This is a genomic window from Ruegeria sp. CDSA089, assembly GCF_059612205.1.
Genome location: NZ_JBXWQD010000002.1, coordinates 499201 through 612208 on the forward strand (window position 1 = coordinate 499201; position 113008 = coordinate 612208).

The window sequence follows — 113008 nt, forward strand, 5'->3', positions numbered from 1 at the left end:
TTGGTGGCGACAGTTATGTCCAATCTGGGGTTGGAACGGCATTTGAACGCGCTTGGGTTGCGGTTGGAACGGACGGCGGTTGGAGACCGCTATGTCGTCGAACGGATGCGCGAAGGCGGGTTTAATCTGGGCGGCGAACAATCTGGCCATATCGTCATGAGCGACTATGCCACCACTGGTGACGGGTTGATGGCGGGGCTGCATTTCCTGGCCGAGATGGTGCATTCGGGCCGCAAAGCTTCGGAACTTGCGGTGCAATTCGAAACGGTCCCGCAATTACTTAAGAATGTGCGCTACGGCGAAGGGCAAACGCCGCTCGATACTGCGAACGTCAAAGCGGCCATCGCTGATGCCGAGGCGCGTCTGAACGGGCAGGGGCGCTTGCTGATCCGCAAATCGGGGACCGAGCCACTGATCCGCGTCATGGCCGAATGCGAGGACGATGCGCTGCTGACCCAAGTCGTTGATGGCATCGTCGCCGAGGTCGAGGCTGTCGCCGGTTAACGCCCAATCAGCATTCGGCGTAGGCTGAACCATTGGCTGATCGCCAGCCCGGTCAGGATCATTGCCAGCGCGATGAAGAATCTTAGCGGCAACGCCTCAGACAGAATCCATGCGCCAAAGACCATCGACCAGATAGGCACCTGATAGTTAACCAGCGTCAGGAATACCGACCCCGCGCTGCGGATAATGGACACGCGCAATAGGGTGGCGAAGGCAGTGGGGAGGAGACCAAGCGCAATGATTGCCAGACCGGGGCGCGTGCCCTGCCACTGCGGGATGCCCTCGGTCAGCAGCATGACGGGCAGCAACAGAACCGCCCCCACCATCAGCGACAATGCCGCCAACGCGACCGGATCAATCGGTGGGCAACGTCGGGTGAAGATCGATGCGCAGGAATAACAGAGAGCCGCTCCGATACAGGCCAGTTGCGCCAGTGGTTCCGTGCCTTGTCCGATCTGCGTTAGACCTGGGCCGATCAGCACCAATGCCCCGGAAAAACCCAGCGATACGCCCAGAAATCTGCGTAGATTCAACGGCTCGTCCGAGAAGAAATGTGCCAGCGGTAGTACCATTAGTGGAATCGCTGCCATCGACAGCCCCGCAAAGGCCGAAGGCACATATTGCTGCCCCCAGCTCAGCAACAGAAAGGGCAACGCGGTCGATAGCAGGCCGATGATGGCAATGAAGGACCACAGCTTGGCATCGCCCGCAGGCAATTTGCGACCGGTTACGGCCATCATTCCCAGCAAGGTCAGCGCCCCCAAGGTGGTCCGCGCGGTTGCAACCGTGACCGGGCCATACCCTTCCAACGCCATAGCTACGACCATGAATGTGCCGCCCCAGATAAGGCCCAGGGCGATGACGCCGCTCCAGTCGCGAGATGTGGGTTGATCGACCATGGCCGGTCTCCGATGGGGACAAAAAAGGCGACCCGAAGGCCGCCCTTTCGCGTGATCCAGACGGGATCAGTTCTTTTCTTTGTCGACCATTTTTCCGGCCGATATCCAAGGCATCATGGCGCGCAGTTTTGCACCGGTTTCCTCGATCATGTGCTCGTCATTGGCGCGGCGCGACGCTTTGATGGTCGGCTGGCCAACGGCGTTCTCCAGCATGAAGTCACGGACGAACTTGCCCTGCTGAATGTCACTCAGAACCTCTTTCATACGCGCTTTGGTCTCGTCGTATTTCAGAATGCGCGGGCCGGTGACGTACTGGCCGTACTCAGCCGTGTTCGAGATCGAGTAGTCCATGTTCGCGATGCCGCCTTCGTAGATCAGGTCCACGATCAGCTTCACTTCGTGCAGACACTCGAAATAGGCCATTTCGGGCGCATAACCGGCTTCGACCAGTGTTTCAAAGCCGCAGCGGATCAGCTCGACCAGACCACCGCACAGAACGGCCTGCTCACCGAACAGGTCAGTTTCGCATTCTTCGCGGAAGTTGGTCTCGATGATGCCCGAGCGACCGCCGCCGATGGCGGAGCAATAGGACAGACCGATTTCCAGCGCCTTGCCGGTTTCGTCCTTGTCGACGGCCACCAGACAGGGCACGCCGCCGCCTTTGACGTATTCGCCGCGCACGGTGTGGCCGGGGCCTTTGGGGGCCATCATAATGACGTCGACGCCTTCTTTCGGCTCAATCAGGCCAAAGTGGACGTTCAAGCCGTGGGCAAACGCGATGGCCGCGCCGGGCTTGATGTTGTCATGCACGTATTTCTTGTAGGTCTCGGCCTGCAATTCATCGGGCATGGTGAACATGATCAGGTCACACCAGGCGGCGGCTTCGGCGATGCCCATTACGGTCAGACCTTCGGCTTCGGCTTTCTTGGCCGAGGCCGAGCCTTCGCGCAGCGCCACAACAAGGTTCTTCGCGCCCGAGTCGCGCAGGTTCAGCGCGTGGGCGTGACCTTGCGAGCCATAGCCCAGGATCGCCACTTTCTTGTCTTTGATCAGGTTGATGTCGCAATCGCGATCGTAGTAGACGCGCATGTCGCCGGTCCTTTCTGTTTTCGATTGCGGATGGTTCTACTGGGTCATGCCAGGGAAGGCGATGGTGTTTTCCTTGAATTATTCCGGAAAGCGTGAGAATTTATTCTTGATTTAGCTTCTTGGTGAAAAAATCATGCTAGATGATGTCGATCGCAGATTACTGCGGCATTTTCAGGCCGATCCCAGCCTCTCGACCGCGGAATTGGCGGAACGCGCGCGCATCAGCACAAGCCTGTGCTGGCGCAGGATCGAAAAAATGCAGGAGGCTGGCATTATTGAGGGGCAGGAGGCCGTCATAGACTGGTCGGCTTTAGGCTATGCTGTCGAGGTCTCGTTGCGGGTGACTTTGGACAAGACCCAGCCCCGTGCGTTTGACGAATTCACCGCAGCCGCGCGTAGCGTGGCCGAAGTGATCGAGATTCAGACCTTTTTGGGTCGTGTCGATGTACGCCTGTCCGTGTTGGCGCGGGACATGTCGCACTATCAGCAGCTCTACCGCGATCAGATCCTCACCTTGCCGCATATCGCCGATATCGAAGCGTTGATGCATATCGCGCGGGTCAAAAGCGACGTGGTGCTGCCGGTATGAACGAGTTGGATGAAATCGACCGCAAAATTCTGCGTGCGCTCGTGCGGGACGCATCCCAAAGCGCCGGGGCGCTGGGACGCAAACTGGGCCTGTCCCAACCCGCCACATGGAGGCGCATCCGTCGTCTGGAAGACGCAGGGGTTATCAAAGGCCGGCGCCTGCGCCTGAACGCCGAGGCGCTTGGGTTTGGAGTTACGGTGTTTCTGGGCGTCAAACTGGCCCGCAAGGGTCAGATCAGCCTGGAGGATTTCGAACGTGCCGTCAGCGCCATCCCCGAGGTTCAGACGGTCGAGCATGTTCTGGGACTATATGACTACCGTCTGCGCGTCGTGGCGCGCGATCTGGCCGATTTCGAACGGGTGCTGCGCCGTCGGATCATGACCCTCCCCGGTGCAGGCGATGTCGAGGCCAATGTTTTGCTCAGTGAAGAACGCTTGCCGGGGCCGATCGGCTAGTCAGTATTTGGTTCTGATGCAATAGCCGGGATGGTGCGTCATTCGGGCAAATGTCATGGGTTGACCATCTTTCCATGTCGTCCGCTCAAGCTGAATCATCGAGGTCCCCGCCGTCGTGCCCATGAATTCTGCCAGCCGTCCATCAGCAGAAATCGCGCAGAACGCCACCTCGGCCTCGGTAAAGGGGGCGGCGTTCAGCAGCCATTCATGCGGGCCGTGATCGTTCAGATTGGCGTGCTCGACCTCGGGGACGGCGTCGATATTGATCCAGCGTTCTTCAAGCTGAAAAGGCCGGTTGTCAGCGTAGTGCATACAGATGACGTGCAGAACCTTTACATCAGGCGATACGCTAAGCTGCGATGCCAACCAACCCGGGCTGGGGACCACATTCCGTTCGACAAGAGCGTATCGATAGGTTGAGTTCTGGCTTTCAACCGACTGACGCGCCAGCGAGAACTCCAGCTTAGCATGTTTGCTCGGCTCTTTTTTAACGCGCGTGCCGCTTTTACGTTTGCGTTCGACAAAACCCTGATCTGCCAATTCACGCAGCGCCCGGTTCACCGTCGCCCGCGCGCAATTGAACTCCTCGGCCAATTGCGTTTCCGTTGGTAGCAGCGACCCCTGTGGCCAGATACGGGTTTCGATACGCCGCTTTACTTCGTCACGTACAACCTGAAAACTGATCCGCTTTTGCGCCGTCACGATTAGAAATACCTTTCTGCTTCAAAGTGTGCGTATCTGGTCAGAAACACGTCAGGGTGTAAAGGGCGGCTGACACTGTTTGGCGTCATTTAGTGCCCGATTGAAAGAGAAAAAAGTAATTTTTTTGTTGAAGTTACCATCTTCCGTAGGGTCAATAGCCGGGACTGACCCTCAGGTGGTCGCGTGAAAATCGAAAGGACAAAATATGCCAGCGCTCTTGGATACTGTTGATCCCAATGGGCTTGAGGAGTTTTCGGTGGTGTTCACTGACCGATCTCTGAACCACATGTCCGCACAGTTTCAGCAGGTCATGCGCGACATCTCCAATATGTTGCGGGACGTCTACAAAGCGGATGGCGTGGCGGTCATCCCCGGCGGCGGCACCTACGGCATGGAGGCCGTGGCGCGGCAATTTGCCAGCAACGCAAACGTGGTGGTCGTGCGCAACGGTTGGTTCTCGTATCGCTGGAGCCAGATCATCGAGACTGGCGGCTTGACGGCTTCGGCCACTGTGCTCAAGGCGCGGCAGACCGGGAACTCAAGCCCGTCTCCTTTCGCACCTGCACCAATTGACGAGGTCGTGGCGACCATTCGTGACCAGCGTCCGGATGTGGTTTTTGCCCCACATGTGGAAACATCGGCGGGGGTCATTTTGCCGGACGACTACATAACAGCGATGGCGGAGGCCGCTCATGAAGTCGGCGCGCTGATGGTGCTGGATTGTATTGCGTCGGGCTGTGCTTGGGTCGACATGAAGGCGACAGGCGTGGACGTCCTGATCTCGGCCCCGCAGAAAGGGTGGAGCGCAACGCCTTGCGCGGGTCTGGTGATGCTATCCGAACGGGCCGAGGCGCGGCTTGAGGAAACCACGTCGGACAGTTTCGCCGTGGATCTGAAAAAGTGGCGGCAGATCATGCAGGCCTATGAGGGCGGCGGTCACGCCTATCACGCGACGATGCCGACGGATTCGCTGAAGGATTTCCGGGACACGATGGCGGAAACCCGAGACTATGGATTTGAAAAACTGCGCGACGCGCAGTGGGCGTTGGGCAATGGCGTCCGCGCGATGCTGAAGGACAAGGGCGTTGTCTCGGTCGCGGCTGATGGGTTCGGCGCGCCGGGCGTTGTTGTCAGCTACACGGGCGACCCCGAAGTGCAGAACGGCAAGAAATTTGCAGCTTTGGGCATGCAGATCGCCGCAGGTGTGCCGTTGCAATGCGATGAGCCCGAAGGGTTCAGCACTTTCCGTCTGGGCCTGTTCGGGTTGGACAAGCTTTATGATGTGGATGGCACGATTGCGCGTCTGAAGCGCGTGCTGGATCAGGTGATCTAGGCGCGGGTCAGCGCACGCCCAGACCCATTTGCATCAGCGTTCTACGTACCGGCGGTAAGGAATAGAGCGCATTCAGCCCCATCGCCCGTGCGTCGCGAAGCGGCCGTGCTTCGATCATCGAGGCGCGGTTCAGCAGGTCGATTCCCTTCACGCGCATCTCGATCTCGGTGTGGCGGGACTTGTGATAGGTGTCCAACATCTGCGCGTCGCCCAGCCCCTCGGGGCGGGCTTGCGCAAGGTCTAGAAGGCTGCGCAGATCGCCCAAGGACATGTTCAGCCCCTGTGCGCCGATGGGCGGAACCACATGGGCGGCCTCGGCCATCAGGGCGATACGCTCGCCTGACAGGCGCTCGGCCGATTGGCTGATGATCGGCCAGATCGTCCGGCGCGAGGCCAGTTTCAGCGGCCCGAACAACCCGCAGGACCGTTCGGACATCAGCGCCTCGAACGCGTCGGGTTCAGTGTTCAGCAATTCAACTGCACGCGGCCCACGCTCCATCCACACAATCGCCGACGAAGGCTGACCCTGCCAGTCGGGCAGGGGAACCAGTGTGAACGGCCCGCCTGAACGGTGGATTTCGGTCGAGACGTTTTCGTGCGGGATCGGATGCGTGACGGCAAAGGCCAGAGCCTTTTGGCCGTAGCGCGTGGTGTGGGTCTGGATGCCCGCCGCCTCGCGCATGGGCGAATTGCGCCCGTCCGCGGCCACGACCAGCTTGCAGCGGACGCGGCTGCTGTCGCTCAGGCTCACGCGCGCTTCATTGGTGCGAGTGAACAGGCTGACCGTGCCGGTGCCGGGGCGGAAATCCACGTTGGGCAGTTCGGCCAAACGCGCCACCATCTCGCGCCGCAACAGCCAGTTGGGCAGGTTCCACCCGAAGGGCTGGTCCGAGATATCGGCGGCGTTGAAATCACGCACGACGCGGGGTTCGGGCACATCTCCGCCCGCGTCCACGATGCGCATGATCTGCAGCGGGGCGGCATGGGCATCCAGTCGCGCCCACAGCCCGCATTGATCCAAAAGCCCGTGCGCCGGTTGCAGGAAGGCCGTGGTCCGCATGTCGGACCCGTCCACGTCGCGTTCCGTCACCGGAGGGGTGGGGTCAACGCAGATCACGTCGAACCCGGCTGTTCCGAAAGCCGCCGCAGCGGTCAACCCGGCGATTCCACCGCCGGAAATCAGGATGTCACAGCTATCTGTCATGGGCTTGGCCTCCGTTTGGGCAGAACCTAGTGCGGTTCTGTGCGGGGTGCCAAGTGACATCCTGTCCCGTGCCTTACCCGCGTGAAATCAGGATGAGGATCAGGAACATCACCGGCACCATCATCACGGCGGGAATGTAGAGACCCGGCAGGCCGAACAACAAGATTGAACACCCCCACATGCTGAAGATCGCCAGGGCCGTATAACCCCAATCCTCACCGTCGCTCTGGGCCACGTCCTTGGCCATCCAGCCAAACAGGGGGATTGCAAACAACAGGCGCTGCCAGATGGGCAGGCGCCGAGGGACCTCGATCGCGCTCATGGGTTTCTCCGATTCTGTTCGTCGCTGAGGCGCATATAGGGGCGATGCTGCACCCGCGAAATACACAGATGGTCGCAGTGTGACAGCCTATCGCAGGCGGGCCAGAAACGCGGTCAGGTCGTCGGTGTGATGATGGATGTGATCGGCCTCTTGCGGCTCGGGCGCGACGTGGACGGTGCGCATTCCCATCGCATGCGGAGCGGCCAGATTGCGCGGGTCATCTTCGAACATGGCGGCTTGTTTGGCGTCGATCCCGTCCTTGGCAAAGATTGCCTCGAACGCAGCTTTCTGGGGCTTTGGTCGATAGCCCGCATGTTCGATCCCATAGATCGCATCAAACAGCCCGCTCAGACCGCGTGCCGCCAGAACCCGCTCGGCATAGGGCGCGCTACCATTGGTATAGACGATACGGCGGCCGGGCAGAGAACGGATGTGGTCGGCCAGTTCCGCGTCGGGGTCCATATGGCTCATGTCGACCTGGTGAACCGCGTGCAGATAGGGATCGGGGTCCAGATCATGCTCGGCCATCAGACCGGCCAGCGTGGTGCCGTATTCGCGCCAGTAATGGCCGCGCAGCCGATCCGCCTCGGCCCGGTCGACGCCGATGGCCTGCACCACGTAGTCGGTCATCAGCACCTCGATCTGATCGAACAGGCGCATATGGGGCGGGTAGAGGGTGTTATCCAGATCGAACACCCATTGGGTGACGTGAGAAAAGGCGGGTTTGACCATGGGCTTGGTTTAGGCTGCGCGCCAGCGGTTTTCAATGCCACACTTGATCCGAAGGGGCGGTGACGGATAGACAGGTTCGAACGAGGAGACGAACCACCCCATGCCCCAGTCCAAACAGTCCAACAGGGACGCCTACAGCCTGATACTCGAAGCGATAGACGTGGGTGTGTATAAACCCGGCGACCGTTTGGTCGAAAGCGAGCTGGCAGAGCGTTTCGGCGTATCTCGCACGCCCATCCGCGAGGCGTTGCAACGACTTGAGACGCAATCGCTGCTTGAGCGGGACGGGCGGTCTCTGATTGTGGCCTCGCTGGACCACAACCAGATGGCCGAGCTGTACGTGGTACGGCGCGAGTTGGAGGGGCTGGCAGCCAGTCTGGCGGCAAAACACGCCACCGAGGAAGAGATCAAGGTGCTGCAGGATATGGTTGCCGCTGACGATGCGCTGGTCGATGACCCGACCGCTCTGTCGCGTGCCAATCGACGTTTTCACGAACAGATCCATCTGGCCTCGCACAATCGCTATCTGGTACAGCAACTGGACCTTGTGCACCGCACCATGGCGCTGATGGCGACCACCTCGCTGGCTGTGCAGGGACGGGGAGAGATCGCTCAGAACGAACACAAGAGCATCGTCGACGCCATCGCTACGCGCGATGAAGAGGCCGCGGCTCGCGCGTTGAAGGAGCATATCTCGGTCGCCTTCATGACACGGCTGAAACAGGATGCTGTTCGGCGCGAATCCTGATCAGGGCGCGGTTTCTTCATAGGCCTGACCATGCTGGGTCTTGTCCCAGAAGAATGGATTGATCACCAGTTCCCACAGCGCCTTATATGCCGCCAGAACGCCCAAAGGGAAATATAGTGGCATGGTCGGGACCCAGGGCATTAGAAACCGCCTCTCACGCGCGGCGACGGCGAGCATTCCGGTAATCAGGTTGATGATCTCGGCTGCGATGAACAGGTAAATCAGACCTATCTGAATGTCGCCGGGCATGACCTGATCCAGCGGGCTGGTCAGGCCCAGGGTTGTAAGCCAGAACAGCCACAAGGCAGGGGCCAGCAAGAACTGCCCGACCGTGCCGAGGAAAAACGCTTGCACGCCCAGAAATCGCAGCGGGCCCAGTTCGGCCAGCAGGCGCTGGGGCGACCGCATATGGACAAGATATGTGACCATGAACCCCTTGAGCCAACGTGAGCGTTGCTTAACCCAGGGCCAGGCGCGGAAATTGGCCTCTTCATAGGTAGTGGTATCGACCATCTCGGTCCGGTATCCGGCGCGGCTAAGTCGGACACCAAGGTCGGCATCCTCGGTGACGTTGTGGGCATCCCAGCCGCCCAGTTCCAAAAGCTTATCGCGGCGGAAGAAGAAGGTTGTGCCGCCCAATGGCACTACAAGGCCCATGCGCGCGATGCCTTGCAGGATGACCCGGAACCAACTGTTATATTCGATGGTAAAGCAGCGCGAGCGCCAGTTGGTGCGCGGGTTGTAGTAGTCCAAGACACCTTGCAGACAGACCACATCGTCGTCAGCCTGCGCAAACTGGCGCACGACCCGTTCGATCTGGTCGGGATGTGGTGCGTCCTCGGCGTCCCAGACGCCCAGGATGTCGCCCCGGCAGAAGTCCAGTGCATAGTTCATCGCTCGGGGTTTAGTGGTCAGGCCGTTCAGGGCGGGCACCTCGATCGTTCTGATCCAGCTTGGCAGATCGACTCGAGACAGCGTTTCGCGTGTGAGGTCGTCAGACTGCTCAAGCACCAGAACGATGTCCAGCAAGGCTTTGGGATAGGTCAGGCGGTGCAGACGGCGGATCAGAGCATCCGCGATTTCGCGTTCCTTGTAGAGGGGCACCATGATCGACACGCAGGGCAGGCGATCCAGCTTGCCCTTCGGTAAGCGCGGTGGCTGCGGGACGGGCTTGAAATAGGCCAACAACCCGGCCAGCCGAAGGCATAGAAACAAAACCAGTGACCCGACAGCCGCGCCGACAAGGACTGATAGCCCCAGTGTCGGGTAGACCAGAAAGCCAGTCATCAGGGTCAACAGCATCACCGTTGGGCCGATGCGGGCCCGCAAGCTCCAGGACCGGCAGCTTTGATCCTCGGACACGCGGGTTTCCGCCTTTTCAGCCAGGTCCTGCGCGTAAATGCGGGCGATTTCCCGGTCAATCGCGCCGGAGGAACACAGCACCGGCACAATGGCGCAATCCTGATCCTGCATCGCATCGCGGATCGCGTCGAAACGGTCAGGGCGTGCAGTGGCAATCAGCAGGATTGGACCACTCTGTTTCCAGGGGATGACATTGTGTTGCAACCAGAATTCGATGGGTTTGATCTGGCAGAGCCCATCCTGCGTCGGTGTCTCGGACAGGTTCGCCACCTGCAATCCGGTTTGATCCGCTAAGGCGCGCAAAACGTCGTCGCGGCTGACCCAGCCCTCGGTCACCAGAATCTCACCCAGCGGTGCCTGTTGTCGCGCTTGAAGGTGCAGTGCTTTTTCTAACTGATCCGGCGTGATCAGGCCCCGGTCGCGCAGACACGTGCCCAGAGGCCGCCTGACCCGCGTCGGAATGGGCGCGGCGCGTGCGAAATGTTGTAAGTTCAGTTCAACCACGAAAAAACCCTGACACGTTTGGCCGGTGTCAGGGTTCATCCATTAAGGTTAACAAGCGGTTAACCTTGATTCGCTTGTGTTATGCTTGTGCTTTTTGCGCGGCCATCGCCTGAGCAAAACGTTCAAACAAGTAGAAACTGTCCTGCGGGCCGGGTGACGCTTCGGGGTGGTATTGCACCGAATAGACAGGCCGGTCGGACATGCGAATACCGCAGTTCGATCCGTCAAACAGCGAGCGGTGGGTTTCGACCACGCCTTCGGGCAAGGACTGCGCATCCACAGCAAACCCGTGGTTCATCGAGGTGATCTCGACCTTGCCGGTCTCCAGATCCTTGACGGGGTGGTTCGCGCCGTGGTGGCCGTGGTTCATCTTGACCGTCTGACCGCCCAGGGCCAGCGCCAGCATCTGGTGGCCCAGACAAATGCCGAAAACGGGCAAGTCGGTAGTGTCCAGAACTTCTTTGATCATCGGAACGGCATATTCGCCGGTTGCCGCCGGGTCGCCGGGGCCGTTGGACAGAAACACGCCGTCAGGGTTATGGGCCAGCACTTCGGCAGCTGTTGCAGTGGCAGGGAGGACGGTTACGTCACAGCCCGACGAAGCCAGGCACCGCAGAATGTTGCGCTTTGCGCCGTAGTCGATGGCGACAACCTTGTGCACCGGTGCTTCCTGGCGTGTGTACCCGTCCGGCCAGGCCCAACGCACTTCATCCCAGCGATAGCTTTGCGCGCAAGTGACGTCCTTGGCCAGATCCATTCCCTCCAACCCGGCAAAGCCGCGCGCGGCAGCGACCAACGCTTCGATGTCGAAATTCCCTTCGGGGTCATGGGCCAGCGCTACATGGGGTGCGCCTTGTTGGCGGATGGCGCGGGTTAGGCGGCGGGTGTCGACGCCACCGATGGCAATACGGCCACGGCGTGCAAGCCATGTCTTCAGTTCTTCGGCCGAGCGCCAGTTGGAGGGCTCGGTCGGGTCCCACTTGACCACCATGCCCGCCGCGACGGGGTCGCCGGTTTCGTCGTCCTCGGGGTTTACGCCGACATTGCCAATATGCGGGAAGGTGAAGGTTACGATCTGACCGGCATAAGAGGGGTCGGTCATGATCTCTTGATAGCCGGTCATGGCGGTGTTGAAACACAGCTCGGCAACAGTTTGGCCGGTGGCGCCAAAGCCGATCCCGTAGAACAGGGTTCCGTCGGCCAATGCCAGACATGCGGTGGGCTTGGACGGGGTGTTCTGGGCCATGGCGCGACTCTCCTGCAAGGTAAACCGGCGCATACCTAAGGGGGTTACGCGTTTGGGTCAAGCCTGTTCAATTTTTGGGCTATGTAAAGAAATCAATAACTTAACTGTTGTTGCCCCCTGTTGTGTCACGCTTTTTGTTTCGATATGGTCGGGGTTCCTTTTCCATGGGGATGGACAGATCATATGGATATGCGATCACGGGTGAACTCTGCCCTGAAGCAAGCAATGAAAGACAAGGAGGCCGAGCGTCTGTCGACGCTGCGGTTGATCAACGCTGCGATCAAGGATCGCGACATCGCCTCGCGCGCTTCGGACAATGAAGAGGCCAAGGGATGCGGCGATTCCGAGGTGCTTGAAATCCTTGGCAAAATGACCAAGCAGCGCAAGGAAAGCGCCCGCGCCTATGAAGAGGGCGGACGGCTGGACCTGGCCGAGCGTGAACTGCGCGAAGTCGAGGTAATCGAGGAATTCCTGCCCAAGCAGTTGGACGAGGACGAGGTCTCGCAAGCGATCCAGACCGCGATTACTGCTACAGGGGCAGGCTCGATCCGCGATATGGGCAAAGTCATGGGCGAGTTGAAGACGCGCTATACCGGTCAGATGGATTTCGGCAAGGTCGGTCCAATGGTCAAGGATCAGCTCTGCGCTGCGGCCAGCGGCGGGTGCTGACCACAATAGCATCCTAACTCCGCATCTACTGCGCGACCGGGTCGCGCAGTTTTTGATTCAGATCGTCGTATAGGGCGATCCGTTCTTCTTCGGTAAGAAACGCGCCAATCTCAACTTCGCGCCCGTCACCGATGAGGGTGACATAGTTGGGTACGGGTCCGCCATGCTTGTGCATTTCGGGGCGGGCCCAATAGCGGTTGCAGCTCCACTCCTGTTTGCCGTGCCTAGGGTTGTGGTGCACCAACCGAGCTTGCAGTTTGGTAAGGGTCAGAACCTCGAACACGCTGCGGGCGCGGTAGTTGGCCTGTATCGCAAGCCATAGTCCAAGGACCGAGATCAACAGGAACGGTAGCAGCCCCCACAATAAGGGGGACCCGAGCACCGCCATAAGCGGGATCAGGCCAAACAGAAACACCGCCAGCACCACTCGCACAGCCCAGCGGGGCGGCAGCGAGTTATGGGGCCACAACCTCAGTTCCTGTTCCGTGTCCGATCTTTGGGTCCAGCTATAGGGCATAAGGAAATTCTAGCGTTTTTCTGGCCGGTGTCGATTGGATCGAAGGCAAATTTGTGTGCCTAAGAGGCAAAGAAAAACCCCGCCAGTTGGGCGGGGTTTTTTTGTGTTCAGGTCGGGATTAGTGGGCGTGGCCCTTGTCCCAGTCTTCCTGCTTGGGCAGCTGCTCGAACGTGTGCTCGGGCGGCGGCGAGGGCAGGGTCCATTCCAGCGTATCCGCGTATTCGTTCCACGGGTTCGGACGCGTCTCTTTCGCGCCGCGGAACAGGGCGTAGAACACGATGCCGAAGAACAACAGGAACGAGGCGAACGAGATGAAGGCACCAATCGACGACACAAAGTTCCACTGGGCGAATGCCTCGGGGTAGTCGATATAGCGGCGCGGCATGCCCTGACGGCCCAGGAAGTGCTGCGGGAAGAAGGTCAGGTTTGCGCCGATGAAGAACATCCAGAAGTGGATCTTACCCCAGAATTCGGAATACTGACGGCCCGTCATCTTCGAGAAGTAGAAGTAGACGCCGGCAAAGATCGCAAAGACCGCACCCAAGCTCATCACATAGTGGAAGTGTGCCACGACGTAGTAGGTGTCGTGATAGGCCCGGTCCACGCCCGCCTGCGACAGAACCACACCGGTTACACCGCCAACGGTGAACAGGAACAGGAAGCCGAAGGCGAACAGCATTGGAGTTTTGAACTCGATGGAACCGCCCCACATGGTCGCAATCCACGAGAAGACCTTAACTCCGGTTGGAACCGCGATGACCATCGTTGCCAGCATGAAGTAGGCTTGTTGACGCAGCGACATGCCGACAGTGTACATGTGGTGCGCCCACACAACAAAGCCCAGCACACCGATTGCGATGATCGCCCAAACCATCGGCAGGTAGCCGAAGATCGGTTTGCGCGAGAAGGTGGCGATGACATGGCTGATGATGCCGAAACCGGGCAGGATCACGATATACACTTCCGGGTGACCGAAGAACCACAGGATGTGTTGATACAGGATCGGATCGCCGCCACCGGCCGGGTCAAAGAAGGTGAAGCCAAAGTTGCGGTCCATCAGCAGCATGGTGATCGCGCCCGCCAGAACCGGCAGCGACAGAAGAATCAGCCACGAGGTAACGAAGATCGACCAGCTGAACAGCGGCACCTTGAACAGGGTCATGCCGGGGGCACGCATGTTCAGGAAGGTGGTGATCATGTTGATCGCGCCGAGGATCGAGGAGGCGCCCGATACGTGCACGGCAAAGATCGCAAGGTCCATGGACATGCCGCCCTCGGTCGTGGACAGCGGCGGATACAGAACCCAGCCAACACCTGAACCAAGCTGGTCATTGCCACCGGGGCTGAGCAGCGAAGCCACACCCAGCGACGTGCCAGCGACGTACAGCCAGAAGGACAGGTTGTTCATCCGCGGGAACGCCATATCAGGCGCACCAATCTGCAATGGCATGAAATAGTTGCCAAATCCGCCGAACAGGGCCGGGATGACCACGAAGAACATCATCAGAACACCATGATAGGTGATCATCACGTTCCAAAGGTGTCCGTTAGGGGTACACGGGTCGGCCATGAACCCTTCGAGGCACATGTACTGCACACCGGGGTGCATCAGTTCGAGCCGCATGTAGACGGTCATCGCCACCGAGATGAACCCGGCCAGCGCCGAGAAGATCAGGTAGAGAATCCCGATGTCCTTGTGGTTGGTCGACATGAACCAGCGCTGAAAAAAGCTGCGCTCGTCTTCATGATCGTGACCATGAATGGCTGCGTCTGCCATTAGGTGCCTCCTGTTGCAATTCGACCGCGCAGCCGGACCTCTCCGACGCGCGGGATTCCTGCTGGTTTTAGAATGCGAAAGAGGCACCTTCAATGGCCGAGTTTGATCTGGATCAAGAATAATTGTCGCGGGTCCCCGGGGCGCCTGCGATTTTTCGACCATGAACAGCCGCTATTTGGGCATCGGTGGCGAATATTCAAGTGTCGCGCAATCGGGAGCAAATCGCGGCTTGACCCGCGCCGGGGCGCGCCTCAGAACTAAACGCAACCCCGCATTCGGAGACCAGACATGACCGCCTATGACACCGACAACATCTTCGCCAAGATCCTGCGCGGCGAAATCCCCTCGACCCGCGTCTACGAGGACGATGACACTTTGGCGTTCATGGATATCATGCCCCGCTCGGACGGGCATCTTCTGGTGATCCCGAAAACTCCGTGCCGCAACTTGCTGGACGCCACGCCCGAGCAACTGGCCGCGGTGATCGCGACGGTTCAGAAGATGTCGCATGCCGTGATGGTGGCGTTTGATGCAGACGGAGTAACCGTTCAGCAGTTCAACGAGGCCGCTGGCGGGCAGGAGGTATTCCATTTGCATTTCCACGTCCTGCCGCGCCATGAAGGCGTTTCGGTGCGGGCACCGGGGACGATGGGTGATTTCGACCTGATCGCCCAACATGCCGAAAAGATCAAAGCGTCTTTGGCCTGATCGGGCCAGAGCGAGAAAAAGAATTGCCGTTCCGATTTGGGGTCGGAACGGCAGACTCGTTACCAAGAACTTGTCCGTATCCGAGGGCGGACCCTCGATGATCGGATGAACACACCACTCACTCTAGAACGGTGAAACCATCTTACCCGGTTGCGGCTGCGGTGTATCGAATTGAGCGGATTTACCGTTAATTTTCCTTAACTGGCATGGAATTTGCCCTCGAAAAACGCTTTGCCCGGAAACAGAACGGGTTGAGGTGCTTGGATTGTTGAGGCCTGCGGCGAATTCTGTCGATTCGATACTGACGCCTCAAACCCGTTCGGTCGCGAAGATTTCCGTAAAGGTCTTTTGCAGCGCAGTGTCCACATCGGCCATTGTCACAGGCAGGCCAAGATCGACCAGGGATGTCACGCCATGGTCTAAGATACCGCAGGGCACGATGCCTGAAAAATGCTCCAGATCAGGTTCAACATTGATTGAGATACCGTGAAAGCTGACCCACTTGCGCAGGCGTAACCCGATCGCGGCAACCTTGTCTTCGGCTGGATGACCTGTGGCTGTCAGGGGTTTGTCGTCGCGCTGCACCCAGACACCGACGCGCCCGTCGCGGATTTCACCGCGCACGTTGAACTCTGCCAGTGCCGCAATCACCCAGTTTTCCAGTTGCTTAACAAAGCGACGAACATCCTTGCCGCGCTTGTTCAGATCCAGCATCACATAAGCCACGCGCTGACCGGGGCCGTGATAGGTGTATTCGCCGCCGCGTTTGGTCTGGTGGACAGGAAATCGATCCGGGTCGACCAGATCCTCGATGCGGGCAGAAGTGCCTGCGGTGTAAAGCGGCGGATGCTCCAGCAGCCACACGCATTCCTCGGCCTCGCCCGCAGCAATAGCGGCGACGCGATCTTCCATAAAGACCACGGCGTCTTGATAGTCAGTCAGCCCGTCAGTGATTTTCCATTCCATGGGGCCTCTTACAATGGTGTTTGGCTGGGGAAAAGGGGCTAGGCGGCTTCGGTCAGGCAGCGCTGCAGGACCTGTGCATAGGTTTCGGCCCCTTGTGCGCCGGTCAGCAGGTACTTGCCACCAAACACCATGGACGGCACGCCCGAGATTCCGCGACTGGTCCAGAACTGCTGCTTCTCACGCACAGGCGCGATGTGATCCCCGGAGGCCAGCGCTGCGCGTGCGACTTGAGCGTCCAAACCAGCGGCCTCGACCGCGTTCAGCAAAACGTTCACGTCCGAGACATCCTGTTGCTCGGTGAAATAAGCGTGGAACAGGGCCATTTTCAGCGGATGCTGGCGCCCCTGCGTTTCAGCCCAATCCAGCAACTGATGCGCAGCGAATGTGTTCACGATTCGGCTGTCATCCTCGAAATTGAACTGAAACCCAAGTTCCGCCCCGATCTGTACCAGACGATCCCGCGATTGCTGGCTTTGCTCGGGGGTCGAGCCGTATTTCTCGATGATATGCTCGCGCAGGTTCTGTCCTTCGGGCGGCATGTTGGGGTTCAACTCGAACGGATGCCAGCGCAGGCGGGCCAGAACGTTCTGAGACTGCAGCGCCTGATCCAGTTGCCGAAAGCCCACGATGCACCATGGACACACAACGTCCGACACGATGTCGATCTGGACGACGGGGCGGGTATCGGTTTCGGTCATTTGCGGCTCCTGCATGGGCGATAGGCTGGATTTGACGCTTTAGATATGAAGCCCCGAACGGAATTCAAACCACCCTTGTTTTTGCCTCTTCACATCCCCGCGCACAGCGTCTATACGCGCCTCTACCAAGTCACTGGCAGTGCGGTCGTGGCGGAATTGGTAGACGCGCAGCGTTGAGGTCGCTGTGGGGTAACACCCGTGGAAGTTCGAGTCTTCTCGACCGCACCAAATCTTCATATTTTTGATACTAGATGCGCACTGAGTGCGTGTCGTTTTGCCTCGTTTGGCTTTGGATTTCCGATACGCGCAATTCACGTCTCGCCCGTCCGGGTTCGGACGTGTATGACGGTGAGTAAGAGCAGTCGGAAGGTGCAAATGTCTCAGACCATTACCGTATTCACAACGATGAAGAACGAAGGCCCCTATATGCTGGAATGGGTCGCGTTCCATAAGTCGTTGGGCGTGGATCACTTTGTGATCTTCACCAATGATTGCGAAGATGGCACCGACGAGATTGCGCAGCGTTTGCAAGCCCTGGGCCTTGCCACCCATGTTAACAACGAAGTGAAAGAAGGCGGCAATCCTCAACACCAGATGCTGCGACGCGCGCGCCGTCAACCCAAGGTGAAAGAGGCCGATTGGCTGATGTGTCTCGATGTGGACGAATTCTGGAACATACGCTGCGGCGACAACAGCTTTCCCTCGTTGATTGCCGAGGTAGAAGAACGGGCAGGGCAGCCGGTGGATGCGATCTCGTTTGCCTGGAAGCTGTTTGGAAGTTCGGGCAATCTCAGCTTTGAAGACAAACCCGTGACCGAGGCGTTTTCGATGGGGGATCAGGAATACCCCTATCACTCGGGCCGGGCTTACGGGTTGAAGACACTGTTCAGGAATAACGGTAAGTTTCGCCGGTTCGGACCGCATCGCCCCAAAGGGTTCGAACCCGACGAGGCCGCCGATATCGCCTGGTCGGATGCCAGTGGTAATCTGTTTCCGGCTGAAAAGGTGGGCTGGCGCGCGTGGCGTCGGTTCGATCATTCATTCGGGCGGCTACACCATTACTCAGTGCGGTCGCTGGACGGATTCCTGATCAAACGCGACCGGGGTCGGACCAACCATATCCGCATGGATCAGGGTCAGTCCTACTGGCAGGACATGAATGTCAACAAAGAGCAGGACCAATCCATTCTGCCTGCCGCACGGCGGGCCACGCCTCTGCTGGACGAATTGAAAGCAGATACGGAACTTGGTGCGCTTCACGCGACGGCTTGCGACTGGCACCGCGCCAAGATCGCCGAGATCAAGATGCGGCCGGATTGGGTGGAATTCCGGTCTTGGCTGGCTGACAATCTGACGTGACGCCCATGGCAGACGATCTTTCGAAAGAGCAGCTTCAACCTGAACATCCTGATCGCAAGACCGGGTACGAGCGCATCTTGACCGATCCCGCTCCGCCGTGGTTCGTGGAGCTTTACCCCGGCGGTGATGGCACCGGATTTCTGGAAAAACTCGACCGCCACTCGATCCTGTTTCATCGGCGGTCTGCATCGCAACTGGTTGTTAGCTTTGACAATATTGCCAACGCAAACGACCTGTCCTTTGCGCGCGAACCCTGGGGGTGGAAGTTCTTTCGCGATGAGGGGTGGTCGCATATGGGGGTCTTTGCCCGCACCAAAGCCTGGTATCGCGACCCCGAGATTCTGACTTATTTCGAAGGTAAGGCTGCCGCAGGCTTCTTTAACGGTTTTGACCGGGTCGTGTTTGCCGGGGCCTCGATGGGCGGGTTCGGCGCGCTGACTTTCTCACAGCTTGTTCCGGGCGCGCATGTGATCGCGTTTAATCCGCAAACCACGCTGGATGAGCGTCTGGTGCCATGGGAAACCCGCTATCGGTTCGGCCGGGTACAGGATTGGGATCTGCCCTTGAGCGATGCGGCGCAGACGGTGGGTGCGGCTGGGCGTGCCTATGTATTTTATGACCCTTTCTTCGATCTGGACCGCAAACAGGTCGAGCGTTTGCAAGGCGACAATGTGTTGTTGCTCAAGACCTGGTTTTCCAACCATTTTGCTGCCCCGATGCTGCGTAAACTGGATATCCTGAAACCGGTCATGCTGGGCGCGATGGACGGCACGTTGGAACCGGAAGGGTTTTACAAGATGATGCGCGCGCGCCGCCGTTTGCCCTTGTATATGCGCGGCATCGAGAGCATGGCAGGCGACCGCCATGACGCATTGGTCCGGCAGGCGCGCCAACGGTTTCGTAGGCTGCGCCGTTCCGCGATGGCCGCCGCAAGCGACGCGTCATGACCGCCGCGCGGGGCGTCTTTATCGGTCAGCGCAAGGATCGCATGGGCGCGCGTCTGCTGATGATGCTGACCTGCATTCGTTTGGCCGAGGATTTTGGCGCCGACTATAAGGTCAACTGGTTTCCCAAAGGCGCCGACGCCCCCGAGTTGGACACGCCTTCGGAGTTGTTCACCCAAAGCTGGATGGACACGCATTTTCTGGATGCGGACGCGTTCGAGACTTTGACACAGGACGCTTTGCCAGTCTGGTCGTTTCTGGGGGACAAATCCCCTGATCGGTTGCAGGCGCATCTGGCAGCAGGCCGCTCGGTCTTGGTCGAAGAAGGGTTCGAGGTCCTCGCTTTTCCATGGGAGGATATCGAAGCAATTCGCCCTCGGTATCGGGATTTCATCCACCGGATCGGATTTTCCGAGGATATCCGGGCCGTCATGGAGCAGGCTGATGCACGGCTTTCGGGGCAGGGGGTGTCAGCCTATCACATACGCCGTGGCGACATTCTGAATGGCGAGCCGTGGAAGCACACCACATGGCCCGCCAAGATTGAGCCCGAAGAGTTGTACCAGGCGCATCTGGAAAAGACCAAGGGCCAAACGGCAATCATTTTCTCGGACCAACCGGAACTGATCGCCCGGTTCCAGAGCAAGTTCCCGCAGCTTTTACAGATGTCCGATATCGCCGACCTGTCCAGCCTGTCCCGCGCCAAGCGCGATTTCCTAGAGCTTTATGCGATGTCGCGGGCCGATCAGGTGATTGCGCCAGCAGTTTCAGCATTCTCGATGGCAGCATCGCGGATCGCTGGGTCACAAAGCAAAATGTTCCGTGAGGTTCTGTCCGAGAGCGAAATGACTGAGGCTCATGAAAAAGTGGTCGAGCGTCTTCGAAATGGACCAAGCGGATTTATCAACGGCTCGGAAGCGGCGCATATTTATGCCAAGGCCACGTTTCATTTGTATTCATTGCATTCGGCTGACCGTGCGCAGGAAGCGGCAGACATAACCCACGCCTTATTGGACACAGAAGCGGACAATGCGTTCCTGCCCTTGTTGCAGGCCATTAATTTATTCTATCTGCAACAGTGGGACGATGCACTGCGAATGGCGGACCTCGTTCTTGAAAATCCAAACACCTGGCCAGAAGACTACGCAGTGGCAAGAGCTTTGCGCGCAGCGACCTTGGGCGGTCAGAAGAAAAGATGGAACGCTGCCCGAGAATTCTCTCAGGCTTTCTGGGCCAAACCCCTGCGGCCCGACATAACGATTTTTGGCTCACGCCTGTTGTTTCGGGACCAAATGGCGTATCGCGTACTACCCCCTGCGGATTGGGCTATGCAGAGAGCGATCAGGCGGTCCTGGTTCAACTACAATGCGCATATCGCGCAAAGGAAGGTCATTTCGCGCAGGCCCTGCAACTTTGATTTGCTGTTGCTTGATTGGGCTTTTTTGTCCGTGGACGAAAAAGCGCGACGGCTGCCACATGACCGAGACCGTTTGTGGATATTGCAAGATGGTCTGTCGAACATGGCAAATCTGTCCCCTTTGATACAAGTACCTGAAAATAGTCCAAGCCATCTGAGTTTGTCTGGGGTGCTGCAATTGCGGTTGGGCGAACTCAGCTTAACCGCGGCAGTCGATCAAGCTCGAAAGGTGTGTAAAGACTGCCCGGATAATCCTCTGTTTTATAAGAGGTTGTGCGACTTGTACGAAGCTGACGGTGAAGTTTCTCAGGCTAGGTTGACTATGGGGGACGCGATCGCTTGCGACCCTGACAACCCGTTCCTGATCTTCGCTATGGGACAGTTTCTGACACGCAACAACGCAGTGGAACAGGGGCAAAGCCAGATCATTCAAGCGGCGGACCTGGACGACAATACCGCTGCAATCCAAGGAGAAGCAGGACAGATCCTATTGCGGCGCGGAGATCGGCAGCAGGCCCGCAGATACCTGAAACGCGCGCGTGACCTGTGTCCGACCTTCAAAAAATTCTCGAACCAGCTAAAGCGGGCAGGCGGCGATGGGTGAGTTTTCCGCTTGGTGCCCCTGCCAAAAATTCGTAGTTTGTTCGCAAAATCTAAACGATCCCGCGACGAAGCTCCGGGCAACAAGAAAGCAGCAGGGCAGTCTTTCATGACCGATCAGGATCCACGCTATATCAGCATTACCCCTATGAAAAACGAAGGCCCCTTCGTGCTGGAATGGGTGGCGCATAACCGGGCGATAGGCGTGGACCAGATCGTGGTGATGACCAACGATTGTACTGACGGCACAGATGCTCTGCTAGGACGGTTGGATGAGCGTGGGATCGTCACCCATGTAGACAACAACTCGCGCCGCCGGACCAGCCCGCAGAAACGCGCCTATAATGCTTTCATGCGGATGGACATCGCGCGCCCGCAAGACTGGGTCATTGTGATTGACGCGGATGAGCATATCAACGTCAAGACCGGCGACAACACGCTGCGCGCGCTGACGCAGGCGATCCCCGAGGCCAGGACCATCTCGATGACATGGCGGCTTTTCGGCAATGCGGGGGTCGAGCGGTATGAGGATCGGTTTCTGTCGGACCAGTTCCGGCAGGCCGCGCCCGAGCGGATTTTTCGACCTCCGCAAGCGTGGGGCTTTAAGACGATGTTCCAGCGAGAGCTTTGGGACGCGCTGGGCGTGCACCGGCCCAAGCGCCCGACGGTCGAGACGATGGAGGAATGTCATTGGTACAACGGCTCAGGTAAACGGATGCCTGACCGGTACTATGACAAAAGCTGGCGTTCGGCGCGGGATTCGGTGGGGTATGACCTCGTGCAACTGAACCACTACGCCCTGAAATCCTGCGAGAGCTATCTGGTAAAAAAGATGCGCGGGCGGGCGCATCATTTGGGTGAAAGCCTTGGCATGGAATACTGGAACATGATGAACCAGAACGCCGAGACGAACACATCCATCGATGTCATTCTGGATCGCAAACGGACGATTTACTACGAGATGCTATCCGACCCCGAAACGGCGCGTTTGCATCATAAATCCTGTGACCTGCATCGCCAGCACATTGCCCAGCTGCGCGAACAGCCTGAAATGCGGGAATTGATGCAGCAGATGACATCGGGGTTCGAGGTCAGCCAGCCGTGAGGCAGGGTTTGGGCAATAAGGCGAGGGCGCTCTGATGCTGTGGCTACATCTGGGCATGCCCAAAACCGGCACGACCGCTTTGCAGGGGTTTTTGCGCGACAATTCTTCAGCTCTGGCGGATGCGGGTCTGCACTATATGGAGGCCGGGCGCAGGCGGTTGGAGGGTAAAACCCGACTGGTGATGAGCCACAACATCATCGCCTTTCACATCAACCAGACCAATGAGCCCATGGACCCGTTCCGCGCAGCCATGACCAGCGAATTCGACGATCATGCGGATCGGACCTGCCTCGTGTCCTCCGAAATGTTCTATTCGGTCGATTTGGCGCGTTTGGCACAAGTATTCGCGGAAATCCCAGCACGGCAGCTACGGATCACCTTCTATTGCCGCCGCTATTCCGATTTCTTCGAGGCCGACTACAAGCAGCGCGCCAAGAACGGTCGTTTGGTGAATGCGGGTTCGGGCTATATCAAGGCGCAGCTTGCGCAGATCGAGGCCAATCCGGCGCAGTATAGTTTCGCCGCCAAAGTTGCCGACATTCGCACCGCTTTTCCCGGTGTCACCGTGGTGCCGATGCTATATGATCGGGCTGAGATGACGAATGGCCATGTGGTGGCCGATTTTTTGACGCGGGTCGGGACTCCGGTCGCGGATGACCTGATGGGCCAGCAACCTGCCAATCCGTCCCAGTCACGTGCCGCGAGCGAAGCCTTTGGTATCGTGACCCGCGCAATGGGGCGCAGGAAAAGCCGTCAGTTGCGGCGGACCACACTGGATTATCCAGTCATGGTGCGCCGCAACGATGTGCTGGAACCGGACGAGCGCGCGTGGTTGGATGACTACATGGCTGGCCAAGACTTGTCCTTTCAGCGGGAATTCTTCCCTGATCGGCACAGCCTGTTTTCGCAGGTCGAGTTGAGCGCGCAGGAACAGGCATTTCGCCGAGACACGCCGCAGGAATATGAGGCGCTAAGGAAGGCATCCGAAATCGTGTTCCGGTTGGCGCTAGAGGCGCAGCCTTAGGGTAAAGTTACCAGCCAGTCAGCCAGCTTGTCACCGATTAGGTGCGGGTTGTCTTCCTGTATGAAATGAATGCCCGGCCCGATATCGACGGTCTGCAAGTTCTGGATGGTCTCGCGGCACCACGCGACGCCGTCTTCCCGGATCGTACCACCAGGGCTGGCATAAAACAGCAACATCGGTATTTCGGTCTCACCCATCCATTGACTATAGGCACTGACGATCTGGTGCATGTCCGAGGGAGAGCCATCAATCGGTATCTCGCGGGGCCATACCCGCACTGGTTGGCGGCTGCGCGCGGTTGGGTAGGGCGCGCGGTAGGCGTCCATCTCTTGCTGGGTCAGGTCGCGGACAATGGCGCTGGGCAGGATTTTTTCGACAAACATGTTCAGACCCGAGATCAGCGCCCATCCCAGTCCCGGTGTGCGCATCATCTTGAATCCGGCGCGGAAATCAGAGGGGAATGCGGCCCATGTCATCGGGCGAATGATCCCTTCCATAAACGCGATGCCGCGGATGTTTTCGGGATGTCGGCTTGCATAGTGAAACCCAAGGGCCGAACCCCAGTCGTGGATGACCAGTATTACATTCGTCAGACCCAAGGCCTTGATGAACCCGTCGACAAAGGGGACGTGATCGACAAAACGATAGGGGATGTCGGGTTTGTCCGATTTGCCCATACCGATCAAATCCATCGCGATGGCGCGATGACCCTTGGCTGCATAGGGGATGATATTGCGCCACAGATAGGAGGAGGTCGGGTTGCCGTGCAGAAACAGAATTGGTGCACCTTTGCCTTCATCCACATAGTGAATTTTCTGACCGTTGACCTCGATATATTTGGAGTCGAACGGAAATTCGGCTGAGATCGGCTTTTCGGAATGCATTGAGAGGGCCTTTCTGAGGTGCGCGCATACGGGATCGCTGCGGATGCGCAACCATAGCAGCCCTTTTGGGCAGCAGCGCAAACAATTGCGTTAGTAGTCAAAGGCGCTGGGCGGCATGGTCTTCCGATTGTAGCATTCATTTGCCCCTCTGGTCGGGGCCGCAAACAGTAAGGAGCAGCCCGTGGTCGATATCCCGAAACCCTCAGCCTGGATTGAACTGCTTTCGCGTGCGGCACATCCCGGTTTGATGGATGCTGCGACCGATCCCGATTTGCTGATCGTACTGATCCTGGCCAATCTGATGAGCGACCGGCTGTGGCATATCCGCGATCAGATCCTGTCCCGAGTGGACCCGACGGGGCGGGACCTCGCGCCAAACAGCCAGGTCACCCATGAGATGCTGGAGTACATCGACCGCCATTTCACCCATGACTTCCCCATGGGCACGGCAGATCGTGTGGGGCTGCTGAACCTTCAGGATGAAAGGGACCGGCTGGGGGCAGAACCTGTTGATCGCATCAAGGCACAGCTTTGGCGGCACGTGACCCGCCGCCGCTCGGACGGGTTGTTGACCCCCGCGCTGGACATCTTTCCGGTGCTCGAACGAGATCAATTGCCGCTTTACATCTACAATACAATCGACGGTTTGCATGCTATGTCGCGTCTGATGGGCCATAAAAAGCACCGGCCTATGGGTGTCACCGTTTGCGCGGATGAGGCTACGCTGACAACGTCGCTGGCCACAATCCTGCATGGTATTTCGCTGGTGGATGCCTTTATGGTCGGCTCTCCGGGCCACTACACGACGTTGTTGCAAAAGGACGGCCAGCGGTTCTGGTGCAACGGAAAGCCGGAGTATTTTGATCAGGCCGGGTGGCAGAGGCTAATGGACGGCCCGGAAGCCGCCGACCCTCTGGCCGAGTTCGACAGACGCGTGCCCTATGCCGACAGGTTCATCACTATGTACGGAACATTGGTGCTGGACGGCAGGCCAAGTACGATCCCGTCAGAGCAGTTAGACCGCTTCAATGCTGATTGCAGGGCGTTTTTCGGGATTGAGCTGCCGCCGTTTCGAGCACTTCGTCGCCAAGACGTGACCTTCGTCCCTAGCCGGGCGACAACCGAGCAATTGAGGCGTTTTGACACTCTGACCAGCGCGAAAGAGGTGCGTAGCCTGTTGACCGAGCTTGCGGCTTCGGATGAACTCTCGGTCTTTGGCAAGGCGCTGTATTGCTATCGGGATGTGTCGGTTCTGGCGCCAGGGGCGTATTTGGCGAACTCTTTGCGCGGACCGAAACTGCGGCAGGCGGCGCAGGAAATTGATGGGGTGGAGGCCGCGCTGGACCGGATCAGGCGGATCGCGGGAGATTTCAGTATCTATGGCCGCCGCGAGAGGATTGCGATGGCCGATGAAGTGCTGTTGTTTGATACGGGCGATGATGTGGACCGGGGGCTGTTGCTGCTATCGTTGGTTCTGGCCTCGCCAGGCATCGACGCAGAAGCGAAGCGCGCCATGCAACTTATCGCTACGAAAGAGGCGACGTTTCTGACCTTGGGCCATACCGTTCTGGATGTCGCAACGTTGAAGCAAACCGATGCAGCGGTTGGCTCGACCCTACTGCGGTTGAGCGTTGAGTCGCTGACCGCGATCTAGGGCTACTCCACTACGATCTCTTGCCGTTGCCGTCCGGTTGTCTTGTCGAATATCAGGATGCGGTTGTCGTCCGTGACCACGGCGTACCAGTTGTTCCCGATGGTGACCGCCTGCGCCTTGGCGCCGTTTGGCAGCTCGATCTGATCGGGCAGGGTGGGGGTTCTGTCCGATAGCCGGATGACAATCAGCGCGAATGTCACTAGAACGCCGCCAATCATCACCGCGGTCAGCAGCATGACCATCCGCCGCAGCAATCGAAGCTGAGGCGTTTCCTGCGGTTCTTGCGGTTCGGAAGGGACAGTCATGGGCACTCGCCAGATTGAATTTCAGATCGCGGCAGATCCGCCGCCACGCCTTGATAAGGCGCTTTCGCGCGATGTGCCACCCGAGGAAAATCTGTCTCGCACGCGTCTTGCCCGATTGATCGAAGAAGGTGCCGTGTGGATCAACGGAACCGTGGCCAGCGATCCCAAGGCAAAAGTGGCCGAGGGCACATCTGTCACGATTGCGGTGGCCGAGGCCGAAGACAGCCATATCGGCCCCGAGGATATCCCGCTGGAGGTGGTGTTCGAGGACGCCGATTTGATCGTCATCAACAAACCCGCGGGCATGGTAGTGCATCCCGCACCAGGCTCGCCCAATGGAACGCTGGTGAATGCTCTGCTGCATCATTGCGGAGATGACCTGTCGGGCGTGGGTGGCGTAAAGCGCCCGGGTATCGTGCATCGAATTGACAAGGAAACCAGCGGCTTGCTGGTCGTCGCTAAATCAGATGCCGCGCATCACAGCCTGGCCGCCCAATTCGAGGCCCACACGGTCGAGCGCTATTATCGCGCGGTGTGCTACGGTGTTCCCGACGCCAACGCTCCCCGTTTGCGCGGTGTGAAGGGTGTCAGTTTTGAGCCCGGCAACATCATGCGCCTGACCACGCAATTGGCCCGTCACAAGACCGACCGACAGAGACAGGCGGTTCTTTTCCATGGCGGGCGTCATGCCGTGACGCGGGCGCGGGTGGTTGAGACATTTGGCGACCCGGCGGGATTGGCCTTGATCGAATGCTGGCTGGAAACGGGCAGAACGCACCAGATTCGCGTGCATATGGCCCATGCGGGACACGGTTTGGTGGGCGATCCCGTCTATGGCGGCAAACGCAAGCTCGCGGCCAAAGCGTTCAGTACTGATACCGCCGAAGCGGTGCGCGCCTTCCCGCGACAGGCTTTGCACGCCGCGGTTCTGGGGTTCGAGCACCCCGTCACTGGCGATATTTTGCGGTTTGAGGCTAATTTGCCGGAAGACATGGAGAAACTGATTGATAAGCTGCGCGCGCCGTTGTCATAATATGCGCACACTCGTGAGTAACGCGTTCTTATCTTTTCTTTATCGTTGGTTAATACCACTCTGTTAGCGCTGCCTCTTGAATGAATCGGGACGACCTCCCATATCCTATGTTAACAACTTAAACATTTGTCGGAGGGACACGAATTATGGCAAATTACGCAAATCTCCCCGCGCCGACGCCCGAGGGTGGCCTGAACCGCTATATGCAGGAAATCCGCAAGTTTCCGCTGCTGGAGCCGGAAGAGGAATACATGCTGGCCAAGCGCTGGGTCGAAGAGCAAGACACTGAATCGGCTCATAAAATGGTTACGTCGCATCTGCGCCTGGCGGCTAAGATCGCGATGGGTTATCGCGGCTACGGTCTGCCGCAGGCCGAGGTGATTTCCGAGGCCAATGTAGGCCTGATGCAGGCGGTCAAACGGTTCGACCCGGAAAAAGGGTTCCGTCTGGCGACCTATGCGATGTGGTGGATTCGTGCCTCGATCCAGGAATATATCCTGCGGTCCTGGTCGCTGGTGAAGCTGGGAACGACCTCGGCGCAGAAAAAGCTGTTTTTCAACCTGCGCAAGGCCAAGGCGCGTATCGGCGCGTTGGAAGAGGGTGATTTGCGCCCTGAAAACGTGGCGCAGATCGCCAACGATCTTGGCGTGACCGAAGAGGAAGTCATCAGCATGAACCGCCGGATGTCTGGTGGTGATGCCTCGTTGAACGCGACCGTCGGGTCCGAAGGCGAAGGTACCATGCAGTGGCAGGACTGGCTTGAGGATGAAGATGCCGATCAGGCAGGCGACTATGAGGCGCGCGACGAGTTGGACGCACGCCGTGAATTGCTGGCCGCCGCGTTGGAGGTGCTGAACGACCGCGAAAAGGACATTCTGACTCAGCGCCGCCTGATGGATCAGCCTGTGACGCTGGAAGAGTTGAGCACACAGTATAACGTCAGCCGCGAGCGCATCCGTCAGATCGAGGTGCGGGCCTTCGAAAAGCTGCAAAAGAAAATGCGCGACCTTGCGCGCGAGAAAGGGATGCTGGGCCAGATGTAATCCGGCCGCTGCGAACCAAAGCCCGCCTGAGACGGCGGGCTTTTTTGCGTCCAATACCGTTTAAGGTCTCGCTCTCTGATAAGTGATGTGTTGACGTCAGAAATGGCCAAAAATGCCTGACTTCGTGCCTAGACGTTGCTAAAAGAACCGAGATTGGGCCGTTAGCGATAACGGTCATGCTGAAATTTGGGAGGGACTTATGCAAAACCCGGTTCAATGGGGCGTTCTGGGCGCCGCGAATTTTGCGCGTCGGTTTATGGCTCCGGCTATTCACGCGGCGGAAGGCGCGCGGCTGGCCGGATTGGCAACGTCAAGCCCGGCCAAGGCCGAACCGTTTCAGGCTTTTTGCCCCGATCTGACCGTTTATGACAGCTATGATGCGCTGCTGGCCGATCCGCAGATCGATGCGGTTTATGTCCCGCTGCCCAATCACCTCCATGTAGAGTGGTCGCTAAAGGCCTTGGATGCCGGTAAGCACGTGTTGTGCGAGAAACCCATGACGATGCAGGCGTCCGAGTTCGATGCGCTGATTGCCAAGCGGGATAAGACAGGACTGTTGGCTGCCGAGGCCTATATGATCGCGCATCACCCGCAGTGGCAGTTCGCCAAAAAGCTGATCGCGGATGGGGCCATTGGCAAACTTATCCATGTGACCGGTGTGTTCACCTATGACAATCGCGCCGACACAGGCAACATCCGAAACCGCCCCGAAACTGGCGGCGGCGGGTTGCGCGATATCGGCGTTTACACGATCGGCAGCGCTCGGTTTGTCACTGGGGAAGAGCCGGTCGAGGTCCGCTCGACGATCCGATGGGAAAACGACGTGGACGTGTTCACCGAGACTAATGCGCGCTTCCCCGGATTTACCTATTCGACCTATGTGTCGACCCGGATGCACCCGCATCAGGCGATGGAGTTTCACGGCGAAGGCGGTGTAATCCGTTTGACCGCGCCGTTCAATGCGCGGGTTTTTGACGTGGCGCAGGTCGAGTTGCATCGTCCGGGGCTGGAAGTGCAGATCACACGCTTTCCCGGTGACGATCAGTACATATTGCAGGTCGAAGCCTTCGGTCGATCCGTGCGGGAAGGGGCGACCTATCCGTGCCCGTTGGAGTTCTCGCGCGGGACGCAGGCGATGATTGACCAGGCGTTTGAGGTGGCGGTCTCACTCTGACTTGCCACGCGCGGGTCCGGCAGCCTAGTCTGGTCGTCACCTGAACAGGAGGCGACAATGGCAGGCGGCTGGGCGCGCGACGGCGCGGTGAGTGAACAGATCGAGGCGTCGATATCCGACGAACTAGCCCGGATGCAGGCGCAAAAGCGCCCCCAGGGCGAAAGCCTGACCCATTGCGCAGAATGCGAGGAGCCGATCCCCGAGAAACGCAGACTTGCCTTGCCGGGGGTGAAACTCTGCCTGGAGTGCCAGCAGGATAGGGACGGTGCGTTCAAAGCGCGGTCCGGGATCAATCGGCGCGGGTCCAAGGACAGTCAGTTGAAATAACCGATGTCCCAGCCTGCGCAAAAGAATCCCCTGTTGCAGAATGGATTGGTTCTGGGGTTCCTGGCTGCGTTCTTGTGGGGTACGCATAGCGTCATCGTGCGCTATCTGACCAGCGATCTGGGCGGGTTGCAAATCGCGGTCTCGCGCCTGTTCATCGCGGCGTTGGCGATTTATTGCATGTTGCGTCTGATGCGGGTGTCCGTCTCGGTCCGGTTGGGTGACTGGAATTTCCGTCTGGCCGTATTGTCGACCGTCGTGAACTATATCCTGTTCCACATCGGGCTTGAACATACCGGCGCGGCCAATGCGATGGTTTTGGAGAACACGGCACCCTTTTTCGTGCTGGTTTTCCTTTATTTCTTTGCGGATACACCGGTTACGCGAACCGATGTTCTGGCCACAGCTTTGGCCATTCTGGGCGTTTTTCTGACCGTTTTCCGGGATTTTCAGGGAGGCGGAGAGCCCTTGTTTGGGGATATTCTTGAAATCGGAGCCGGGCTAAGCTGGGCGGTCTTCCTGATCTCAAGCAGTCGGGCTATGCGCAATTCGAAATCGACCGGAGAGCGGCTGAACTTCCTGTTCGGCATCTTCTTGTGTTCCGGGGCACTTCTGCTGCCGCTGGCCGCGTTTTCGATGCAGGTTCCGTCCGCCAATGACGTGGTGTTCCTGATCTTGCTGGGCGTGCTGCCGACCGCCTGCGCCTATTACTTGTGGTACGAGGCTGCTGCGCGGGTTTCGACCTTGACCGCAACCTTGATGTTTGCGGCCTCGGTCGTGTTCACCTTTGTCAATTCGGCGCTGTTTCTGGGGGCCGCAATCACGCCGATTGCAGCCCTTGGGGGTGTACTGATCGTGGCGGCCGTGTTTCTGACCACCAAAAACCAGAAATGATCAGCCTTCCATCGCTTCCAATTCGTCTATGAAGCCCGAGATCATCGACAGGCCCTTATCCCAGAACTTGGGATCGCTGGCGTCCAACCCGAACGGGGCCAGCAATTCCTTGTGGTGCATCGAACCACCGGCGCGCAGCATCTCGAAATACTTGTCCTCGAACCCTTCGGCTCCGCTTTCGTAGACCGAGTACAGCGCGTTCACCAAGCCGTCGCCAAACGCGTAGGCGTAGACGTAGAAGGGCGAGTGGACGAAGTGCGGGATATAGGCCCAGAAGGTCTCATACCCCTCCATGAATTCGAACGCGGGGCCAAGGCTTTCGGCCTGAACGCTCATCCACAGGGCGTTGATGTCGTCAGGCGTCAACTCACCTTCGCGGCGGGCGGCGTGGAGTTTGCATTCGAAATCATAGAACGCAATCTGGCGGACGACCGTGTTGATCATGTCCTCGACCTTGCCCGCCAATAGCACTTTGCGCTGTTCGGGGGTTTCGGCCTGATCCAGCATCTTGCGGAAGGTCAACATCTCACCAAAGACCGAGGCCGTTTCGGCCAGTGTCAGTGGGGTAGAGGACAGCATCTCGCCCTGACCGGCGGCCAGTACTTGGTGGACACCATGACCCAGCTCGTGCGCCAGGGTCATCACGTCGCGCGGTTTGCCCAGATAGTTGAGCATCACGTAGGGGTGCACGTCGGTCACGGTCGGGTGGGCAAATGCACCCGGCGCCTTGCCCGGCTTCACGGCCGCATCAATCCAGCCCTTGCTGAAGAACGGGGCGGCGATTTCGCCCATGCGCGGGTCAAAAGCGTTATAGGCATCCATCACGGTCTTTTCTGCCTCGTCCCAGCCGACGATGCGTGTGTCTTCCATCGGCAAGGGCGCGTTGCGGTCCCAAACCTGCATCACGTCCAGACCCAGCCATTTGCGCTTGAGCTCATAGTAGCGGTGGCTCAGCTTGGGATAGGCGGCGACAACGGCTTCGCGCAAGGCCTCAACCACTTCCGGTTCCACGTCGTTCGACAGGTGGCGACCGGTCTGAGCGGTTGGCATATTGCGCCAGCGGTCTACGATTTCTTTCTCTTTGGCTTGTGTGTTGTGAACGCGGGCAAAGGTTTTGACGTTCTCTTGAAACACCCGCGCCAATTCGCGGGCGGCGGTCTCGCGTTTGGTCCGGTCCTGCTCGGTCAGCAGGTTCAGGGTGCCTTCGATGTTCAGCTCTTCACCTTCGATATCAAAGGTCAGACCGGCGATGGTTTCGTCAAACAGACGTTCCCATGCATCGCCGACAACACCCAGATCGTGCAGGAATTTCTCCAGCTCATCCGACAGTTGATAGGGCTTCATCGCGCGGATGCGGCGGAAGACGGGTTCGTACCGGCCCAGATCCGCGTTGGCGTCGAATCGGGCTTTCAGCGCGTCATCGTCGATACGGTTGAGCTCGAGCGTGAAGAACACCAGCGGCGTGGTGAAGATGGTAATCTTTTCCTGCATATCAGACAGGAATTTGGCGCGGTCCGCATCGGTGGTCAGCTGGTAATAGCGTAGACCGGCGAAGGACATGATCCGCCCGGCAATGGCGTTGATCTTTTCATTACGCTGGACGCATTGCAGCAGTCCATCGGCATCCAGATCCGCCAGTTTGCCCTCGTAGTCTGCGGCAAAGGACGCACATTCGCCTTCCAGCCAGTCCAGATCGCGCGACAGTTCCGGCGCCTCTTCCGAGCTGTACAGATCCGTCAGGTCCCATTCCGGCAGGTTGCCAAGATTGTCGGACCCGCCGACTGCGTTTGCGTCACGGACGGGGAAGGGAAGGTCGCGCATGGATTACCTCGAAATAACAGCTTTCGCCAACATCTAGGCGCGCCGGACAAGGATCACAAGCAGGGTGTTAGTCAGACAGGGCAGGTTCGCGTTCAGCGGCCATGAAATGCGCCGCCAACTGGTCGAAAACGGGGCCGCGGACCTCGGGCGCTTCCATCAAAACCTCGTGTTCGCCGTCGGGGATTTCCACCAGCGTGCCGCTGGGCCAGTTGGCCATGCGGACGCGGATGGCCTTGCGGTCCACGATTTGTTCATGGGTTCCCAGGAAAGTCAGGCAGGGGGTCTTTGGCGCGGGTTGGTCCATCAGCCACGCGCATTCGTCCAGTGCTTCGCGCAGCCAGATGGTGGAGGGCGCGCCCAGCGTTAGCTCGGGGTGCGCGTTCAGTTGATCTTGCATCATCTTGTACATCGCCGGATCGCGGGTCAGTACATTGCCTTCGAACGGTTGCGACAGCACATAGCTTTCCAGAGATGTGGTCGGCGGAGTCTTTTCCCCCAGCCCCAACCGAGGCCCCCAATAGGCGGTCAACCGGCTGAGCGGTTTCATCAGCGGAGTAAAGAAAATACCCCACATCGGCCCGGTAAAGGCACATGTAGCGAAGTGATCGCTTTCGATCACGGCCCGCAGCCCTATGGCGCCGCCCATCGAATGCCCGATGAGGTGCCATGGCTTTGGCAGGTCCAGCTCAATAGCAAGGTTCAGCGCGGCCTGAACGTCTTTCTGATAATCCGGTATTGTATTGACATGACCGACTCGTGGGTCATCTAGCAACCGATCCGCAAGCCCCTGACCTCGCCAGTCGATTGCAAGGAATGCAAGGCCACGACCGACAAATTCGCTCGCGGTATCGCCGTATTTTTCTATATATTCCGTGCGGCCAGGGAACATGAACACCGTGCCGCCGCTGTTGGTTTCAGGTTGCCAATGGGCCACCCGAATGCGGACATTATCCGTGGTGTTCAACCAGTGGGCCTGTCCGCCGGCTGGGGCACCGGCCACGTCTTCGAACAAGGGGGCCGGTGACGCGTTCATCAGGCTAGCGCCGATGCCAGTTGCATGGCGACACCCATGTCACCATCGACGGTCAGCTTGCCGGACATGAAAGCACCAGTCGGGTTCAACTCACCACTGAGGATTTGTTCGAACGTGTCGACATCCGCGCTCATGGTGACGTCGGCCTCTTCGTCGCTGACGCGCGCGCCGCTGCCGTCCAATACGATTGCACCCAGGCCTTCGATGGCGAACTTGGCGGATGCGCCAAAGCCGCTGTCGGCCAGTTTTTCGTTCAGCGCCGCTGCGGCTTTTTCCAGAGTGTCGCTCATGGTTCTCCTCACTTTGATTTGAGCGCAGGGAATGGACATCCCACTGCGCTACGCTACACTGAACGTTGTTATGAGCATTGCAAGCATCAATCTCAAAGGTATCGTCGCGGCAACCGCGCTCCTAGTCACGTTTTCCATCCCTTGTCTTGCACAGCAGGCCGACTCGCGAGATGAAGCCGAGCTATTGCAGCAATTGGCGCAATCAACACCTGATCAAGCGATTGGCATCGATCGTCAACTCAAGTCGCTTTGGTCCCTGTCAGGGTCGGCTTCGGCAGACCTGTTGTTGGAACGAGGACGCGAGGCGCTGGAGGATGGCGATACCAAGGCCGCCATCGAACATCTAACAGCGTTGACTGATCACGCCCCGGACTTCGCCGAAGGATGGCATGTGCGGGCGTCGGCCTTTTTCGGGATCGAACGCTTTGGCATGGCGGCGGCGGATCTGGAATATGCCCTGTCGCTGAACCCCAACAATTACGAGGCGATCTACGGATTGGGATTGATCTTTGAAATCGTGGGTCAGCCCGATAAGGCGCTGCAAGCCTATGAGCGCGCATTGGCTATACATCCCCATCATGAAGAAGTAACCAATGCGGTGAATCGACTGAAGCCTCAGGTCGAGGGCTCGGCCCTCTAAGAGGCAGGGGGCAAGAGTGAGCGGGTCATCCCGAATCGTGGCCGTACTGGGTCCGACGAACACAGGCAAAACGCATTACGCGATCGAGCGGATGCTGGGCCACCGGACAGGTGTTATCGGCCTGCCGCTTCGTCTGCTCGCGCGCGAGGTTTATGACAAGATCGTCGCCATTCGCGGGCCGTCGGTCGTGGCGCTTGTCACGGGCGAAGAGCGCATCGTGCCGCCACGCACCCAGTATTGGGTCTGTACGGTCGAGGCGATGCCCGAAGGCATGGGCGCCGATTTCGTGGCCATCGACGAAATCCAGCTCTGTACCGACCCCGAGCGCGGCCATGTTTTCACCGACCGTCTGTTGCGGTCTCGCGGTACAAGCGAGACGCTGTTCCTAGGCTCGGACACCATGCGTGGTCCCATATCAGCGCTGGTGCCCGAGGCACAGTTTGTGCGGCGCGAACGGATGTCTCAACTGGTCTATGCCGGATCGAAAAAGATCAGCCGGATGCCTCCACGCAGCGCCATCGTCGGGTTCTCGGTTGATAACGTCTATGCCATCGCGGAACTGCTGCGTCGTCAAAAGGGCGGGGCGGCCGTGGTCATGGGTGCGCTAAGCCCGCGCACCCGGAATGCGCAGGTCGATCTCTATCAGAATGGTGAGGTGGATTATCTGGTCGCCACCGACGCAATCGGGATGGGCCTGAACCTGGATGTGAATCACGTCGCGTTTTCTTCGCTGACCAAGTTCGACGGTCGGAGGATGAGGCCCCTGGCCCCCAACGAATTGGCACAGATCGCTGGCCGGGCCGGGCGCGGCATGTCGGACGGCACGTTCGGTGTCACAGGCGAAGCCCCGCCATTGGACGAGGGCGTGGCGCAGGCCATCATGGACAGCCGCTTTACGCCGATGAAAAAGCTGAACTGGCGGAATGCCGCTTTGCGGTTCGGATCCATCGAGGCGCTGATCGACTCGCTAGAAGTCAGTCCCGACAACGAAAACCTGCTCAAAGCACGGCCCGCCGACGATCTGAACGTGCTGAAATCGCTGTCACAAGTGACCGAAGTCATGGCCCGCGCCAGCGATCCTCAATCCGTGCGCCTGCTGTGGGATGTGTGCCGAATCCCCGATTTTCGCGGCATCAGCCATTCGGAACATGCCAGCCTGCTCGAGGTGATCTACGGGCATCTGCACGAACGCCAGTCGATCCCTGATGACTTCATGGCGCGGCAAATCCGCCGGATTGATCGGACGGACGGAGATATTGATGCGCTCTCCAAACGGCTGGCATATATTCGCACCTGGACATATGTTGCGCAACGAAACGGATGGGTGCGTGACGAATCCCATTGGCGTGAGGAAACGCGCACTGTAGAAGACAGGCTGTCAGATGCATTACATGACCGTCTGACCCAACGATTTGTGGACCGGCGCACATCCGTTTTGCTGCGGCGGCTCAAACAGAAGGAGGCCCTTTTGGCCGAAGTAAATGACAAGGGTGAAGTGACCGTCGAAGGCGAATTCGTCGGTCGTTTGGAAGGGTTCCGGTTTAGCCCGGACAAGGCTGCGCAGGGGACCGAGGCGAAAGCTTTGAAATCGGCGTCCTTGCAGGCCCTCGCGCCGCAATTCCATCTGCGCGCCGATCGCTTTTACAACGCACCCGATACCGAAATTGATTTCACCGAACAAGGTGGCCTTATGTGGGGAGAATATGCCGTCGGCAAGCTGGTTGCCGGGGCAGAGCCGCTCAAGCCGATGGTCGAGGTTTTTGTGGACGAGGCCGCCGGCCCGGATGTCGAACAGAAAGTGCAGCGCCGCCTGCAGCACTTCATCGACCGCAAGGTGGCCGCGCTGTTTGAGCCGCTGCTGAACTTGTCAAGGGACGAGGAGCTGAGCGGTCTGGCCAAGGGCTTCGCCTTCCGCATGGTCGAGGCATTGGGCATTCTGCCTCGCGCGCAGGTCGCGCAAGAGGTCAAGGATCTGGATCAGGACGCCCGCGGCGCGCTGCGCAAGCACGGCATCCGGTTTGGGCAGTTCACCATCTTCATGCCGCTGCTGCTGAAACCTGCGCCGACGCGCCTACGTCTGGTTCTGTGGGCGCTTGCGGGTGGTTTGCAGGAATTTCCCGAAGCGCCACCTCCGGGCCTGGTCACGGTGCCCGTCGCCAAGGACGCGCCGCAGGGGTATGACACCATGTGCGGTTACCGCGATGCCGGTGAGCGTTCGATCCGTATCGATATGCTGGAACGTCTGGCCGACATGCTGCGGTCTGAGGATAGTCGTGGTGGGTTCGAAGCAAAGCCCGACATGCTCTCGATCACCGGTATGACGCTCGAACAATTCGCCGACCTGATGCAAGGCTTGGGTTACAAGGCCGAGCGGGGCGAGCGTGAAAAGATCAAAGCTGCTCCGGCTGAACAGCCTGCGGCAGACGCGGCAGAGCAACCTGTCGCTGAGGAAACCCCGGCCCCCGAAGCGCCCACCGATGCGGTCGCCGCACCCGCCGAGGCGCCAGCCGAGGCCACGACAAGCACCGAGGCGGCAGCCGAGGCTCCGGTCGCAGAACCCGCAACTGATGAGCCCGAGGTTGAGGTGTTCTACACCTTCACATGGGGCCGCCAGCGCCAGCAAAGCCGCGGTCCGCGCCGCGAACTGGGGCAGGGTAAGGGCAAGCCGCGTGGCAAGCCGCAGGACAACCGCCGCCCGCAAGGCAAAAAAGGTGGCAAGCCGCAGGGCGCGAAGTCTTTCTCGTCCCGCCCGCCCAAGAAAGAGAAAGCCATTGATCCCGACAACCCCTTCGCCGCTGCGTTGATGGGGCTGAAGGACGGCAACTAAGCACGGATGTCCGAGGCCAAGCTGCGGATCGACAAATGGCTGTGGCAGGCGCGGTTCTTCAAGACCCGCAGCCTGTCCGCCAAGCAGGTCAGCGGCGGCCATGTGCGTGTCAACGGTAACCGGGTTCTGAAACCGGCGACAGCTATCAACCCCGGCGATGTTCTGACCTTTCCTCAGGGCCGCATTGTGCGTGTTGTGCGGGTGGAAAAACTGGGTGAACGGCGCGGTCCGGCCCCCGAGGCACAAACGCTATATACGGATTTGACCGAAAAGCAGGACAAGCCGCTGCAAAATCCAAGCTTTGAAGGAAAAGGTCGTCCAACCAAGAAAGATCGGCGCGCGCTTGATCTTTCTCGCAATCACGATAGCTGATCCTATCTTGAAGCCGAGGCCATACTGATTTAGCTAGACGCCCAAAGCGCAAACGGGAATCCGACCATGACCTACGTTGTCACTGAAAACTGCATTGGCTGCAAATATACCGACTGTGTCGAAGTATGCCCGGTGGATTGTTTCTACGAAGGTGAGAACACGTTGGTCATCCACCCCGATGAATGCATCGACTGCGGCGTGTGCGAACCCGAATGCCCCGCCGACGCAATCCGCCCCGATACCGAGCCGGGTATGGATGAATGGGTCGAGTTCAACCGAAAATACTCGGAAATGTGGCCGGTCATCGTGACCAAGAAAGACCCCTTGCCAGAAGCCGAGGAACGCGACGGCGAAGAAGGCAAGATGGAGAAGTACTTCTCTGAAGCGCCCGGCGAAGGTGGCTAAGCGATTCGCTCTCTGAACTCAGTGGTTTAGATGCCGAAAAAACGCCACAACCTTATGTTTAATAATGACTTTATCGGCTCATTGGTCGGTAGCGCTTTTGTGTGTCGCATTTTTGTGATATACTTCGTAGCTGAATGATGACTGAGCTGGGGATGACTCCGTAAGTATGGACGCTTTGGAGTTCTAATTTTTTGACAAACAAACTGCCTGACCGGGCCTTCAAGGCACGGTTTTGGGGTGTTTTGTCGTTTTTTTGTCTGGCTCTGCTAACCAAGGATGAACCTGAATGTCTAAGTCGAAAAAGCTTGAGTTCCGCCCGAACGATTATGTGGTCTACCCCGCGCATGGTGTGGGTCAGATTATCTCGATCGAGGAACAGGAAGTTGCCGGGTATTCGCTTGAGCTGTTTGTGATCTCGTTCGAGAAAGACAAGATGACCCTGCGGGTGCCGACCAACAAGGTGACCGAATCCGGTCTGCGGTCGCTGAGTTCGCCCGACGTGATCTCTCAGGCGATGAAGACGTTGAAGGGCAAGGCCAAGGTGAAGCGCGCAATGTGGTCGCGCCGGGCGCAGGAATATGAACAGAAAATCAACTCGGGCGACCTGATCTCGATCGCAGAGGTGGTCCGCGACCTGCACCGCACTGACGATCAGCGCGAACAAAGCTATTCCGAGCGTCAGCTCTATGAAGCTGCCTTGGAACGTCTGACTCGTGAAGTTGCAGCCGTATCCGGCGCCGGTGAAGTGTCGGCCGCCAAGCAGGTGGATGAGGTGCTGACCTCGCGCGCTGCCTGATCGCATTGCTTTGAATAGTTGGGGCCGCTCCTGTTGGGGGCGGCCTTTTTTATTTTCTACCTCTTCGTTTGGGGGTATTTTCCCAATAGGTAGAGGCGTCTAGATGGCCCAGATAAAGAAAACGCTCAAATATCTGTATATCGGACATGACCCGGTTTCGGTCTGGTTTCGCTATGGGCTGATCCTGTTCGACGCGGTGACAATCGTGTTTTTTGTCGCCACTGCGCATATTTCACACGGTCCTGGGATCACGATCGCCAGCATGTTCGTCGGGTTCCTGATCCTGCTGGACTTTTCGGCGCGCCTATGGATCGCGCGGGACCGGCGCAAACTATTCTTCAAGATTTACACCCTGGCCGATCTGGTTGTGATCGTGTCGCTAATGCTCGACCCATTCCTTTCGGGCAATCTGGCCTTTCTGCGGATTCTGCGCGCTCTGCGCCTAATCCATTCCTTTCACTTACTGCGCGATCTGCGCCGCGACGTCCAATATTTCCGCACCCATGAAGACGCGGTTATTGCCGCCATCAATCTGCTGGTCTTTGTATTCGTGACCTCGACTGCCGTTCTGGTCTTTTTCATCCCCGAGGATAGCCAGACCCCTTATATTGACGCTTTGTATTTCACCATGGCGACGCTGACGACAACGGGGTTCGGCGACATCACGCTGGACACACCGGGCGGTAAGCTGATTTCGGTCTTTATCATGGTGGTTGGGGTGGCGCTGTTCGTGCGGCTGGCGCAGGCGATTTTCATGCCTCAAAAAGTACGGCACAAATGCCGAAGCTGCGGCTTGTATCGACACGACCCAGACGCTGTGCACTGCAAACATTGCGGCGAAGTGTTGCGGATCGAAACTGGAGGCGCGTCCTAAAGCGCCGCCGCCAGCGCTATCAGAATGGCAAGCTCGGTCATCACCTGCGTTGCGCCCAACACGTCGCCGGTCTGTCCCCGAATTTTGGATCTGGCGACCAAACCGATGGCGAACGTAACAATAGCGGCGACAATCAAAGCCTTAAATGCGGTGGCACCAATCAAGATCAGGGCCATTGCGAAGGCAAAGGCAGCCCCGATCCCAGTAGTGGACGACAGGGGAGCGCCGACCGAATGGCTCAGACCAGCGTTTCTGGCGTTGGGCAGGGCAGTCATCAATATCGGCATCATTGCGCGCGACAGGATGCAGGCTGTCAGTATGCCTCCGAAAGCGCCAGTTGCCAGCAAGGGGGCGATCAGCGCGACGCGCAGGGCTTGCGACAAGATCAGGACAAGAACGCCATAAGTGCCGATGTGGCTGTCTTTCATGATCTCAAGACGTCGGGCCGGGTCAAACCCGCCCCAGAACCCGTCTGTGGTGTCAGCCAGCCCGTCCTCGTGCATGGCCCCGGTACACAGGATCAGCACTGCAACCAGTATGATGGCGCAGGCCAACGGGGGCAGGCCCCAAGCCGATCCGACCCATCCCGCCGCACAGGCAAGAGCGCCGACAACGAAACCGGCGGACGGAAACGCCCAGGCGGCTAAGACCTGACGATCAAAAGCATCCTCGGGCAGGCGCGGGATCGGTAAACGCGTCAACAGGACCAGTGCCAGCAGTATATCCCAGTGGGAAATGAGTTTGGTGTCGTTTTTTAGCACTCCCGCGCCTTTCAGGGTCTTGTTGCTTTGGTCGCTTCGGTTAAACACACAGGACCACTCTGATGCAATGAGGCTTTGGATGCTGCCAGACCTGACCGACCTGAATTCTTTTCGTGACGCCCTTTCTAATGCGCCCGGACCCGATGGCGACGCCCGTCAGGGTGCTGCGGACCGGAACGGACAATTGACCAAACCTCCAGGTGCGCTGGGGCGGCTAGAAGATCTGGCGATCTGGTATGCGGCCTGGCGTGGGGACGCGCGGCCGCAGATCAATGCGCCGCAGGTCATTGTCTTTGCCGGAAACCATGGTGTTACGGCGCAGGGCGTTTCGGCCTTTCCGCCCGAAGTGACCGTGCAGATGGTGATGAATTTCGAACGTGGCGGCGCGGCGATCAACCAGTTGGCCAAAGCGGCGGGTGCAACGATGGACGTGCACGCGCTGGAGCTTGACCGTCCGACCGTGGATTTCACCACCGGTCCGGCCATGTCCGAGGACGAACTGTTGCGTGCGCTGCAAACCGGCTGGAACGCAGTGAACTCGGAAGCTGACCTGCTGGTCGTGGGCGAGATGGGGATTGGCAACACCACCCCCGCCGCCGCGATTGCCTGCGCCCTGTTCGGAGGCGAAGCCGCCGATTGGACCGGGCGTGGAACCGGCGTAGACGATGCCGGTCTGGCCAACAAAACCCGCGTAGTGGCTGAGGGTGTAGCCCTGAATGGCGGTTCGGGCGACGGGTTGGAGGTGCTGCGCTGTCTGGGCGGGCGCGAGATTGCGGCCATGGCTGGGGCGATTGCTGCCGCCCGCATTCTGCGCATTCCGGTTGTTTTGGACGGGTTCATCTGTTCAGCTGCTGCGGCCTGTCTGGCCCGCACGGTCGACGGGGCGCTGGATCACACCGTGGCAGGCCATCAAAGCGCTGAAGGCGCGCATGGCGCGGTGCTCACCCAGCTTGGCAAAGAACCGCTGCTCAGCCTCGGGCTACGACTGGGTGAGGGGTCGGGCGGGGCGCTTGCCATCAATATCGTCAAAAGCGCCGTCGCCTGTCATTCCGGTATGGCGACCTTCGCCGAGGCTGGCGTGTCGGACGGCTAAGCCAAAGGGCCTGACCGGCGCACGGTCAGGCCGATTTTTGCGCGTGTTTTTCGGCCAGCTCCAACAGCTCGGTCTCTAAGTCTTTCTCAAGCTGACGGGCCCGATCGATATATTTCTTGTTCTCGCCGGTGGGCATCCCTGGGATCCACAGTTCGGCCAATTCCCGAACAGCGGTCCGGTCGTGGTGGTAAAAGGTCTGCTCGGCCTGCGCGGCCTCGTAGTCGCTGAGGCCGATATTCTCGAGCACATAGCGCCCAGCCCGGAGCGATCCGTCAAACATCTCGCGCACGATGTCATTGGCCCCGGCCTGATACAGCTCATACACATGGGTTCGGTCATGAGCGCGGGCGACGATATGAAGGTCGGGACGCTGGCGGCGGGCGAAGCTGACCAGCCGCGTGACTGTCTTGGGGTCATCCATCGCAGCAACCAGAACCGAGGCTTTCTCTAACCCGGCGGCACGCAGCAGTTCTGGGCGGGTGGGATCGCCCAGGAACCCTTTGACGCCAAACCGACGCATCAGCTGGATGGTTTCGATATCGTGGTCCAGAACGATTGTCTTGAACCCGCTGGCACGCACCAGCCGGTTCACAATCTGACCAAACCGACCGATACCTGCGATGATCACCGGGCCTTTCTCGTCGATCTCATCGGGTTCGGGGACGGGTCCGCCATCGCTGATCCGGCGCGAGAGCAGGTCGTAGATGATGAACAAAAGTGGCGTAATCAACATTGTAAGGGCGATGATCATCAGCAGCTTTTGTGACAGATCGGGCGGGATGACGTTTTGCTGTGTTGAGAAGGCCAGCAGAACAAAGCCAAATTCACCCGCTTGCGCTAAACCCAAGGTGAATAGCCAATGATCGCGCCCGCGCAGTTTGAAGGCACGGCCAACCAGAAACAGGATGATGCCTTTGGCCAGAATGACCAAAAGGGCGAGGCCTATCAGATCAAACGGGTCGTTGAAGAAATAGGCGACATCAATCCCGGCCCCCACGGTGATAAAGAACAACCCCAAAAACAGACCTTTGAACGGTTCCAGGTCGCTTTCCATTTCATGGCGGAACTCCGAACTTGCCAGAACCACGCCTGCCAGGAATGCGCCAAGGGCAGGCGAAAGGCCGACCAACGTCATCAGGAAGGAAATCCCCACGACGATCATCAGCGCCAGCGCCGTGTACATCTCGCGCAGGCGGGTGGCATGGATGAAGCGAAACAAGGGGCGGGTCAGGTAGATGCCGGCAAGAATGACGAAAGCGATGGCGGCCAGTGTCACTAGCGTCACAGCCCACCCGGGCAGGCCTTCGACCAGGGATAGGCTGTGATGGGCCTTGTCATGCAGATCAGCCGCGCCCCGCTCGATAGATCCGTCATTCTGGATGTGAGGCACCGCAGGCAGCGCTAGCAGAGGCAGCAAGGCCAGCATCGGGATCACCGCAATATCCTGCGTTAACAGAACTGAGAACGTAGCCCGGCCGCCATTTGTCTGCATCAACCCCTTTTCCGACAGGGTTTGCAGCACAATCGCGGTTGAGGACAATGACAGGGTCAACCCGACAGCTAGCGCCACCGACCACGGGTGGTTGGCATACATGGCCACGCAGGCAATCACCGCAGTGGACAACAGAACCTGCAGCCCACCAAGACCCAGTAGCCGTTCGCGCATATCCCACAAGGCGCGAGGCTCCAGTTCCAGCCCGATCAGGAACAGCATCATGACAACACCGAATTCGGCAACATGTTGCAGGCTTTCAGTCTCGGCCCCCACCAGTCCGAACATCGGACCGATGACAATACCGGCGGCCAGGTATCCCAATACCGACCCAAGACCCAGGCGCGCCGATAAGGGCACAGCGATCACGGCAGCCGCCAGATAGATCGAAGCCTGGTATAGGAAATCGTCCATATTATCCTCTCGGGTCAGGTGGGCAGGGGCGCATCGCGCTTGAGTTGGTCCATCACGATCTGGCTTTGCACCCGTGCTACCGCAGGATGCGGCAGTATCACTTGATGAAGCAAGCGATTGAGCGCGGAAAGATCGTCGCAATATACATGCAGCAGATAGTCAGCCTCGCCGGTCATCGTCCAGGCGCTGGTGATCTCGGGTCGCGTGTCCACCAAACGGGCGAAACTGTCGGATTGCTCGGGGCCATGGGTGCCCAGATGTACCTGGATAAAACCTTGCACCTGCAAGCCAAGCTTCAGTGGGTCCAGCCGCGCGGCATAGCCGGTGATATACCCCTCGGCCTCGAGCCGTTGACGGCGGCGTCCGGCCTGACTGGGCGACAGGTTCAGCATCTCACCCAATTGATGGGCCGTCAGGTGCGCATTTGTCTGAAGCGCCGACAAAAGCCGTGTGTCTATTGAATCCAACACCTGCGCAAATTCCTCATTAAATCATCAAAACGTGCGGATATCTCGCACTTGAACTTAGTTTACTCGAAAACAATGCGCAGAAACAGCGCCGAATAAGACATATTTTGGAATCAGCAAAGAAATTCCTGTTTTCACGGAGACGCGCCATGGGACCCTTCCCGCATAACGCCCCGAAATCTGTCATCAGCCCCGAAAATCCGGCCGGAACCGACGGGTTCGAGTTTGTCGAATTCGCCCATCCCGAGCCGCAGGAACTGCGCGACCTGTTCGCCAAGATGGGGTTTGAGTTGGTCGGCCACCACAAGGACAAGCCCTCGGTCGAGCTGTGGCAGCAGGGCGACGTGACCTATATCCTCAACGCGGATCCCGAGAGCTTTGCCGCCAAGTTTGTCGCAGAACATGGCCCTTGCGCCCCGTCGATGGGCTGGCGAGTTGTGGATGCGAAAAAAGCCTTCGAGCATGCCGTCAGCAAGGGCGCCGAGCCCTATGATGCTGCGGACAAAACGATGGACGTTCCCGCGATCAAAGGGATTGGCGGATCGCTGATCTATTTCATCGATCAATATTATGACACCTCACCCTATAATCAGGAATTCACATGGATCGAACAGTCCAAGCCGCGCGGCGACGGGTTCTATTACCTCGATCACCTGACCCACAACGTCTACAAGGGAAATATGGACAAGTGGTTCAAATTTTACGGCGATTTGTTCAACTTCCGTGAGATTCGTTTTTTTGACATTCAGGGTAAGTTCACCGGGCTTTATAGCCGCGCGCTGACATCCCCCTGCGGCCGTATCCGCATTCCTATCAACGAAGACCGGGGCGAGACGGGCCAGATCGTGTCCTACCTCAAGAAATACAAAGGCGAGGGTATTCAGCATATCGCGGTGGGCAGCGAGGACATCTATGCCTCGACCGATGCGATTGCCGAAAAGGGTCTGAAGTTTATGCCGGGCCCGAACGAAGCCTATTACCACATGTCCAAGGACCGCGTGGCCGACCATGAAGAGCCGCTGGACCGGATGATGAAACACGGCATTCTGATCGACGGCGAGGGCGTGCTGGACGGGGGCGAAACCCGGATCTTGCTGCAAATCTTCTCGAAAACCGTGATCGGCCCGATTTTCTTCGAGTTTATCCAACGCAAAGGAGATGACGGGTTTGGTGAAGGAAATTTCCAGGCTCTGTTCGAATCCATCGAGCGCGAACAAATCGAATCCGGTGAAATTTCAGCCGCTTGATCCTGTGTCTTAACTTGATCTCGGGGGCGGCCTGCGCCCCCGGTGATCAACTTCTGGGCAGCCGCAATGTTACGTTCTGGCCGCGTTTTTGATAGCGCAGTTCGGAATCGCCAATCGCCACCACATTGCCGCCGTCCAGCCTGTCTCCGACTTTCAACTTCTTGTAGCGCCCACTGGGCAGACGCACCAAGGCGCGTCGGTTGGCAGGCGTCCCATAGACGCCGATCAGGTTCAGCTTGCGCAGGTTGATCGCGTTATCGATTGTCGCCTGCCGCGCGACCGAAGCAGAGGACGGGATTTTTGGCGCGACCGCTTTGGGCTGGAAGGACTCCGCCTCGTCAACGGATTGCGCAACGGCGGCGGTCGATCCCAAATTCACAGTGTTAACACGCGCGCTACGAGCTGCCCCGGCAGGGCGCGGTTTAGGGCGCGGGACGCGAACTACGGCCAGTGCGGTGGGTGTGTAGTCAATCTCTGGCGGCTTCAGGGATGCAGGTCGCAGTTTGGGGCGCAAGACTGCCAATTCCTGCAATGTGCGCCCGCCAAGCTGCTGGCGCTCGAACTGGTCGATCAGGTTCTCGGGGCGCGGCTTTGGCCGCAGCTCGGCCAGACGCGATGTCGCCTCATCAGGGACAGGCTCTTCCTCGAACCGCACGGGGACATCCGGGGGTACTTTCGACGGGCGGCCGAGATAGACGACAATGCCGTCCGGGTTCAACGTGCCCTCGGCAGTGGGTGTCACCAAGCCGCGCTCGTCCAACTCAAAACGGGTGCCTGCAGCCGATGGTTGCGCGACCGGGTCGAATTCCAGATCGGTGTCAAACCTTGCGACTTGCGGCAGGGCAACCGCGTCGCGAGACAGGTCCGACGGGTCGATGGAGGCCAGATAGATATCTTCAGCCTCAACAGCGACGGGGCTGTTCAGGGGCTGAGGTGTTTCAAACCGCACAGCAGGCAGCAACGGTTGCGGCTCAGGTTCGGGCGCGATCGGTTCAACAACGGTGGGCGCCACTTTCAGCGCCTCGAGGATGGCGACATCTGTGGCGGAAAGCGCAGGTTCTTCTGGTTCGGCAGGGGCCGGAATTGGTTCGGACGCGGCGGTTTCTATTTCAACGGGGTCACTTACGACCGTTTCTGTCGCGCGCGGTTCATCTGGTTCGGGTTCCGCGAAGTCCGTCACATCCGGATCGGCCTCCACAGATTCCAATGGTTCAGGCGGGGCGACCGCAATCTCGGGATCAACCTCGATTTGGGCGGTTTCCGTCTCTTGGACTTCGTCGTCGGGATTGCCGCCAAGCGCCCAGACTAAAATGGCCACCGCTGCAACACCTGCGACTGCTGCGGGAACCGTATATTGCGTCAGGTTCGCTGCATACGGAATGGACCGAGTCTCGGCTTCAGGGACCGACCGGAAATCCGCAGCAGCGGGAGAGGGCGCTACGACATGTACAGCTGGTTGCGGAGTGTCGGGAACGGGTGCCGCGATAGGCTCGGGTGACAGGAACTGAGGCGCTTCGGGATAGTCTTCACCATCGGTTGGTGCCGTGATCTGAACCGGTACGAATCCATGTTCAGTGGCAAACTCGCGGGCTTCGGTTAGCGTTTGTTTCGCCACAGCGGCGACGTGAATGATCTGGTCCCTTGTTGCGGTATCATAAACCAGCTCGTCCAACGTGTAAGGCGTCGCGCTGGTCAGAGCCGTCTCAACAGATCCGTCCGCGCCATCGGCGTCGACAGCCAGATAGCGTACCTGATCTTTCGGCAGCACCAGCGTACAGCTCAGCTGCGTCTCAAGCGCAAAGGCCTTGTCGCGTAGCGTGGCAAGCTGCGTGCCCAGATCCGGCTCATCCACGAACACATCACCAAGCCAAAATGAGTCATTGTTGGCCAAATGGTGCAAAGAGATTCCGGTAGACGAAAAAATCAGCTCAAAGGCAGGTTTCATAAGCCGGACGAACCATAGTTATCAGGGTCAAAACAGACAGGCATCCCGTCCGCAGACCGACATTAAAGCAGGATCTTGCCGAGGGAAAGAAAAAGCCGGGTTTCCCCCTTGTTCGGCAGACCCTTGCCACCCCATCTTGACAGTAACGAAATCGGAGGGAAGACCTTGAAGAAATTCGCTTTTCTGGCGGCCTTGATGGCCGCAACCGCGGTTGGCGCAGCCCATGCGGAAGAACGTCGCATCACCGTTAGCGCAGCAGGCACTGTGCTGGCTGAACCGGACATGGCCACCATTACTCTGGGCGTTACCAATGAGAATGCGCAGGCCGCTGCCGCGATGAAGGCCACGTCAGATGCTGTGTCGCAAATCCTGGCACGGCTGGACCAGATGGGGATCGACGCGCGCGATGTGCAGACCCGCGATCTGTCACTGTCACCGGTCTGGGCGGGCCGTGGCAACCAAGCTGGAGAACGGCCTGAAATCTCGGGCTTTTCAGCCTCAAACCGCGTGTTTGTGCGGGTGCGTGATCTGACGCAGTTGGGCGCAGTGATGGATGCGGTCATCCAAGACGGGGCCAATGATTTCGGCGGTCTCAGCTTTGGTATTCAAGACCCCAAACCGCTGGAGGCTGAGGCGCGTGCCAAAGCCGTGGCCGAGGCGACAGCCAAGGCCGAGCAACTGGCGCAGGCAGCCACGGTCACACTGGGCCCTGTTCAGCAGATCAGCGAGCAGGTCGGCGGCATCCGGCCTGCGGCCCAGATGCGCGAATTCGCGGCGGCGGATGCAGGTGGAATTCCGCTGGCAGGAGGCGAGGTCTCGGTCTCGGTCAATGTCACGATGGAGTTTGGGATTTCCCAGTAAGCTCAGCGTGATGCGCGGGCTTGCAGTGACTGGCGCTGCTGGCCCGTCTGGTCGAAGTTTTCAGGGGTCAACCATGCCTCGAAAGCCGATCGAATACGGGGCCATTCGCTGTCCAGAATCGAATACCACGCGGTGTCCCGGTTGCGTCCTTTATAATGGGTTGCTTGCCGGAAGATTCCTTCGAAGGTGAAGCCCAGCCGCTCGGCCGCGCTGCGCGACGGCGCGTTCAACGCATCGCACTTCCACTCATACCGGCGATAGCCCAGTTCGTCGAAGACCCGCCGCATCATCAGATACATCGCTTCAGTCGCCACGGGCGTGCGCTGCATCAAGGGTGAGAAATGGATATAGCCGACCTCGACGACGCCGGCGTCGGGGGTGATACGCAAATAGGTTGCGTGGCCAACCGGAGTGCCGGTTGCGTCCAGAACAGTGTGAAACATCGGATCCGCGCTGCGTTCGGCCTGTTTCATCCAGTCCGAGAACGCGGGCTCGGATGTGATCGGCTCTTCTGGCAAGTAGGTCCAGTTCCGACCGTCTTCGTCCTGCGCAAACGCCCGGTAGAGGCCGGATGTATGCTGTTTCGCATCCAAAGGAACCACTGAACAAAACCGCCCCGGCATATCGGTGCGGGGGGGCATCGGGCGTGGAAACTCACCCGACACCGGCGCGCCGATGGGTTGGCCAAAGGCGTTGGTTCGGTGGTCCGTCATCATTCAGGCGGTGGCTTTGGACAGAGCCTGATCCAGATCAGCGATCAGGTCATCTGCATCCTCAATCCCGATCGAGACACGTACAACGCCGGGACCTGCCCCTGCAGCTTCTTGCTGTTCAGGGGTCAACTGCCGGTGCGTGGTCGAGGCCGAATGGATAATCAGCGAGCGCGCATCGCCGAGGTTCGCAACATGGCTGAAGATTTCCAGCGCGTTCACCAGCTTGACGCAGGCATCATAGCCGCCTTTGACTGCAAAGGTGAACAGCGCACCGGCGCCTTTCTTGTACTGCGCCTTGACCCGGTCGTGGTAGGGGGACGAGGGTAGGCCCGCATAGGTCACGTAATCCACCCGGTCATCGGCCTCCAACCAGGCTGCAATCTTCTGCGCGTTCTCAACGTGACGCTCCATCCGCAGCGACAGGGTTTCGATCCCCATCAGCGTATAGTGCGCCGCCTGCGGGTTCATGGTCATGCCCAGATCGCGCAGACCGATGGCGATACCGTGGAAGGTGAAGGCCAGCGGCCCGAAGGTCTCGTGGAATTTTAGGCCGTGATAGGCGGGTTCGGGTTCGCTGAGCGAGGGGAACTTGTCATTCGCCGACCAGTCGAACTTACCCGAATCCACGATGCAACCGCCCGTGACGGTTCCGTTGCCGGTCAGGTATTTGGTGGTCGAATGTACCACCAACGTCGCGCCCTGTTCGATGGGGCGGCAGAGGTAAGGCGTGGCCGAGGTGTTGTCGACGATCAGCGGAATGCCCGCCGCGTCCGCGACATCCGCCATCGCCCGGATATCGGTGACGTAGCCGCCGGGGTTCGAAATGGATTCGCAGAACACAGCGCGGGTGTTTTCGTCAATCGCGGCCTTTACCGCCTCGGGGTCGTCCATATCGACGAATTTGGCCGACCAGCCAAATCGTTTGATGGTCTGGCTGAACTGCGTGACCGTGCCACCATACAGGCGGGTCGAGGCCACAACGTTGCAGCCCGGTCCCATCAGCGGGAACAGCGCCATGATCTGCGCCGCGTGACCTGACGAGCAGCAGACAGCGCCCACGCCACCCTCAAGCGTTGCCACGCGCTCTTGCAGCACGGCGACGGTGGGGTTGGTCAGACGGGAATAGATGAAGCCCACCTCTTGCAGGTTGAACAGCGCGGCCGCGTGGTCGGCATCACGAAAGACATAGGCCGTGGTCTGATAGATCGGCGTCTGGCGTGCGCCTGTGGCCGGATCGGGCCGGGCGCCTGCATGAATCTGAAGCGTGTCAAAGCCATAAGTGGGGCCGTCAGACATGGTCGAAATCTCCCTTTTGTATGTGTGTTGCAGAATCTCTAGGCGATCAAGGGCGTGCGCACAACAACGCAGTCAGCGCATCCACAATCCCTTGGCCTTGATCTTGTTGCGGATAGCCTGTTCACGTTGCGGCAGGTTCTCGCGATCAAACGTCGCGCGGATTTTGTGACCTTTGCGTTGAATCACCAGTTTGCGGATCGGGTCATAGCCCTTGAGCACTTTCTTGATCCGGTTCGGGGCCGCCACAGTTTCCAGTACCTCGACCACATGATCGCTTTCGCGGGCGTAGAGCAGCGGAAACAGCCGGTAGTGGCAAGTGACAGAGCCGTCCAACAGGCCAGCGGGCAGGGCGTCGCGCCCTCCGCCCAGTGAATGAACGACCAGCGGCAGCGCCACCTGATCCAGCCAGGGGTCCAGCACCTGACCGGCCAGTTCGGGGATATCTTCGTCACGTATGATCTGCGCGTAGTCACGGAATCGCTCCCCAAACGTGCGCGGGCAGGAATAGAAGAAGTAGCCTGCGTTGAAATACAGGTAGCGACGCCAGTAATCATGCGGTTGGCCGGTATCCAGCGAACTGTCGAAATCCAGGCTGAACCGCTGATAGAGCGCCCGCCAAATTCCGTCGAAACCGGGGCCGTAGAGGGTCGGGCGGGGCCATGTCCCCTCGACCTTCAGCGAAGCGCTTGGGCGGGAAAAATCAAAGGGGACAGTGTTCAGATCACCGGTGATGAGCGTGTCACTGTCGAAGAACACAAAGGGCTCACCCTCGGGCAGGGCCAGCAAAGCCTCGATTTTGTTGCCGTAGGGATAGCTTTCGCCAAATACCTGCGAGTCGAAGGGCAATATCTCGACATCCAACTGGCGCAGCGCGTTCAGGATATCTTCGTTCTGAATGCTGGGGTCTTGTGACCAAAGCGGGCCGGGTTGGGGCACGGCGACGAACACACGACCGGCAAAGTCGGGGCTGCTGTGACGGAGTGAGGCGGCAAACAGTAGCGACTCGTATTGCAGGCGGTTGTTTTGTCCGATCAGGACGATGTTGAATGTCTTGGGGGTGGCCTGCATCGGTGTCCGGTCAATCACTGGGGTATTTCGGTTGGCGGCACACTACGCAGGGGCGGCGGGCAAAACCAGATGTGAACACCGCCTTGAGGCGCAAAATTTGAAAACCGGGTCAGCGCCCCCATGTTATGCCAAGATGCCGCAACAGGAGATATCTCAAATGAGGGTCAACGCAGATTTCACCAAACGCGTCGCCGTTCACTTTGACCAGAACGAATGGGTCCAATCCCCCGCCGCCGGGGTCGAGCGGAAGATGCTGGAGCGTATCGGTGAGGAGGTCGCCCGCGCCACCACGATTGTGCGTTTTGCTCCGGGCAGCGCCTTTGCCGCGCACACCCATGATGGGGGTGAGGAATATCTGGTTCTTGAAGGTGTCTTTCAGGATGAAACCGGGGATTTCCCGGTGGGCAGCTACGTGCGCAACCCGCCGACCTCGTCGCATACGCCTTCGGCCAAGGAAGGCGCGACGATTCTGGTCAAGCTGCATCAGTTCGATCCAGCGGATCGGACTGAGGTGCGGCGATCGATCAACGGGGCAGAGAAACTGCAACTGTTCAAGGATGCCCAAGAGGATGTCAGAGTCCTGAGCCTCGCCGCCGGTGAATCGCTGAACCTGGATGCAGAGCAAGGGCTGGAGCTGTTCGTCATCGAAGGGTCTGTTTCAGAAGAAGATGAGGAATTCTCGGCCTGGGATTGGCTTCGACTGCCGCCGGAAACCCAGTCTGTTGCGACCGCCGGGACCGATGGTGCCCGCGTGTGGATCAAGTCTGGGCACCTCTCTGGCATGGTCTGACCGACAGCGACGCTTTAATTTTAGGCAATATTTTCTGAAAACCGGGCCGTCGAGCCCGGTTTTTTAATTTTTTGACCATTTGGCAAATTTTACCAATTGATAAAATTTCAGACTGTGGCAAGCTGAGAGTACAACAACCATATCTACAGGGAGTAGAGCGATGGCACAGGGCCAGATGGTCCCCGGCATTGTCTCCGGGCGGCTTTCCAGCGATGAGCTGACCTCGAATTTCACGGATCTGCATCCGCCATTGGCCGCGCATGAGGCCGCCGTGGCAGCAGATCGGTGCTACTTTTGCTATGACGCGCCATGTGTGACAGCCTGTCCGACGGATATCGATATTCCGTTGTTCATGCGGCAGATTCAGGCCGGTCAGCCCAAAGCGGCGGGTGAGACCATATTGGCGCAAAATATTCTGGGCGGCATGTGCGCCCGTGTGTGTCCTACCGAGACATTGTGCGAAGAAGCCTGTGTGCGGGAAACGGCAGAGGGCGCGCCGGTCGAGATCGGGCGTTTGCAGCGTTACGCAACCGACAGTGTGATGGCGGACGGGGCGCATCCGTTTGAACGTGCTGCGCCGACCGGCAAAACCGTTGCGGTGATTGGGGCAGGGCCTGCAGGTCTGGCCTGCGCACACCGGCTGGCGATGCTGGGGCATGAGGTTGTTATTCACGAAAGCAAGCCCAAGCCGGGCGGCCTGAACGAATATGGGATCGCGGCCTATAAATCGACCAACAACTTCGCGCAGGCCGAGGTGGATTGGCTGATGCGGATCGGTGGGATCACGATCGAGACAGGTTCGGTTCTGGGCGACACGATCTCTCTGGAGGGCTTGTCAGCAAATTACGACGCAGTTTTCCTATCCATTGGCTTGGCCGGAGTGAACGCTCTGCGCGCGGGTGGCGTTGATATAGATGGCGTGCGGGCTGCGGTCGAGTTCATCTCGGATGTACGGCAGGCTAGTGATTTGACTGACTTGCCGGTAGGGCGCAATGTGGTCGTCATTGGCGGTGGCATGACCGCCGTGGACGCGGCGGTGAAGTCCAAGCTGCTAGGGGCGGAACATGTCACTATCGCTTATCGCCGGGGACGTGATGCCATGGGGGCCAGCCGGTACGAGCAGGACCTTGCGGCCTCGCATGGGGTCAAGATCATGGCCAATGTGCAGCCTGTGGCCGTGCACGGAAACGGCGCCGCGGCTGAGATTGAGTTGGAATATACCTCGAGCGAGGGCGGTCAATTGACCGGGACGGGCGAAGTGATCCGCCTGCCTGCGGATCAGGTTTTGAAAGCGATTGGTCAGACGCTGGAAGGCGCGCCCGAAGGGCTGACGCTGGACGGCAACAAGATCGCTGTCACTGGCGCGGGTCGGACCTCGATGGCGGGTGTCTGGGCCGGGGGTGACTGCGCGGCTGGTGGTGAAGACCTGACCGTGACCGCTGTGGCCGAGGGTCGCGATGCAGCAATGGACATCCACGCCAAACTGACGGCGTGAAACTGTTATTTTGGATGCTGAACCGCATCAGGAGGGCCTGATAAATGGCTGATTTACAGACAAACTTTCTGGGTATCAAAAGCCCGAACCCGTACTGGCTGGCCTCGGCGCCGCCGACCGACAAAGAATACAATGTCCGCCGCGCCTTCGAGGCCGGTTGGGGCGGCGTGGTCTGGAAAACGCTGGGGGCCGAGGGCCCTCCGGTCGTGAACGTAAACGGGCCTCGGTACGGTGCGATTTATGGCGCGGATCGGCGGCTGCTAGGGCTGAATAACATCGAACTGATCACTGATCGCCCGCTTGAGGTGAACCTGGAAGAGATGGCCCGGGTCAAGGCCGACTACCCGGACCGCGCGTTGATCGCTTCAATCATGGTGCCGTGCGAGGAAGAGGCTTGGAGAGCCATCTTGCCTCGCGTGGCCGAAACTGGTGCTGACGGGATCGAGTTGAACTTCGGCTGTCCCCACGGCATGAGCGAGCGCGGGATGGGATCAGCCGTCGGGCAGGTGCCGGAATATATCGAGATGGTCACGCGGTGGTGCAAGAAACACTATGATCGTCCGGTGATCGTGAAGTTGACACCCAACATCACGGATATCCGCAAACCCGCCGAGGCTGCAAAGAATGGCGGCGCGGATGCGGTGTCCCTGATCAACACGATCAACTCGATCACCAGCGTCAATCTGGACACGTTCAGCCCTGAACCTTCGATTGATGGCAAGGGCAGCCATGGTGGCTATTGCGGTCCGGCGGTGAAGCCGATCGCTCTGTCGATGGTGTCAGAGATTGCGCGGGCACAAGCAACTCATGGTCTGCCGATCTCCGGTATCGGTGGCGTGACCACATGGCGTGATGCGGCCGAGTTCATGGCATTGGGCTGTGGCACCGTTCAGGTCTGTACGGCTGCGATGACCTATGGGTTCAAGATTATTGATGAACTGACGGCGGGCCTGTCCAAATGGATGGACGAGAAGGGGTATAATGACGTCTCGGAGATTGTTGGTCTGGCCGTGCCGAACGTGACGGATTGGCAATATCTGAACCTGAACTACGTTGCGAAGGCCAAGATTGATCAGGATCAGTGCATCAAATGCGGCCGCTGCTATGCCGCTTGCGAGGATACCAGCCATCAGGCGATTTCCATGTCAGATGATCGTGTGTTCGAAGTGATGGATGATGAATGTGTCGCCTGCAATCTGTGCGTGGATGTGTGCCCGGTGGATGGGTGCATTTCTATGGTCCCGATGAAAGCGGGCGAAGTTGATCCGCGTACCGGACGGGAAGTGCAGCCTGACTACGCCAATTGGACGTCACATCCGAACAACCCGATGGCGAAAGCTGCGGAATAGGAGATTTTTCGTCGAAAAATCTTGGACGAGAAAATTCGACGAATTTTCTCAGAGCAAAATGTCGATGGGGCCGTTTTGGCAGATCACGATATATTGGTTGGCGGTGCGGATCAGGTGGTATCCGCGCCGCCTTATTTCTTGTTGAAACGTCTCATGCCCCACTTCTCTTTCCACCCAGGCCGTGGACCGGCGCACGACCGCACCGCGCTGCGCGGATTTGGTGGAAAACAACTGGTCGAGCCAGGGATCGGGATTGGGGCGAACGGTAATCATGGGCATATGTTGCCGTAACTTGGTTAACTGGACCTTAAGGCGTGAGGAGTTTCCGGTAGAGCGTTTCTACAAAAGGTTCTGCGCCTTCAAAGGGATCTTCGTCCCCCAAAATCGCACGAACCTGTACGTCGAAGTCGGCGTAGTGCTGGGTCAGTGCCCAGATCGAAAAAACAAGGTGATATGGATGAAGTCGCGCTATTTTCCCCTGATCCATCCAGCCGACAAGAATCGCCGTTTTTTCATCCACCAAGGTCTTGAGGTCACTGGAAAGCGAGTCGTGAATGCGCGGCGCGCCCTGCACGAGCTCGTTGGCGAATAGACGGCTTTCGCGCGGCAGATCGCGGCTCATTTCCAGTTTGCGTCTGATATAGGCGAGGATTTCCTCCATCGGGTCGCCATCGGCATCCAGTTCATGCAGAGGGGCCAGCCATGTTTCCAGCAGACCGGACAGGAGCGCGGTGTGAATGGCCTCTTTTGTCGGGAAATAGTACAGGAGGTTTGGCTTGCTCAGGCCTGCCTCGGTGGCAATCTGGTCTACGGTTGCGCCGCGGAAGCCATGGGATGAAAACACGTTCAAGGCAGCCTCGAGAATCGCTGCGCGATTCTTTTTCTGAATTCTGGTGGGGGCGCGGTCTTTGGGCATTGTTCCAGACTGTCTCATTTTCCGGCAAGTGGGCGCTGGATAGGCCAAAAAACCTAATGGCGTCCTGCAATTTCTTGACTGATCTCGAACCCGTGATAGCGTGAGTTTGACCAGATGGTCAAATCAAGACACCAAAAGCGAGCCAAATCGCAAGCAACAGGGAAGAACAAGATGGCAGCTCCGGCGCAGAACCTCAGGATCAATGGCGACAGATTGTGGGACAGTCTGATGGAGATGGCCAAGATCGGTCCCGGTGTTGCGGGCGGCAATAACCGCCAGACCCTAACCGATGAGGACGCTGAAGGCCGCGCCTTGTTTCAGAAATGGTGTGAGGATGCGGGTTGCTCCATGGGCTTGGATCAGATGGGCAATATGTTTGCTCACCGAGCGGGAACAGATCCCGACGCTTTGCCGGTTTATGTTGGTTCGCACTTGGACACGCAGCCGACAGGCGGGAAATACGACGGCGTCTTGGGGGTTCTTGGCGGTTTGGAGATCATCCGAACGTTGAACGATTTGGGGATCAAGACAAAGCATCCCATTGTGGCTACGAACTGGACCAATGAGGAAGGGACACGCTACGCGCCCGCTATGTTGTCCTCGGGGGTGTTTGCCGGGATGCACACGCAGGATTGGGCCTACGCGCGTGAAGATGCTGAGGGTAAGGCCTTTGGCGATGAATTGCAGCGGATCGGTTGGCGTGGTGAAGAGGAGGTGGGCGCGCGCAAGATGCATGCCTTCTTTGAACTACATATTGAACAGGGACCCATTCTTGAGGCGGAAGGTAAGGACATTGGTGTTGTCACCCACGGTCAGGGGTTGAGTTGGACCCAGATCACGCTGACCGGCAAGGATGCCCATACCGGCTCGACCCCGATGCCGATGCGCAAGAATGCGGGTCTGGCGATGGCGCGGATTCTTGAGAAAGTGGACGAGATTGCCTGGTCCCATGCGCCCCATGCCGTTGGGGCGGCGGGGCATATCGATGTGTTCCCGAATTCGCGGAATGTGATCCCTGGCAAGGCGGTGTTTACGGTCGATTTTCGCTCGCCCGATCTGGACGTGATTCATGATATGGAGGCGCGCCTACGCGTTGCAGCGGAGGACATTGTCCAAGAAATGGGCTTGCAGATCGAGTTCGAGAAGGTCGGTGGGTTTGATCCGGTGATGTTCGATGAGGGTTGTGTGGCGGCTGTGCGCGACGCGGCCGAGCGGCTGGGGTATTCGCATACTGATATCATCTCAGGTGCCGGGCATGATGCGTGCTGGATCAACCGGGTCGCGCCGACGGCGATGGTGATGTGCCCTTGTGTAGATGGGTTGAGCCATAACGAAGCTGAGGAAATCAGCAAAGATTGGGCTGCGGCAGGGGCTGATGTTCTGTTGCATGCGGTCGTCGAGACGGCTGAGATCGTGGAGTAGGGGGCGCTGCCCCCATCGCCCGGTGGGCGACTCCCCCGGGATATTTTTGGCCAGATGAAGCAGGCGGCGCAGACCGCCACAGGGAGATTGAAATGAGCACTGTGATCAAGAACGGAACCGTTGTGACCGCCGATTTGACTTACAAGGCGGATGTGATGGTTGAAGGTGGCGTGATCACCGAAATCGGTCAGGATCTGAAAGGTGATAAGGAACTGGACGCGACCGGTTGCTATGTGATGCCGGGCGGGATTGATCCGCATACGCATCTTGAGATGCCGTTCATGGGCACCTATTCCAGCGATGATTTCGAAAGCGGAACCCGGGCGGCTTTGGCTGGCGGCACCACGATGGTGGTGGATTTTGCGCTGCCTAATCCGGGGGAAAGCCTGCTGGATGCACTGAAGCGTTGGGACAATAAATCGACGCGGGCGAATTGTGACTATTCGTTCCACATGGCGGTGACCTGGTGGGGTGAGCAGGTGTTTGATGACATCAAGACTGTCATCGAGACGCGCGGGATCAACACTTTCAAGCATTTCATGGCCTATAAGGGTGCGTTGATGGTGAATGATGATGAGTTGTTCGCCTCGTTCAAGCGTCTGGCCGAGTTGGGCGGTACCGCGATGGTGCATGCCGAGAACGGTGATGTGGTGGCCGAGCTGAGTGCTAAGCTGCTGGCCGAGGGCAATACAGGGCCTGAGGCGCATGCCTATTCCCGCCCGCCGCAGGTCGAAGGTGAAGCGACAAACCGCGCCATCATGATCGCCGATATGGCGGGCGTGCCTTTGTATGTAGTTCATACCTCGTGCGAAGAAGCGCATGAGGCCATTCGCCGGGCCAAGATGCAGGGCAAACGGGTGTGGGGCGAGCCTTTGATCCAGCACCTGACCTTGGATGAAAGCGAATATTTCCACCATGATTGGGAGCATGCAGCGCGGCGGGTCATGAGCCCTCCGTTCCGGAACATGCAGCATCAGGACAGTCTGTGGAATGGTTTGCAATCGGGCACGCTGAGCGTAGTGGCCACCGACCATTGCGCCTTTACTACCGAGCAGAAGCGATATGGCGTGGGCGATTTTACCAAGATCCCCAACGGGACAGGCGGGCTGGAAGATCGGATGCCAATGCTGTGGACTCATGGAGTAAACACCGGGCGGCTGACGCCGAACGAATTTGTGGCAGTAACTTCGACAAACATCGCCAAGATATTGAATTGCTATCCGAAAAAGGGTGCCATTTTGGTTGGCGCGGATGCGGATATCGTTGTGTGGGACCCGGACAAAGCCAAGGTGATTTCAGCCCAAACGCAGCAGTCTTCGATCGACTACAACGTGTTTGAAGGCAAGGAAGTACGCGGGTTGCCCCGGTTCACGCTAACCCGTGGTTCGATTGCTGTTCATGATGGTGAGATCCAGACACAGGAAGGACATGGGAAATTTGTGGCGCGCGAGGCCAATACCCATGTGAACAAAGCGCTGAGTACCTGGAAAGAGCTGACCGCGCCGCGTCCGGTCGAGCGGACGGGTATTCCAGCGACGGGTGTGTGATTTGCGGGGGTGTCCTCTGGGGGCCCCAAAGCGAAACCTTTTCAAGGTAATGGAATGACTACAGAAAGCACGACCCAGAGTGTGATCGAGGCAAGGCAACTCGATCTCACCTTCCAAACCAATGACGGTCCGATCCACGCGTTGAAAGACGTGAACCTGACCATCGATAAGGGGGATTTCGTCAGTTTTATCGGCCCCTCGGGCTGTGGCAAAACCACTTTCTTGCGCTGTATCGCAGCTCTCGAGACGCCGACCGGGGGAACGCTGACCGTCAATGGCATGACCCCTGACGAGGCGCGGCGCAAGCGCGCCTATGGATATGTGTTTCAGGCCGCGGGGCTGTATCCGTGGCGGACCATCTCCAAGAACATCAAATTGCCGCTCGAGATCATGGGTTATACCGCCACAGAGCAAGAAGAGCGCGTGAAGAAAGTTCTGGAACTTGTTGATCTGGAAGGGTTTGGTGGAAAATTTCCGTGGCAGCTTTCGGGCGGGATGCAGCAGCGGGCCAGTATCGCGCGGGCCTTGGCGTTTGATGCCGATATCCTGTTGATGGACGAACCCTTTGGCGCTCTGGATGAGATTGTACGCGATCACCTGAACGAGCAGCTTCTGGCGCTATGGGCGCGGACTGAAAAGACCATCGGTTTCGTGACGCACTCGATCCCCGAAGCAGTCTATCTCAGCACTAAGATCGTGGTTATGAGCCCTCGGCCCGGTCGGATCACCGATGTGATCGACAGCCCTCTGCCCAAAGAGCGGCCTTTGGATATTCGTGACACGCCGGAATTTATCGAGGTTGCACATCGCGTGCGCGAAGGGCTGCGGGCGGGGCATTCCTATGATGACTAAGGCAACCAGACTGCGGGACGCGCGATGAAGAACTTGGTGCCTATCTTGGTGGTGCTCGCGGCAATTGTCGCGCTGTGGTACGCAGCAGTGGCCCCGATGAACATTCGTATTTCGCTGGATCAGGCCGAGCGCGCGGGGCAGGTAGTGACACCTGAAACGTCGCGCGAACGGCGAGAGACTTCGGTCTGGGTTCTGATGGCGTCAAACCCCGGAGCGATTTCCGGCGGCTATGCGCTGGAACGCCCACGGCTGCCGACCCCCGGACAGGTTGGGCAGGAGCTGTGGAAAACGACCGGTGAGATGGTGGCCAAGGGTCGTGCATTCTCGAAACGGTCGCTGATCTACCATGCTGGAATCACGCTGAAATCCACGCTGTGGGGTTTTCTGCTTGGGACAACGCTGGGCATTTTGGCGGCCGTGGCCATCGTCTATTCACGTGTCGCGGATATGAGCCTAATGCCATGGGCGATTATAAGCCAGACCATCCCGATTGTGGCGCTGGCGCCGATGATTATCGTCGTCAGCTCTCAGCTAGGGATCGAGGGGCGCGGGGTGCCCAAGGCGGTAATCTCGGCCTATCTGTGTTACTTCCCGGTGCTGGTGGGGATGGTGAAGGGGCTAAGGTCGCCATCGCTGCCGCAACTGGATTTGTTGAAGACATATAACGCCTCGGGCGCGCAGGGGTTCTTTAAACTTCGGCTGCCATCCTCGGTGCCGTATCTGTTCACGTCGCTCAAGGTCGGGATCGCGGCTGCATTGGTTGGCACGATTGTGGGCGAGTTGCCGACGGGGGCTGTGTCAGGTCTTGGTGCCAGAATCCTGATCGGAGACCAGTTCGGAACTCCTCTGGCCATCTGGGCGGCCCTGCTGGCTGCCGCCATTCTGGCGGGCTTGCTGGTGACACTGTTGGATCTGCTGCAGCGACTGGCCCTGCGCCGGATGGGGTTGAACGCATGACCTGGCTATCCTTTGCTTTGCTTTTCTGGGGCTTGGCCTGGATCGTGAACTACCGGCTGGCCATCTCGTCCTATCGCAAAACCCGTGCGGCCCGCATTTTTGTACCGGTTCTGTTCGGCATCACGCTGTTGGTGCTTTGGGAGGGGCTGGTGCGCGGGCTGGGTGTTTCGCCGGTTATCCTGCCACCACCTTCAGATGTGGGGACAGCCTTTGTACAATCGTCCGGCATTTTGTGGGAAGACTTCAAGCAAACCGTCTTCAAGGGCGCGCTGACGGGATTTGTGATCGGGTGTGCTGCGGCTTTTGCTTGTTCGGTTGCCATTGACCGCTCGGCTTTTCTGACGCGTGGTCTGCTACCCATCGGGAATTTCGCGGCGGCGCTGCCCATTGTCGGGATCGCGCCAATTCTGGTCAGTTGGTTCGGGTTCGATTGGCACTCGAAAGCGGCGGTTGTCGTGGTCATGGTGTTCTTTCCAATTCTGGTGAACACCGTGCAGGGTCTGCGCGAAGCGGATGCGATGCAGCGTGACCTGATGCGGACCTATGCGGCCGGGTATTGGCAGACCTTGTGGAAACTGCGCTTGCCAGCGGCGATGCCCTTTGTGTTCAATGGGTTGAAGATTGCAACCACGCTTGCTTTGATCGGGGCGATTGTGGCCGAGTATTTCGGTTCACCCACACGCGGCATGGGGTTTCGGATTTCGACCGGTGTTGGCAGCCTGTCGATCGACCTTGTCTGGGCCGAGATCGCCGTAGCCGCGCTGGCCGGGACCGTGTTTTATGGCCTTGTCGCGGCGGCGGAAAAGGCGGTGACCTTCTGGCATCCGTCGCAACGAGGATAGGAATTCAACAGACCCCGACAACGGGGCATAAACAGCAACTAGGAGACATGAAGATGAAAAAGCTACTCAGCGGGGCGGTTGCCGCCTTTGGCCTGACCGCCGGTGCCGCATGGTCCGCCGATGAGGTGACATTGCAGCTGAAATGGGTCACGCAGGCGCAATTTGCGGGCTACTATGTGGCCGCCGATAAGGGGTTCTACGAGGAAGAAGGGCTGGACGTTACCATTTTGCCCGGCGGCCCCGACATCGCTCCAACTCAGGTGATCGCGGGGGGCGGCGCGGATGTGACCGTCGAATGGATGCCTGCTGCGCTGGCCGCACGTGAAAAGGGTCTGCCGCTGGTAAACATCGCGCAGCCATTTAAAAGCTCGGGCATGATGCTGACCTGCTGGAAGGATGCCGGTATTGCATCGCCGGATGACCTTAAGAACCGCACGCTGGGTGTCTGGTTCTTTGGTAACGAATTCCCTTTCATGAGCTGGATGAGCCAGCTAGGCATCGACACTGGCGGCAAGGGTGAGAGTGGGGTTGAGGTCCTCAAGCAAGGTTTCAACGTTGATCCTCTGCTGCAGCGCCAGGCCGATTGCATCAGCACCATGACGTATAACGAGTACTGGCAGGTGATCGACGCGGGCGTAAATCCCGATGAGCTTGTGACCTTCAAGTACGAAGATCAGGGTGTCGCCACGCTTGAAGACGGCCTCTACGTACTGGAAGAAAACCTGAGCGACGAAGCCTTTGTCGACAAGATGGAACGGTTCGTCCGTGCCTCGATGAAAGGCTGGAAATACGCCGAGGAGAACCCGGATGAGGCCGCCGAGATCGTGTTGGACAATGACGCGACCGGAGCGCAGACCGAAAAACACCAAAAGCGCATGATGGGTGAGATCGCCAAGCTGACCGCAGGGTCGAATGGCGCTTTGGACCCGGCGGACTTTGAGCGGACCGTGGGTACTCTGCTGGCCGGTGGTTCTGATCCGGTCATCACCCAACAGCCTGAGGGGGCGTGGACCCACAAGATCACCGACGCAGCGCTGAACTAAGCCCGGTTTAAACCGAATTGAGCGCGGCCCCGGTTGGGGCCGCGTTTTGCGTTTCTGATGTCGGAAAAGTGTGTGTACTTAGCCGGGAAATGACTTAGTATTCCTTTGTAAATTATCGCATTTCATACGAAGTCGCGACTGGATGGAAAATTATGCAAGGATTTGCATCAGAATTCAATTCAGCCTTGGGTCTGATCCTGACAGGGGATTCAGAGCTGTGGGCGATTGTGCTGTTGTCGCTCAAAGTTTCCGTCTTCGCTGTATTGATTTCTGCCCTGATCGGGATGCCCGTGGGCGCGGCTTTAGCCGTTGCGCGCTTTACGGGACGGCGGATGTTGATCGTGCTGATGAATGCTCTGATGGGCTTCCCGCCGGTTGTTGTTGGCTTGTTGGTCTATCTGATGTTGTCCCGCTCCGGGCCGCTGGGTGTTCTGGAGTTGCTCTATACCCCGACCGCAATGATCATCGCACAGGTTGTTCTGGTGACACCTATTGTGGCCGCGCTGACCCGGCAAGTGATCGAGATGCTGGCCGAGGAATATTCGGAACAGCTACGCTCGCTCGGGGTGTCGCGTTTGGCCTCGGTGCCGGTGTTGCTGTGGGATGCACGCCTGGCGCTGGTGACTGCGCTGTTGGCCGGGTTCGGACGTGCCATTGCCGAGGTGGGCGCGGTGATCATCGTTGGCGGCAACATCAACCATGTGACGCGGGTGATGACCACGACCATCGCGCTTGAAACCTCGAAAGGCAATCTGGCACTGGCGCTGGCGTTGGGCGCAATCCTGATCGGGATTGCGGTGGCCGTGAACGCCATGGTCAGCACCGTCAGCCTGCGCGCCGAGCAGGAGGGGTTGCGCCATGCGTGATCTGGTGTGTGACATGGCCAGCAGCCTGACGGTTCGGGACGTGAAGATATCACGCAAGGGAAAGGTCCTTCTAAACGTTGCGCATTTGTCTTTGGACGGGCCCGGGCCGACGCTGATCCTTGGGCCGAACGGGGCTGGGAAAAGCCTGTTGCTGCGTTGCTTGCATGGTTTGATCTCGCCTGACCGGGGGCGGATCGAACAGGACGGCGTGGCTTTGTCTGGCGTGCACAAATCTCGGCAGGCGATGGTGTTTCAACAGCCGGTGCTTCTGCGTCGTTCTGTAGCTGGAAATCTTGACTTTGTTCTGAAACGGAAGGGTCTGCCTCGCCGCGAGCGAAAAGCACGGATCGAAGACCTGTTGGCCGAGGGTGGATTGGACGGCAAAGGGCGGCAGCCCGCTCGTTCATTGTCTGGGGGCGAGGCGCAGCGGTTGGCCATTTTGCGTGCGTTGGCGTTGGAGCCCGAAACATTGTTTTTGGATGAACCCACCAGCGCTCTGGACCCGAGTGCCACGCAGATGATCGAACGCATGATCCAGCGCGCCTCGCGCCGTGGTGTTCGGCTCGTCATGGTTACACATGATATCGGTCAGGCGCGTCGCCTTGCAGTGGATGTCGTTATGATGCAAGGCGGCCATGTGGTTGAACACGGGGTTGCCAGACAAGTTTTGGACGCCCCGCAAAGCGACGCCGCGCGTCGTTATCTTGCTGGTGGGCTGGTGACCTAACTCAAACTATGGAGATCTGGATGATCCGAGATTTTCTTCGGGCTGCATTGGTATCGCTTGGCTTGATGGCCCCTGTGTGGGCCGAGGCCCCGTTCATCGTTGTGCAATCCACCACGTCGACGCAGAATTCGGGCCTGTTGGACTATATCCTGCCGGGGTTCGAGGCTGAAACCGGAATCGATGTGCGCGTTGTGGCCGTCGGTACTGGACAGGCAATCCGAAACGCTGTGAACGGGGACGGAGACGTTCTGCTGGTTCACTCCAAACCCGCCGAGGAACAGTTCGTCGCCGATGGCTGGGGCGTTGAGCGGTTTGGCGTGATGTATAATGACTTCGTGCTGGTCGGCCCCAAATCGGACCCGGCCAAAGTAAAGGACGGCGACGATATTGTTGCGGCCCTGACCGCCGTGGCCGAGGCCGAAGCCCCCTTTGCCTCGCGCGGGGATGACAGCGGGACGCACAAGGCCGAGATGCGCCATTGGGCGGCGACCAATTTAGATCCGACGGGCGCATCCGGTGCGTGGTATCGTGAGACCGGGTCCGGCATGGGGGCCACATTGAACGTCGCCAGCGGGATGAACGCCTATGTCCTGACCGACCGCGCCACCTGGCAATCCTTTGGCAACCGGGGCGAGCTTGAGATCATGGTCGAGGGCGACCCGCGCCTGTTCAACCAGTATGGCGTCATTCTGGTGAACCCGGAAAAACACCCAAGCGTAAGGGCAGCGGCGGGTCAGCGGTTTATCGACTGGCTGACCGGGCCGGACGGGCAAGCGGCCATTGCGTCCTACAAACTGGATGGAGAACAGTTGTTTTTCCCCAACGCCGACGGGTCTTAACCGCTAGCGCCGTTGTGGTGAATTGTGCCCAGCCCGCCTAGGTCGTACCCTCCGAACTCGGCGGCGCGGGCCGCGAAGCGATCGGATTGAACAAAGGCCAACAGCTTCAGCATCGGGTCATCGAAATAGGCGCGCCGCCAGATCGCAAGGTCCAGCCGTTCAGTATGGGTGGCGCTAAAGCCCAGATCATAGAGACCCGCCAGCGCACCCAGACCAAAACCGGCCTCGGCCTTGCTGTCGTGCAGGGCGATGGCCAGCTCTTCCTCTGTGCGGGCGCAAGTGGGCAGGGCGTCCAGATCCGCGCGGGTCATACCGTGATGCTCCAACTGCGCGTCGAACAGTCTTTGGCTGGCGGCAGAGCTTTGCCGCAGGATCACGCGCCTACCATTGAGGTCCGCGAAGCTTTGGATGTCAGACACGCCGGGGGCCAGCAACAAACCGCGCTGGCGTTGAGCGATTTCAAACAGAACAACCGGTGCTTCGCCCAGATGGTCGCGCAGGGCTTGGGTGTTGAACCCGTCTGCCTCATGAATATGCAACGCCGCCGCCTGCGCAGTACGGTCCTTTAGGCGGTTCAGCCCGTCAAACGAGCCGTCATAATAGGTCGCCAACCCCGAGCCGCTTTCCCGCAAGGCCCAGTCCAACAGCGGGTCATGGCTGCCCGCCACAATCGGAGGCAAGGGCGGATCTTCAACCTGAGGACCCGAGCGTGAAGCATTCAACCAGGCGACAACCTCGGAACGGGGAAATAGAAGTTTGCCCATCGCGCGCACGCAGGGTACCTCGCCCGAAGACGCCAGATCATAGGCCTTACGCTCGCCGATGCGCAGCAGATCGGCCAGTTCTTTGGTGGTCAGATACTCGGGCATTCAGTCCAAGCGCACCGCTGATCCTGTTCCGGCGTCCGCTGCGCTGAATCCAATCTGGTTCAGGACAGCAGGGGCGGCGATCGCGATGACGACCATCGCGGCGACGGCGGCTAGAAAGGCTTTCATTGTCTCCTCCGGCGTTAGTTTTCCGGTGCCGTGGCGCGGCGCAGAAAGGCGACCAGATCGTCCCGGTCGCTGGGCTGCGTGATCCGCTGCATCGGCATCTTCGACCCCGGAATGTAGTGGTCGGGCCCCTCATCGAAAAGGGCATTTATGGTCTCGTCATTCCAAATGATATCAGAGTCTTGCAGCGTGTCCGAATAGAAATATCCCGGCAGTGTTCCAGCCCGGCGGCCAAAGACGCCATGCAGCGTCGGACCGGCGCGGCGTTGCCCGTCTGGGGTCAGGCTGTGACAGATTGAGCATTTGCGGGCAAACTGCCGCTCACCATTGCTCATCTGATCGGGGTTTTTGAGGAAGCTGGGCTCGGACGCAGCCATCCGTTCTTGCTCGCGCAGATTGGCGATCGGCCAACTGTACATCGCCTCATCAATGCCGCCGGCGTGGATGTTCTGACTATCGGGTGAAAAAGCCAGCGCCCAGACCGGACCGCGCAAAGTGGCGCGGAAATCTTGCGCGATGCGCCACTCCTCCGTGTCGACCACCATGATGAAGCCCTCGCCGTCGCCTACAGCGAGCATGCTGCGATCAGGGCTGAGCGCTAGCGCCAGAATAGGGCGACGGTCGAGGGTAAAGTCACGTTCCTCGCCCGTGGTCAGGTCGCGGACGCGGGTGACACCATCAACAGCGCCATAGGCGATCCAGTTGTCCTGCGTGTTCAGCACCAGCTCATTGATGCCAAAGCCATGTTCAACTAGCCGCAAGGTTTCCTGCCCACTGGTCACATCCCACAAGCGCAAAGCCCCGTCGACACCGGCTGAATACAGTTGGTTGCCGTCAGGCGTAAACGCCACGGCATTCACTCCGCTGCCGGTCGTCAGAGTCTTTGGTTCCGATCCATCCACGGGCCACAACCCGATTGTACCATCCCAACTGGCTGTTGCCACATGGGTTTTCGAGGCAGCGATATGTACGATTTTGCCTTTGTGCTGTCCTACAACCTCACCGCCGGGCCAGCGGCGCAGAGTGAAGTCGTCGCCGGCGGAATAGATCGCAGTGCCGTTGAAAGCAACTGCGTTAACAGCTGCCTCATGACCTTCCAGCCATTCCGGCATTTGATCCGACCAGATGCCGACCGAGTTGTCGAAACTTGCCGTAGCGATCCGCCCATCGGGGGCCGTGGCGATCCCCATGATCGGACCGCCATGACCTTTGAGCGTATAAAACTCAGCTAAAGCAGGCAGGGGCAGTAAAGCCAGCGCCAGAACCAACCCGCGCATCTATTCGGCGGGCGAGGCCGTCGCTTTGCTGGCCTCTTTTTCCTGGACCTCCTCCAGCCACAACGAGTGATGCTCGCGTGCCCATTGCTCTTCGACTTCGCCGGTTCCCATGGCGTCAAATGCGCCTTCCATACCGACCGAGCCGAGGTAGATATGAGCGATGATGATGGCGATGAAGACATAGGCGATCATCACGTGCCAAACCTGCGCGTATTGCATTTCCTCTTGCGGCGACATCTGCACAGGCAGGCTCAAACCCATTGCCTGTGGCAGGCCGGTTGTATTGGCGATCTGGAAGGTTTTGGCAAACAGAGGCATCTCGAACGGGAACAGCAGAGACAGGCCTGACAGGCTGATCGACACGCCCAGCAGGATGCAGGACCAGAAGATAACCTTTTGACCGGCGTTGAACTTTTTGGCGGGCGGGTGACTGCCTTTGGTGAACAATCCGCCACCCGCGGCCAGCCATTTTAGGTCGGTCCGGTTGGGAATGTTGTGAGCGATCCAGTTCACCGTCACGATGATCAACCCCAACATAAAGGCCCAGGCGAGGTTGTTGTGTAGCCACTTGCACCCTTGCGCAATGGTCGCGAAGCCTTCTTTTCCGAAGATCGGGATCAGGAAATCCCGCCCATAAAGTGTCAGCAGCCCCGTAAACCCAAGCACCAGAAAGGACCCGGCGAAAAGCCAATGGCCGAACCGCTCAAACCCATTGAAACGCGTGACCGTGCGCCCGGTTTTCTCACCATCAATGCGGATTTTACCGCGGATCAGGAAGAACAGCAGGATTACGGCGGCCATGCCCGCAATGATGTAGCTGCCGTATTCGCGCAACGGTCCGGTGCGGAAAGCCCACCACCACATGCCGCCATCCTGGATCAGAACACTGGCTGCGGGCCCCTGAGACGACACGGTAACATCCGCCGACCCATAGCGAAGCGCGCGATAGACATCACTGTCCGAAGCCACACCGGCAGTGCCAAACTGCCCCAGCAAACCTTCGACATTGCCTTGGCCAGTGTTTTCCGAGCGATAAGTGTTGTCCACTTTCTCGCCACGTTGACGGGCCAGAATATCCTCAAGCGTCGTGGCCCCTCCGGTGGCCGAGCGATCCGGTGCCGGGGATTCCGGGGCGTCCTGCGCCCATGCGGCTCCGGTCAGGAAGAGTGAGACGAGCAGAAATTGGATCAGGCGCATGGGTTCTCTCCCTATTCTTGGTTGTGTCAGCGGTCAAAGCCGCCGATCTGCTTGTGAAAAACGGCTCCGACAGGGGACAGGGCCGCCTGAAGGTCGTCTTTCGCGGGGCCGTAGACATCAAACTGAACCGGCGTAAGTAAAGACATAAACCGATCCGCGAAGTTTGCCCCGAAATTCTGCATATGAATCATAGCATCTTCTGAACTGGCGTACCGTTCATAGATGTGAATTGCGTTGTCGCTTTGGTGCCACTCATAGGTTTTGGCACCTGTTTCGTTACGGGTCGCGGCGACCATTTCTGCCATCAGAGCTTCGAACTCGGACTGTTTTTCCGCGTTCAGATCCAGCTTCAACAGCCAGTAGATATCGTTGGTCATAAGCGTCCCACCTTCGTCAGGAAATGCGGGGACCGACAGGCGGCCACCGGCAAGAGTAAGACAGCCCCCGGCCTAGCGCAGGGGGCTGTCGAGCTTCGGTTAGACCTTAGCCGTCTTTCTGGTCGTAGGCGGTGCCCCAACCCCATGCGCCCGAGCCAAACCCGCGCGCCACAACGCGCTCGCGGTAGATGGCCGAGACCACGTCGCCGTCACCGGCAAGCAGGGCCTTGGTGGAACACATCTCGGCGCAGATGGGCAGTTTGCCCTCGGCGATCCGATTGCGACCGTATTTGGCGAACTCTGCGGTCGAGTGCGTTTCTTCGGGACCACCGGCGCAGAAGGTACATTTGTCCATCTTGCCGCGCGATCCGAAGTTGCCCGCCTGCGGATATTGCGGCGCGCCGAAGGGGCACGCGTAGAAGCAATAGCCGCAGCCAATGCACAGGTCCTTGGAGTGCAGGACGACACCTTCTTCGTTCTGATAGAAGCAGTCGACCGGGCACACCGCCATGCAAGGCGCATCCGAACAATGCATACAGGCCACCGAGATCGAGCGTTCGCCCGGGTTGCCGTCATTGATCGTCACCACCCTGCGGCGGTTGATGCCCCATGGCACCTCGTGCTCGTTCTTACACGCGGTGACACAGGCGTTGCACTCGATGCAGCGTTCAGCGTCGCAGAGAAACTTTGCTCTAGCCATTTTCGTCCTCCTTTACGCTGCCGAGATCTTGCAGAGAGTACATTTGGTCTCCTGCATCTGGGTTACTGAATCGTAGCCATAGGTCTGGGCGGTGTTGGAACTTTCACCCAAGACATAGGGGTCTGCACCTGCGGGGTATTTGTGCCGCTGATCCTCGCCCTGAAAATGGCCGCCAAAGTGGAACGGCATAAAGGCCACGCCGGCGCCAACTCTGTTGGTCAGCATCGCCATCACCTTGACCTTTCCGCCCTCAGGACCTTCGACCCAGACCTGTGATCCGTCCCGAATGCCAAGGTTATTGGCATCGCGCGGATTGATCTCGACGAACATGTCCTGCTGAAGTTCGGCCAGCCACGGGTTGGACCGTGTCTCATCACCGCCACCTTCATATTCGACCAGACGACCAGACGTCAGGATTATCGGGTAATCCTTTGAAAAGTCGTTCTTTTGGATCGAAGCATAAAGAGTGGGCAGACGATAGGCTTGACGGTCCTCGTAGGTCGGATAGTCCTCCACCAGATCGCGCCGGTTGGTATAGAGCGGCTCGCGATGCAGCGGGATCGGATCCGGGAAGGTCCAGACGACCGCGCGGGCTTTGGCGTTCCCGAAGGGCGCACAGCCATGCTTGATCGCAACCCGCTGGATACCGCCGGAGAGGTCGGTCTTCCAGTTGGTTTCAGGACCCGCAACAGCGTCAATCGCCGCGCGTTCCTCGGCGGTCAGATCGCCATCCCAGCCAAGATCCATCAGCATCTGCATCGTGAATTCCGGATAACCATCCTGAATTTCCGATCCAACGCTATAGACCCCTTCGGCCAGCAAGTTGTCACCATCGCGTTCCACACCGAAACGGGCGCGGAAAGTCAGGCCGCCTTCGGCCACCGGCTTGGACATGTCATAGAGGTTTGGTGTCCCCGTATGACCCATCTCCGGCGTGCCCCAGCAGGGCCACGGCAGTCCGTAATACTCGCCGTCGTTGGGTCCACCAATGGCTTGCAGCGTGGTTCTGTCGAACGTGTGCTGGTTTGCCATGTGGCTTTTCAGACGTTCCGGCGACTGCCCGGTATAGCCGATGGTCCAGAGGCCCGAGTTGAATTCACGCGTGATGCTTTCAACATTCGGGGTCTCGGCATCTTCCATCTCGATATTGCGGAAGAAGCGGTCTGCCCAGCCGAACTTGTTGGCGAACTTGGCCATGATGACCTCGTCCGGCAAGCTTTCGAACAGCGGATCAACCACCTTGTCGCGCCACTGCAGCGACCGGTTCGATGCCGTGGCCGAACCACGTGTTTCGAACTGCGTACAGGCAGGCAACAGGTAGACACCATCGGTGCGGTCATGCAGAACAGCCGAGACGGTGGGATACGGGTCGATCACGACCAGCATGTCCAGCTTCTCCATCGCCGTCTTCATTTCCGTCATCCGGGTCTGCGAGTTGGGCGCGTGGCCCCACAGAACCATGGCACGGACATTATTGTCCTGATCCATGTTGGCTGGGTCTTCCAGAACACCATCGATCCAACGGGAGACCGGGATGCCGCGCTCGTTCTGAAGCGGCTTGTCCTTGCCTTCCTTGTCTTTGATCGTGGCGAACTGACCCGCGAGCCATTCAGGGTCTTCACCCCAGACACGCGCCCAGTGGCCCCAAGCACCCTTGGACAGGCCATAGTAGCCGGGCAGGGTGTGGGACAGAACACCAAGGTCTGTTGCGCCCTGCACGTTGTCGTGGCCGCGGAAGATGTTGGTGCCACCGCCCGATGTGCCCATGTTGCCAAGCGCAAGCTGAAGCACGCAGTAGGCGCGGGTGTTGTTGTTGCCGTTCGTGTGCTGTGTACCACCCATGCACCATACAACGGTGCCGGGACGGTTGTTCACCATTGTCCGGGCGACGCGACGCAGCTGCGAGCCAGGCGTACCGGTAACGCGCTCAACCTCATCCGGGGTCCACTTGGCAACCTCTTCGCGGATCTGGTCCATTCCCCAGACACGGGTGCGGATGAACTCTTTGTCCTCCCAACCGTTGTCAAAGATATGCCACAGGATACCCCAGACCAGTGCAACGTCGGTGCCGGGGCGGAAACGGACATATTCATCCGCATGGGCCGCGGTGCGCGTAAAGCGCGGGTCGCAAACGATCAAAGGGGCGTTGTTCTGCTCTTTCGCACGCAGGATATGCAGCAGCGAGACGGGGTGCGCCTCGGCCGGGTTACCACCGATGATAAAGATGGCCCGGCTGTTGTGCATGTCGTTGTACGAGTTGGTCATGGCGCCATAGCCCCATGTGTTCGCAACGCCAGCAACAGTGGTCGAGTGGCAGATACGGGCCTGGTGGTCCACGTTGTTCGTGCCCCAGTAGGCGGCGAACTTGCGGAACAGATAGGCCTGTTCATTGTTGTGTTTTGCAGAACCCAGCCAGTACACGCTGTCCGGCCCGGATTCTTGGCGGATGTTCATCATGCCGTCGCCGATCTCGTCGATCGCCTGTTCCCAGCTGATGCGCTTCCACTCTCCGCCTTCCTTTTTCATCGGGTACTTCAGGCGGCGCTCGCCATGGGCGTGCTCGCGGACCGAGGCCCCCTTGGCGCAGTGTGCACCCAGGTTGAACGGGCTGTCCCAGCCGGGTTCTTGCCCGACCCAGACGCCGTTCTGCACTTCGGCAACGACTGTACAGCCGACCGAGCAGTGGGTACATACGGATTTGATGTTTTCGACGGCCTGATTGGCCGCTGTCTGGGCGCTGGCTGGCGTCACGGTTCCACCCGTGGCGCTGATCGCGGCAAGGCCGCCGATCGTCAGGCCCGAGCCACGCAGGAATGCGCGGCGATCGACGGTTTTCTCGCCGACCTGGGACAGGATACTTGTCCGCTGGGGGCGTCTCGCAACCCCGTTGGTCTTTTTCCTAAGCATTACTTTCCTCCCTTGCGTGCCGTGTAAGCCACGGCTGCTTGGTACTTCGCAAAACCGACGTCAGGGCCAATCGCAACCGTCTGTCGGGTGGTGAAGGCGTCCGATCCTAGAACCGGGTGCTTTCCAGATACGCGCGCGTATGCGCAGTGTCCTGCATCCGGGTTTCGTCCGTGGGCAGCTCGGCTGCTTCGGCCTGTCCGGTCAGGCTGGCTGCGGCGACAGCAGCGGGTGCTGCAGTTCCGGCCAGTTTGAGGAAGTCGCGGCGCGTTGCGCCTTCTTCCTTGGTCTTGCTCATGGGTGTCTCCTTTCCCATTTGCAGTTTAACGCCCCGCAAGGGACGCTGGCGAATGACAACGCTTCACGCTGCCGACATTCGGAAAGCTTCGCGCTCGATCTCCATGAAAACCCGTCCGGCAGTGCCGACCGAGGCATAGAGGACCGAGTTCTCGGCGCCTTCCAAATCTGAATAGAAATGCGTGGCCCAAGGGCCGATATGTTTGTTCCAGAACGCTTTCTGGTCCTCCAATGACGCGGGCGCGCCGAACCGGCCGACGATCATACCCGCCATCATCTCCATCAACGAGGCGATGTTGTCTTCGGGTTCATAGACGTTTTTCGCCCGCGTGATACCGCGCACAGCCATGTCATTGCGCAGCTGAGCCAATGGTTTCTCGTTCAGGAATCCGGTCAGGTAAAAGCTGGCATAGGGCAGAAGCTCTCCGCGTCCTAACCCAATGAACAGTGCGTTGAACTCACGTTCAGCAGCCGCAGGTTTGGTGACTTTGGCCACCCGAGCCATCGCCTGAATAGCCCGACCCAGATCGCTGTCATCGCCGCTGAGGCCCACCATCTGGTCCAGAAGCATCTGATCTGGCGGACCGGCCAGAAGCAGGCCCAGAAAGTTGTAGAAATCCGCGCGCAGGCGATCCTCGGCCGAGACATCCATCTGTTGCGCTTCACTTGCGGTCATTCGGTTATCCTTCGAATTCAAATTTCATGCGGCGCGGGGCAGGGGCGACTTCCGCCTCCTCCGGCGCGTCTGGTTCTATTTCAGCCACGAGAAAGGGCTCTGGGTCGGGCAGGTCGATTTCTTCGGGTTCTGGCTGAGGTTCCTCGGCCTCGACCTCGATATCGGAATCTTCCGTCTCGGCTTCGGCCTTGGCGGCCAGCGCTTCGACATGAGCAAGCATACCCTTGCCGACCTGATAGGCGGTCTGAAGGTTTTCGATCACACAGGCCGCGTCGGTGTAGTCCTCACCATAATCCACCAAGCCGTCCACATTGGCCAATACCGGGTTCAGCCGCCACAACCGGCGCAGGGCGCGGCGGCGAAGTCGATCGGGGACAGCTTTGGCCATAAAGCCCGAGACATCGTCACCAGCTTGCAACTGATCGGGATCGGGGAGGTTGAGCTCGGCCAAAATCTCGCCGTCGGTTTTTTCTTCCAGCTCGGCGCGCTGATCTGCGATCACCTGTTCTTCGGCTGCGATTACTTCGGCCTCAGCCTCGGCCTGAACGGCGGCTTTGCGGCGGGACCAGAAATCGCGGGCTTCGGTCATTGGATGATCCTCCGCGGGGCGCGGTAAACATCAGACGTTTGTCGGATGCGCGCATCGCCTTTGCCATCTTCGACCAGATCAGTGCGTTTCTTGTCGCGCTTGCGTTTAACGAAGACTTCATCGCGGTGATGTTCCAACGCGAAATCCCGCACCCAGGCGATCAGCCCGTCGGTCATTGGAATTTTCTCGACAATCTCTTCACCAGTATCCGCGTAGTCCTGCCCTTCGTAGGGTGAGGCTGTAACCAGCACAGCATCCATAGGGCGCTGCCCGTCCAATGCATCGCGCAGCACAAGGTAAATCGAGGGCGTGCCGTCGGACAGGTTGACCATATACGCCTCGGTCTCATCCGCCCACAACGTCAGAGGCAGGGTTGCTGCGTGGTATTCTACAGCCTCCCCTTCACGGCGCATCTCGTGCCAGTCCGCAGGACCGGCACCGGGCAAAACCGCGACGGCGCGCCAGTTCCATTTCGCCCAGCGAGTGACTCCGGGCGTTTTGCGCACGACGACGCCAATTGGCATTTCAATTTGATGAGCGGCCTTCGCCACGTATTCCTCCCCGGAAGGCTCTCCCCTGCCTTCCCCATGTTCACTATGGTACACAAAATGATCTTCTGCCAAGCCCAAGCACTACGACTTTAGTCGCATACGGTGATAGCGAGTTCGTGAGGGGCCTTGTTCCCCGGTAGAAAAACAGGGTTGTTTAGCGCGTCCGGGGGTTGGATTTGGCGTGTTTGCGATGGGGTTTACATTGCCGTCCTCTGAATACAGCCTACTGTGCTGTGAGATGGCGCGACATCCGGGGAGGGGATATGAGCACCAAACTACTATTATGCGACTGCGCGGGCACTCAGCGCGTGGACGCAGACAAGATTGCGTCCGCTTGCGATGCGACATGTTCCAAGGTCCACACGGCGCTTTGTACGCGCGAATTGGAGACAGCTGCGAAGTTTATGCAGGACGGTGACGTGATTGTCGCCTGTGGACAAGAGCAGGAAGTCTTTCGCAACCTGGCCGAAGAGCTTGGGGTCGAGGCCCCGGGTTTCGTCGATCTACGAGACCGCGCGGGATGGTCGGATGAGGGCGCTGATGCCGCCCCCAAGATGGCAGCGCTGGCTGCCGAGGCGCTGTTGCCGCAGCCGATCACGCCCAGCGTGGATGTCGTCAGCGAAGGCACGTGTTTTATCATCGGCCCCGGTGCAGTTGCGTTTGATCTGGCCGAGCGTCTGTCGTCGACCTTGGCCGTCACGGTCCTCAGCACCGACGATAGCGAGCCGATGTCGCGGGCCTACGATGTGGTGCGCGGGCGTGTTCGGTCGCTGACCGGTGCTTTGGGTGGATTTTCCCTGCGGCTGGATGCGCTGCAACAGTTAGAACCCGGCGGACGCGGAGCCTTTGCATGGTCGGAACCGCGCGACGGGGCGGGCTCATCCTGCGATATCGTTCTGGACCTGACCGGTGACACGCCTTTCGTGCAGGCCCCCGCCAAGCGCGAAGGGTATCTGAGGGCCGATCCCAAGGATACCGTCGCTGTGGAGCGTCTGGCCTTTGAAGCGGCGCAACTGGTCGGCACCTTTGAAAAACCGCTTTATGTTCGGATGGAGGAAACCCTCTGCGCCCATTCCCGCGCCGAACAGGTAGGGTGTTCTAACTGCCTGGACATCTGCCCAACCGGTGCGATCACCTCTGCGGGCGAACACGTGTCAATCGACCCTATGATCTGCGCCGGATGCGGAGAATGCGCGGCGGTTTGCCCCTCGACGGCGATCACCTACGAAGACCCGCCGGTTGCAGCACTTTTGTCCCGGATGCACATTCTGGCGCGCACTTATCGACGGGCCGAGGGACAAGCGCCCCGGTTGCTGGTTCATGATGCCCACGGGGCTGAAATGATCCGACTGTCCGCCCGCTTTGGTCGCGGTCTGCCTGCCGAAGTCATCCCATTGGAACTAAACGTGATCTCGGGCTTTGGCCATTCCGAAATGCTGGCCGCGCTGGCCCATGGATTTGCTCGAGTGGATGTGTTGCTGACTCCAACGACCGAGCGGGATGCATTGGACAGGGAACTGGCATTGGCCGAGGCCATCGCAGGCGTGGGCAAGCTGGGCCTGATTGATGAAGCGGACCCGGACGCTACGTCCGATCAGCTATATGGTCAGGATGTTCCAGCACCTTTGGCCGACACGGTGCTACCCTTGGGAAATCGGCGTCAAATCGCACGCTTGGCCGCGCAGGTGCTTAATCCTCAGGCCGATGCTCCGCTGCCATTGCCCGAAGATGCGCCTTACGGAGCGGTGGCGGTGAATACAGACAGTTGCACGCTGTGTCTGAGTTGCGTGTCGCTCTGCCCGTCGGGGGCGCTGATCGACAACCCGGATATGCCGCAGCTGAACTTCCAGCAGGATGCTTGTTTGCAATGCGGCATGTGCCGAACAATCTGCCCCGAGGACGCGATCACGCTGGTCCCGCAACTGGACCTGAGCGATGCCGCCTTGTCTCAGCAGGTGTTGAACGAGGAAGAGCCCTTTGCCTGCGTCGAATGCGGCGCGCTGTTCGGCGTTAAATCTACGGTCGAACGGATCATGGAGAAGCTGTCGGGCACGCATCCAATGTTCGCCACCTCGGAGCAGGCGCGGATGATCCAGATGTGCGACAATTGCCGAGTGAACGCGCAGTTTCAACATCAGGACAATCCGTTCCAATCCGCGCCGCGCCCCAAGGTGGTCACGACCGAGGACTACTTCTCAAAAAGGAAGGATCACTGAAGTTGCAGCGGAGCGCCCAGATCAGCGGCGCGAATGACCGAGACAAAGGCCAATATCGCGTCCAGCTCGTCCAGCGTTATCTCGACCGGATGAATGGGCGAGGGGCGTTCCGGGTCGAAGGGCGGTGTCAGCCCGTCGATCTGGGTAAAGGCCGGATGCGGGTTCAGGGCAAAAAACGCCTCGAACCGTTCCGACCAGTCCGGCATCGCACGCAGTACGGCAAAGGATGGCGTCGAGCCCAGCCCGTTCATGCGGTTTTGCGGGCCGATCACGTGGCATCGCCCGCAATGGGTCATCGACAGTTCCTCGCCCAACAGCGCATCGCCGTCGATCACGGTTTCTTCCTGCACGGCGGCGATCTCGAACTCGGCCGAAAACGGCGTGCCATTGTCGGGGGCAAACCCTTCGACCGTGCGTTTGCCGATATCCGACAGCAGCCAGTCGCGGAACCGTTCGTGTTTGGTGTCGTCCCCGATGCGCAGGTGGTATATCACCCCATCGCGGGCAAAGACCGGATCACCCGGAGGGCCGTTTTCCAACACCAAAACGCCCGTGTCATCGGCAATAACCCGTATCCCGGTCTTGAGAGAGAAGCGGGGAAGAATATGTTGCAACAGGCCAGAGTCGGCAACTTCGGGCGGGGCAGCCAGCCCGAGCGCCTCTTGCGACCAAGAGGGGGTGGCGGTGAGCGTCAGGCTCAGGCACAAAAGGAGTACGCGCATGGGGTCAGCCTAGCGGCAGCGCCCCAATTGCGTCAAATAAACAGAATGAGACGGAGACACATGCAATGAACAGCAGCCACATGGTTGGGAAAATCAAAGGGTTACAGGCATGAGTGTTCGTGACGCGGTTTTGGCGAACCTCAAGAAGATCACTGATCCGGTGTCGGGTCAGGACATTGTCAGCGCTGGTATCGTGCGCGCTCTGAACGTCGAAGGCGACGCCGTTCGCTTTGTGATGGAGATCGATCCCAAGTACGCCGACAAGATGGAGCCGGTGCGCGCGACGGCTGAGCAGGCGGCGCAAATGGTAGATGGCGTGGCCAAGGTTTCGGCCATGCTGACCGCGCATTCCGACAAGGCACCGCCAGATCTGAAACCCAAGCCGAAACCGGCGCAGACCGGCCCTCAGCCGGTGGCCGGTGTGGATCGGATCATCGCCGTGGCCTCGGGCAAGGGCGGGGTCGGTAAATCGACCGTATCCGCGAACCTTGCCTGTGCGCTGGCTGCCGAGGGGCGGCGCGTGGGTCTGTTGGATGCCGATGTGTATGGCCCGTCGCAGCCTCGGATGCTGGGCGTCTCGGGTCGTCCGGCCAGCCCCGATGGCAAGACGATCCTGCCGCTGCGCAACCACGGCGTTACCATGATGTCGATGGGGCTGATGACCAATGAAGGGCAGGCGGTTGTCTGGCGCGGCCCGATGCTAATGGGCGCGTTGCAGCAGATGATGAACCAGGTGCAGTGGGGCGCGCTGGATGTGCTGATCGTTGACCTTCCGCCCGGCACCGGCGACGTGCAACTAACGCTGAGCCAAAAGTTCCAGGTAGACGGCGCAATCGTTGTCTCGACCCCGCAGGACGTGGCCCTGATCGATGCCCGTAAGGGAATCGACATGTTCAACCAATTGAAAACGCCGATTGTTGGCATGATCGAGAACATGTCCACGCATATCTGCTCGAATTGCGGGCATGAGGAACATGTGTTCGGCCATGGCGGTGTGGCGTCCGAGGCTGAATCGCTGGGTGTTCCGCTGCTGGGGGAAATCCCTCTGCATCTGGACATTCGCGTGGCCGCTGATGGCGGTGCGCCCATCGTGGTCAGCAAACCCGACAGCCCGCAGGCCGACGCGTTCCGCAAAATCGCCCGCGACATGATTGCCAAGGGCAACGCATGACGGAACCCGTGTTCCCTCCGCTGCTTGCAGGCCACCCGGTGCAGGGCGGCGAGGACCCGTTTCAGCGCGCGCAAGCCATGGCCGCGTTGGGCTGCGACGCGGGAACGGTGGTCTACAACATTCAGGCGGACCGCCTGCGTGTGGCAATCGTCTTTGCACCTGAGGTTCCGCTTCAGGACGCGATGGCGATGCTGCCTCTGTGCGCCGTGGGCTTTCAAAACGCCCTTGGCGCCCTTGCACCGCCCGAGGTTGCGGTGCATCTGGACTGGGATGGTCCGATCTGTGTGAACGGGGCCAAGTGCGGGATGTTTCAGGTCGCGGCCTCGGCTGCCGTGCCCGAGGCCGAACCCGACTGGCTGATCGTGGGCTGGGAACTGGCGCTGATACAAACCAGCGAAGCGCCTGGCGAAAATCCTGATATCACAGCGCTTTATGACGAAGGCTGCGCCGAGGTATCGCCGACTCAACTGGTCGAAAGCTGGTCGCGGCACATGCTGACATGGCTCAACCGCTGGCAAGAAGACGGAAATGCGCCGCTACACGCCGAATGGATGGGGCTGCTACGCGGGGTGGGCGAACCCTATGACACAGGTGTCTTTCTGGGCGCCGACGAACGGTTCGGAATGCTGATCCGCGACGGTGCCGAAACAACCCTGCGCCCCTTGACGGATCTACTGGAGAACTAAAGATGAAACTGGCCCGCGCGATCCATTTCGACGAAAGCGACATGAACGTATTTCATTCCCCGGCCCGCACGGGCGAGTGGTGTATCTCGGGCGGGTTCGAGTTTTCGAACTGGGGCGAGGGCGATCTTGAGGGCAAGGCCCGGCAGGCGTTCTCGAACGGTTGGTTGGGCGTTGAGACCTTTGGCCGGGTGACATTCGTGGCCGTGACGCAGGTGGAAGCCTCCGAGATCGACCAGATTGCGCAGAACCTGGCCGAGCATTTCGTGCAGTTCTATGGCGCACCTTCGGTCGAAGCCGCCTTGGGCGTGGCACAATCAGAGATCACCCATATGTCCGAGTTGTGCGAAGAACATGCGCCCAACACCCTGCTGACCGTTGCCCGTGAACTATCCGAGACCGGTGTGCATGAGGCTTTCCGCATCATCACCCCGCAGGAAACCCAGCTTGAGGCGTTGGCCGTGCATGGCTCGCTAGACGACTGACAAATGCGGTTGCAGTCTAGGGTGCTGGGCCAGTTTCATCTGCGCATAGGACAAGTCATGCGGATCGGTGCTGTAACCTAACAAATCGAAATCCGGGCGAAACGCATTGATGACCATTTCTGTTAGTTCCGGGTCGTAGTACTCGGCGATTCTACGTGATCGCTTGGACTTGTTTTCATGGTCCAATGTCGCGTTTACGCCGATCTCGGAGCAAAAAGACCGGAAATCAGCGTTTAGGTTTTCCAAACGCCCAACAGTACCGACGATGCAGCGGTCCTGCGGGTCCAACACATACGACGATTGACAGTTTGGCGAACATTCGGTCCCACAATACTCTATAATAAACTCTCGAAAACTGATGTCCTTAATCGCGTTATGCAAGGGGTGAATATCGGTCTGCTGTATATAGCTGAACAACGAAATCTGGAGGTCGAACGGGTTCCGAACAAAGGCGAGCGAATGCATTGCCCAATATCTGTCACCCAAATGCTGGACGTAGTCTGTCGCCTTCGCATGGACTGGAAGAGGTTGGAATTTCGACTTTGGGTAAAGCCCAGTATTTAGAGTCCTCTTGTCGAGGCTTTTGAGCGACCGCTGAAGGGGATTTGGTCGGTCAAATTCTTTTCGCAACGCCCATGCAACCGAACTTCCGCCGGTTTTGGGGATGTGGACAAAGACGATTTTCTTCTTGCTTCCAATCATTGTACGGGGTTGTACGATATTAGATCGCAATAAGTGAATACATAAAATAAACTAAATCAGGTCAGCAAAACCGCCAAATTGACCGCGTTTGAAAATCAATCCTTTTCCGGTGCGATACATGACTTTTTCGACCTCTCCGATCAGGATCAGGTGGTCTCCGGCCTCGTACCGGGCGTGAAGTTGGCAGTCAAAGCGGGCAAGGCAATTCGACAGTTGCGGGCGGTTGGCGTGATCCGGCGCCCAATCCGCGTGGGAAAAATCCGCGCCGTCACGGGCGAATTTCAGCGCCTGATCCTGCTGATCTTGCGCCATAACGTGGATTGAATAGTGCTGGCAGTCATGAAACGCACCGAACCGGTTGGAATCCTTTGCCAGACACCACAACACCAAAGGCGGGTCCAGCGAGACCGAGGAGAACGAGTTCACCGTGATCGCACGGGGCCCCAATGCGGTGTGGGTGGTGACTACGGTAACGCCAGTTCCGAAACAGCCCAACGCCTCGCGGAAGGCGGTGCTTTGATCCGGGGTAGGGGTAAAGGTCGTTTCCGTCATTGCGCGCTCGTTCAGTGGCCGGGCCTCAGGTGCCACGACCCGGTGGGATTGTCCACGAAAAGCTGTGTTTAACCGATATATTTTCCAGCTTAGTTCAGGTCTTCCAGCAAGCGCCCATGCTGACGCGTCGCCTCGATAACCGCACCGAACGTGTTCATGCCGCGCGCTTGTAACATGGGCAGCATACGAACCAGAGCCTCAGCCGTGGCGACGGCGTCGCCCAAGGCGGTGTGACGCAAAGCGTCCGGAATGGTGATATCCAGCCTCTCACACAGCGCGTCCAGTGTGTGTTTGTCGCTGGCCCCGAACAGCACGGCGGACAGCAAGACCGTGTCCAGAATGGGGTGATCCCATGCGACGCTCATCTGGTTGGCATGGCGGCGCAAAAAGGCCATGTCGAAGGGCGCATTGTGGGCCACGATCACGGCGTCCCGCGCGAATTGATGGAACACGCGGCCTGCCTCGGCAATCTTGGGCGCATCCTGGACCATGGCATTCGTCACTTTATGCACCTTGGTCGAGGCCGGCGGGATTGGCATCTCCGGATCAACCAGCATATCCAACTGTTCGCCTTCAATGATCCGACCATTCACCACCCGAACAGCGCCGATTTGCACGATCTCATCCTTGTGCGGCAATAGACCTGTGGTCTCGGTGTCGAAGACGACAAAACACAGGTCTCGCAGTTCCAGCGTCTCAAGCGCGCGGTTGGCTTCCGAGTTCATCAGTGCGAAATCATAGACCAGCGGGCGTGAGGCTTCGGGCGCGATATTGGCGACGCTGTCATCGAATATCAGCATGTATCCGGGCGCATCGCCTAAGGGCTTCATGCGGGTCGCAAATGACTGGGTGCCGTCGGTGCTTGTCAGCGTGCAGCTGACCTCGAGCCCGGTTTTGACCAGTTTGGTATAGGCATTTTCCAGCGGTTCAGGTTGAAAATATTCCGACAGTGCCGCGTTCAGGCGGGGATGTGAAATCTGAGCCAGAACCTCGGCCGCCTGTCCATCATAAAGAACGATCTTATGGGTCGGACTGGCCAGCAGCATGGCCACCGGGATATCAGTCAGCAAAGCGGTCAATCGTTGCTTTTCAGCGGCCAAATGTGCGGTTTCGGCGGCGACGGCTTCGGCCACACTCAGGGTCTTTTCTGAAAGCTGATCAGCTAGACCTGCAGCCGCAGGGGCCAGATCGCCCAGATAGCGCGCGGCCTGCATGTCCATGTCCGAGCTGACACCCGCATGAGCACGCGCCCGCAGTTCCGCTGACAGACGCTCGATCGGTTTGGCGACGTTGTCATCGAACAAAAGCCAGACGGCAACGATCAGTGCAACGAAGCCGAAACCCATGATGATTTCAGCAAAAATGAACGCGTTGATCAGGTCCGGGTCGGCCACGCGGCGGTAACTGATCCACAGTGCCAGTGCGCTGACGACTACTCCGCCAACGGCCAGCAGGCAGAAGAACAGGAAGATACGCAGGCGCAGGCTTAGCCGGGTCAGCATGTTACACTCCGCAGGTGGCCTCGATGATGGGGTCGTCGGTTGTGCCAGAGATCCAATCGGCATTCACAAGCTGCCCATCGGCCCCGAACTCGGCCCCGTCGGCCAGATTGGCGCGCAGGTTTTGCGCGCAATCGACCGCCACGGGCACTACAGAAATAGGTGCCCAGCGGCCAAAGAAATAGAGGTCAACCAGCCGCTGTTCCGGCACTTGTTCGTTTGTGCGGACCGAGACGGTGTCAATCGCCGCAAACCGGTTCACGAAGGGTACCGCATAGGTCCAGGGACGGTATAGCGCGCGGCTTTCGACCTCTTGCACCACGGTCATCCCGTCGGGCAGTGTGTCTTTGGTGCGGTCGTACCACGAATACTCGCTCGAGATCGTCATTCCGATCATCCCAAGCCCTGCAGCGACCGGCGCGACCCATTTGGGCAGACGACCGCCGGTAAATTTGTTTATCACCATCACCACGCCGGCGAATGCAATGCCTGCAAAGATGGTGGCGATCAGTTCGAGGAACATTCTGTCTCTCCCATTTCCAGCCGGTTTACCCCAGCATTCCTTTTCCGTGGCCAACCGCTGATTGCATCGTTTTTATCACGACAAACGCGTCGCGTAGATGACTTCGCTCAAAGTCAGACAGGTCCGATGGCGGCAGGAAGTTATCCGGTTTCTTGTCGCCTTTCACAAGACGCACCTGATGTTCCAGCCTTGTTTCAGCGATCAGGTCATAGGCGTCCAGCAGATCCCGCGCGCCGGACGCACTGAGGATACCTGCCGATCCTGCCGCTTTCAGCCGCGCGCGGGTGTTGGCCTCCGGCAGTTTGCCTTGCAGGCTGTAAATCCGCGCCAGATCAACCACTGGCACAACGCCGTTATGTTTTAAATCCAGCGTGTTGCGGTGCTCACCCGACCGGATGGTGGCAAAGCCGCGTAGAAGGCCCAGAGGTGGTGTGTGTTTCAGTGAGTTCGAGATCATATGCGCCACGAAGATCGAGTTCGATCGCGCCGCAGCCAGCGTATCGGCTTGCAGGTCGTCGAACAGGTGGAAAGCGCCGCCGATAGGGCGCAGGTCGAACATGACCGAAGCCAGCATCTGCGCCTCAGGGTCAGGCTTGGCGATCCAGCCCTTGAAATAATCGCGCCAGACGCGCACCGGCTGGCACCAGCGCGGGTTCGTCGCCATCATGTCGCCGGGGCAATAGAAATACCCACAAGTGTCCAGCCCATCTGAGACGAATTTGGCCAGCGCGTGGAAATAGGACATGTCCACTTCGGACACGCTGTCATCCAGCATCAGGCAATTGTCTTGATCCGACACTCCTGTCTGTTCTTGTCGACCTTGCGATCCGCAAGCCAGCCACAGATAGGGCACAGGCGGGGGTCCAAGCTTGGCCTCAGCCAGCGCCAGCAACCGCCTTGTAGCCGTGTCCGCGATATCGGTGATCAGGCGCGTGACGATCTCATGCCGGTTCCCGGCGGCGACGAGCTGTACCAGAAGCTGCGGGATTTCATCGGTCACGTCGGCCATCTGCTGGGCCGTCTGCGCCGACGCGATCCGCCGGACCAGTTCGGCAGAGTTGACGGCCTGATAATGGGTCAGGTCGGTCTGCGTCACTATACCGACCAGACGACCGCCTTCGGAAATCGGGATATGGCCAATGCCGCGCTCCATCATGATGTGCAGAACGTCTGACCCGATATCGGATGGGGACAGGGTGATGGGATCGGCGGTCATGATGGCTGAAATGGGGGTGTCGCCGGGCATCCCATCGGCCACGAACTTACCCGAGATATCGCGCAACGTGGCGATCCCGCGAAGCGCGCCCCCCTCGGTTACACAAAGTGATGAGATATGTTTGTCCCGCATCACCTGTGCAGCTTCACGGACCAGAGTGTCCGGCGGGCAGGTGGCAGGGTTGTGTGCCATCAGCACGTCGATGGCGCTTGTCGCCAGACTTTGCGGGCCCTGGCGCGCATCACGGGTGCGGTTAAAGAACTTTGCGACAACCGAATGCCCGTCAATCAATGCGCGCACCAGATCAGACGGCAGAACCAACAGTACTGAAGGCGCGTGCGTTTTGGCCTTGGTGAGCGCCTTGCCGTCCTTCAACAGGCCCCGTTCGCCAAAGGAATTGCGCAATCCCAGATGAGAGACCACGGCGTCGTTCTCATCCTTGATCTCAACCTGTCCCTCGTAAATCACAAAGACGCCGGGCAGGGTATGGCCCAGCTCATAGATCGGAGAATCCTCTTCGACCTCCCAGACCTCGATCTGTTGCGCGACAGAATCCAGCAGGTCGTGGGGCAGGGCGTCATAGGGATGGACGGATTTCAGAAACCGGGTGATCTCGTCATGGGACAGGGGCATGGGCTACTCCTCGGTTTCGGGTTGAAAAATCCCGCCCGGTGGTGTGCCGGGCGGGAGTAGTCAGTCGAAAGACGCGGCCTTTGGCAATGGGCCAATGGGCCGCATCAGGGCTCAGTGATCCTGAGCTGCACCCGCGCCACGGGGAATGCGGATGCTTTCGACCATATCTTTGATCTCCTGCGGGGTCTCCTTGGTCGCGCCGGCTACAAAGTAGGCGACGGCAAAGTTGACCATGGCACCGATCGCGCCGAACGAGGTCGACTTGATCGGACCCAGCAGCGGGTCAGCATCGGTGAACGAGTTGGTGCCCGGAATGAACAGCCAGCCCTTGTGCAGGAAAATGTAGACCAAGGTGACGACCAGACCAGCCAGCATACCCGCGACCGCGCCGGTGTTGTTGATGCGGGTCGAGAAGATCCCCATCATCAGCGCCGGGAAGATCGAGGCCGCTGCAAGACCGAAGGCCAATGCCACCGTCTGCGCCGCGAAGCCCGGAGGGTTAAGACCCAGCCAGGTTGCCACGGCGATGGCGACTGCCATTGCGATCCGCGCCGACAGAAGCTCGCCTTTTTCCGAGATCTGCGGGTTGATCGCGCCCTTGATCAGGTCGTGAGACACAGCCGACGAGATTGCGAGCAGCAGGCCCGCAGCGGTCGACAGAGCAGCGGCAAGACCGCCGGCAGCGACTAGACCGATCACCCAACCTGGCAGGTTGGCGATCTCGGGGTTGGCCAGAACCAGGATGTCACGGTTGAACTTGGTCAGTTCGTTGCCCGCCCAGCCTTTTTCTTCTGCAATCGCGTTCAGAGCGTCCGACTTGTCATTGTAGTACTGGATTTTGCCGTCGCCGTTCTTGTCTTCCCAGTCCAGCAGACCGGTTTTCTGCCACGTGGCCATCCAGTCATAGCGCGCGTCATTGTCGATCTGTTCAACCGAAACAGCGCCACCTTCGATGCCACCATTCGGCCACATCATTTCACTGATGTTCAAACGGGCCATGGCACCAACAGCAGGAGCGGTCAGGTACAGCAGCGCGATGAAGACCAACGCCCAGCCAGCGGACCAACGTGCGTCAGACACTTTCGGTACGGTGAAGAAGCGCATGATGACGTGGGGCAGACCCGCAGTACCGATCATCAGCGACAGGGTGAACAGCACCATGTTCAGCGTGTTCGAGTGGTGGGTGGTGTATTCATTGAAACCCAGCTCGGTCACGATGGCATCCAGCTTGGTCAGCAGGGGTTCACCACTTGCAGTGTCACCAAACAGACCCAGCGCCGGAACAGGCGTGCCGGTCAGTTGCAGCGAGATGAAGATTGCCGGGATGGTATAGGCAGTGATCAGCACGCAGTACTGAGCGACCTGAGTGTAGGTCACGCCTTTCATCCCACCAAACACCGCATATGCGAACACGACAGCTGCACCGATCAGCAGACCCGAGGTGTTGGACACCTCAAGGAAGCGGCCAAAGGCCACGCCAACGCCGGTCATCTGACCAATCACGTAGGTCACGGACGCAACGATCAGACAGATCACCGCAACGATACGGGCCGTCTGGCTGTAGAAGCGGTCGCCGATGAATTCCGAAACGGTGAACTTGCCAAACTTACGCAGGTAAGGGGCAAGCAGCAGAGCCAGCAGCACGTAGCCACCGGTCCAACCCATCAGGAAGGTCGAGTTGTCATAGCCGGTGAAGGCAATCAGGCCTGCCATCGAGATGAACGAAGCCGCAGACATCCAGTCCGCCGCTGTCGCCATACCGTTGGTGACCGGGTGAACGCCGCGACCGGCGGCGTAGAATTCAGATGTGGACCCCGCACGGGCCCAGATCGCGATGCCGATGTATAGCGCAAAGGACGCGCCAACAAACAGCAGGTTGATGGTAAACTGATCCATAATCCCCGCTCTCCCTTAGTCTTCTTCCACGCCGTGTTCGGCGTCCAGCTTGTTCATGCGCCAGGCGTAGTTGAAGATCAGCACCAAAAAGACCAGGATCGATCCCTGCTGGGCAAACCAAAAGCCCAGATCGGTGCCGCCAACCGAGATGCCGGACAGCAGCGGACGCAGCAGAATGCCGAATCCAAAAGACACCAGCGCCCAGATCGCGAGGCTGATGTAGATGAGACGCAGGTTGGCCTGCCAATAGCCCTTATCGGCCTCGGCAGTCTGCGCGGAGTTTGTGGTGTTATCCGCCATTGCGGGTTCCTCCTTCGCTACCTCGTTGGCGGCCCGTTGCCCAACTCCTCCAGTGCGTTGGACCGCTTCTCGAATGTGCCAAACGCCCCGTGACGTCCGGCAAAACTTCTCTGGTCCGCCAAGGCGGGTCCATTGAAGTATTCTGTTTTAAGGATCAAAGCCCGGTTTGGGCTTATCTCCTCCCCTTAACTCATGACCCCGCGCACAAGCCCTTGCAGGTCGTTGGCGATGGCGTCGATTTGGCCCATGGCATCAATGCCTTGCAGCACGCCTTGGGCTTGGTAGTAGTCAATCAGCGGTGCTGTCTGCGCGTGATATGCAGTCAGGCGCGACGCAACGGTTTCGGCGTTGTCATCCGCGCGACGCTTGAACTCGGTGCCGCCGCAATTGTCGCATTTGCCTTCAACAGCAGGCACTTTGAACGTGTCGTGATAGCCTTCACCACACATGGCGCAGGTGTAACGGCCCGAAATGCGCGCGACCATTTCGGCGTCCTGAACCTCAAGACTAATCGCGGCGCTGATCTTTTGATCCGATGTGGCCAGCAGCCCGTCCAGCGCCTTGGCCTGAACGGTGGTGCGGGGGAAACCATCAAGGATTACCCCTTTCTGGCAATCCGGCTTGGCCATTCGGTCGCGCAGGATGGCGATGACGATCTCGTCGCTGACCAGATCGCCCGCTTCCATCACGGCTTTGGCGGCTTTACCTGCGTCGGTGCCTGCGGCAACGGCCTCACGCAGCAAGTCGCCGGTGCTGAGCTGAACCAGACCGAATTTATCTTCCAGCATCCGAGCCTGCGTGCCCTTCCCGGCGCCCGGAGGGCCGAGAAGGATCAGAACAGCGGGGGAGGTGGTAACGGCAGCGTCCATCATTCCCTCACTTATTCGCCCGGTTTTCGATCAGGTCTTCGACGACCGACGGATCGGCGAGTGTCGAGGTGTCGCCCAGAGAGCCAAAGTCATTCTCGGCGATCTTGCGCAGGATGCGACGCATGATCTTGCCCGAGCGCGTCTTCGGAAGGCCCGGCGCCCATTGAATTACGTCCGGCGAGGCAATCGGCCCGATCTCGGTCCGTACCCAGGTGCGCAGCTCTTTCAGCAGCTCATCTGAAGGTTCACGATCATTCATCAAGGTGACGTAGCAATAGATGCCTTGCCCTTTGATTTCATGTGGGTAGCCCACCACGGCGGCCTCGGCCACGGCCGCATGTGCCACCAGCGCACTTTCGACCTCGGCCGTGCCCATACGGTGGCCCGAGACGTTGATAACGTCATCGACGCGGCCTGTGATCCAGTAATCGCCATCTTCGTCCCGACGGCAACCGTCGCCGGTGAAGTAGTAGCCTTTGTAGTCCGAGAAATAGGTCTTCTCGAACCGTTCATGGTCGCCCCAGACGGTGCGCATCTGACCGGGCCAGCTGTCCTTGATGCACAAAACACCCTCAACGCCGTTGCCGTTGATTTCGACACCGGATTGCGGATCCAGCACCACGGGCTGCACGCCAAAGAAGGGTTTCATCGCCGAGCCGGGCTTGGTCGCATGTGCGCCGGGCAGGGGGGTCATCATGTGGCCGCCGGTTTCGGTCTGCCACCAGGTGTCAACGATGGGGCATCTGCCCTTGCCGACAACATCATTGTACCAGTTCCACGCCTCTGGGTTGATCGGCTCACCCACAGTGCCCAGCAGACACAGATCGCTGAGGTCGTGCTTTTCAACGAACTCATTGCCCTGACCCATCAGGGCACGGATCGCGGTAGGGGCGGTGTAGAACTGATTAACCTTGTGCTTGGCGCACACCTCCCAGAAACGACCGGCGTCGGGATAGGTGGGCACGCCTTCGAACATCAGCGTCGTCGCACCGTTGGCCAGCGGGCCATATACGATATAGCTGTGGCCCGTGACCCAGCCCACATCCGCCGTACACCAATAGATGTCGCCCTCGTGGTAGTCGAACGTGACCTCGTGAGTCAGCGCGGCATAGACAAGATAGCCGCCGGTTGTATGCACGACGCCCTTGGGCTGACCGGTCGACCCGGAGGTGTAGAGGATGAACAGAGGATCCTCGGCATTCATCTCAGCCGGGGCGCAATAATCGTCTGCCTCAAGCGCCATTTCGTTGTAGTCATAGTCGCGATCGGCAATCCAAGTGGTTTGACCATTGGTGCGCTTGACGACCAGACATTTGACGGTGTCCTTGCAATGCAGCAATGCCGCATCCGCATTGGATTTCAGAGGGGTTTTGCGGCCACCGCGCGGGGCTTCATCCGCGGTGATGACAACCTTGGCGTCGCACCCATTGATCCGCGCTGCCAATGCGTCCGGAGAAAATCCCGCAAAAACAATCGAGTGGATGGCGCCAATACGGGCGCAGGCCAACATGGCATAGGCTGCTTCGGGGATCATCGGCAGGTAGATGACAACGCGGTCGCCTTTGCGCACGCCCAAGGATTCCAGAATGTTGGCCATCCGGCAGGTGCGGCGGTGCAACTCGGCATAGGTGATGTGCTGAGCCGCGTCGTTTGGATCATCCGGTTCCCAGATGATGGCGGTCTGATCGCCGCGTGTTTCAAGATGGCGATCCAGGCAGTTGGCCGAAACGTTCAACGTACCATCGGCATACCAGTTGATGCCAACCGAACCGAAATCATAGCTGACATCCTTGACCTGCGTGAACGGTTTGATCCAGTCGACACGCTTTCCCTGCTCGCCCCAAAAGGCGACAGGGTCGTTGACGGAGGCTGCGTACATCTCGGAATATTTGTCAGCATCGACATGTGCACGCGCAACGGTTTCTGCAGTTGGCGGATAAGCTTTGGCATCTGCCTGGGCAGCGGTTGTCATTCTGAGGCTCCTCCCTCTAGGACTGAAATTGACGGGCTCGATTTTGCCTGCTGATTTGGCAATGTCGACCCGCATCCTCCCCGTACCGAATAATACGGAGAACTGAAAACAAGGGAATAAATTACAGAAAACTAAGGATTAGTTTGTAAATAAATTTCTTGATTCCTATCAAATTAGAAAACAAATTTGTAAAATGGATGAAAAATAAAATAGAAACATATAGTTGATTGTAACAAGTGAAAAGCGTGACAGCTGGCTTCTGATCCATAGGCAATAGGTATTTGAAACTCATCTTTTAGTTGTTAGCGCCAAACGGAACCGAGGAACACGGGCACGCGTCCCGCTCTGGGGGTTGGCACTTTAAGATGTTGGCGCTAGCTTTGCTTGCAAGCGCCCTGGGGAAGGGGCGCAAAAAAGGGAGAGATCACAATGAAAAAGATGCTGAGCGGTGCGGCTGTTGCCGCTTTGACCGTCGCCTTCGTGTCTGAGGCCGCAGCAACCGAATGGAGCGCTTCGGTCTGGGGTAAACGCCGCGCCTTTACTGAGCACGTTGAAAAACTGGCCGAGTTGGTCAGTGAAAAGACTAATGGCGAGTTCACCATCAATGTCAGCTATGGCGGCCTGTCCAAACCGCGCGAGAATCTCGATGGGATTGAGATCGGCGCGTTCGAGATGGCGCAATTTTGCGCGGGCTATCATCGCGACAAGAACCGGGCCATCACGGTGCTGGAGCTTCCGTTCCTCGGGGTGAACAACCTGGAAGAAGAGGTGGCCGTCAGCCACGCTGTTTACGATCACCCGGCGGTGAAAGATGAGATGGCACAGTGGAACGCGCGCATCATCATGACCTCGCCCATGCCGCAGTATAATCTGGTCGGCACCGGCGATCCGCGTGACAAGCTGGCAGATTTCGACGGCATGCGCGTGCGCGCCACCGGTGGTCTGGGTCAGGCATTCGAAGCGGTTGGCGGTGTCCCTACCTCGGTTCCCGCGACCGAGGCGTTCAATGCGATGGAATCAGGCGTTGTCGACACGGTGGCCTTTGCCCAACATGCTCACCTGTCCTTCGGCACCATAAACGAGGCCGATTGGTGGACCGCAAACCTCAACCCCGGTACGGTCAACTGCCCGGTGGTAGTGAATATCGACGCTTATGAAGCGCTGCCTGCCGAGCACCGCGAGGCGCTGAACAGCTCGATTGATGAGGCGATTGACCACTACCTCGCCAATTATGGCGGCCTGCTGGAACAGTGGGACAGCGTCCTGTCCGAGAAGGGCGTCGCAAAGGTCGAAATCGACGAGGCGGTGATCGAAGAGTTCCGCACCAAGGCAGCAGATCCGATCCGCGAGCAGTGGATAGCGGACATGTCGGCCCAAGGTCTGCCTGCGCAGGACCTCTATGATCTGGTTCAGGCCACGCTGAAACAACAGCGCGGCGGCAACTGATCGTATCGTCCGGGTGCCTCATCGGCGCCCGGACACCCATAAAGACAATAGGGGATCACCGGCATGGCAGGACAGGCCACGGTGCTTGAGGATGGCAGTTGTCTCAGCCGTCTGGATCATCAATTATTGCGATTGGAACGGTTCCTTGCCCTGATCAGTGGGATAGCTGTATTTGGGCTGATGGTTTTGGCCGTGGTATCGGTTAGCGGGCGTAACGCGTTCAACGCACCTTTGCCTGGCTATGTGGACTGGATCGAACAGGCCATGCCACTGATCGCGTTCCTTGGCATTTCCTTTGTCCAGCGGGATGGCGGGCACATCCGAATGGATATCGTCATCTCGCGCCTGCACGGGCGGGCGCTGTGGCTGTTCGAACTGATCTCGGTCGTATTGATCCTTGTTCTGATGCTAGCCCTTGTCTGGGGCAGCTGGTCCCACTTCGACCGCTCGTTCGATTTTGGCGCACCGTTGTGGAGCCGTGACAGCTCAATCGACATCGGTATTCCGCTCTGGCCTGCCAAACTGTTGGCTCCGGTTGCTTTCTCGGTGCTTTGCTTGCGGCTGATCTTGCAAATCTGGGGTTATGGCCGCGCCTTTGTCTTAGGGCTGGAGAAACCAGTGGCCGTGCCGCTGATACAGGATGTCGCCGCCCAGGCGGCTGCCGAGGCCGAGCAATTCGAAGGGCAGGACTAAATGGACACGATTGATATCGGCCTGTGGGTTACAGGTGGCCTTCTGGTTCTGGTCATCACTGGAATGCGCGTGGCCTTTGCGGCAGGTTTGGCAGGTTTGGTTGGGCTGGTCTGGATTTTCTGGGCCAAGTTCGGCTACGATCCCGACCGCTTTGGCAAAGCACTGACCGTGGCTGTCAAAACGGCGGGGCAGGTGCCTCATTCCAAGGTTGCGGCCCATACGCTCAGCCTGATCCCGACCTTTATCCTGATTGGCTATCTTGCCTACTATGCAGGTCTGACCCGAGCGCTATTTGAAGCTGCCAAACGCTGGGTCGCCTGGGTGCCCGGCGGGTTGGCGGTGTCCACCGTCTTCGCCACGGCTGGCTTTGCGGCAGTGTCGGGCGCTTCGGTCGCCACTTCTGCCGTGTTTGCGCGCATCGCCATCCCCGAGATGCTGAAGGTCGGATACAATAAACAATTCGCGGCCGGCGTCGTCGCTGCTGGCGGAACACTGGCCTCGCTGATCCCGCCATCTGCGATTCTGGTGATCTATGCGATCATCGTTGAACAGGATGTCGGCAAACTGCTGTTGGCCGGTTTCATCCCCGGCGCATTTTCAGCGGTCATTTACGGTCTGCTGATCGTTGGCATCGCCGTGATCTTCAAATCAGTTGGTCCACCCGTTACTGGGTTCACTTGGAAGCAGCGCTTTGCGGCACTGCCCGGTGCGTTCCCAATCGTCGCCGTGATCCTCATCATCATCTGCTTCGTCTACAACCCTTTTGGCGACAAGGCCTGGGGCACCCCCACCGAAGGCGGCGCGATCGGAGCCTTTATCGTCTTTTGTTTTGCGCTGTTTCACGGAATGCGCTGGACCGAGCTGAAATCGGCCCTGCTGGAAACAGCAAAGCTGACGGCCATGATCTTCTCGATCATCTGGGGGGTTCTGATCTATGTTCGGTTCCTCGGGTTCGCGGATCTGCCCGGGGCATTCTCGGACTGGATCACATCGCTTGAGATGTCGCCAATGCTGATCCTGATCTGCATCCTGCTGGCTTACGCGGTTCTGGGCATGTTCATGGACGCCATCGGGATGCTGCTGCTGACGTTACCGGTGGTCTACCCCGCAGTAATGGCCTTGAATGGCGGTGAAACCGTCAGCGCGGCTGAAAGCGCCTTTGGGATGTCTGGCCCGATGTGCGCCATCTGGTTCGGTATTCTTGTGGTGAAAATGGCCGAGTTCTGCCTGATAACCCCACCCATTGGGCTCAACTGCTTTGTGGTTGCAGGGGTCCGCCCGGACCTGAGCGTTCAGGATGTTTTCAAAGGCGTGACACCGTTTTTCATCGCAGACGCCGTCACCATCGCGTTGTTGGTGGCGTTCCCTGGTATCGTGCTCTATCTGCCGTCCTTGGCTGGGTAGCAGGTAATTTGCGAGGCTCTGCCTCGCGCTCCGGGATATTTTTAGCCAGATGAAAAGCGGATCCGTACTTCATCTGGCCCCAAATATCCCAGGGGAGTCGCCCGCAGGGCGGCGGGTGCAGAGCCCCCTACTTAGCTCGCCCGCATCAGCATACCATAGAGGTCTCGGGGATCGTCCGGGTCAGCGAGCATATCGAGAGCTTCGAAATAGTCGGTACCTTCGATTGCTGATTTGATATAGCAAAGGGCCGAGAAGTCCTCGATTGCGAAGCCCACACTGTCAAAAAGGGTGATTTGTTGGTTGTCCTTGCGACCCGCAGCTTGACCGGTCATGACCTGCCAAAGTTCAGTAACGGGATGATCGGGGTTCAGCGCCTGAATTTCGCCTTCGATGCGCGTTTGTTCGGGGTACTCGACAAAAATGTCCGAGCGGAGCAGGATGTCTCGATGCAGTTCGGTTTTACCAGGGCAATCGCCGCCGATGGCGTTGATGTGCACGCCAGGGCCGACCATGTTGTCGGTCAGGATTGTCGCGTATTTCTTGTCGGCCGTGCATGTTGTGATGATCTGAGCACCCTCGATGGCGTCTTCGGGCGTTTTGCACAGCACAACCGTCAGGCCAGAGTTTTTTAGGTTCGCCGCACATTTTTCGGTGGCAGCGGAATCGGTGTCGTACAGACGTACCGAGGTAATCCCACACATAGCCTTGAATGCCAGGCACTGAAACTCGGATTGTGCACCATTGCCGATCATCGCCATGGTCGTGGCGCCCTTTGGTGCAAGGTAACTGCCGACCAGGGCAGATGTGGCAGCGGTACGCAGGGCGGTCAGCAGGGTCATCTCGGTCAGCAGGGTAGGGTAGCCGGTATAGACGTCCGCAAGTAGGCCGAAGGCGGTGACCGTCTGAAGCCCTTCGGATGTGTTCTTGGGATGGCCGTTTACGTATTTGAACCCATAGGCCTCGCCATCAGACGTCGGCATCAGCTCGATCACGCCATGGGGGGAATGAGCGGGAATACGGGGCGTTTTATCGAAACTTTCCCACCGCTTGAAATCTGCTTCGATGCGGGCGGCGATCTGGGTGATCATGCGCTCAAGGCCGATATGGTGCACAAGGCGCATCATATTGTCGACTGACACAAAGGGCACGAGGGCTTTGTCTGAGGGTTGGTTCATCAGAAACTCCGGGTCGGGCGGTCGAAGATGCGCCGCCCCATCAGCGACGCAGCCAAATCGACCATCAGTTTTGCAGTACGGCCGCGCTCATCCAGAAACGGGTTGAGCTCGACCAGATCGAGCGAGCAGACCAGCCCGCTTTCGTGCAGCAATTCCATCACCAGATGCGCCTCGCGCTCGGTCGCGCCGCCGGGAACGGTAGTGCCGACCGCCGGGGCGATGGAGGGGTCGAGGAAATCAACGTCGAGCGACACATGAAGCAGGCCATTTGCGGCGCGGACTCGATCCAGAAAGGCCATTAGCGGGGCCTTGATCCCGTGTTCGTCGATGCTGCGCATATCGGCCAGCATAGCACGGTCCTGTTCCAGGCGCGCGCGCTCGGCCGGGTCTACAGATCGCAGGCCGATCATGCCAACGCGATCGGTCGGCACGGGGGTTGTGATCTTGGGAAAGGCGTCGAAACCCGATTGGCCGGTGAAATAGGCGACCGGGGTGCCGTGCAGGTTGCCGCTATCGGTGCTGTCGGGGGTATGGAAATCGCTGTGGGCGTCCAGCCACAGTACAAAGAGGGGACGGTTCAGCTGTTGAGCGTGCAGGGCCATGCCCGAAACGGTGCCCATCGACAGCGCGTGATCGCCACCCATGAAGATCGGCACGCCTTTGGGTGCTGTTTCAAGCGCGGCGCGCTGCAGTGCTTTGGTCCAGCCGACGCATTCCGGCAAAGCGAAAAGGTGCGCGTGTTCCGCCAGATCGGTTTGGTCGGGTCGGACATCTCCGGCATCGAGAACCGAGTGGCCGAGGTCTGTCAGCGCCGTCTTCAGCCCGGCGACGCGATAGGCGTCTGGGCCCATCCGGCAACCTTGGCGGCGTTTACCGGCATCCATGGGGGCACCGACGAGTATGAGGTTTTCCGTGGTCATGTTTCTATCTAGCCATTCTCTTTGACTTGCGAAAAGCCATCAAATTGTTCAAAATGAAAGCTGGTCATCCGAAATGGGAATGAGCAATGGACGATCTGGACAATCGCCTGCTGAGCGCTTTGCACCGTGATGCCCGTGCCTCTCTGTCTGAGCTGGCCGAGACGTTGGGCGTGACCCGCACAACGGTGCGCAGCCGGTTGCAGCGCCTCAAGCAATCGGGCGAGATCGTAGGGTTTACTGTTCTCACCCGGCGTGACGTGGCGCAAAGTCCGGTGCGCGGGTTAATGATGCTGGAAATCGAAGGGCGCGGAACCGAACGCACCATGTCGCGAATTGCCGCGATGCCACAAGTGCGCGCGGTGCATTCCACCAATGGAAGCTGGGATCTGATTGCAGAGATCGGAACCGATACGCTGGCCGAGTTGGACGCAATCCTGTTCCAGATCCGCCGGATGGAGGGGATCACCCGGTCCGAGACCAATCTGTTGCTGTCCACGCGGAAAGGCCGGGTGTAACCCCTTCTGACGCTTTGCGCTTTTGCGAAACTATGCGAAGGTCCCCCTGCGCGACTGTTGCGCGCCAATGACGATTGTCACGCCTTTGAGCAGAGGGATGGAATGACCACGCAGGACACTGAGCAAGAGCTCTGGGCTGTACGCTGGGCCGAGAAGATCACCGGCTTTCTGGAAAAGCCGCTGGTGCGGATCGCGGTTCCGATTCTGGTGACATTGATCGCGCTGGTTGTTCTGCATGAACTATCTGCCCACGTGAAATGGGGGGATGTTCAGACCGATGTGGCGAACACATCGTGGAAGCTGATGTTCTTCGCTTTGTGTTGGACGGCGTTCAGCTTTCTCGCGTTGTCGATGTATGATGTTCTGGCGGTGCAAAGCGTGGCGGATGGTGAGGTGCCGTTGCCGGTGGCTGGGATGGCGGGGGCCTGCGGCTATGCCGTCTCGAATTGTCTTGGTTTTTCATACATTACCGGGACGGCGATCCGGTATCGCATCTATGCATCGCTGGGGCTGGACCTCAGCCGGGTGGCGGGTGTCATTGCGACGTCTTGGATTGCGTTCTGGTCGGGCATGGTGCTGCTGCTGGGCACACTGCTGACCATGCACCCGGACGGGATTTCGAAAATCCTGCCGATCAGCCCAACGCTGGAGACTGTGATCGGCGTGACGCTTCTGATCGCGCTGGCGGTTCTGCTGTTCTGGCTGGCTAAAGGTGGGCGCAGGCTGGCTTATGGAGGGCTGGGCTTCAACCTGCCCGGAGGTCGGCTGGCCGGGCTTCTGACCGTAGCGGCCATCTGCGATCTGTTCGGGGCGTCGATGACTCTCTACGTGCTGATGCCGGATGATCTGGGCGTTGGTTTCCCGTTCTTCTTCGCGATCTATATCGGCGCGATTGCGGTTGGAATACTGAGCCATGCGCCGGGGGGTATTGGCGCCTTTGAGGCGACGCTGATCGCTGGTTTGGGCGCCTCAGGGCGCTCGGACGTGATTGCGGCATTGTTGCTTTATCGTTTGGTCTATACGTTCTTGCCTTTTGCCATCGCCGCTGTCTCGATCGCTGTGGTCTCGGGGATCAGCCATCGGCGTCACATCACGGGTGCAGCCACATGGGTGTACCGCCTGATGCGTCCGATCGTGCCTATGGTTGCCGCGGGCGTGGCCGCCGTGGCCGGGGCCATATTGCTGCTGTCCGGCGCGCTGCCTGCGAGTAGTCAGAAACTAGGCGTTCTGCGGGATGTGCTGCCCTTGTCCTTTGTTGAGGCGTCCCATCTGGCGGGCAGCGCCATCGGAGTTCTGTTGCTGTTGGTGTCGCGCGGGTTGTTTCGCAAGCTTTACCGCGCGTGGATCGTCGCCATGCTGCTGATGGTGGCGGGGTTTGTTGCCTCGCTGACCAAGGGGCTGGACACGCATGAGGCGATTGGCATGGTCGCGGCCATCGCGTTGCTGGCCACGTTCAAGGACGCGTTTTATCGGGTCAGCGGCGCGTCGATCTTTCGCCTGAACATCCCCTGGCTGATCAGCGTTTTCGCCTTGCTGGCCGTGATCTTCTGGATCGGCCTGTTTGCCTATTCTCATGTGGAATACCAAAACGCCCTGTGGTGGGAGTTTGCCTGGAACGGTGACGCCTCGCGATTCCTTCGCTCCAGCCTTGTGGTGGCGCTGATCCTTGGGGTGGTGGCTGTGATGTCTCTGTTCGGGCGCGAGATTCCAGTGCCGGAGCGCACCGAGATCCCTGCGGTGGTCGAACGGTTGGTGATGGAGAGCGAGGATACCGAATCCCAGATTTCCCTGACCGGGGACAAGCAGTTCCTGATCGCCCCCGACGACAGTGCCTTTCTGGCCTATGCCGATACCGGCAACGCGCTGATCACCAAGGGAGAGCCTGTAGGCGATGAAAAAGCCGGGCAGCAACTGATCTGGCAATTGCGCGAGATGGCGGATCGCGAAGGCAAGCTGTGCGCGTTCTACAGCGTCTCGACCAAATACCTGCCGACCTTTCTGGACCTCGGCCTGTCGATCCTGAAAATAGGAGAGGTCGCGCGGGTGCCGCTGAAAGATTTCTCGCTGGACGGCAAGTCGCGCAAGCGCTTCCGGCAGGCCAAGAACCGGGCCGAGCGCGAAGGCTATGTGTTCGAGATCATCCCGAAAGAGGACTTGGCCCCATACCTGCCAGAACTGCGTCAGGTTTCAGACGACTGGCTGGCGCAGAAAGCGGGCGAGGAAAAGGGCTTTGCCCTTGGTGGGTTTGACGATGCCTACCTGTCCTATTTCGACCACGCCGTGCTGCGCGACAAGGAAGGGGGGCGGATCGTGGCCTTTGCCAACCTGTTCCAGGGCGGTCAAAAATCCGAGCTATCGCTGGACCTGATGCGCTATGAACCCGATAGCCCCAGCTTTGTCATGGACGCGCTGTTCGCCGAGATGATGTCATGGGGCTCTGAGCAGGGCTTCCAATGGTTCTCACTGGGTGCAGCGCCATTTTCGGGGATCGAGAACCGGCAACTGGCCTCAATCTGGAACCGGATCGGAGGATTCGTTTATGAGCATGGCGAGCAGTTCTATCACTTCGAAGGGCTGCGCAGTTTCAAACAGAAGTTCGACCCGGAATGGAGCCCGAACTATCTGGCCAGCCCCGGTGGTCTGGCTGCACCTCGTATTTTGTATGAGGTGAATATCCTTATCTCGGGCGGGTTGCGGGGCCTCACCAAATAGTCGCTAATTCAGGCTGGCTTGCTGCGGCGTCTCTCGCAGCAAATCGCCCCAATCGGTTCGATAGGCCATCTCGGCCAGAACCGTTTCGGGCAGGAATTCCTGATTTTGCCGAATCTGCCAGCCGCCACCCAGCCCTTTGTAGACCGCTACCAGATTGCTGGACACCTGCTGACGCGCTTCGATCAGGTTTGCCTGCGAATTCAGCAGCGCGGTCTGCGTGTTCAGGATGCGGGAATAGTCCGCGATCCCGTCTCGGTATTGATCCACCGCGATCTCGGCTGCCCGGCGCGAGGCGGCGACGCTGTTTTCATAGAACCCCACCTGTTTGCGCGATTGGGTATAAGCGACCATGGCGCTTTCGACCTCGGAATAGGCGGTCAGCACAGTGTTCTGATAATTCGCGATCAGCGCCTGATAGGCGGCGTCCTGCGCCCGGACATTGTTCTTGATCCGCCCGTAGTTCAGCACGTTCCACACCACGCCCGCATTGGCCAGTCCTGTGGAACTGGCCGAGGTGAACAGGTCACGCCCACCGGACGCCTGCACCCCGATCGAGCCGGACAGGATGAACTGCGGATACAGATCTGCCATGGCGATCCCGACCTGCGCAGATTGCGTGGCTGCCGCCAGTTCCGCTGCGCGCACATCGGGACGGCGACGTAGCAGTTCGGCCGGAACACCCACGGCGACGTTTGACCGGGCCGAGGGGATACGCCCTGAATTGCCCAACAGACTGGTCATGCGCGAGGGTGTCGCGCCCAGCAGAACCGCCAGCGCATTCTTGGTTTGTTGCAGATCGCTTTCCAGCGCGGGCACCAGTGCTTTAGTGTTGTTCAGAAGGGCGGTGGATTCCTGCACATCCAGTTCGGTCGTGACACCATTGTTGAACCGTAACTGGGTCAGGTCCGCCGATTCCTGTTGCAGCCGGATGTTTTCCCGCGCGACCGCCAGCGATTCCTGCAAGGCGCGGATATTGACATAGAGCGCGGCAACATCGCCCGTCAGCGTCACCAGCGCGTCGTCGTAATTGGCCACCTGCAACGCAAGATTGGACCGCGCCGCCTGCACGCCGCGCCGTTGCTGGCCCCAGACGTCCAGTTCCCACTGCGCGTCAAACCCGGCTTGCGATGTCGAAAATTCGGTGTCCAGCGGGATGATCTCGCGAATATCGGCAATCGGGCCGAGGTTTTCGCTGACCTGACGCCGCTCGATCGAGGCGCCGATGGCCTGTGATTGCGGGTACAACTCGCCAAACGCGATGCCCAACTGCGCACGGGCCTGCAATACGCGAGCGTCGGCCACCTGCAGGTCGAGGTTCTGGGCATAAGCCTCGTTGATCAATCTGTTGAGAGTTGGGTCATTGAATGTCTCCCACCATTTGACCACGGGCGCGCTGCGCGAGGTCAAACCGCTGGGTCCGGCACTGGGGCTGTTGACCTCGATCCATTCCTTCACGACCGGTGAGTTCGGGCGCACGAAATCCGGCCCTACCGGTGCGCATCCGGCCAACAGGGCGGCGCATAGCACGGTGCCCATCAGTTGGCGGGTCAGGCGGGTTCGTTTCATGCGCTATGTCCTCAGATATCCAGCGGGCGGATGAAGTTCGCGAATGAGTAGAGGCGAATGTTGATGCGCCGCAGAAACTCAAAGCTTTTGCCCTGACCGGTATAGATCGCGACCGCCGCGTGGCCGCCTGCGGGGAAGGTGTGACCATCCGGAATATCGACCGAGATTTGCACCGCAATGCGGCCCGGCAGTTTAGGCAGCTCAAAGCCGGGCAGGCGACCCGAGGGCAGGTATTGACCCTGACGGGTAGCCCACCAGATCGCCTCGACCTTACCGGTAAGGATTTCACCGGGATAAAGGTCCAACGCGACCTCAACCTCTTGCCCCGGCTCGACGAATTTCAGGTTCTGCTGCCGGTAAGTCGCCAGAATATAAGGGTTGTCGGTGGTGACAAAGCTGGCAATTGCCCCCAGACGCAGGTCTCCGACGACAAGGCCGGGTCGGGCCTGCTGTGAAACGATCATACCATCTTCGGGCGCGTAGATCGTGGTGTTGTCCAGATAATACTGCGCCTTGTCCAATTGAGCCTGCGCCTGAAGGATACCGGTATTCACCCCATCGATCTGCGACGCCTGCGCCAGTTCGGCCTTTTCCAGATTGGCTTGTGCTTCTTTGATCTTGGCCTCATCTTCGGTGACTTGTTCGTTCCAGCGATCCAGCTCATCCTGGCGCGCACCGCCTGCGGGGACGAGGTTCTGATACCGCGTCTGCTGGGTCAAAGCGTATGCAAGCTGTGCATTGGCGCGTTCGACCGCTTCGCCCGCAGCGATGACATCCTGTTCGAGGATTTTGGCATTTTGCTGCGCGGCCACAAGCTGGGCCTTGGCTTCATCCACTTCAAGCGAAAAGACAGTGTCATCAAAACGATAAAGGGGGTCGCCCTTTTTCACGTGCGTGTTCGGCTCGACCAGAACTTCGGTCAGCAGGGTGGGGCCGGTCAAACGTGGCACGATCTGGATGGTCGCACGCACCACATGGCTGTCGATGGAAAACGGCTGGAAGAAGCGCAGGGCGACCAGAAAGATCAACAGCAGATGCGCGCCGACCCAGAAGGACACGATCCCCCATGCAATATTGAACTTCAGCAATTGCAGTTTGAAGAAAATGAGCCAAACGAAAATAAGATAAAAAAGCGTAATGCCGAGGGCGACAAACATCGTGTGGAGGGTCCTTTGGCCTTAGCTTTTCTGCGGCTCATCCGGATCAAGCGGATCGCGGTATTCTTCGTTAAGCGTACCCCCCAACCGTTTGATTTCCTTGCGAACCGCGTCGCGTTCGTCGTCGGGCATCCGGCGGATATCGACGGTGGTGCCATCATGAAAGGCCCAGATGAAGGCATGTACCCAGGGCACGATGGCCAAAAAGCCCATCCAACCCATGATCTTGACGGCCTCGGCATGCGGATGGTTGCGCTTGATCGCGATGCGACCTGGCAGCCCCATAATGAACAAAAACAGCGCCATGACTGCGCCCAGCAGAAGGATCAACGCGACAAATGTCAGATAGTCATAGTAGCCAAGGGGTTGGCCCAACAGTCCCATGCTCGTGCCTCCTTGTTGGAAGGTTACCCCATCCTCAGACGTTGGCACGGGGTTCGTCAATTAAATTATCGGCTGCCGCCCCGTCAGGCGCACAGTTTGACCTTCGTATTCCATTTCGCGCATTTCTTGGCCAGGTCTTCTGCCAAAGGTTGATCAGTGTAGAACACATCAACATCGGTCAGAGAGGCGATCCGCGCGGGTGCGGTTCGTTGGAATTTCGAGTGGTCGGCGACCAGCAGGCTTTGTCGGGCTTGGGCAATGATCGTCTGGCTGACCTTAACCTCCTGAAAGTCGAAATCCAGCAAATCGCCTGCCGCATCCAGGGCCGAGCACCCAATCACCGCATAGTCGAACTTGAATTGCTCGATGGTCGAGATCGTCAGATCCCCCACCAACCCACCGTCCGAGCGGCGCAGCACGCCTCCGGCGACCACGATCTGGCAGTTTGGGTTTTCGACAAGGATATTGGCGACATTCATGTTGTTGGTCACGACCATCAGGTCTTTGTGGTTCAGCAGTTGACGCGCGACGGCCTCGGTCGAAGTGCCTATACTCATGAAGAGGGACGCACCGTCGGGTATGTCCTGCGCGCAGGTTTTTGCGATCTGAACCTTGGTGTCGGCGTTCAGCGCACGGCGGTCTTCGTAGCCGATATTCGACACGCCCGACCGCAAGACCGCACCTCCGTGAACGCGGTCCAGCTTTCCCATGTCCGCCAGTTCAGAAAGGTCGCGGCGGATGGTTTGTACAGTGACATCAAATCTTTGCGCCAGTTCTTCGACCATGACACGGCCATCCTGTCGTGCAACTTCCAGAATGTCGGATTGGCGGAAGGACAGGGACATTTGAGACTCCGATAAGGGAATGTTCGATTTTATTCCTTTCCAACCTGTTTGCGGGAGGTTTCGGTAAAACTGCAAGGCTATTTTGCCAAAATTTCCATTCTGATGCAAAAAACGAACAATAACGAAAGTAAACATTGACGACCCGAGCGTGTATCGGGTTAATGGCGCTGAGTTTTCACGTCATGGGCATCTTGAGATATGACTCAGCAAAATCAGCAAGTGACCGACCTTTTCATTATTGGTGGCGGGATCAATGGCTGCGGTATCGCGCGGGATGCCGCCGGGCGCGGATTGTCGGTCATGCTGGCCGAAATGAACGATCTGGCTTCGGCTACATCCTCAGCCTCGACCAAGCTGTTTCACGGCGGGCTGCGTTATCTGGAGTATTTTGAGTTTCGACTGGTGCGCGAGGCTCTGATCGAACGCGAAACCCTGCTGCGGGCGATGCCGCATATCAGCTGGCCGATGCGGTTTGTGCTGCCTTATCACAAGGACATGCGGTTTGACTCTGAGACGCCGACCTCACGGCTGCTCGGCACTGTGATGCCATGGATGAAGGGGCGCCGCCCGGCGTGGCTGATCCGTCTGGGACTGTTTCTTTATGACCATCTGGGCGGACGTAAAATTCTGCCGGGGACCAGCGCGTTGGACCTAAGCACTGCGACCGAGGGCGTTCCGTTACAGGATCGGTTCCAGACGGCCTATGAATATTCCGATTGCTGGATCGAGGACTCGCGGTTGGTTGTCCTGAACGCGCGGGATGCCGAGGCGCGGGGTGCGCAGATCATGACCCGGACCGAAGTTCTGTCGGCAAAACGCGTGGATGATCTCTGGGAGATCACGCTCAGCGACAAGCGGTCAGACGAGACCCGCACAGTGCGGGCAAAGATGCTGATCAATGCGGGCGGTCCCTGGGTCGGCGATATCATCCAGACTAAAATCCACATGAACTCACGCGAAGGGGTTCGTCTTGTGCGCGGTAGCCATATCGTAACGCCACGGCTGTTCGACCACGAAAAATGCTACTTCTTTCAGGGTGAGGATGGCCGCATAATCTTTGCCATTCCTTACGAACGGGATTTCACCTTGATCGGCACCACCGATCAGGACCATGCTGACCCGTCTGAACCGCCTGTCTGCACTGAGGCTGAGCAGGATTATCTGTGTGCTTTCGCCTCGCGCTATTTCAAATCGCCGGTGACGCGGGATCAGATTGTCTGGACCTATTCGGGTGTGCGCCCGCTTTATGATGATGGGGCTAGCAGCGCCACAGCGGCCACGCGAGACTATACGCTGAAGGTGAACGCCGTGGGCGGGGCACCTGTGTTGAATGTGTTTGGCGGCAAGATCACCACCTATCGGCGTCTGGCCGAAAGCGCGCTTGAGAAAGTGGCGGAACACTTCCCCGATCTTCCGGGGCCATGGACGGCAGGCGTCGCCTTGCCGGGCGGAGATTTTCCGGTGGATGGTGTGGAAAAACTGATTGGCCAAATTCAGGCAGAGTTTACGTTCCTTGATCGCGGCTGGGCCGAGCGGCTTGTGCGCGCCTATGGCACCGAAGTACGCAACATATTGGGTGATGCGAAAACAACCAGTGATCTGGGCGAAGACTTCGGCGCGACACTGTTCGCGCGCGAGTTGGACTGGCTGACAACCCGCGAATACGCCTGCACTGCCGAGGATGTGGTCTGGCGACGCAACAAGCTGGGGCTGAGGCTGACGTCGGAGCAGATCGCGCGCATTCAGGCGTGGATGGATCAAAAACTGGCTTGAACGACCTGTACACAGAAAAAAGCCCCGCTGGTTGAGCGGGGCTTTTTGGTTCAGGCTGTTTCCTCGGATGGGCCGGGGTCGTTCTTGGTGCCCTTGATCCATTCTCGCAGTCCCTGCATCAGGGCATAGAGAACCGGAACCAGAATGACACCGATCAGCGTCGCCGCCAGCATTCCTCCGAACACGGCAACACCGATGGCCTTCTGGCTGGCCGCACCGGCGCCATTGGCGGCTAGCAGCGGCACAACACCAAGCAGGAACGAGAGCGCGGTCATCATCACCGCGCGGAAACGCTGATGCGCAGCTTCGGCAGCTGCTTCCTTAATCGACAGGCCGTTGGCGCGTTGCTCCATCGCAAATTCGACGATCAGAATGCCATTCTTCGAAGCGAGCCCCACAAGCATGATCATCCCGATCTGTGTATAGAGGTTGATGTCACTACCGACGATAGCCACCGCCGCCACCGCCCCGAACAAGGCGACGATCACAGATAGCAGGATCGAGACTGGCAACGACCAACTCTCGTACTGACCCACTAGGAACAGATACCCGAACAAGATTGCCAGCCCCAGGATCACGATCACCAGACCGCCCGAAGCCAGCTGCTGCTGCGCTGTGCCGGTCCACTCAAACGCATAACCGGGGGGCAGGGCGTTGGCGGATTCCTCGGTCATGACAGTGATTGCATCGCCGCTGGACAAGCCGGGGGCAGGAACCGCCGTCACCGTGGCAGACCGGAACAGGTTGTGCCGTTTCAGCAAAACCGGACCCAGCACATTTTCCACGTCGATCAACGTTCCCAAAGGAACCATCTCGCCCTTGGTCGAGCGAACATAGAGGTTTGCGATGTCGTCGACCTTGGTCCGGTATGACCCTTCGGCCTGAATCATCACGCGGTAGACCCGCCCGAACAGGTTGAAGTCGTTCACGTAGTACGAACCCAACTGCGCCTGCATGGTCTGGAAAATCTCGGCCACCGAGACTTGCAGTGTTTTGGCCTTTTCACGATCCAGATCGACAAACAACTGTGGAACATTGGCGCGGAAGGTTGTGTAGGCCTGTCCGATCTCAGGTCGTTGGTTCGCCGCATAGACAAACGAACCCACGGCCGAGGCCAAATCCTGAGGCGAGCCCCCTCCGGTCTGCTGTACCTCCATCTCGACACCCGCCGACATGCCCAGACCCTGAATGGGGGGTGGGTTGAACGCCACGATCGAGGCTGCAGATTCGCCGTTTGCAATTGCCAGAACTTTGCTCAGGATAGCGTCGGCGGTCAGGTCCGGCTCTTGCCGCTCTTCCCAGTTCTCAAGGTTCACAAAGATTGCGGCCCCGTTGGTCGTCGTGCCGTTCAGCAACGAGAACCCGTTGACTAGAACGGTACTGGCCACACCCGGAATTTCGCGGATCTTGTCGTCGACGCGGCTGGAGACGGTTTCGGTCCGCTCTAGTGTAGCAGCGTCGGGCAGTTGGATGTCCACGAATAGATATCCGTTATCCTCAAGCGGGATAAAGCCCTTGGATGTGGTGCCCATGATCGTACCGGTGCCCATCGCCAGAACGACGATGACACCTAAAGCCACCACCGGCAGGATCAGCATCTTGCGCACAATGGCGACGTAGCCGCTGCGCACGGTTCCGATGAAGTTTTCGAACATCGCCAGCAGCCCTTTTGGAGGACCGGACCGCGCCCGCAGCACCAGACCGCACAGGGCAGGGGACAGTGTCAGTGCGTTGATGGACGAAATCACAACAGCGGTCGAAATCGTCACTGCAAATTGTGAATAAAGTCTTCCTGAGATGCCCGGCATAAAGGTTACAGGCACGAAAACAGCCAGTAGAACCAGGGTGGTCGCGATCACCGGCCCGGTGATCTGGCCCATCGCCTTGCGGGTCGCCTCGGCGGGGGGGAGGCCTTCTTCGGCGATGATCCGTTCCACGTTCTCGACAACCACGATGGCGTCATCCACCACGATCCCGATGGCCAGCACCAGCGCAAACAGAGAGATCGTGTTCAGCGACATCCCAAAGGCCAGAAGGAATGCGAATGTTCCGATCAGAGAGACAGGGATGGCCACCGCTGGAATGATCGTTGCCCGCCAACTGCCCAGAAAGACAAACACCACTGAAATCACCAGAATGAAGGTCAGGATCAGGGTCGAGACCACGTCATTCAGCGATTGCTCAACGAAATCGGTTGTGTTGAAGGGCACTTGATATTCAACATCCGTCGGGAAGGATCGCGACAGGCGATCCAACTCGGCCTGAACGCGTTCAGACACGGCCAACGCGTTCGCGCCAGGAGCCTGGTAAATGCCGATGACGGTAGCAGGCACAGCCTGGAAATAGCCCGAGGCCGAATAGAACTGAGCGCCCAGCTCGACCCGTGCGATATCCTTGACCCGTACAATCGATCCTGCCTCACCAGTACGGATCACGATATCACCGAATTCATCGGCCGAGGTCAGTCGGCCCTTGGTCTTGATGGTGTACTGAAATGTTTGGCCCTCTGGCACAGGCGGAGACCCGATAGACCCTGCAGAGACCTCGATATTCTGTTCCCGGATGGCACTGATCACATCGCCCGGCGTGATCGACAAGGCGGCCATCTGATCAGGGTCCATCCAGATTCGCATTGCGTATTCCAGGTTGGTCAGAACATCAGCCTTACCAACGCCCTGAACCCGCGCCAGCGCGTCTTTCAGGTTGATCGACGCATAGTTCGACAGGAAGACACTGTCATATGTCCCATTGGGCGATGTCAGCGTGACCAAGAGCAGCATGTTGGTCGAAGCTTTTTGCGTGACGACGCCCGAAGAGGTCACTTCGGTAGGCAGCGAAGACATCGCCTGTGCCACGCGGTTTTGCACGTTGACTGATGCGATGTCGGGGTCAGTTCCGACTTCAAACGTAATATTCAGCGAATAGGAACCGTTGTCGGACGATGTCGACGTCATATAGATCATGTCGTCCACACCGTTGACCTGCGCCTCGATCGGGGCGGCGACGGTGTTTTCGACCGTCTCGGCATTTGCACCGGTATAGGTGGTCGTAACACTGACCACGGGCGGGGTGATGTCGGGGAATTGCGCCACCGGCAGCACCATGTAACCGATGCCGCCCATGATGGTCAGCACCAGCGAAATGACAAGCGCCAGCTTGGGCCGGCTGATGAACAGGGCAGAGAACATCCGTTATTCTCCCGGCTGCTCAGAGGCGACAACCGCATCAACGGCAACACCCGGACGCACCCGTTGCAAACCCTCGACAATCACGCTTTCCCCTGCGCGCAGCCCATCCTTGACGATGATAGCGGTCTCAACCGTGTTGCCGGTGGTTATATAGCGCTGTTCGACCATTTGCTGATCATTCACGACCAGCACAAACTCGCCCCTCTGATCGCGCTGCAAAGCGGCTTGCGGGATCAACACCTCAGTCGTTGGTTTCAATGCCTCGATCTGCACGCTTAAGAATGCACCATCGACGATCAGACGCTTGGCGTTGTCGAATTGAGCCCGCATCCTGATCGCCCCGGTCAGCGGGTCTATTCGGTTGTCGACAAAGACGATTGTACCTTCCTCATCCAGTTCGGTCCCGTTGGGCAGGACAACTTTCACCACTGGGCTTTTATTGCTTTCCGCAAGCGAGGCGGCGTTTTCACCCACCGCTTGCAGAACCGACGTGAACTCCTTTTCGTTCAGCGAAAAATTCACATAGATCGGGGCTTCGCTGACTATATTCACCAGTGGTGGATTATTCGGCCCAACCACATCCCCGACACTTGTAGTAGCGCGACCGATACGTCCGTCGAAGGGAGCGTGGATTTCCGTATAGCTGAGATCAAGTTTGGCTTGTTTAATCGCGGCCTGCGCGGACTTGACCTCGGCTTCGGCCACCAGTTCATTGGCGCGGGCAATGTCGCGTTCGGATTCTGGGGTCGCGTCACGCTCGTACAATTCCTGTTTACGTGCGAGCTCCACCTTGGCCAGTTCCAGATTGGCCTGCGCCCGGTCCAGATCGGCATTTCTGGCATCCAGCGTGGCCTGATAGAGGTCAGGCTCGATGGTAAACAGCAGATCGCCTTCCTTAACCAACGCACCATCTTCCACGTTCTGACTGTCCAGAAACCCGCTGACCCGAGCGATGATATCCGCCTTATTCAGCGCCTCGGCCCGACCGATAAAGGTTGCTTCCTCGGTAATGTCCTGAGTGTAGGCGGCCGCGATTGAAACCTTGGGCGGTTGCGCATCGCCAGTGTCTTGCGCTGTGCTGGGATCGGCAAGTGTAATCAAGCCCAACGCGGCAGCGCAACTGAGCGCTTTGAACGACCGGCCACTCTGCAAAGGTTTCAAAAAGTTTGGATCAAAGAACATGGCGAATGCCTCGTGATGGTCTAACAAAAATCGACCCGACCACCCACTTACAGGCCGAGTCGATTGCACTTTGAGACGAGGATGACGGGTTTGCGATTTTTTCTCAAGCGTATTGAGGTTTTTCGCTGGGGATAAGATCTAGAAAAAATGCTGGAAGTGCGGTTGTTTACGTGGTGTTTTTCGCTTTTTCTCTTTTGGGTTTGGGGTCGTGTGCGAACAGGCGGGCAAGAAAAAAGGGGCCGAAAGGCCCCTTTGTCTTGATCCTTGTTGGCGCCTAGATGCGTGTGCCCGCGAAGCGGGTCTCCCAATCTTCGCGCTGCTCGTCGGTGATCTTGGCGAACAGCACATCCGGCACCGCGAACGCGTGACCCGCAGGTAGCGCTTCCAAAGCCTCGGCCACTTGATCGGGCCAGCTTGTGTCCAGCGTATTCATCGCGCTGAGCATCCGGGCCGAGGTTTCGGGGATGAACGGCGCGCTGAGCACCGCGTAAAGGCGAATCAGGTTCAGGCCCAGGCGGACCTGCGCGGCGGCTTGTTCGGGGTCTTCCTTGAAGGTCGACCACGGCGCCGCAGATTGCAGATATTCATTGCCTGCCACCCAAATCGCGCGCAATTCTTGCGCTGATTTGCGAACCTCCATCGCCTCCATGAACCCTTCATAGGCACGGACGCGGCGGGTGAGTTCCGCGATAAGCTCTTGTTCACGATCACCAAATGTGCCGCCCTCTGGCACCGCCTCACTGAATTTTGAACGGCAGAACTTGGTGATCCGGCTGACGAAATTGCCCAGCACGTCAGCGAGGTCCTTGTTCACCGATTGCTGGAAATTCTCCCACGTGAACTCGCTATCGCTGCTTTCCGGCGCATGGCTCAGCAGCCACCAGCGCCAGTAATCGGCGGGCAGGATCTCAAGCGCCTGATCCATGAAAACGCCGCGGCCTTGGCTGGTCGAGAATTGGCCGCCATCATAGTTCAGATAGTTGAAGGATTTCAGGTGATCGACCATCTTCCACGGCTCGCCCGAACCCAGAATTGTGGCGGGGAAGCTGAGCGTATGGAAGGGCACGTTGTCCTTGCCCATGAATTGTACGTAACGGACGTCATCCGCACCTTTGTCGGTGCGCCACCAGCGTTCCCACTCTGCATCCGGTTTGCCGCTGGCATCGGCCCATTCCTTGGCGCAGGCGATATATTCGATCGGCGCGTCGAACCAGACATAGAAGACCTTGCCTTCCATCCCCGGCCAGTCCTGATCGCCTTTCTTCACCGGCACACCCCAGTCCAGATCACGGGTGATGCCGCGATCCTGCAGGCCGTCGCCGTCATGCAGCCACTTCTTGGCAATCGAAGTCGTCAAGATCGGCCAGTCGGCTTTGCTGTCGATCCATGCATCCAGCTGATCTTTCATCGCGGATTGGCGCAGATACAGGTGCTTGGTCTCGCGGATCTCTAGATCAGTCGAGCCGCTGATGGCGCTGCGCGGCTCGATCAGGTCGGTTGGGTCTAACTGCTTGGTGCAGTTTTCGCACTGATCGCCGCGCGCGCGGTCATAGCCGCAGTTGGGGCAGGTGCCCTCGATATAGCGGTCAGGCAGGAACCGGCCATCGGCGTTGGAATAGACCTGTTTCTCGCTGACCTCACGGATCAGCCCGGCCTCGTCCAGCTTGCCAGCGAAATGCTGGGTCAGTCGTTTGTTCTGATCGCTGGAAGACCGCCCGAAGTGATCGAAGCTCAACCCAAAGCGGTTCGCGATATCGGCCTGAACGGCGTACATATCGGCGCAATAGTCTGCCACCGGTTTGCCCGCCTTTGCTGCGGCCAACTCTGCTGGCGTGCCGTGCTCGTCGGTGGCACACAGGAACATGACCTCATTTCCTCGGCCGCGCTGGTAGCGTGCATACAGATCAGCTGGCAATTGCGAGCCGATCAGGTTGCCGAGGTGCTTGATCCCGTTGATGTAAGGGATCGCCGAGGTGATGAGAATCCGAGCCATTTTGCGTTTCCACGTGTCTAACTGCGCGACCGTCTACCTTATGTGACCGCCCAGCAAAACCCCGGCTTTTACCCACATGTCATTTTAGACACGCATCTATCAGAAAACGCGCCACTGATGCGGCCGCCGATTGTACCCGGATGACAGCGCGCAATACCCATAGGTTGTAAATTGGAATCACAACCTCTTGAATTTCGAGAAATGACTTCCCATATGAAATGTATACCAAAGTATACAATAACGAGGGCGATCCGCTGATGTTCGACTTTTTGCTCGAGGGTGCTTTTGTGCCCTTTACCCTTTCGCTTGCGCTGCTGTTCGGTCTGCTGGCGCTAGAGCTTGTGGCTTTGGCGATCGGCGGCAGCATACTGGCGGGTGAGGGCGAGGTTGACCTGGATGCGGTTGATGCGCCTGATCTGGATGTGGCCGACCTTGATCTGGACATCGACTCGGATGTTGATCTGGGTGACTTTGAGCTGGCCGAGATCGAGGCTGATGCGCCGGGGGCCGAACCGTCCGGGCCTATGGCATGGTTGGGTCTGGGCAAGGTGCCCTTCATGATCTGGCTGGCGGTGCTGCTTGCGGGCTTTGGCCTGTCGGGCATGGGCCTGCAACTGGCGCTGCGCGACCTGCTGGGCTTTGACCTGCCATCTTGGATCGCCGCCATCCCGGCTGGCGCATTCGGACTGTGGTTCGCACGCGGCTTTGGCGGTGTTTTTGCCCGCCTTCTGCCCAAGACCGAGACCGAAGCGATGTCGGAACGGATGCTTGCTCGCCGTCGTGGTGTGATCACCCAAGGCACCGCATCGCGCGGCCGACCGGCCGAGGTGCGCGTCATGGATCGCTTTGGCAACACGCACTACCTGCGCGCCGAGCCACTGCAGGACAAAGAGATGCTGGAGCAGGGCACGGATGTCCTTGTTCTACGCGACAGACGGCGCGACCGGTTCGTTCTGATCGGCTTGTCAGACTAACCAAATTTCAAACCCCAACTCGGAGGATTTTGCATGGAAGTTCAATTCCTGGCCGTCACGGTTGTGACAATTCTGGCCGTACTCTTGTTCATTGGCCTTGTGCTGGGCCGTCTCTATCGTCGCGCTACGCGTGAAGTCAGTCTGGTGAAAACCGGGGCAGGCGGCAAAAAGGTCATCATGGATGGCGGCGTCATCATTGTGCCGCTGCTGCACGAGGTTAGCCCCGTCAACATGAAGACCCTGCGCCTTGAGGTGCAGCGCAGCGGTGAGGCCGCGCTGATTACTAAAGACCGGATGCGCGTGGACGTAGGTGTCGAGTTCTACGTCTCGGTCATGGCGACCGAAGAGGGTATCGCACGTGCCGCGCAAACGCTGGGCGACCGCACTTTCGACGTTGAGCAACTGCGTGAGATGATCGAAGGCAAGCTGATTGACGGCTTGCGCGCCGTGGCGGCTCAGATGACCATGGATGGTCTGCATGAGAACCGCGCCGACTTTGTGCAAGAGGTGCAGAATGCGGTGTCCGAAGACCTGTTGAAGAATGGTCTGTCGCTGGAATCTGTCTCGCTGACTGCGTTGGATCAGACACCGTTCGAGGCGCTGGACGAAAACAACGCCTTTAACGCCGTGGGTATGCGTAGGCTGGCCGAGGTAATTGCCGTGTCCAAAAAGGAACGCGCGCAGATCGATGCTGAGGCCGAGGTTGAAGTGCGCCGCGCCGCGATGGAGGCGGAACGCCAAAAGCTGCTGATCGAACAGGATGAGGCGCAGGCACGGATTGAGCAGGCCCAAAAGGTCGAAACCATGCGCGTGGCGCAAGAGGCCGAAATCGCGGCTCGGACCGAGGACTCGGTGCGTGAAACTGAACGCGCCAGGATCGCCCGTGAAGAAGCCATCCGTTCGGCCGATATTGAGCGGGAGCGTAAAATCCGCGATGCCGAGATTGCCAAAGAGCGTGAGATTGAAGTGGCCGAACAGGAACGTCAGATCATCATCGCGCAGAAATCCGAAGAGGAAAGCCGCGCGCGTGCGTCTGCCGACTTGGCCCGTGCCGAGGCGACTAAGGCAACCGAAGCCGTCGCGACCGCCCGCGAGGTGGCCGAAGCCGAGCGGATCAAGCAGATCGCTCTGATCGAAGCCACGCGTGAGGCCGAACGTCAGGCGACCGCGATCCGGCTGGCCGCGCAGGCCGAGAAAGAGGCCGCCGCGGACCGCGCCGAAGCCCGCCGCGAAGAGGC

107 protein-coding genes and 1 tRNA gene (2 of these 108 running past the window's edge) are annotated in these 113008 nt (G+C 58.8%); 52 read left to right on the forward strand and 56 right to left on the reverse strand.

Translation table 11 applies throughout. The features are described from left to right. Window positions 1-504 carry the 3' portion of a phosphoglucosamine mutase gene (gene glmM / locus AC2FJ6_RS08135; RefSeq protein ID WP_170769411.1) on the forward strand. Its footprint begins 840 nt before the window's first position, so only the last 504 of its 1344 coding nucleotides appear in the window; its start codon lies off the left edge, out of view; its stop codon occupies window positions 502-504. Here the strand turns inward: glmM and AC2FJ6_RS08140 are convergent. Both AC2FJ6_RS08140 and ilvC read right to left on the reverse strand, forming a co-directional pair. Then, on the reverse strand, window positions 501-1403 hold the full coding sequence (locus AC2FJ6_RS08140) for a DMT family transporter (protein WP_170769412.1): 903 nt from the start codon (window positions 1401-1403) through the stop codon (window positions 501-503). The two genes, glmM and AC2FJ6_RS08140, sit on opposite strands and share 4 nt — an antisense overlap. A gap of 66 nt (window positions 1404-1469) precedes the next feature. Then, on the reverse strand, window positions 1470-2492 hold the full coding sequence (gene ilvC / locus AC2FJ6_RS08145) for a ketol-acid reductoisomerase (RefSeq protein WP_170769413.1): 1023 nt from the start codon (window positions 2490-2492) through the stop codon (window positions 1470-1472). 133 nt (window positions 2493-2625) lie between these two features. Here ilvC and AC2FJ6_RS08150 point away from each other — a divergent pair, with 133 nt between their 5' ends. Continuing rightward, the gene (locus AC2FJ6_RS08150) at window positions 2626-3081 is read left to right on the forward strand and encodes an Lrp/AsnC family transcriptional regulator (RefSeq protein ID WP_170769414.1); all 456 of its coding nucleotides are present in this window, start codon (window positions 2626-2628) and stop codon (window positions 3079-3081) included. Next, window positions 3078-3536: an Lrp/AsnC family transcriptional regulator gene (locus AC2FJ6_RS08155; RefSeq protein ID WP_170769415.1), complete on the forward strand. Its 459-nt coding sequence runs from the start codon at window positions 3078-3080 to the stop codon at window positions 3534-3536. Before AC2FJ6_RS08150 ends, AC2FJ6_RS08155 begins: the two co-directional genes overlap by 4 nt. Here the strand turns inward: AC2FJ6_RS08155 and hutC are convergent, their stop codons facing one another. After that, entirely contained in the window at window positions 3537-4238 is a 702-nt protein-coding gene (hutC, locus tag AC2FJ6_RS08160; protein ID WP_170769416.1) for a histidine utilization transcriptional repressor HutC, read from the reverse strand. It lies immediately after the preceding gene. Between the two features lie 205 nt (window positions 4239-4443). Here hutC and AC2FJ6_RS08165 point away from each other — a divergent pair, with 205 nt between their 5' ends. Beyond that, window positions 4444-5571 (forward strand): aminotransferase class V-fold PLP-dependent enzyme, encoded by a 1128-nt coding sequence (locus AC2FJ6_RS08165; RefSeq protein WP_170769417.1) that lies wholly within the window; start codon window positions 4444-4446, stop codon window positions 5569-5571. Window positions 5572-5578: 7 nt separating this feature from the next. On the opposite strand, the gene AC2FJ6_RS08170 is transcribed toward AC2FJ6_RS08165, so the two are convergent. The 3 genes from AC2FJ6_RS08170 to AC2FJ6_RS08180 form a co-directional block, all read right to left on the reverse strand. Beyond that, window positions 5579-6775, reverse strand: coding sequence for a UbiH/UbiF family hydroxylase (locus AC2FJ6_RS08170; protein WP_170769418.1), 1197 nt, complete (start codon window positions 6773-6775; stop codon window positions 5579-5581). 73 nt (window positions 6776-6848) lie between these two features. Continuing rightward, the gene (locus tag AC2FJ6_RS08175) at window positions 6849-7097 is read right to left on the reverse strand and encodes a hypothetical protein (RefSeq protein ID WP_170769419.1); all 249 of its coding nucleotides are present in this window, start codon (window positions 7095-7097) and stop codon (window positions 6849-6851) included. A gap of 87 nt (window positions 7098-7184) precedes the next feature. Continuing rightward, window positions 7185-7829 carry a pyrimidine 5'-nucleotidase gene (locus AC2FJ6_RS08180; protein WP_170769420.1) on the reverse strand — a complete coding sequence of 215 codons (645 nt, stop codon included), beginning with the start codon at window positions 7827-7829 and terminating at the stop codon, window positions 7185-7187. Window positions 7830-7929: 100 nt separating this feature from the next. Between AC2FJ6_RS08180 and AC2FJ6_RS08185 the strand changes: the two genes are divergently transcribed. Continuing rightward, window positions 7930-8577, forward strand: coding sequence for a GntR family transcriptional regulator (locus AC2FJ6_RS08185; protein ID WP_170769421.1), 648 nt, complete (start codon window positions 7930-7932; stop codon window positions 8575-8577). Here AC2FJ6_RS08185 and AC2FJ6_RS08190 read toward each other — a convergent pair whose 3' ends face one another. Both AC2FJ6_RS08190 and carA read right to left on the reverse strand, forming a co-directional pair. Next, window positions 8578-10443 (reverse strand): glycosyltransferase, encoded by a 1866-nt coding sequence (locus AC2FJ6_RS08190; RefSeq protein WP_496668785.1) that lies wholly within the window; start codon window positions 10441-10443, stop codon window positions 8578-8580. A gap of 79 nt (window positions 10444-10522) precedes the next feature. Further along, window positions 10523-11689 carry a glutamine-hydrolyzing carbamoyl-phosphate synthase small subunit gene (gene carA / locus AC2FJ6_RS08195; RefSeq protein ID WP_170769423.1) on the reverse strand — a complete coding sequence of 389 codons (1167 nt, stop codon included), beginning with the start codon at window positions 11687-11689 and terminating at the stop codon, window positions 10523-10525. A 183-nt stretch (window positions 11690-11872) separates the two neighbouring features. Between carA and AC2FJ6_RS08200 the strand changes: the two genes are divergently transcribed. Further along, on the forward strand, window positions 11873-12358 hold the full coding sequence (locus AC2FJ6_RS08200) for a GatB/YqeY domain-containing protein (protein ID WP_170769424.1): 486 nt from the start codon (window positions 11873-11875) through the stop codon (window positions 12356-12358). A 25-nt stretch (window positions 12359-12383) separates the two neighbouring features. Here AC2FJ6_RS08200 and AC2FJ6_RS08205 read toward each other — a convergent pair whose 3' ends face one another. Continuing rightward, the gene (locus tag AC2FJ6_RS08205; RefSeq protein ID WP_170769425.1) at window positions 12384-12875 is read right to left on the reverse strand and encodes a DUF2244 domain-containing protein; all 492 of its coding nucleotides are present in this window, start codon (window positions 12873-12875) and stop codon (window positions 12384-12386) included. A gap of 118 nt (window positions 12876-12993) precedes the next feature. Further along, window positions 12994-14652, reverse strand: a complete 1659-nt coding sequence (ctaD, locus tag AC2FJ6_RS08210) for a cytochrome c oxidase subunit I (RefSeq protein ID WP_170769426.1) — start codon at window positions 14650-14652, stop codon at window positions 12994-12996. Window positions 14653-14940: 288 nt separating this feature from the next. Here ctaD and AC2FJ6_RS08215 point away from each other — a divergent pair, with 288 nt between their 5' ends. Next, window positions 14941-15360 carry an HIT family protein gene (locus AC2FJ6_RS08215; protein ID WP_170769427.1) on the forward strand — a complete coding sequence of 140 codons (420 nt, stop codon included), beginning with the start codon at window positions 14941-14943 and terminating at the stop codon, window positions 15358-15360. Between the two features lie 309 nt (window positions 15361-15669). Here AC2FJ6_RS08215 and lipB read toward each other — a convergent pair whose 3' ends face one another. Further along, the gene (gene lipB, locus AC2FJ6_RS08220; protein WP_170769428.1) at window positions 15670-16326 is read right to left on the reverse strand and encodes a lipoyl(octanoyl) transferase LipB; all 657 of its coding nucleotides are present in this window, start codon (window positions 16324-16326) and stop codon (window positions 15670-15672) included. A gap of 38 nt (window positions 16327-16364) precedes the next feature. Beyond that, window positions 16365-17024, reverse strand: coding sequence for a DsbA family oxidoreductase (locus AC2FJ6_RS08225; protein WP_496668787.1), 660 nt, complete (start codon window positions 17022-17024; stop codon window positions 16365-16367). Between the two features lie 141 nt (window positions 17025-17165). On the opposite strand from AC2FJ6_RS08225, the gene AC2FJ6_RS08230 reads away from it, so the two are divergent. The 6 genes from AC2FJ6_RS08230 to AC2FJ6_RS08255 all read left to right on the forward strand — a co-directional run bounded on the left by AC2FJ6_RS08230 (window position 17166) and on the right by AC2FJ6_RS08255 (window position 23473). Beyond that, window positions 17166-17252: transfer RNA gene (locus tag AC2FJ6_RS08230), tRNA-Leu, on the forward strand. Between the two features lie 147 nt (window positions 17253-17399). Continuing rightward, the gene (locus AC2FJ6_RS08235) at window positions 17400-18383 is read left to right on the forward strand and encodes a glycosyltransferase family 2 protein (protein ID WP_170769430.1); all 984 of its coding nucleotides are present in this window, start codon (window positions 17400-17402) and stop codon (window positions 18381-18383) included. 5 nt (window positions 18384-18388) lie between these two features. After that, window positions 18389-19330, forward strand: coding sequence for a hypothetical protein (locus tag AC2FJ6_RS08240; RefSeq protein ID WP_170769431.1), 942 nt, complete (start codon window positions 18389-18391; stop codon window positions 19328-19330). Next, entirely contained in the window at window positions 19327-21348 is a 2022-nt protein-coding gene (locus AC2FJ6_RS08245) for a hypothetical protein (RefSeq protein ID WP_496668789.1), read from the forward strand. Before AC2FJ6_RS08240 ends, AC2FJ6_RS08245 begins: the two co-directional genes overlap by 4 nt. A 105-nt stretch (window positions 21349-21453) precedes the next feature. Beyond that, window positions 21454-22449, forward strand: a complete 996-nt coding sequence (locus AC2FJ6_RS08250) for a glycosyltransferase family 2 protein (RefSeq protein ID WP_170769433.1) — start codon at window positions 21454-21456, stop codon at window positions 22447-22449. A 34-nt stretch (window positions 22450-22483) separates the two neighbouring features. After that, a complete protein-coding gene (locus AC2FJ6_RS08255; RefSeq protein ID WP_170769434.1) occupies window positions 22484-23473 on the forward strand; it encodes a hypothetical protein in 990 nt (329 codons plus the stop codon). Here the strand turns inward: AC2FJ6_RS08255 and AC2FJ6_RS08260 are convergent. After that, window positions 23470-24357, reverse strand: coding sequence for a haloalkane dehalogenase (locus tag AC2FJ6_RS08260; protein ID WP_170769435.1), 888 nt, complete (start codon window positions 24355-24357; stop codon window positions 23470-23472). The genes AC2FJ6_RS08255 and AC2FJ6_RS08260 overlap by 4 nt on opposite strands. A gap of 181 nt (window positions 24358-24538) precedes the next feature. Between AC2FJ6_RS08260 and AC2FJ6_RS08265 the strand changes: the two genes are divergently transcribed. Then, entirely contained in the window at window positions 24539-26011 is a 1473-nt protein-coding gene (locus tag AC2FJ6_RS08265; RefSeq protein WP_496668791.1) for a hypothetical protein, read from the forward strand. Window positions 26012-26013: 2 nt separating this feature from the next. Here AC2FJ6_RS08265 and AC2FJ6_RS08270 read toward each other — a convergent pair whose 3' ends face one another. After that, window positions 26014-26316, reverse strand: a complete 303-nt coding sequence (locus tag AC2FJ6_RS08270) for a DUF6476 family protein (RefSeq protein WP_170769438.1) — start codon at window positions 26314-26316, stop codon at window positions 26014-26016. Between AC2FJ6_RS08270 and AC2FJ6_RS08275 the strand changes: the two genes are divergently transcribed. The 5 genes from AC2FJ6_RS08275 (at window position 26315) to AC2FJ6_RS08295 (ending at window position 30784) form a co-directional block, all read left to right on the forward strand. After that, window positions 26315-27349: an RluA family pseudouridine synthase gene (locus tag AC2FJ6_RS08275; RefSeq protein ID WP_170769439.1), complete on the forward strand. Its 1035-nt coding sequence runs from the start codon at window positions 26315-26317 to the stop codon at window positions 27347-27349. The genes AC2FJ6_RS08270 and AC2FJ6_RS08275 overlap by 2 nt on opposite strands. A gap of 146 nt (window positions 27350-27495) precedes the next feature. Further along, a complete protein-coding gene (gene rpoH / locus AC2FJ6_RS08280; RefSeq protein WP_170750687.1) occupies window positions 27496-28392 on the forward strand; it encodes an RNA polymerase sigma factor RpoH in 897 nt (298 codons plus the stop codon). A 199-nt stretch (window positions 28393-28591) separates the two neighbouring features. Further along, entirely contained in the window at window positions 28592-29566 is a 975-nt protein-coding gene (locus AC2FJ6_RS08285) for a Gfo/Idh/MocA family protein (RefSeq protein WP_170769440.1), read from the forward strand. Between the two features lie 57 nt (window positions 29567-29623). Then, window positions 29624-29893, forward strand: coding sequence for a DksA/TraR family C4-type zinc finger protein (locus AC2FJ6_RS08290; protein ID WP_170769441.1), 270 nt, complete (start codon window positions 29624-29626; stop codon window positions 29891-29893). A 3-nt stretch (window positions 29894-29896) separates the two neighbouring features. Next, window positions 29897-30784 carry a DMT family transporter gene (locus tag AC2FJ6_RS08295; RefSeq protein ID WP_170769442.1) on the forward strand — a complete coding sequence of 296 codons (888 nt, stop codon included), beginning with the start codon at window positions 29897-29899 and terminating at the stop codon, window positions 30782-30784. Here AC2FJ6_RS08295 and AC2FJ6_RS08300 read toward each other — a convergent pair whose 3' ends face one another. The 3 genes from AC2FJ6_RS08300 to AC2FJ6_RS08310 form a co-directional block, all read right to left on the reverse strand. After that, window positions 30785-32605: a M3 family oligoendopeptidase gene (locus tag AC2FJ6_RS08300; RefSeq protein ID WP_170769443.1), complete on the reverse strand. Its 1821-nt coding sequence runs from the start codon at window positions 32603-32605 to the stop codon at window positions 30785-30787. Window positions 32606-32672: 67 nt separating this feature from the next. Further along, window positions 32673-33638: an alpha/beta fold hydrolase gene (locus AC2FJ6_RS08305; protein WP_496668793.1), complete on the reverse strand. Its 966-nt coding sequence runs from the start codon at window positions 33636-33638 to the stop codon at window positions 32673-32675. Next, the gene (locus AC2FJ6_RS08310) at window positions 33638-33928 is read right to left on the reverse strand and encodes an SCP2 sterol-binding domain-containing protein (protein ID WP_170769445.1); all 291 of its coding nucleotides are present in this window, start codon (window positions 33926-33928) and stop codon (window positions 33638-33640) included. The genes AC2FJ6_RS08305 and AC2FJ6_RS08310 overlap by 1 nt, the downstream gene beginning before the upstream one ends. 70 nt (window positions 33929-33998) lie before the next feature. Here AC2FJ6_RS08310 and AC2FJ6_RS08315 point away from each other — a divergent pair, with 70 nt between their 5' ends. From AC2FJ6_RS08315 to AC2FJ6_RS08340, 6 genes are all read left to right on the forward strand, one after another. Beyond that, on the forward strand, window positions 33999-34568 hold the full coding sequence (locus AC2FJ6_RS08315; RefSeq protein ID WP_480503006.1) for a tetratricopeptide repeat protein: 570 nt from the start codon (window positions 33999-34001) through the stop codon (window positions 34566-34568). Between the two features lie 16 nt (window positions 34569-34584). Next, window positions 34585-37395 (forward strand): helicase-related protein, encoded by a 2811-nt coding sequence (locus AC2FJ6_RS08320; protein WP_496668795.1) that lies wholly within the window; start codon window positions 34585-34587, stop codon window positions 37393-37395. 6 nt (window positions 37396-37401) lie between these two features. After that, a complete protein-coding gene (locus AC2FJ6_RS08325; RefSeq protein ID WP_496668797.1) occupies window positions 37402-37767 on the forward strand; it encodes an RNA-binding S4 domain-containing protein in 366 nt (121 codons plus the stop codon). A 66-nt stretch (window positions 37768-37833) separates the two neighbouring features. After that, window positions 37834-38172: a ferredoxin FdxA gene (gene fdxA, locus AC2FJ6_RS08330; protein ID WP_170769449.1), complete on the forward strand. Its 339-nt coding sequence runs from the start codon at window positions 37834-37836 to the stop codon at window positions 38170-38172. 286 nt (window positions 38173-38458) lie between these two features. Next, complete coding sequence (locus AC2FJ6_RS08335) at window positions 38459-38968, forward strand: CarD family transcriptional regulator (RefSeq protein WP_170381457.1); 510 nt, start codon at window positions 38459-38461, stop codon at window positions 38966-38968. 103 nt (window positions 38969-39071) lie between these two features. After that, window positions 39072-39842: a potassium channel family protein gene (locus tag AC2FJ6_RS08340; protein ID WP_170769450.1), complete on the forward strand. Its 771-nt coding sequence runs from the start codon at window positions 39072-39074 to the stop codon at window positions 39840-39842. Here AC2FJ6_RS08340 and cobS read toward each other — a convergent pair. Beyond that, window positions 39839-40603, reverse strand: a complete 765-nt coding sequence (cobS, locus tag AC2FJ6_RS08345; protein ID WP_496668799.1) for an adenosylcobinamide-GDP ribazoletransferase — start codon at window positions 40601-40603, stop codon at window positions 39839-39841. The two genes, AC2FJ6_RS08340 and cobS, sit on opposite strands and share 4 nt — an antisense overlap. A 79-nt stretch (window positions 40604-40682) precedes the next feature. Between cobS and cobT the strand changes: the two genes are divergently transcribed. After that, on the forward strand, window positions 40683-41696 hold the full coding sequence (gene cobT / locus AC2FJ6_RS08350; RefSeq protein WP_170769452.1) for a nicotinate-nucleotide--dimethylbenzimidazole phosphoribosyltransferase: 1014 nt from the start codon (window positions 40683-40685) through the stop codon (window positions 41694-41696). 25 nt (window positions 41697-41721) lie between these two features. Here cobT and AC2FJ6_RS08355 read toward each other — a convergent pair whose 3' ends face one another. Then, window positions 41722-43602, reverse strand: a complete 1881-nt coding sequence (locus AC2FJ6_RS08355; protein ID WP_170769453.1) for a monovalent cation:proton antiporter-2 (CPA2) family protein — start codon at window positions 43600-43602, stop codon at window positions 41722-41724. 14 nt (window positions 43603-43616) lie between these two features. Next, window positions 43617-44072, reverse strand: a complete 456-nt coding sequence (locus AC2FJ6_RS08360; protein WP_170769454.1) for an Lrp/AsnC family transcriptional regulator — start codon at window positions 44070-44072, stop codon at window positions 43617-43619. Window positions 44073-44218: 146 nt separating this feature from the next. Between AC2FJ6_RS08360 and hppD the strand changes: the two genes are divergently transcribed. Further along, window positions 44219-45316, forward strand: a complete 1098-nt coding sequence (gene hppD / locus AC2FJ6_RS08365; protein WP_170769455.1) for a 4-hydroxyphenylpyruvate dioxygenase — start codon at window positions 44219-44221, stop codon at window positions 45314-45316. Between the two features lie 46 nt (window positions 45317-45362). On the opposite strand, the gene AC2FJ6_RS08370 is transcribed toward hppD, so the two are convergent. After that, complete coding sequence (locus AC2FJ6_RS08370; RefSeq protein ID WP_496668801.1) at window positions 45363-47207, reverse strand: hypothetical protein; 1845 nt, start codon at window positions 47205-47207, stop codon at window positions 45363-45365. Between the two features lie 219 nt (window positions 47208-47426). On the opposite strand from AC2FJ6_RS08370, the gene AC2FJ6_RS08375 reads away from it, so the two are divergent. Then, window positions 47427-48122, forward strand: coding sequence for an SIMPL domain-containing protein (locus AC2FJ6_RS08375; RefSeq protein WP_170769457.1), 696 nt, complete (start codon window positions 47427-47429; stop codon window positions 48120-48122). Window positions 48123-48124: 2 nt separating this feature from the next. On the opposite strand, the gene AC2FJ6_RS08380 is transcribed toward AC2FJ6_RS08375, so the two are convergent. The 3 genes from AC2FJ6_RS08380 to AC2FJ6_RS08390 all read right to left on the reverse strand — a co-directional run bounded on the left by AC2FJ6_RS08380 (window position 48125) and on the right by AC2FJ6_RS08390 (window position 51199). Further along, complete coding sequence (locus AC2FJ6_RS08380) at window positions 48125-48835, reverse strand: GNAT family N-acetyltransferase (protein WP_170769458.1); 711 nt, start codon at window positions 48833-48835, stop codon at window positions 48125-48127. A gap of 3 nt (window positions 48836-48838) precedes the next feature. After that, a complete protein-coding gene (locus AC2FJ6_RS08385) occupies window positions 48839-50131 on the reverse strand; it encodes an O-acetylhomoserine aminocarboxypropyltransferase/cysteine synthase family protein (protein WP_170769459.1) in 1293 nt (430 codons plus the stop codon). A 72-nt stretch (window positions 50132-50203) separates the two neighbouring features. Then, a complete protein-coding gene (locus tag AC2FJ6_RS08390) occupies window positions 50204-51199 on the reverse strand; it encodes a GT-B fold glycosyltransferase domain-containing protein (RefSeq protein ID WP_496668833.1) in 996 nt (331 codons plus the stop codon). Between the two features lie 157 nt (window positions 51200-51356). Here AC2FJ6_RS08390 and AC2FJ6_RS08395 point away from each other — a divergent pair, with 157 nt between their 5' ends. The 3 genes from AC2FJ6_RS08395 to preA all read left to right on the forward strand — a co-directional run bounded on the left by AC2FJ6_RS08395 (window position 51357) and on the right by preA (window position 54833). After that, a complete protein-coding gene (locus AC2FJ6_RS08395) occupies window positions 51357-51989 on the forward strand; it encodes a cupin domain-containing protein (RefSeq protein WP_496668803.1) in 633 nt (210 codons plus the stop codon). A 160-nt stretch (window positions 51990-52149) separates the two neighbouring features. Then, the gene (locus AC2FJ6_RS08400; protein WP_496668806.1) at window positions 52150-53484 is read left to right on the forward strand and encodes an NAD(P)-dependent oxidoreductase; all 1335 of its coding nucleotides are present in this window, start codon (window positions 52150-52152) and stop codon (window positions 53482-53484) included. Window positions 53485-53528: 44 nt separating this feature from the next. After that, a complete protein-coding gene (preA, locus tag AC2FJ6_RS08405; RefSeq protein WP_496668808.1) occupies window positions 53529-54833 on the forward strand; it encodes an NAD-dependent dihydropyrimidine dehydrogenase subunit PreA in 1305 nt (434 codons plus the stop codon). Window positions 54834-54881: 48 nt separating this feature from the next. Here the strand turns inward: preA and AC2FJ6_RS08410 are convergent, their stop codons facing one another. Further along, a complete protein-coding gene (locus AC2FJ6_RS08410) occupies window positions 54882-55112 on the reverse strand; it encodes an N-(5'-phosphoribosyl)anthranilate isomerase (protein ID WP_170769463.1) in 231 nt (76 codons plus the stop codon). A 28-nt stretch (window positions 55113-55140) separates the two neighbouring features. After that, window positions 55141-55749, reverse strand: coding sequence for a TetR family transcriptional regulator C-terminal domain-containing protein (locus tag AC2FJ6_RS08415; protein WP_170769464.1), 609 nt, complete (start codon window positions 55747-55749; stop codon window positions 55141-55143). Between the two features lie 171 nt (window positions 55750-55920). Here AC2FJ6_RS08415 and AC2FJ6_RS08420 point away from each other — a divergent pair, with 171 nt between their 5' ends. The 9 genes from AC2FJ6_RS08420 to AC2FJ6_RS08460 all read left to right on the forward strand — a co-directional run bounded on the left by AC2FJ6_RS08420 (window position 55921) and on the right by AC2FJ6_RS08460 (window position 64844). Further along, on the forward strand, window positions 55921-57171 hold the full coding sequence (locus AC2FJ6_RS08420; protein WP_170769465.1) for a Zn-dependent hydrolase: 1251 nt from the start codon (window positions 55921-55923) through the stop codon (window positions 57169-57171). 92 nt (window positions 57172-57263) lie between these two features. After that, a complete protein-coding gene (gene hydA / locus AC2FJ6_RS08425) occupies window positions 57264-58718 on the forward strand; it encodes a dihydropyrimidinase (protein ID WP_170769466.1) in 1455 nt (484 codons plus the stop codon). Window positions 58719-58772: 54 nt separating this feature from the next. Continuing rightward, on the forward strand, window positions 58773-59570 hold the full coding sequence (locus AC2FJ6_RS08430) for an ABC transporter ATP-binding protein (protein ID WP_170769467.1): 798 nt from the start codon (window positions 58773-58775) through the stop codon (window positions 59568-59570). Window positions 59571-59594: 24 nt separating this feature from the next. Then, a complete protein-coding gene (locus AC2FJ6_RS08435; RefSeq protein ID WP_170769468.1) occupies window positions 59595-60527 on the forward strand; it encodes an ABC transporter permease in 933 nt (310 codons plus the stop codon). Continuing rightward, entirely contained in the window at window positions 60524-61369 is an 846-nt protein-coding gene (locus tag AC2FJ6_RS08440) for an ABC transporter permease (protein WP_496668810.1), read from the forward strand. Before AC2FJ6_RS08435 ends, AC2FJ6_RS08440 begins: the two co-directional genes overlap by 4 nt. A gap of 53 nt (window positions 61370-61422) precedes the next feature. Then, window positions 61423-62412 (forward strand): ABC transporter substrate-binding protein, encoded by a 990-nt coding sequence (locus AC2FJ6_RS08445; RefSeq protein WP_170788515.1) that lies wholly within the window; start codon window positions 61423-61425, stop codon window positions 62410-62412. A 152-nt stretch (window positions 62413-62564) separates the two neighbouring features. Then, the gene (locus tag AC2FJ6_RS08450) at window positions 62565-63278 is read left to right on the forward strand and encodes an ABC transporter permease (protein WP_496668812.1); all 714 of its coding nucleotides are present in this window, start codon (window positions 62565-62567) and stop codon (window positions 63276-63278) included. Further along, window positions 63271-64005, forward strand: coding sequence for an ATP-binding cassette domain-containing protein (locus AC2FJ6_RS08455; protein WP_170769472.1), 735 nt, complete (start codon window positions 63271-63273; stop codon window positions 64003-64005). The genes AC2FJ6_RS08450 and AC2FJ6_RS08455 overlap by 8 nt, the downstream gene beginning before the upstream one ends. A gap of 20 nt (window positions 64006-64025) precedes the next feature. Next, window positions 64026-64844, forward strand: coding sequence for an ABC transporter substrate-binding protein (locus tag AC2FJ6_RS08460; RefSeq protein ID WP_170769473.1), 819 nt, complete (start codon window positions 64026-64028; stop codon window positions 64842-64844). Here the strand turns inward: AC2FJ6_RS08460 and AC2FJ6_RS08465 are convergent. From AC2FJ6_RS08465 to AC2FJ6_RS08515, 11 genes are all read right to left on the reverse strand, one after another. Further along, on the reverse strand, window positions 64841-65713 hold the full coding sequence (locus AC2FJ6_RS08465) for a substrate-binding domain-containing protein (protein WP_170769474.1): 873 nt from the start codon (window positions 65711-65713) through the stop codon (window positions 64841-64843). The genes AC2FJ6_RS08460 and AC2FJ6_RS08465 overlap by 4 nt on opposite strands. Beyond that, a complete protein-coding gene (locus tag AC2FJ6_RS08470) occupies window positions 65714-65839 on the reverse strand; it encodes a hypothetical protein (protein ID WP_269149758.1) in 126 nt (41 codons plus the stop codon). 14 nt (window positions 65840-65853) lie between these two features. Further along, the gene (locus AC2FJ6_RS08475) at window positions 65854-67113 is read right to left on the reverse strand and encodes a c-type cytochrome (RefSeq protein WP_170769475.1); all 1260 of its coding nucleotides are present in this window, start codon (window positions 67111-67113) and stop codon (window positions 65854-65856) included. Further along, window positions 67114-68310 carry a formate dehydrogenase subunit gamma gene (locus AC2FJ6_RS08480; RefSeq protein ID WP_496668814.1) on the reverse strand — a complete coding sequence of 399 codons (1197 nt, stop codon included), beginning with the start codon at window positions 68308-68310 and terminating at the stop codon, window positions 67114-67116. A gap of 26 nt (window positions 68311-68336) precedes the next feature. Beyond that, window positions 68337-68687: a putative quinol monooxygenase gene (locus AC2FJ6_RS08485; protein ID WP_170784485.1), complete on the reverse strand. Its 351-nt coding sequence runs from the start codon at window positions 68685-68687 to the stop codon at window positions 68337-68339. A gap of 106 nt (window positions 68688-68793) precedes the next feature. Beyond that, a complete protein-coding gene (gene fdh3B, locus AC2FJ6_RS08490; RefSeq protein ID WP_037307340.1) occupies window positions 68794-69387 on the reverse strand; it encodes a formate dehydrogenase FDH3 subunit beta in 594 nt (197 codons plus the stop codon). A 12-nt stretch (window positions 69388-69399) separates the two neighbouring features. Then, entirely contained in the window at window positions 69400-72294 is a 2895-nt protein-coding gene (locus tag AC2FJ6_RS08495) for a formate dehydrogenase subunit alpha (RefSeq protein ID WP_170769478.1), read from the reverse strand. 106 nt (window positions 72295-72400) lie between these two features. Next, window positions 72401-72589: a ubiquinol-cytochrome c reductase iron-sulfur subunit N-terminal domain-containing protein gene (locus tag AC2FJ6_RS08500; protein WP_170352882.1), complete on the reverse strand. Its 189-nt coding sequence runs from the start codon at window positions 72587-72589 to the stop codon at window positions 72401-72403. Window positions 72590-72652: 63 nt separating this feature from the next. Then, the gene (locus AC2FJ6_RS08505; protein WP_170769479.1) at window positions 72653-73264 is read right to left on the reverse strand and encodes a TorD/DmsD family molecular chaperone; all 612 of its coding nucleotides are present in this window, start codon (window positions 73262-73264) and stop codon (window positions 72653-72655) included. Between the two features lie 4 nt (window positions 73265-73268). Continuing rightward, the gene (locus AC2FJ6_RS08510; RefSeq protein WP_170769480.1) at window positions 73269-73853 is read right to left on the reverse strand and encodes a DUF3306 domain-containing protein; all 585 of its coding nucleotides are present in this window, start codon (window positions 73851-73853) and stop codon (window positions 73269-73271) included. Beyond that, window positions 73850-74404: a DUF3305 domain-containing protein gene (locus tag AC2FJ6_RS08515; RefSeq protein WP_170769481.1), complete on the reverse strand. Its 555-nt coding sequence runs from the start codon at window positions 74402-74404 to the stop codon at window positions 73850-73852. Before AC2FJ6_RS08515 ends, AC2FJ6_RS08510 begins: the two co-directional genes overlap by 4 nt. A gap of 263 nt (window positions 74405-74667) precedes the next feature. On the opposite strand from AC2FJ6_RS08515, the gene AC2FJ6_RS08520 reads away from it, so the two are divergent. Beyond that, window positions 74668-76620: a 4Fe-4S binding protein gene (locus AC2FJ6_RS08520; RefSeq protein WP_496668816.1), complete on the forward strand. Its 1953-nt coding sequence runs from the start codon at window positions 74668-74670 to the stop codon at window positions 76618-76620. On the opposite strand, the gene AC2FJ6_RS08525 is transcribed toward AC2FJ6_RS08520, so the two are convergent. Then, window positions 76614-77342, reverse strand: coding sequence for a c-type cytochrome (locus AC2FJ6_RS08525; RefSeq protein ID WP_170769483.1), 729 nt, complete (start codon window positions 77340-77342; stop codon window positions 76614-76616). The two genes, AC2FJ6_RS08520 and AC2FJ6_RS08525, sit on opposite strands and share 7 nt — an antisense overlap. Before the next feature lie 109 nt (window positions 77343-77451). On the opposite strand from AC2FJ6_RS08525, the gene AC2FJ6_RS08530 reads away from it, so the two are divergent. From AC2FJ6_RS08530 to AC2FJ6_RS08540, 3 genes are read left to right on the forward strand one after another with little or no spacing between them, the layout of a single operon-like run. Next, window positions 77452-78513, forward strand: coding sequence for an Mrp/NBP35 family ATP-binding protein (locus tag AC2FJ6_RS08530; RefSeq protein ID WP_480874915.1), 1062 nt, complete (start codon window positions 77452-77454; stop codon window positions 78511-78513). Continuing rightward, the gene (locus AC2FJ6_RS08535) at window positions 78510-79199 is read left to right on the forward strand and encodes a biotin/lipoate--protein ligase family protein (protein WP_170769485.1); all 690 of its coding nucleotides are present in this window, start codon (window positions 78510-78512) and stop codon (window positions 79197-79199) included. Before AC2FJ6_RS08530 ends, AC2FJ6_RS08535 begins: the two co-directional genes overlap by 4 nt. A 2-nt stretch (window positions 79200-79201) precedes the next feature. Beyond that, window positions 79202-79681, forward strand: coding sequence for a DUF6505 family protein (locus AC2FJ6_RS08540; protein ID WP_170769486.1), 480 nt, complete (start codon window positions 79202-79204; stop codon window positions 79679-79681). Here the strand turns inward: AC2FJ6_RS08540 and AC2FJ6_RS08545 are convergent. From AC2FJ6_RS08545 to acs, 9 genes are all read right to left on the reverse strand, one after another. Further along, window positions 79670-80383 carry a sulfotransferase family 2 domain-containing protein gene (locus AC2FJ6_RS08545; RefSeq protein WP_170769487.1) on the reverse strand — a complete coding sequence of 238 codons (714 nt, stop codon included), beginning with the start codon at window positions 80381-80383 and terminating at the stop codon, window positions 79670-79672. The genes AC2FJ6_RS08540 and AC2FJ6_RS08545 overlap by 12 nt on opposite strands. A 51-nt stretch (window positions 80384-80434) precedes the next feature. After that, on the reverse strand, window positions 80435-80935 hold the full coding sequence (locus tag AC2FJ6_RS08550) for a flavin reductase family protein (RefSeq protein WP_170769488.1): 501 nt from the start codon (window positions 80933-80935) through the stop codon (window positions 80435-80437). An 89-nt stretch (window positions 80936-81024) separates the two neighbouring features. Continuing rightward, on the reverse strand, window positions 81025-82437 hold the full coding sequence (locus AC2FJ6_RS08555) for a 3'-5' exonuclease (RefSeq protein WP_170769489.1): 1413 nt from the start codon (window positions 82435-82437) through the stop codon (window positions 81025-81027). 1 nt (window position 82438) lies between these two features. Further along, on the reverse strand, window positions 82439-82957 hold the full coding sequence (locus AC2FJ6_RS08560) for a hypothetical protein (protein WP_170769490.1): 519 nt from the start codon (window positions 82955-82957) through the stop codon (window positions 82439-82441). 25 nt (window positions 82958-82982) lie between these two features. After that, window positions 82983-84806, reverse strand: coding sequence for a DUF294 nucleotidyltransferase-like domain-containing protein (locus tag AC2FJ6_RS08565; protein WP_170769491.1), 1824 nt, complete (start codon window positions 84804-84806; stop codon window positions 82983-82985). A 111-nt stretch (window positions 84807-84917) separates the two neighbouring features. Then, on the reverse strand, window positions 84918-86702 hold the full coding sequence (locus AC2FJ6_RS08570) for a sodium:solute symporter family protein (RefSeq protein WP_496668818.1): 1785 nt from the start codon (window positions 86700-86702) through the stop codon (window positions 84918-84920). 15 nt (window positions 86703-86717) lie between these two features. Then, entirely contained in the window at window positions 86718-87002 is a 285-nt protein-coding gene (locus AC2FJ6_RS08575) for a DUF4212 domain-containing protein (protein ID WP_170769493.1), read from the reverse strand. A 185-nt stretch (window positions 87003-87187) separates the two neighbouring features. Next, window positions 87188-87871: an adenylate kinase gene (locus AC2FJ6_RS08580; RefSeq protein ID WP_170784511.1), complete on the reverse strand. Its 684-nt coding sequence runs from the start codon at window positions 87869-87871 to the stop codon at window positions 87188-87190. A gap of 7 nt (window positions 87872-87878) precedes the next feature. After that, window positions 87879-89843, reverse strand: a complete 1965-nt coding sequence (gene acs / locus AC2FJ6_RS08585; protein WP_170769495.1) for an acetate--CoA ligase — start codon at window positions 89841-89843, stop codon at window positions 87879-87881. A 429-nt stretch (window positions 89844-90272) separates the two neighbouring features. On the opposite strand from acs, the gene dctP reads away from it, so the two are divergent. From dctP to AC2FJ6_RS08600, 3 genes are all read left to right on the forward strand, one after another. After that, entirely contained in the window at window positions 90273-91289 is a 1017-nt protein-coding gene (dctP, locus tag AC2FJ6_RS08590) for a TRAP transporter substrate-binding protein DctP (protein ID WP_496668820.1), read from the forward strand. Window positions 91290-91352: 63 nt separating this feature from the next. After that, window positions 91353-91982: a TRAP transporter small permease subunit gene (locus tag AC2FJ6_RS08595; protein WP_170769497.1), complete on the forward strand. Its 630-nt coding sequence runs from the start codon at window positions 91353-91355 to the stop codon at window positions 91980-91982. Then, window positions 91983-93386, forward strand: a complete 1404-nt coding sequence (locus AC2FJ6_RS08600; RefSeq protein WP_170769498.1) for a TRAP transporter large permease — start codon at window positions 91983-91985, stop codon at window positions 93384-93386. A gap of 131 nt (window positions 93387-93517) precedes the next feature. Here the strand turns inward: AC2FJ6_RS08600 and ocd are convergent, their stop codons facing one another. Together ocd and rocF are read right to left on the reverse strand one after the other, a co-directional pair. Next, on the reverse strand, window positions 93518-94561 hold the full coding sequence (gene ocd, locus AC2FJ6_RS08605) for an ornithine cyclodeaminase (RefSeq protein ID WP_170769499.1): 1044 nt from the start codon (window positions 94559-94561) through the stop codon (window positions 93518-93520). Beyond that, complete coding sequence (gene rocF / locus AC2FJ6_RS08610; protein WP_170769500.1) at window positions 94561-95481, reverse strand: arginase; 921 nt, start codon at window positions 95479-95481, stop codon at window positions 94561-94563. The genes ocd and rocF overlap by 1 nt, the downstream gene beginning before the upstream one ends. An 86-nt stretch (window positions 95482-95567) precedes the next feature. On the opposite strand from rocF, the gene AC2FJ6_RS08615 reads away from it, so the two are divergent. Beyond that, window positions 95568-95996 carry an Lrp/AsnC family transcriptional regulator gene (locus AC2FJ6_RS08615; RefSeq protein ID WP_170769501.1) on the forward strand — a complete coding sequence of 143 codons (429 nt, stop codon included), beginning with the start codon at window positions 95568-95570 and terminating at the stop codon, window positions 95994-95996. Window positions 95997-96098: 102 nt separating this feature from the next. Beyond that, window positions 96099-98708: a bifunctional lysylphosphatidylglycerol flippase/synthetase MprF gene (gene mprF, locus AC2FJ6_RS08620; protein WP_170769502.1), complete on the forward strand. Its 2610-nt coding sequence runs from the start codon at window positions 96099-96101 to the stop codon at window positions 98706-98708. 3 nt (window positions 98709-98711) lie between these two features. Here mprF and AC2FJ6_RS08625 read toward each other — a convergent pair whose 3' ends face one another. From AC2FJ6_RS08625 to AC2FJ6_RS08640, 4 genes are all read right to left on the reverse strand, one after another. Continuing rightward, the gene (locus AC2FJ6_RS08625) at window positions 98712-100274 is read right to left on the reverse strand and encodes an efflux transporter outer membrane subunit (protein ID WP_496668823.1); all 1563 of its coding nucleotides are present in this window, start codon (window positions 100272-100274) and stop codon (window positions 98712-98714) included. An 11-nt stretch (window positions 100275-100285) separates the two neighbouring features. Beyond that, the gene (locus AC2FJ6_RS08630; RefSeq protein WP_496668825.1) at window positions 100286-101431 is read right to left on the reverse strand and encodes an HlyD family secretion protein; all 1146 of its coding nucleotides are present in this window, start codon (window positions 101429-101431) and stop codon (window positions 100286-100288) included. A gap of 21 nt (window positions 101432-101452) precedes the next feature. Next, window positions 101453-101815 carry a DUF3302 domain-containing protein gene (locus AC2FJ6_RS08635; protein WP_170769505.1) on the reverse strand — a complete coding sequence of 121 codons (363 nt, stop codon included), beginning with the start codon at window positions 101813-101815 and terminating at the stop codon, window positions 101453-101455. Window positions 101816-101898: 83 nt separating this feature from the next. Next, window positions 101899-102660, reverse strand: coding sequence for a DeoR/GlpR family DNA-binding transcription regulator (locus tag AC2FJ6_RS08640; RefSeq protein WP_170769506.1), 762 nt, complete (start codon window positions 102658-102660; stop codon window positions 101899-101901). 198 nt (window positions 102661-102858) lie between these two features. On the opposite strand from AC2FJ6_RS08640, the gene glpD reads away from it, so the two are divergent. Beyond that, window positions 102859-104433, forward strand: a complete 1575-nt coding sequence (gene glpD, locus AC2FJ6_RS08645; protein ID WP_170769507.1) for a glycerol-3-phosphate dehydrogenase — start codon at window positions 102859-102861, stop codon at window positions 104431-104433. 50 nt (window positions 104434-104483) lie between these two features. On the opposite strand, the gene AC2FJ6_RS08650 is transcribed toward glpD, so the two are convergent. From AC2FJ6_RS08650 to metG, 3 genes are all read right to left on the reverse strand, one after another. Further along, window positions 104484-107621, reverse strand: a complete 3138-nt coding sequence (locus AC2FJ6_RS08650) for an efflux RND transporter permease subunit (RefSeq protein ID WP_170769508.1) — start codon at window positions 107619-107621, stop codon at window positions 104484-104486. 3 nt (window positions 107622-107624) lie between these two features. Next, window positions 107625-108803: an efflux RND transporter periplasmic adaptor subunit gene (locus tag AC2FJ6_RS08655; protein ID WP_170769509.1), complete on the reverse strand. Its 1179-nt coding sequence runs from the start codon at window positions 108801-108803 to the stop codon at window positions 107625-107627. 274 nt (window positions 108804-109077) lie between these two features. Then, window positions 109078-110796: a methionine--tRNA ligase gene (gene metG, locus AC2FJ6_RS08660; RefSeq protein ID WP_170769510.1), complete on the reverse strand. Its 1719-nt coding sequence runs from the start codon at window positions 110794-110796 to the stop codon at window positions 109078-109080. Window positions 110797-111014: 218 nt separating this feature from the next. On the opposite strand from metG, the gene AC2FJ6_RS08665 reads away from it, so the two are divergent. Together AC2FJ6_RS08665 and AC2FJ6_RS08670 are read left to right on the forward strand one after the other, a co-directional pair. Continuing rightward, entirely contained in the window at window positions 111015-111770 is a 756-nt protein-coding gene (locus tag AC2FJ6_RS08665; protein ID WP_237217147.1) for an OB-fold-containig protein, read from the forward strand. Between the two features lie 33 nt (window positions 111771-111803). Continuing rightward, window positions 111804-113008: the 5' portion of a flotillin family protein gene (locus AC2FJ6_RS08670; protein ID WP_170769511.1), read on the forward strand. 457 nt of this gene lie beyond the right edge of the window; only the first 1205 of its 1662 coding nucleotides appear in the window; the start codon lies at window positions 111804-111806; the stop codon falls past the right edge of the window.

Excerpts from the sequence above, each read along its gene's own strand:
- AC2FJ6_RS08485 (WP_170784485.1), bottom strand. The coding sequence starts at position 68,687 with ATGACCAACGATATCTACTGGCTGTTGAAGCTGGATCTGAACGCGGAA.
- rpoH (WP_170750687.1), top strand. The coding sequence starts at position 27,496 with ATGGCAAATTACGCAAATCTCCCCGCGCCGACGCCCGAGGGTGGCCTG.
- AC2FJ6_RS08635 (WP_170769505.1), bottom strand. The coding sequence starts at position 101,815 with ATGGGACTGTTGGGCCAACCCCTTGGCTACTATGACTATCTGACATTT.
- AC2FJ6_RS08540 (WP_170769486.1), top strand. The coding sequence starts at position 79,202 with ATGAAACTGGCCCGCGCGATCCATTTCGACGAAAGCGACATGAACGTA.
- AC2FJ6_RS08445 (WP_170788515.1), top strand. The coding sequence starts at position 61,423 with ATGAAAAAGCTACTCAGCGGGGCGGTTGCCGCCTTTGGCCTGACCGCC.
- AC2FJ6_RS08600 (WP_170769498.1), top strand. The coding sequence starts at position 91,983 with ATGGACACGATTGATATCGGCCTGTGGGTTACAGGTGGCCTTCTGGTT.
- AC2FJ6_RS08560 (WP_170769490.1), bottom strand. The coding sequence starts at position 82,957 with ATGTTCCTCGAACTGATCGCCACCATCTTTGCAGGCATTGCATTCGCC.
- AC2FJ6_RS08665 (WP_237217147.1), top strand. The coding sequence starts at position 111,015 with ATGTATACCAAAGTATACAATAACGAGGGCGATCCGCTGATGTTCGAC.
- fdxA (WP_170769449.1), top strand. The coding sequence starts at position 37,834 with ATGACCTACGTTGTCACTGAAAACTGCATTGGCTGCAAATATACCGAC.
- AC2FJ6_RS08580 (WP_170784511.1), bottom strand. The coding sequence starts at position 87,871 with ATGGACGCTGCCGTTACCACCTCCCCCGCTGTTCTGATCCTTCTCGGC.
- cobT (WP_170769452.1), top strand. The coding sequence starts at position 40,683 with ATGCTGCCAGACCTGACCGACCTGAATTCTTTTCGTGACGCCCTTTCT.
- AC2FJ6_RS08305 (WP_496668793.1), bottom strand. The coding sequence starts at position 33,638 with ATGAACGCGTCACCGGCCCCCTTGTTCGAAGACGTGGCCGGTGCCCCA.
- hppD (WP_170769455.1), top strand. The coding sequence starts at position 44,219 with ATGGGACCCTTCCCGCATAACGCCCCGAAATCTGTCATCAGCCCCGAA.
- AC2FJ6_RS08185 (WP_170769421.1), top strand. The coding sequence starts at position 7,930 with ATGCCCCAGTCCAAACAGTCCAACAGGGACGCCTACAGCCTGATACTC.
- AC2FJ6_RS08625 (WP_496668823.1), bottom strand. The coding sequence starts at position 100,274 with ATGAAACGAACCCGCCTGACCCGCCAACTGATGGGCACCGTGCTATGC.
- rocF (WP_170769500.1), bottom strand. The coding sequence starts at position 95,481 with ATGACCACGGAAAACCTCATACTCGTCGGTGCCCCCATGGATGCCGGT.
- AC2FJ6_RS08535 (WP_170769485.1), top strand. The coding sequence starts at position 78,510 with ATGACGGAACCCGTGTTCCCTCCGCTGCTTGCAGGCCACCCGGTGCAG.
- metG (WP_170769510.1), bottom strand. The coding sequence starts at position 110,796 with ATGGCTCGGATTCTCATCACCTCGGCGATCCCTTACATCAACGGGATC.
- AC2FJ6_RS08170 (WP_170769418.1), bottom strand. The coding sequence starts at position 6,775 with ATGACAGATAGCTGTGACATCCTGATTTCCGGCGGTGGAATCGCCGGG.
- AC2FJ6_RS08270 (WP_170769438.1), bottom strand. The coding sequence starts at position 26,316 with ATGACTGTCCCTTCCGAACCGCAAGAACCGCAGGAAACGCCTCAGCTT.
- AC2FJ6_RS08640 (WP_170769506.1), bottom strand. The coding sequence starts at position 102,660 with ATGTCCCTGTCCTTCCGCCAATCCGACATTCTGGAAGTTGCACGACAG.
- AC2FJ6_RS08225 (WP_496668787.1), bottom strand. The coding sequence starts at position 17,024 with ATGACCGAAACCGATACCCGCCCCGTCGTCCAGATCGACATCGTGTCG.
- AC2FJ6_RS08565 (WP_170769491.1), bottom strand. The coding sequence starts at position 84,806 with ATGCCCCTGTCCCATGACGAGATCACCCGGTTTCTGAAATCCGTCCAT.
- AC2FJ6_RS08245 (WP_496668789.1), top strand. The coding sequence starts at position 19,327 with ATGACCGCCGCGCGGGGCGTCTTTATCGGTCAGCGCAAGGATCGCATG.
- AC2FJ6_RS08615 (WP_170769501.1), top strand. The coding sequence starts at position 95,568 with ATGGACGATCTGGACAATCGCCTGCTGAGCGCTTTGCACCGTGATGCC.
- AC2FJ6_RS08380 (WP_170769458.1), bottom strand. The coding sequence starts at position 48,835 with ATGACGGACCACCGAACCAACGCCTTTGGCCAACCCATCGGCGCGCCG.
- AC2FJ6_RS08435 (WP_170769468.1), top strand. The coding sequence starts at position 59,595 with ATGAAGAACTTGGTGCCTATCTTGGTGGTGCTCGCGGCAATTGTCGCG.
- AC2FJ6_RS08430 (WP_170769467.1), top strand. The coding sequence starts at position 58,773 with ATGACTACAGAAAGCACGACCCAGAGTGTGATCGAGGCAAGGCAACTC.
- AC2FJ6_RS08595 (WP_170769497.1), top strand. The coding sequence starts at position 91,353 with ATGGCAGGACAGGCCACGGTGCTTGAGGATGGCAGTTGTCTCAGCCGT.
- AC2FJ6_RS08240 (WP_170769431.1), top strand. The coding sequence starts at position 18,389 with ATGGCAGACGATCTTTCGAAAGAGCAGCTTCAACCTGAACATCCTGAT.
- AC2FJ6_RS08545 (WP_170769487.1), bottom strand. The coding sequence starts at position 80,383 with ATGATTGGAAGCAAGAAGAAAATCGTCTTTGTCCACATCCCCAAAACC.
- AC2FJ6_RS08480 (WP_496668814.1), bottom strand. The coding sequence starts at position 68,310 with ATGCGCCTGATCCAATTTCTGCTCGTCTCACTCTTCCTGACCGGAGCC.
- AC2FJ6_RS08650 (WP_170769508.1), bottom strand. The coding sequence starts at position 107,621 with ATGTTCTCTGCCCTGTTCATCAGCCGGCCCAAGCTGGCGCTTGTCATT.
- AC2FJ6_RS08290 (WP_170769441.1), top strand. The coding sequence starts at position 29,624 with ATGGCAGGCGGCTGGGCGCGCGACGGCGCGGTGAGTGAACAGATCGAG.
- AC2FJ6_RS08470 (WP_269149758.1), bottom strand. The coding sequence starts at position 65,839 with ATGAAAGCCTTTCTAGCCGCCGTCGCCGCGATGGTCGTCATCGCGATC.
- AC2FJ6_RS08150 (WP_170769414.1), top strand. The coding sequence starts at position 2,626 with ATGCTAGATGATGTCGATCGCAGATTACTGCGGCATTTTCAGGCCGAT.
- AC2FJ6_RS08530 (WP_480874915.1), top strand. The coding sequence starts at position 77,452 with ATGAGTGTTCGTGACGCGGTTTTGGCGAACCTCAAGAAGATCACTGAT.
- AC2FJ6_RS08460 (WP_170769473.1), top strand. The coding sequence starts at position 64,026 with ATGATCCGAGATTTTCTTCGGGCTGCATTGGTATCGCTTGGCTTGATG.
- fdh3B (WP_037307340.1), bottom strand. The coding sequence starts at position 69,387 with ATGGCTAGAGCAAAGTTTCTCTGCGACGCTGAACGCTGCATCGAGTGC.
- AC2FJ6_RS08355 (WP_170769453.1), bottom strand. The coding sequence starts at position 43,602 with ATGGACGATTTCCTATACCAGGCTTCGATCTATCTGGCGGCTGCCGTG.
- AC2FJ6_RS08550 (WP_170769488.1), bottom strand. The coding sequence starts at position 80,935 with ATGACGGAAACGACCTTTACCCCTACCCCGGATCAAAGCACCGCCTTC.
- AC2FJ6_RS08200 (WP_170769424.1), top strand. The coding sequence starts at position 11,873 with ATGGATATGCGATCACGGGTGAACTCTGCCCTGAAGCAAGCAATGAAA.
- AC2FJ6_RS08450 (WP_496668812.1), top strand. The coding sequence starts at position 62,565 with ATGCAAGGATTTGCATCAGAATTCAATTCAGCCTTGGGTCTGATCCTG.
- AC2FJ6_RS08175 (WP_170769419.1), bottom strand. The coding sequence starts at position 7,097 with ATGAGCGCGATCGAGGTCCCTCGGCGCCTGCCCATCTGGCAGCGCCTG.
- glpD (WP_170769507.1), top strand. The coding sequence starts at position 102,859 with ATGACTCAGCAAAATCAGCAAGTGACCGACCTTTTCATTATTGGTGGC.
- AC2FJ6_RS08385 (WP_170769459.1), bottom strand. The coding sequence starts at position 50,131 with ATGTCTGACGGCCCCACTTATGGCTTTGACACGCTTCAGATTCATGCA.
- AC2FJ6_RS08495 (WP_170769478.1), bottom strand. The coding sequence starts at position 72,294 with ATGCTTAGGAAAAAGACCAACGGGGTTGCGAGACGCCCCCAGCGGACA.
- AC2FJ6_RS08335 (WP_170381457.1), top strand. The coding sequence starts at position 38,459 with ATGTCTAAGTCGAAAAAGCTTGAGTTCCGCCCGAACGATTATGTGGTC.
- AC2FJ6_RS08295 (WP_170769442.1), top strand. The coding sequence starts at position 29,897 with ATGTCCCAGCCTGCGCAAAAGAATCCCCTGTTGCAGAATGGATTGGTT.
- preA (WP_496668808.1), top strand. The coding sequence starts at position 53,529 with ATGGCTGATTTACAGACAAACTTTCTGGGTATCAAAAGCCCGAACCCG.
- dctP (WP_496668820.1), top strand. The coding sequence starts at position 90,273 with ATGAAAAAGATGCTGAGCGGTGCGGCTGTTGCCGCTTTGACCGTCGCC.
- AC2FJ6_RS08410 (WP_170769463.1), bottom strand. The coding sequence starts at position 55,112 with ATGCCCATGATTACCGTTCGCCCCAATCCCGATCCCTGGCTCGACCAG.
- lipB (WP_170769428.1), bottom strand. The coding sequence starts at position 16,326 with ATGGAATGGAAAATCACTGACGGGCTGACTGACTATCAAGACGCCGTG.
- AC2FJ6_RS08420 (WP_170769465.1), top strand. The coding sequence starts at position 55,921 with ATGGCAGCTCCGGCGCAGAACCTCAGGATCAATGGCGACAGATTGTGG.
- AC2FJ6_RS08570 (WP_496668818.1), bottom strand. The coding sequence starts at position 86,702 with ATGGATCAGTTTACCATCAACCTGCTGTTTGTTGGCGCGTCCTTTGCG.
- AC2FJ6_RS08555 (WP_170769489.1), bottom strand. The coding sequence starts at position 82,437 with ATGCTGACCCGGCTAAGCCTGCGCCTGCGTATCTTCCTGTTCTTCTGC.
- AC2FJ6_RS08155 (WP_170769415.1), top strand. The coding sequence starts at position 3,078 with ATGAACGAGTTGGATGAAATCGACCGCAAAATTCTGCGTGCGCTCGTG.
- AC2FJ6_RS08520 (WP_496668816.1), top strand. The coding sequence starts at position 74,668 with ATGAGCACCAAACTACTATTATGCGACTGCGCGGGCACTCAGCGCGTG.
- AC2FJ6_RS08655 (WP_170769509.1), bottom strand. The coding sequence starts at position 108,803 with ATGTTCTTTGATCCAAACTTTTTGAAACCTTTGCAGAGTGGCCGGTCG.
- AC2FJ6_RS08455 (WP_170769472.1), top strand. The coding sequence starts at position 63,271 with ATGCGTGATCTGGTGTGTGACATGGCCAGCAGCCTGACGGTTCGGGAC.
- hydA (WP_170769466.1), top strand. The coding sequence starts at position 57,264 with ATGAGCACTGTGATCAAGAACGGAACCGTTGTGACCGCCGATTTGACT.
- AC2FJ6_RS08415 (WP_170769464.1), bottom strand. The coding sequence starts at position 55,749 with ATGCCCAAAGACCGCGCCCCCACCAGAATTCAGAAAAAGAATCGCGCA.
- AC2FJ6_RS08500 (WP_170352882.1), bottom strand. The coding sequence starts at position 72,589 with ATGAGCAAGACCAAGGAAGAAGGCGCAACGCGCCGCGACTTCCTCAAA.
- AC2FJ6_RS08340 (WP_170769450.1), top strand. The coding sequence starts at position 39,072 with ATGGCCCAGATAAAGAAAACGCTCAAATATCTGTATATCGGACATGAC.
- carA (WP_170769423.1), bottom strand. The coding sequence starts at position 11,689 with ATGGCCCAGAACACCCCGTCCAAGCCCACCGCATGTCTGGCATTGGCC.
- AC2FJ6_RS08440 (WP_496668810.1), top strand. The coding sequence starts at position 60,524 with ATGACCTGGCTATCCTTTGCTTTGCTTTTCTGGGGCTTGGCCTGGATC.
- AC2FJ6_RS08510 (WP_170769480.1), bottom strand. The coding sequence starts at position 73,853 with ATGACCGAAGCCCGCGATTTCTGGTCCCGCCGCAAAGCCGCCGTTCAG.
- AC2FJ6_RS08310 (WP_170769445.1), bottom strand. The coding sequence starts at position 33,928 with ATGAGCGACACTCTGGAAAAAGCCGCAGCGGCGCTGAACGAAAAACTG.
- AC2FJ6_RS08235 (WP_170769430.1), top strand. The coding sequence starts at position 17,400 with ATGTCTCAGACCATTACCGTATTCACAACGATGAAGAACGAAGGCCCC.
- AC2FJ6_RS08215 (WP_170769427.1), top strand. The coding sequence starts at position 14,941 with ATGACCGCCTATGACACCGACAACATCTTCGCCAAGATCCTGCGCGGC.
- AC2FJ6_RS08250 (WP_170769433.1), top strand. The coding sequence starts at position 21,454 with ATGACCGATCAGGATCCACGCTATATCAGCATTACCCCTATGAAAAAC.
- AC2FJ6_RS08400 (WP_496668806.1), top strand. The coding sequence starts at position 52,150 with ATGGCACAGGGCCAGATGGTCCCCGGCATTGTCTCCGGGCGGCTTTCC.
- AC2FJ6_RS08300 (WP_170769443.1), bottom strand. The coding sequence starts at position 32,605 with ATGCGCGACCTTCCCTTCCCCGTCCGTGACGCAAACGCAGTCGGCGGG.
- AC2FJ6_RS08165 (WP_170769417.1), top strand. The coding sequence starts at position 4,444 with ATGCCAGCGCTCTTGGATACTGTTGATCCCAATGGGCTTGAGGAGTTT.
- acs (WP_170769495.1), bottom strand. The coding sequence starts at position 89,843 with ATGACAACCGCTGCCCAGGCAGATGCCAAAGCTTATCCGCCAACTGCA.
- AC2FJ6_RS08315 (WP_480503006.1), top strand. The coding sequence starts at position 33,999 with ATGAGCATTGCAAGCATCAATCTCAAAGGTATCGTCGCGGCAACCGCG.
- ilvC (WP_170769413.1), bottom strand. The coding sequence starts at position 2,492 with ATGCGCGTCTACTACGATCGCGATTGCGACATCAACCTGATCAAAGAC.
- AC2FJ6_RS08255 (WP_170769434.1), top strand. The coding sequence starts at position 22,484 with ATGCTGTGGCTACATCTGGGCATGCCCAAAACCGGCACGACCGCTTTG.
- AC2FJ6_RS08475 (WP_170769475.1), bottom strand. The coding sequence starts at position 67,113 with ATGCGCGGGTTGGTTCTGGCGCTGGCTTTACTGCCCCTGCCTGCTTTA.
- AC2FJ6_RS08465 (WP_170769474.1), bottom strand. The coding sequence starts at position 65,713 with ATGCCCGAGTATCTGACCACCAAAGAACTGGCCGATCTGCTGCGCATC.
- AC2FJ6_RS08140 (WP_170769412.1), bottom strand. The coding sequence starts at position 1,403 with ATGGTCGATCAACCCACATCTCGCGACTGGAGCGGCGTCATCGCCCTG.
- mprF (WP_170769502.1), top strand. The coding sequence starts at position 96,099 with ATGACCACGCAGGACACTGAGCAAGAGCTCTGGGCTGTACGCTGGGCC.
- AC2FJ6_RS08205 (WP_170769425.1), bottom strand. The coding sequence starts at position 12,875 with ATGCCCTATAGCTGGACCCAAAGATCGGACACGGAACAGGAACTGAGG.
- AC2FJ6_RS08390 (WP_496668833.1), bottom strand. The coding sequence starts at position 51,199 with ATGCAGGCCACCCCCAAGACATTCAACATCGTCCTGATCGGACAAAAC.
- AC2FJ6_RS08275 (WP_170769439.1), top strand. The coding sequence starts at position 26,315 with ATGGGCACTCGCCAGATTGAATTTCAGATCGCGGCAGATCCGCCGCCA.
- AC2FJ6_RS08505 (WP_170769479.1), bottom strand. The coding sequence starts at position 73,264 with ATGACCGCAAGTGAAGCGCAACAGATGGATGTCTCGGCCGAGGATCGC.
- AC2FJ6_RS08395 (WP_496668803.1), top strand. The coding sequence starts at position 51,357 with ATGAGGGTCAACGCAGATTTCACCAAACGCGTCGCCGTTCACTTTGAC.
- AC2FJ6_RS08325 (WP_496668797.1), top strand. The coding sequence starts at position 37,402 with ATGTCCGAGGCCAAGCTGCGGATCGACAAATGGCTGTGGCAGGCGCGG.
- AC2FJ6_RS08180 (WP_170769420.1), bottom strand. The coding sequence starts at position 7,829 with ATGGTCAAACCCGCCTTTTCTCACGTCACCCAATGGGTGTTCGATCTG.
- AC2FJ6_RS08630 (WP_496668825.1), bottom strand. The coding sequence starts at position 101,431 with ATGTTTGTCGCCCTCGGCATTACGCTTTTTTATCTTATTTTCGTTTGG.
- ctaD (WP_170769426.1), bottom strand. The coding sequence starts at position 14,652 with ATGGCAGACGCAGCCATTCATGGTCACGATCATGAAGACGAGCGCAGC.
- AC2FJ6_RS08575 (WP_170769493.1), bottom strand. The coding sequence starts at position 87,002 with ATGGCGGATAACACCACAAACTCCGCGCAGACTGCCGAGGCCGATAAG.
- ocd (WP_170769499.1), bottom strand. The coding sequence starts at position 94,561 with ATGAACCAACCCTCAGACAAAGCCCTCGTGCCCTTTGTGTCAGTCGAC.
- AC2FJ6_RS08260 (WP_170769435.1), bottom strand. The coding sequence starts at position 24,357 with ATGCATTCCGAAAAGCCGATCTCAGCCGAATTTCCGTTCGACTCCAAA.
- AC2FJ6_RS08525 (WP_170769483.1), bottom strand. The coding sequence starts at position 77,342 with ATGCGCGTACTCCTTTTGTGCCTGAGCCTGACGCTCACCGCCACCCCC.
- AC2FJ6_RS08285 (WP_170769440.1), top strand. The coding sequence starts at position 28,592 with ATGCAAAACCCGGTTCAATGGGGCGTTCTGGGCGCCGCGAATTTTGCG.